This window comes from Aeromicrobium piscarium (genome assembly GCF_007421815.1).
In the GTDB taxonomy this organism is placed as follows: domain Bacteria; phylum Actinomycetota; class Actinomycetes; order Propionibacteriales; family Nocardioidaceae; genus Aeromicrobium; species Aeromicrobium piscarium.
In genome coordinates this window covers 81,349-196,691 of the sequence record NZ_VLNT01000005.1, presented here as the reverse complement: position 1 = coordinate 196,691, position 115,343 = coordinate 81,349, and the positions used below count along the sequence as shown (strand labels likewise).

Annotated in this window: 110 protein-coding genes and 5 tRNA genes (2 of these 115 only partly in view); 84 read left to right on the top strand and 31 right to left on the bottom strand. The window is 68.2% G+C overall.

Features of this window, described 5'->3' with window-relative positions; translation table 11 throughout:
- Positions 1-452, bottom strand: the 5' end (the start) of a protein-coding gene (locus tag FNM00_RS08815; protein ID WP_143913065.1) for a long-chain-fatty-acid--CoA ligase. It extends 1,117 nt beyond the left edge of the window; only the first 452 of its 1,569 coding nucleotides appear in the window; its start codon is at positions 450-452; its stop codon lies beyond the left edge, outside the window.
- Positions 453-607: 155 nt separating this feature from the next.
- Between FNM00_RS08815 and purF the strand changes: the two genes are divergently transcribed.
- The 3 genes from purF (at position 608) to FNM00_RS08800 (ending at position 3,521) form a co-directional block, all read left to right on the top strand.
- Positions 608-2,098, top strand: a complete 1,491-nt coding sequence (gene purF, locus FNM00_RS08810; RefSeq protein WP_143913064.1) for an amidophosphoribosyltransferase — start codon at positions 608-610, stop codon at positions 2,096-2,098.
- A 76-nt stretch (positions 2,099-2,174) separates the two neighbouring features.
- Positions 2,175-3,233 carry a phosphoribosylformylglycinamidine cyclo-ligase gene (gene purM / locus FNM00_RS08805; protein ID WP_143913063.1) on the top strand — a complete coding sequence of 353 codons (1,059 nt, stop codon included), beginning with the start codon at positions 2,175-2,177 and terminating at the stop codon, positions 3,231-3,233.
- Positions 3,234-3,344: 111 nt separating this feature from the next.
- Positions 3,345-3,521, top strand: a complete 177-nt coding sequence (locus tag FNM00_RS08800; protein WP_143913062.1) for a DUF3073 domain-containing protein — start codon at positions 3,345-3,347, stop codon at positions 3,519-3,521.
- A gap of 19 nt (positions 3,522-3,540) precedes the next feature.
- On the opposite strand, the gene FNM00_RS08795 is transcribed toward FNM00_RS08800, so the two are convergent.
- A complete protein-coding gene (locus tag FNM00_RS08795) occupies positions 3,541-4,602 on the bottom strand; it encodes a Glu/Leu/Phe/Val family dehydrogenase (RefSeq protein ID WP_221933651.1) in 1,062 nt (353 codons plus the stop codon).
- A 304-nt stretch (positions 4,603-4,906) separates the two neighbouring features.
- Positions 4,907-6,979: an MMPL family transporter gene (locus FNM00_RS08790; RefSeq protein ID WP_143913060.1), complete on the bottom strand. Its 2,073-nt coding sequence runs from the start codon at positions 6,977-6,979 to the stop codon at positions 4,907-4,909.
- 24 nt (positions 6,980-7,003) lie between these two features.
- Here FNM00_RS08790 and FNM00_RS08785 point away from each other — a divergent pair, with 24 nt between their 5' ends.
- The 3 genes from FNM00_RS08785 to FNM00_RS08775 all read left to right on the top strand — a co-directional run bounded on the left by FNM00_RS08785 (position 7,004) and on the right by FNM00_RS08775 (position 8,641).
- On the top strand, positions 7,004-7,489 hold the full coding sequence (locus FNM00_RS08785) for a MarR family transcriptional regulator (protein ID WP_185973059.1): 486 nt from the start codon (positions 7,004-7,006) through the stop codon (positions 7,487-7,489).
- Positions 7,490-7,525: 36 nt separating this feature from the next.
- Positions 7,526-8,101 (top strand): dienelactone hydrolase family protein, encoded by a 576-nt coding sequence (locus FNM00_RS08780; protein WP_143913058.1) that lies wholly within the window; start codon positions 7,526-7,528, stop codon positions 8,099-8,101.
- Positions 8,102-8,344: 243 nt separating this feature from the next.
- Positions 8,345-8,641: a WhiB family transcriptional regulator gene (locus FNM00_RS08775; protein WP_143913057.1), complete on the top strand. Its 297-nt coding sequence runs from the start codon at positions 8,345-8,347 to the stop codon at positions 8,639-8,641.
- A gap of 219 nt (positions 8,642-8,860) precedes the next feature.
- Here the strand turns inward: FNM00_RS08775 and FNM00_RS08770 are convergent, their stop codons facing one another.
- The 3 genes from FNM00_RS08770 to FNM00_RS08760 all read right to left on the bottom strand — a co-directional run bounded on the left by FNM00_RS08770 (position 8,861) and on the right by FNM00_RS08760 (position 10,986).
- Complete coding sequence (locus FNM00_RS08770; RefSeq protein ID WP_185973058.1) at positions 8,861-9,211, bottom strand: TraR/DksA family transcriptional regulator; 351 nt, start codon at positions 9,209-9,211, stop codon at positions 8,861-8,863.
- A 4-nt stretch (positions 9,212-9,215) separates the two neighbouring features.
- On the bottom strand, positions 9,216-9,779 hold the full coding sequence (locus FNM00_RS08765) for a Dps family protein (protein WP_143913055.1): 564 nt from the start codon (positions 9,777-9,779) through the stop codon (positions 9,216-9,218).
- A 217-nt stretch (positions 9,780-9,996) separates the two neighbouring features.
- Complete coding sequence (locus tag FNM00_RS08760; RefSeq protein WP_143913054.1) at positions 9,997-10,986, bottom strand: NAD(P)H-dependent flavin oxidoreductase; 990 nt, start codon at positions 10,984-10,986, stop codon at positions 9,997-9,999.
- Positions 10,987-11,098: 112 nt separating this feature from the next.
- Between FNM00_RS08760 and FNM00_RS08755 the strand changes: the two genes are divergently transcribed.
- The 7 genes from FNM00_RS08755 (at position 11,099) to FNM00_RS08725 (ending at position 15,657) form a co-directional block, all read left to right on the top strand.
- Positions 11,099-11,171, top strand: a tRNA-Lys gene (locus FNM00_RS08755).
- Between the two features lie 196 nt (positions 11,172-11,367).
- The gene (locus FNM00_RS19535; RefSeq protein WP_143913053.1) at positions 11,368-12,222 is read left to right on the top strand and encodes a Rossmann-like and DUF2520 domain-containing protein; all 855 of its coding nucleotides are present in this window, start codon (positions 11,368-11,370) and stop codon (positions 12,220-12,222) included.
- Complete coding sequence (gene panC / locus FNM00_RS08745) at positions 12,219-13,052, top strand: pantoate--beta-alanine ligase (RefSeq protein WP_143913052.1); 834 nt, start codon at positions 12,219-12,221, stop codon at positions 13,050-13,052. Before FNM00_RS19535 ends, panC begins: the two co-directional genes overlap by 4 nt.
- A 2-nt stretch (positions 13,053-13,054) precedes the next feature.
- Positions 13,055-13,486, top strand: a complete 432-nt coding sequence (gene panD, locus FNM00_RS08740) for an aspartate 1-decarboxylase (RefSeq protein ID WP_143913051.1) — start codon at positions 13,055-13,057, stop codon at positions 13,484-13,486.
- Between the two features lie 18 nt (positions 13,487-13,504).
- Entirely contained in the window at positions 13,505-14,305 is an 801-nt protein-coding gene (locus tag FNM00_RS08735) for a type III pantothenate kinase (protein ID WP_143913050.1), read from the top strand.
- 151 nt (positions 14,306-14,456) lie between these two features.
- On the top strand, positions 14,457-15,026 hold the full coding sequence (locus FNM00_RS08730) for a Uma2 family endonuclease (RefSeq protein ID WP_246065127.1): 570 nt from the start codon (positions 14,457-14,459) through the stop codon (positions 15,024-15,026).
- A 28-nt stretch (positions 15,027-15,054) separates the two neighbouring features.
- Positions 15,055-15,657: a 1-acyl-sn-glycerol-3-phosphate acyltransferase gene (locus FNM00_RS08725; protein WP_143913048.1), complete on the top strand. Its 603-nt coding sequence runs from the start codon at positions 15,055-15,057 to the stop codon at positions 15,655-15,657.
- Here the strand turns inward: FNM00_RS08725 and FNM00_RS08720 are convergent.
- From FNM00_RS08720 to FNM00_RS08690, 7 genes are all read right to left on the bottom strand, one after another.
- A complete protein-coding gene (locus FNM00_RS08720) occupies positions 15,631-16,233 on the bottom strand; it encodes a TetR/AcrR family transcriptional regulator (protein WP_143913047.1) in 603 nt (200 codons plus the stop codon). The two genes, FNM00_RS08725 and FNM00_RS08720, sit on opposite strands and share 27 nt — an antisense overlap.
- Positions 16,230-18,221 carry a CocE/NonD family hydrolase gene (locus FNM00_RS08715; protein ID WP_143913046.1) on the bottom strand — a complete coding sequence of 664 codons (1,992 nt, stop codon included), beginning with the start codon at positions 18,219-18,221 and terminating at the stop codon, positions 16,230-16,232. The genes FNM00_RS08720 and FNM00_RS08715 overlap by 4 nt, the downstream gene beginning before the upstream one ends.
- Positions 18,218-19,933, bottom strand: coding sequence for a dipeptide ABC transporter ATP-binding protein (locus FNM00_RS08710; RefSeq protein ID WP_143913045.1), 1,716 nt, complete (start codon positions 19,931-19,933; stop codon positions 18,218-18,220). The genes FNM00_RS08715 and FNM00_RS08710 overlap by 4 nt, the downstream gene beginning before the upstream one ends.
- Positions 19,933-20,766, bottom strand: coding sequence for an ABC transporter permease (locus FNM00_RS08705; RefSeq protein WP_143913044.1), 834 nt, complete (start codon positions 20,764-20,766; stop codon positions 19,933-19,935). The genes FNM00_RS08710 and FNM00_RS08705 overlap by 1 nt, the downstream gene beginning before the upstream one ends.
- Entirely contained in the window at positions 20,763-21,752 is a 990-nt protein-coding gene (locus tag FNM00_RS08700; protein WP_143913043.1) for an ABC transporter permease, read from the bottom strand. Before FNM00_RS08700 ends, FNM00_RS08705 begins: the two co-directional genes overlap by 4 nt.
- A gap of 1 nt (position 21,753) precedes the next feature.
- A complete protein-coding gene (locus FNM00_RS08695) occupies positions 21,754-23,304 on the bottom strand; it encodes an ABC transporter substrate-binding protein (protein ID WP_221933650.1) in 1,551 nt (516 codons plus the stop codon).
- An 86-nt stretch (positions 23,305-23,390) separates the two neighbouring features.
- The gene (locus tag FNM00_RS08690; protein ID WP_143913042.1) at positions 23,391-24,323 is read right to left on the bottom strand and encodes a LysR family transcriptional regulator; all 933 of its coding nucleotides are present in this window, start codon (positions 24,321-24,323) and stop codon (positions 23,391-23,393) included.
- A 120-nt stretch (positions 24,324-24,443) separates the two neighbouring features.
- On the opposite strand from FNM00_RS08690, the gene FNM00_RS08685 reads away from it, so the two are divergent.
- Positions 24,444-24,710, top strand: a complete 267-nt coding sequence (locus FNM00_RS08685) for a CBU_0592 family membrane protein (protein WP_143913041.1) — start codon at positions 24,444-24,446, stop codon at positions 24,708-24,710.
- A 192-nt stretch (positions 24,711-24,902) separates the two neighbouring features.
- On the opposite strand, the gene FNM00_RS08680 is transcribed toward FNM00_RS08685, so the two are convergent.
- Positions 24,903-26,159: an isochorismate synthase gene (locus FNM00_RS08680; protein ID WP_143913040.1), complete on the bottom strand. Its 1,257-nt coding sequence runs from the start codon at positions 26,157-26,159 to the stop codon at positions 24,903-24,905.
- 33 nt (positions 26,160-26,192) lie between these two features.
- Here FNM00_RS08680 and FNM00_RS08675 point away from each other — a divergent pair, with 33 nt between their 5' ends.
- The 17 genes from FNM00_RS08675 (at position 26,193) to FNM00_RS08600 (ending at position 43,976) form a co-directional block, all read left to right on the top strand.
- On the top strand, positions 26,193-26,888 hold the full coding sequence (locus FNM00_RS08675) for a demethylmenaquinone methyltransferase (protein ID WP_143913039.1): 696 nt from the start codon (positions 26,193-26,195) through the stop codon (positions 26,886-26,888).
- 286 nt (positions 26,889-27,174) lie between these two features.
- Positions 27,175-27,534, top strand: coding sequence for an NADH-quinone oxidoreductase subunit A (locus FNM00_RS08670; RefSeq protein WP_087623287.1), 360 nt, complete (start codon positions 27,175-27,177; stop codon positions 27,532-27,534).
- The gene (locus tag FNM00_RS08665) at positions 27,534-28,088 is read left to right on the top strand and encodes a NuoB/complex I 20 kDa subunit family protein (RefSeq protein WP_143913038.1); all 555 of its coding nucleotides are present in this window, start codon (positions 27,534-27,536) and stop codon (positions 28,086-28,088) included. The genes FNM00_RS08670 and FNM00_RS08665 overlap by 1 nt, the downstream gene beginning before the upstream one ends.
- Complete coding sequence (locus FNM00_RS08660; RefSeq protein WP_143913037.1) at positions 28,085-28,834, top strand: NADH-quinone oxidoreductase subunit C; 750 nt, start codon at positions 28,085-28,087, stop codon at positions 28,832-28,834. The genes FNM00_RS08665 and FNM00_RS08660 overlap by 4 nt, the downstream gene beginning before the upstream one ends.
- Positions 28,831-28,962, top strand: coding sequence for a hypothetical protein (locus FNM00_RS19400; RefSeq protein ID WP_281281099.1), 132 nt, complete (start codon positions 28,831-28,833; stop codon positions 28,960-28,962). Before FNM00_RS08660 ends, FNM00_RS19400 begins: the two co-directional genes overlap by 4 nt.
- 103 nt (positions 28,963-29,065) lie before the next feature.
- Positions 29,066-30,400: an NADH-quinone oxidoreductase subunit D gene (locus tag FNM00_RS08655; RefSeq protein WP_143913036.1), complete on the top strand. Its 1,335-nt coding sequence runs from the start codon at positions 29,066-29,068 to the stop codon at positions 30,398-30,400.
- 47 nt (positions 30,401-30,447) lie between these two features.
- A complete protein-coding gene (gene nuoE, locus FNM00_RS08650) occupies positions 30,448-31,266 on the top strand; it encodes an NADH-quinone oxidoreductase subunit NuoE (protein ID WP_143913097.1) in 819 nt (272 codons plus the stop codon).
- Complete coding sequence (nuoF, locus tag FNM00_RS08645) at positions 31,259-32,572, top strand: NADH-quinone oxidoreductase subunit NuoF (RefSeq protein WP_143913035.1); 1,314 nt, start codon at positions 31,259-31,261, stop codon at positions 32,570-32,572. The genes nuoE and nuoF overlap by 8 nt, the downstream gene beginning before the upstream one ends.
- The gene (locus FNM00_RS08640; RefSeq protein WP_143913034.1) at positions 32,569-34,965 is read left to right on the top strand and encodes an NADH-quinone oxidoreductase subunit G; all 2,397 of its coding nucleotides are present in this window, start codon (positions 32,569-32,571) and stop codon (positions 34,963-34,965) included. Before nuoF ends, FNM00_RS08640 begins: the two co-directional genes overlap by 4 nt.
- A gap of 136 nt (positions 34,966-35,101) precedes the next feature.
- Positions 35,102-36,343 carry an NADH-quinone oxidoreductase subunit NuoH gene (gene nuoH / locus FNM00_RS08635; protein WP_143913033.1) on the top strand — a complete coding sequence of 414 codons (1,242 nt, stop codon included), beginning with the start codon at positions 35,102-35,104 and terminating at the stop codon, positions 36,341-36,343.
- Entirely contained in the window at positions 36,340-36,900 is a 561-nt protein-coding gene (gene nuoI / locus FNM00_RS08630) for an NADH-quinone oxidoreductase subunit NuoI (RefSeq protein WP_143913032.1), read from the top strand. The genes nuoH and nuoI overlap by 4 nt, the downstream gene beginning before the upstream one ends.
- Entirely contained in the window at positions 36,897-37,670 is a 774-nt protein-coding gene (locus tag FNM00_RS08625; protein ID WP_143913031.1) for an NADH-quinone oxidoreductase subunit J, read from the top strand. Before nuoI ends, FNM00_RS08625 begins: the two co-directional genes overlap by 4 nt.
- On the top strand, positions 37,667-37,960 hold the full coding sequence (gene nuoK / locus FNM00_RS08620) for an NADH-quinone oxidoreductase subunit NuoK (protein WP_087623278.1): 294 nt from the start codon (positions 37,667-37,669) through the stop codon (positions 37,958-37,960). The genes FNM00_RS08625 and nuoK overlap by 4 nt, the downstream gene beginning before the upstream one ends.
- Positions 37,961-37,971: 11 nt before the next feature.
- Entirely contained in the window at positions 37,972-39,846 is a 1,875-nt protein-coding gene (nuoL, locus tag FNM00_RS08615) for an NADH-quinone oxidoreductase subunit L (protein WP_143913030.1), read from the top strand.
- On the top strand, positions 39,846-41,381 hold the full coding sequence (locus FNM00_RS08610; protein WP_342778539.1) for an NADH-quinone oxidoreductase subunit M: 1,536 nt from the start codon (positions 39,846-39,848) through the stop codon (positions 41,379-41,381). The genes nuoL and FNM00_RS08610 overlap by 1 nt, the downstream gene beginning before the upstream one ends.
- Entirely contained in the window at positions 41,378-42,967 is a 1,590-nt protein-coding gene (gene nuoN / locus FNM00_RS08605; RefSeq protein ID WP_143913028.1) for an NADH-quinone oxidoreductase subunit NuoN, read from the top strand. The genes FNM00_RS08610 and nuoN overlap by 4 nt, the downstream gene beginning before the upstream one ends.
- A 25-nt stretch (positions 42,968-42,992) precedes the next feature.
- On the top strand, positions 42,993-43,976 hold the full coding sequence (locus tag FNM00_RS08600; protein ID WP_425456803.1) for a polyprenyl synthetase family protein: 984 nt from the start codon (positions 42,993-42,995) through the stop codon (positions 43,974-43,976).
- A 116-nt stretch (positions 43,977-44,092) separates the two neighbouring features.
- Here the strand turns inward: FNM00_RS08600 and rarD are convergent, their stop codons facing one another.
- Both rarD and FNM00_RS08590 read right to left on the bottom strand, forming a co-directional pair.
- Positions 44,093-45,007: an EamA family transporter RarD gene (gene rarD, locus FNM00_RS08595; protein WP_246065121.1), complete on the bottom strand. Its 915-nt coding sequence runs from the start codon at positions 45,005-45,007 to the stop codon at positions 44,093-44,095.
- A 45-nt stretch (positions 45,008-45,052) separates the two neighbouring features.
- Positions 45,053-46,432 (bottom strand): serine/threonine-protein kinase, encoded by a 1,380-nt coding sequence (locus FNM00_RS08590; protein WP_143913025.1) that lies wholly within the window; start codon positions 46,430-46,432, stop codon positions 45,053-45,055.
- 88 nt (positions 46,433-46,520) lie between these two features.
- Between FNM00_RS08590 and FNM00_RS08585 the strand changes: the two genes are divergently transcribed.
- Entirely contained in the window at positions 46,521-47,105 is a 585-nt protein-coding gene (locus tag FNM00_RS08585) for a class I SAM-dependent methyltransferase (protein WP_143913024.1), read from the top strand.
- A gap of 95 nt (positions 47,106-47,200) precedes the next feature.
- Here the strand turns inward: FNM00_RS08585 and FNM00_RS08580 are convergent, their stop codons facing one another.
- Positions 47,201-47,692, bottom strand: coding sequence for a YajQ family cyclic di-GMP-binding protein (locus tag FNM00_RS08580; RefSeq protein ID WP_143913023.1), 492 nt, complete (start codon positions 47,690-47,692; stop codon positions 47,201-47,203).
- Positions 47,693-47,784: 92 nt separating this feature from the next.
- Here FNM00_RS08580 and FNM00_RS08575 point away from each other — a divergent pair.
- Positions 47,785-47,866 (top strand) — tRNA-Tyr (locus tag FNM00_RS08575).
- 68 nt (positions 47,867-47,934) lie between these two features.
- Here FNM00_RS08575 and FNM00_RS08570 read toward each other — a convergent pair.
- The 5 genes from FNM00_RS08570 to FNM00_RS08550 form a co-directional block, all read right to left on the bottom strand.
- On the bottom strand, positions 47,935-48,645 hold the full coding sequence (locus FNM00_RS08570; RefSeq protein WP_143913022.1) for a hypothetical protein: 711 nt from the start codon (positions 48,643-48,645) through the stop codon (positions 47,935-47,937).
- Positions 48,646-48,665: 20 nt separating this feature from the next.
- Positions 48,666-49,364, bottom strand: coding sequence for an excisionase family DNA-binding protein (locus tag FNM00_RS08565; protein WP_143913021.1), 699 nt, complete (start codon positions 49,362-49,364; stop codon positions 48,666-48,668).
- 179 nt (positions 49,365-49,543) lie between these two features.
- Positions 49,544-50,191, bottom strand: coding sequence for a histone deacetylase (locus tag FNM00_RS08560; protein ID WP_143913020.1), 648 nt, complete (start codon positions 50,189-50,191; stop codon positions 49,544-49,546).
- A gap of 111 nt (positions 50,192-50,302) precedes the next feature.
- Positions 50,303-51,139 carry a sulfurtransferase gene (locus FNM00_RS08555; RefSeq protein ID WP_143913019.1) on the bottom strand — a complete coding sequence of 279 codons (837 nt, stop codon included), beginning with the start codon at positions 51,137-51,139 and terminating at the stop codon, positions 50,303-50,305.
- Between the two features lie 43 nt (positions 51,140-51,182).
- Positions 51,183-52,307, bottom strand: a complete 1,125-nt coding sequence (locus FNM00_RS08550; protein ID WP_143913018.1) for a VanZ family protein — start codon at positions 52,305-52,307, stop codon at positions 51,183-51,185.
- Between the two features lie 59 nt (positions 52,308-52,366).
- Between FNM00_RS08550 and FNM00_RS08545 the strand changes: the two genes are divergently transcribed.
- From FNM00_RS08545 to FNM00_RS08525, 5 genes are all read left to right on the top strand, one after another.
- The gene (locus FNM00_RS08545; protein WP_246065120.1) at positions 52,367-53,389 is read left to right on the top strand and encodes a quinone-dependent dihydroorotate dehydrogenase; all 1,023 of its coding nucleotides are present in this window, start codon (positions 52,367-52,369) and stop codon (positions 53,387-53,389) included.
- Positions 53,390-53,475: 86 nt separating this feature from the next.
- A tRNA-Thr gene (locus tag FNM00_RS08540) sits at positions 53,476-53,551 on the top strand.
- A gap of 45 nt (positions 53,552-53,596) precedes the next feature.
- Positions 53,597-53,673 (top strand) — tRNA-Met (locus FNM00_RS08535).
- 49 nt (positions 53,674-53,722) lie between these two features.
- Positions 53,723-53,893: a 50S ribosomal protein L33 gene (gene rpmG, locus FNM00_RS08530; RefSeq protein ID WP_087625371.1), complete on the top strand. Its 171-nt coding sequence runs from the start codon at positions 53,723-53,725 to the stop codon at positions 53,891-53,893.
- A 179-nt stretch (positions 53,894-54,072) separates the two neighbouring features.
- Positions 54,073-55,092: a UDP-N-acetylmuramate dehydrogenase gene (locus tag FNM00_RS08525; RefSeq protein ID WP_143913017.1), complete on the top strand. Its 1,020-nt coding sequence runs from the start codon at positions 54,073-54,075 to the stop codon at positions 55,090-55,092.
- Positions 55,093-55,108: 16 nt separating this feature from the next.
- On the opposite strand, the gene FNM00_RS08520 is transcribed toward FNM00_RS08525, so the two are convergent.
- Genes FNM00_RS08520 through FNM00_RS08510 form a run of 3 tightly spaced genes read right to left on the bottom strand, consistent with a single transcriptional unit; the run spans position 55,109 to position 57,178 of the window.
- Entirely contained in the window at positions 55,109-55,438 is a 330-nt protein-coding gene (locus FNM00_RS08520; RefSeq protein WP_143913016.1) for a DUF4190 domain-containing protein, read from the bottom strand.
- Positions 55,435-56,100 (bottom strand): DUF4190 domain-containing protein, encoded by a 666-nt coding sequence (locus FNM00_RS18815; protein ID WP_185973056.1) that lies wholly within the window; start codon positions 56,098-56,100, stop codon positions 55,435-55,437. The genes FNM00_RS08520 and FNM00_RS18815 overlap by 4 nt, the downstream gene beginning before the upstream one ends.
- Positions 56,101-56,128: 28 nt before the next feature.
- Positions 56,129-57,178, bottom strand: coding sequence for an adenosine deaminase (locus FNM00_RS08510; RefSeq protein ID WP_143913015.1), 1,050 nt, complete (start codon positions 57,176-57,178; stop codon positions 56,129-56,131).
- Positions 57,179-57,334: 156 nt separating this feature from the next.
- Here FNM00_RS08510 and FNM00_RS08505 point away from each other — a divergent pair.
- From FNM00_RS08505 to FNM00_RS08390, 24 genes are all read left to right on the top strand, one after another.
- Positions 57,335-57,407: transfer RNA gene (locus tag FNM00_RS08505), tRNA-Trp, on the top strand.
- 35 nt (positions 57,408-57,442) lie between these two features.
- On the top strand, positions 57,443-57,664 hold the full coding sequence (gene secE, locus FNM00_RS08500) for a preprotein translocase subunit SecE (protein WP_143913014.1): 222 nt from the start codon (positions 57,443-57,445) through the stop codon (positions 57,662-57,664).
- Positions 57,665-57,679: 15 nt separating this feature from the next.
- Positions 57,680-58,444 carry a transcription termination/antitermination protein NusG gene (nusG, locus tag FNM00_RS08495; protein ID WP_143913013.1) on the top strand — a complete coding sequence of 255 codons (765 nt, stop codon included), beginning with the start codon at positions 57,680-57,682 and terminating at the stop codon, positions 58,442-58,444.
- A gap of 110 nt (positions 58,445-58,554) precedes the next feature.
- A complete protein-coding gene (gene rplK / locus FNM00_RS08490) occupies positions 58,555-58,983 on the top strand; it encodes a 50S ribosomal protein L11 (RefSeq protein ID WP_143913012.1) in 429 nt (142 codons plus the stop codon).
- A 67-nt stretch (positions 58,984-59,050) separates the two neighbouring features.
- Positions 59,051-59,764 (top strand): 50S ribosomal protein L1, encoded by a 714-nt coding sequence (gene rplA, locus FNM00_RS08485; protein WP_143913011.1) that lies wholly within the window; start codon positions 59,051-59,053, stop codon positions 59,762-59,764.
- A gap of 134 nt (positions 59,765-59,898) precedes the next feature.
- Positions 59,899-60,705, top strand: a complete 807-nt coding sequence (locus FNM00_RS08480; protein WP_143913010.1) for an SCO4651 family lipoprotein — start codon at positions 59,899-59,901, stop codon at positions 60,703-60,705.
- 424 nt (positions 60,706-61,129) lie between these two features.
- Entirely contained in the window at positions 61,130-61,741 is a 612-nt protein-coding gene (gene rplJ, locus FNM00_RS08475) for a 50S ribosomal protein L10 (protein WP_143913009.1), read from the top strand.
- 59 nt (positions 61,742-61,800) lie between these two features.
- Entirely contained in the window at positions 61,801-62,193 is a 393-nt protein-coding gene (rplL, locus tag FNM00_RS08470) for a 50S ribosomal protein L7/L12 (RefSeq protein WP_143913008.1), read from the top strand.
- A gap of 335 nt (positions 62,194-62,528) precedes the next feature.
- Positions 62,529-63,485 carry an ABC transporter ATP-binding protein gene (locus FNM00_RS08465; protein WP_143913007.1) on the top strand — a complete coding sequence of 319 codons (957 nt, stop codon included), beginning with the start codon at positions 62,529-62,531 and terminating at the stop codon, positions 63,483-63,485.
- Positions 63,482-64,261, top strand: a complete 780-nt coding sequence (locus tag FNM00_RS08460) for an MlaE family ABC transporter permease (RefSeq protein WP_143913006.1) — start codon at positions 63,482-63,484, stop codon at positions 64,259-64,261. Before FNM00_RS08465 ends, FNM00_RS08460 begins: the two co-directional genes overlap by 4 nt.
- Before the next feature lie 2 nt (positions 64,262-64,263).
- On the top strand, positions 64,264-65,091 hold the full coding sequence (locus FNM00_RS08455) for an MlaE family ABC transporter permease (protein ID WP_143913005.1): 828 nt from the start codon (positions 64,264-64,266) through the stop codon (positions 65,089-65,091).
- A gap of 1 nt (position 65,092) precedes the next feature.
- The gene (locus tag FNM00_RS08450; protein WP_143913004.1) at positions 65,093-66,484 is read left to right on the top strand and encodes an MCE family protein; all 1,392 of its coding nucleotides are present in this window, start codon (positions 65,093-65,095) and stop codon (positions 66,482-66,484) included.
- Positions 66,471-67,541, top strand: a complete 1,071-nt coding sequence (locus FNM00_RS08445) for an MCE family protein (protein WP_143913003.1) — start codon at positions 66,471-66,473, stop codon at positions 67,539-67,541. Before FNM00_RS08450 ends, FNM00_RS08445 begins: the two co-directional genes overlap by 14 nt.
- Positions 67,538-68,548: an MCE family protein gene (locus FNM00_RS08440; RefSeq protein WP_143913002.1), complete on the top strand. Its 1,011-nt coding sequence runs from the start codon at positions 67,538-67,540 to the stop codon at positions 68,546-68,548. The genes FNM00_RS08445 and FNM00_RS08440 overlap by 4 nt, the downstream gene beginning before the upstream one ends.
- On the top strand, positions 68,548-69,720 hold the full coding sequence (locus tag FNM00_RS08435; RefSeq protein ID WP_143913001.1) for an MCE family protein: 1,173 nt from the start codon (positions 68,548-68,550) through the stop codon (positions 69,718-69,720). Before FNM00_RS08440 ends, FNM00_RS08435 begins: the two co-directional genes overlap by 1 nt.
- Positions 69,717-71,132, top strand: a complete 1,416-nt coding sequence (locus FNM00_RS08430; protein ID WP_185973055.1) for an MCE family protein — start codon at positions 69,717-69,719, stop codon at positions 71,130-71,132. The genes FNM00_RS08435 and FNM00_RS08430 overlap by 4 nt, the downstream gene beginning before the upstream one ends.
- The gene (locus tag FNM00_RS08425; protein ID WP_143912999.1) at positions 71,129-72,328 is read left to right on the top strand and encodes an MCE family protein; all 1,200 of its coding nucleotides are present in this window, start codon (positions 71,129-71,131) and stop codon (positions 72,326-72,328) included. Before FNM00_RS08430 ends, FNM00_RS08425 begins: the two co-directional genes overlap by 4 nt.
- Positions 72,325-72,882: a hypothetical protein gene (locus tag FNM00_RS08420; protein WP_143912998.1), complete on the top strand. Its 558-nt coding sequence runs from the start codon at positions 72,325-72,327 to the stop codon at positions 72,880-72,882. Before FNM00_RS08425 ends, FNM00_RS08420 begins: the two co-directional genes overlap by 4 nt.
- A complete protein-coding gene (locus FNM00_RS08415; RefSeq protein ID WP_143912997.1) occupies positions 72,879-73,628 on the top strand; it encodes a hypothetical protein in 750 nt (249 codons plus the stop codon). Before FNM00_RS08420 ends, FNM00_RS08415 begins: the two co-directional genes overlap by 4 nt.
- Positions 73,629-73,864: 236 nt before the next feature.
- Complete coding sequence (locus FNM00_RS08410) at positions 73,865-74,719, top strand: SDR family NAD(P)-dependent oxidoreductase (protein ID WP_143912996.1); 855 nt, start codon at positions 73,865-73,867, stop codon at positions 74,717-74,719.
- The gene (locus tag FNM00_RS08405; protein WP_143912995.1) at positions 74,716-75,249 is read left to right on the top strand and encodes a carboxymuconolactone decarboxylase family protein; all 534 of its coding nucleotides are present in this window, start codon (positions 74,716-74,718) and stop codon (positions 75,247-75,249) included. The genes FNM00_RS08410 and FNM00_RS08405 overlap by 4 nt, the downstream gene beginning before the upstream one ends.
- A gap of 246 nt (positions 75,250-75,495) precedes the next feature.
- Entirely contained in the window at positions 75,496-76,479 is a 984-nt protein-coding gene (locus FNM00_RS18810; protein ID WP_185973054.1) for a hypothetical protein, read from the top strand.
- A gap of 262 nt (positions 76,480-76,741) precedes the next feature.
- Positions 76,742-80,218 carry a DNA-directed RNA polymerase subunit beta gene (rpoB, locus tag FNM00_RS08395; RefSeq protein WP_143912994.1) on the top strand — a complete coding sequence of 1,159 codons (3,477 nt, stop codon included), beginning with the start codon at positions 76,742-76,744 and terminating at the stop codon, positions 80,216-80,218.
- Between the two features lie 56 nt (positions 80,219-80,274).
- Positions 80,275-84,096, top strand: a complete 3,822-nt coding sequence (locus FNM00_RS08390; protein WP_143912993.1) for a DNA-directed RNA polymerase subunit beta' — start codon at positions 80,275-80,277, stop codon at positions 84,094-84,096.
- Between the two features lie 398 nt (positions 84,097-84,494).
- Here FNM00_RS08390 and FNM00_RS08385 read toward each other — a convergent pair whose 3' ends face one another.
- Positions 84,495-85,637, bottom strand: coding sequence for an acyltransferase family protein (locus FNM00_RS08385; protein ID WP_143912992.1), 1,143 nt, complete (start codon positions 85,635-85,637; stop codon positions 84,495-84,497).
- A 17-nt stretch (positions 85,638-85,654) separates the two neighbouring features.
- Between FNM00_RS08385 and FNM00_RS08380 the strand changes: the two genes are divergently transcribed.
- Positions 85,655-86,140 (top strand): NUDIX hydrolase, encoded by a 486-nt coding sequence (locus tag FNM00_RS08380; RefSeq protein WP_185973053.1) that lies wholly within the window; start codon positions 85,655-85,657, stop codon positions 86,138-86,140.
- 136 nt (positions 86,141-86,276) lie between these two features.
- Here FNM00_RS08380 and FNM00_RS08375 read toward each other — a convergent pair whose 3' ends face one another.
- Positions 86,277-87,434 carry a hypothetical protein gene (locus FNM00_RS08375; protein WP_185973052.1) on the bottom strand — a complete coding sequence of 386 codons (1,158 nt, stop codon included), beginning with the start codon at positions 87,432-87,434 and terminating at the stop codon, positions 86,277-86,279.
- A gap of 139 nt (positions 87,435-87,573) precedes the next feature.
- Between FNM00_RS08375 and FNM00_RS08370 the strand changes: the two genes are divergently transcribed.
- The 7 genes from FNM00_RS08370 to tuf all read left to right on the top strand — a co-directional run bounded on the left by FNM00_RS08370 (position 87,574) and on the right by tuf (position 97,216).
- Positions 87,574-88,863, top strand: coding sequence for a hydroxyacid-oxoacid transhydrogenase (locus FNM00_RS08370; RefSeq protein WP_143912989.1), 1,290 nt, complete (start codon positions 87,574-87,576; stop codon positions 88,861-88,863).
- 42 nt (positions 88,864-88,905) lie between these two features.
- Entirely contained in the window at positions 88,906-89,595 is a 690-nt protein-coding gene (locus FNM00_RS08365; protein ID WP_143912988.1) for a GntR family transcriptional regulator, read from the top strand.
- Between the two features lies 1 nt (position 89,596).
- Positions 89,597-92,434: an FAD-binding and (Fe-S)-binding domain-containing protein gene (locus FNM00_RS08360; protein ID WP_143912987.1), complete on the top strand. Its 2,838-nt coding sequence runs from the start codon at positions 89,597-89,599 to the stop codon at positions 92,432-92,434.
- A gap of 467 nt (positions 92,435-92,901) precedes the next feature.
- Positions 92,902-93,276, top strand: a complete 375-nt coding sequence (gene rpsL, locus FNM00_RS08355; RefSeq protein ID WP_087622693.1) for a 30S ribosomal protein S12 — start codon at positions 92,902-92,904, stop codon at positions 93,274-93,276.
- Complete coding sequence (rpsG, locus tag FNM00_RS08350; RefSeq protein WP_143912986.1) at positions 93,276-93,746, top strand: 30S ribosomal protein S7; 471 nt, start codon at positions 93,276-93,278, stop codon at positions 93,744-93,746. The genes rpsL and rpsG overlap by 1 nt, the downstream gene beginning before the upstream one ends.
- A gap of 72 nt (positions 93,747-93,818) precedes the next feature.
- Positions 93,819-95,930: an elongation factor G gene (gene fusA / locus FNM00_RS08345; RefSeq protein WP_143912985.1), complete on the top strand. Its 2,112-nt coding sequence runs from the start codon at positions 93,819-93,821 to the stop codon at positions 95,928-95,930.
- Positions 95,931-96,022: 92 nt separating this feature from the next.
- Entirely contained in the window at positions 96,023-97,216 is a 1,194-nt protein-coding gene (tuf, locus tag FNM00_RS08340; protein ID WP_143912984.1) for an elongation factor Tu, read from the top strand.
- Between the two features lie 236 nt (positions 97,217-97,452).
- Here tuf and FNM00_RS08335 read toward each other — a convergent pair whose 3' ends face one another.
- Complete coding sequence (locus FNM00_RS08335; protein ID WP_143912983.1) at positions 97,453-97,896, bottom strand: metallopeptidase family protein; 444 nt, start codon at positions 97,894-97,896, stop codon at positions 97,453-97,455.
- Between the two features lie 48 nt (positions 97,897-97,944).
- Between FNM00_RS08335 and FNM00_RS08330 the strand changes: the two genes are divergently transcribed.
- From FNM00_RS08330 to FNM00_RS08300, 7 genes are all read left to right on the top strand, one after another.
- On the top strand, positions 97,945-98,286 hold the full coding sequence (locus FNM00_RS08330; protein WP_143912982.1) for a DUF3499 domain-containing protein: 342 nt from the start codon (positions 97,945-97,947) through the stop codon (positions 98,284-98,286).
- Positions 98,283-99,641, top strand: coding sequence for a phosphomannomutase/phosphoglucomutase (locus tag FNM00_RS08325; protein ID WP_221933649.1), 1,359 nt, complete (start codon positions 98,283-98,285; stop codon positions 99,639-99,641). Before FNM00_RS08330 ends, FNM00_RS08325 begins: the two co-directional genes overlap by 4 nt.
- A 223-nt stretch (positions 99,642-99,864) precedes the next feature.
- Positions 99,865-100,059 (top strand): Trm112 family protein, encoded by a 195-nt coding sequence (locus FNM00_RS08320; RefSeq protein ID WP_143912981.1) that lies wholly within the window; start codon positions 99,865-99,867, stop codon positions 100,057-100,059.
- A 58-nt stretch (positions 100,060-100,117) separates the two neighbouring features.
- Positions 100,118-101,827, top strand: coding sequence for a dynamin family protein (locus FNM00_RS08315; protein WP_143912980.1), 1,710 nt, complete (start codon positions 100,118-100,120; stop codon positions 101,825-101,827).
- Positions 101,824-103,374, top strand: a complete 1,551-nt coding sequence (locus FNM00_RS08310; protein WP_143912979.1) for a GTPase — start codon at positions 101,824-101,826, stop codon at positions 103,372-103,374. Before FNM00_RS08315 ends, FNM00_RS08310 begins: the two co-directional genes overlap by 4 nt.
- A gap of 336 nt (positions 103,375-103,710) precedes the next feature.
- Positions 103,711-105,393, top strand: a complete 1,683-nt coding sequence (gene ettA / locus FNM00_RS08305) for an energy-dependent translational throttle protein EttA (RefSeq protein ID WP_143912978.1) — start codon at positions 103,711-103,713, stop codon at positions 105,391-105,393.
- A 231-nt stretch (positions 105,394-105,624) separates the two neighbouring features.
- A complete protein-coding gene (locus FNM00_RS08300; RefSeq protein ID WP_143912977.1) occupies positions 105,625-106,041 on the top strand; it encodes a DUF1810 domain-containing protein in 417 nt (138 codons plus the stop codon).
- Positions 106,042-106,191: 150 nt separating this feature from the next.
- Here the strand turns inward: FNM00_RS08300 and FNM00_RS08295 are convergent, their stop codons facing one another.
- A complete protein-coding gene (locus tag FNM00_RS08295; RefSeq protein WP_143912976.1) occupies positions 106,192-106,692 on the bottom strand; it encodes a MarR family winged helix-turn-helix transcriptional regulator in 501 nt (166 codons plus the stop codon).
- 190 nt (positions 106,693-106,882) lie between these two features.
- On the opposite strand from FNM00_RS08295, the gene FNM00_RS08290 reads away from it, so the two are divergent.
- Complete coding sequence (locus FNM00_RS08290) at positions 106,883-107,428, top strand: YceI family protein (RefSeq protein ID WP_143912975.1); 546 nt, start codon at positions 106,883-106,885, stop codon at positions 107,426-107,428.
- 67 nt (positions 107,429-107,495) lie between these two features.
- Here FNM00_RS08290 and FNM00_RS08285 read toward each other — a convergent pair whose 3' ends face one another.
- The gene (locus FNM00_RS08285) at positions 107,496-107,996 is read right to left on the bottom strand and encodes a thioesterase family protein (RefSeq protein WP_185973051.1); all 501 of its coding nucleotides are present in this window, start codon (positions 107,994-107,996) and stop codon (positions 107,496-107,498) included.
- A gap of 76 nt (positions 107,997-108,072) precedes the next feature.
- Positions 108,073-108,738: a TetR/AcrR family transcriptional regulator gene (locus FNM00_RS08280; RefSeq protein ID WP_185973050.1), complete on the bottom strand. Its 666-nt coding sequence runs from the start codon at positions 108,736-108,738 to the stop codon at positions 108,073-108,075.
- A gap of 154 nt (positions 108,739-108,892) precedes the next feature.
- Here FNM00_RS08280 and FNM00_RS08275 point away from each other — a divergent pair, with 154 nt between their 5' ends.
- From FNM00_RS08275 to FNM00_RS08250, 6 genes are all read left to right on the top strand, one after another.
- Entirely contained in the window at positions 108,893-109,105 is a 213-nt protein-coding gene (locus FNM00_RS08275) for a biotin/lipoyl-binding carrier protein (protein ID WP_143912972.1), read from the top strand.
- Positions 109,106-109,255: 150 nt separating this feature from the next.
- On the top strand, positions 109,256-110,797 hold the full coding sequence (locus FNM00_RS08270; protein WP_246065119.1) for an acyl-CoA carboxylase subunit beta: 1,542 nt from the start codon (positions 109,256-109,258) through the stop codon (positions 110,795-110,797).
- Between the two features lies 1 nt (position 110,798).
- On the top strand, positions 110,799-112,469 hold the full coding sequence (locus FNM00_RS08265) for an AMP-binding protein (RefSeq protein ID WP_143912971.1): 1,671 nt from the start codon (positions 110,799-110,801) through the stop codon (positions 112,467-112,469).
- A complete protein-coding gene (locus FNM00_RS08260) occupies positions 112,466-113,980 on the top strand; it encodes an ABC transporter substrate-binding protein (RefSeq protein ID WP_143912970.1) in 1,515 nt (504 codons plus the stop codon). Before FNM00_RS08265 ends, FNM00_RS08260 begins: the two co-directional genes overlap by 4 nt.
- A 14-nt stretch (positions 113,981-113,994) precedes the next feature.
- Positions 113,995-114,984 (top strand): ABC transporter ATP-binding protein, encoded by a 990-nt coding sequence (locus tag FNM00_RS08255; protein ID WP_143913093.1) that lies wholly within the window; start codon positions 113,995-113,997, stop codon positions 114,982-114,984.
- Positions 114,981-115,343, top strand: partial view of an ABC transporter ATP-binding protein gene (locus FNM00_RS08250; protein ID WP_143912969.1) — the 5' portion only. The gene runs 633 nt beyond the window's last position; the window shows 363 of its 996 coding nt (coding positions 1-363); it begins with the start codon at positions 114,981-114,983; its stop codon lies off the right edge, out of view. Before FNM00_RS08255 ends, FNM00_RS08250 begins: the two co-directional genes overlap by 4 nt.

Genomic DNA, 115,343 nt, shown 5'->3' with positions numbered 1-115,343 from the left:
TCGGCCCCGGCGACCCACTCCTCGAACTCGTCGCCCTCGCCGCCGACGACGATGATGCGCTCCACCGTCGTCAGGCGATCGCGCATCGCGAGGACCTGGTCGGCCAACTCATGACCGACGAACAGCACGCGGGCACCGGAGTCGTTGACGGTGTAGTCGATCTCATCGGGGGCGAGACGCCAGTTGACGATCGCGACCGCGGAGCCGAGGAGCGCCCCGCCGAGCAGGACCTCGAGGATCGCCGGATTGTTCTTGTCGACGAAGGCCACTCGGTCGCCATGTCCGATACCGGACGCGCGCAAGGCGCCGGCGATGCGGCGGACCTCCTGCCACGCCTCGGCCCAGGTCCACGTGCGGTCGCCGTAGATCCAGCAGGTCGCATCCGGCCGGGTCTCGGCCTGAGCGGCGAGGAACTCCGGCAGCAGAGTGGCATCGGACAGGGTCGTGGGCATGGCGCGCTCCCGTCGCTTGGTGATGTGGATCACAACACTAACCCGTGGGGGTGACGCCGTCCGGATGTCGAGAAGGCGTTCCAGTTGCCGGGCGAGGGGCCGGGCACGGGGCCGGAGTTCGCTTCCGAGCCGGGTGGGCCCGTAGACTGGTTCTCGTGCCTCGTGGAGACGGTCGCCTCACTCACGACATCGACCCTCAGGACGTCGGACCCCAAGATGCCTGTGGCGTCTTCGGTGTCTGGGCGCCGGGTGAAGAAGTCGCCAAGCTCACCTATTTCGGTCTGTATGCGTTGCAGCACCGAGGCCAGGAGTCCGCGGGCATCGCGGTGAGCAACGGCCGGCAGATCCTCGTCTACAAGGACATGGGCCTCGTCTCGCAGGTCTTCGACGAGGCCACCTTGGAGTCGCTGGTGGGCGAGGTCGCGATCGGACACGCGCGCTACTCGACCACCGGGGCGAGCGTGTGGCACAACGCGCAGCCCACCTTCCGTCCCACGGCTACCGGCTCGGTCGCACTCGGTCACAACGGCAACCTGACCAACACCCACGAACTAGCCGAGTTCCTCACGGAGCGGCTCGAGGCTGAGGGGCAGAAGTCCAAGGAGGCCGCGACGAGTGACACCTCGGTGATGGCCAGCCTCCTCGCCTCCTACCCCGACCGGTCGGTCGAGGACGCCGCGTTGGAGATCCTGCCGCGCCTGCGGGGTGCCTTCTCGCTGGTCTTCATGGACGAGCGCACGCTCTACGCGGCACGTGACCCGCAGGGCATCCGTCCCCTCGTCCTTGGGCGTCTGGACAGCGGCTGGGTCGTGGCCAGCGAGACGGCGGCACTGGACATCGTCGGCGCGTCCTATATCCGCGAGATCGAGCCCGGCGAGTTCGTGGCGATCGACGGCGACGGTGTGCGCAGCGAACGATTCGCCGCCGCCGAGCCGAAGGGCTGCATCTTCGAGTACGTCTACCTCGCGCGTCCCGACACCACGATCGCGGATCGCCGGGTGTTCACCGTGCGCTCGGGTATCGGCCGCAAGCTCGCGCAGACAGCCCCGGTCGAGGCCGACCTGGTCATTCCGGTTCCCGAGTCGGGCACGCCAGCGGCGATCGGCTACGCCGAGGAGTCCGGCATCCCCTTCGGCCACGGGCTCGTCAAGAACTCCTATGTGGGCCGCACGTTCATCCAGCCCTCGCAGACCATTCGACAGCTCGGCATCCGGCTCAAGCTCAACCCGTTGCGCGATGTCATCGCCGGCAAGCGGCTCGTCGTGGTCGACGACTCGATCGTGCGCGGCAACACGCAGCGCGCCCTGGTACGGATGCTGCGCGAGTTCGGTGCGGCCGAGGTGCACGTCCGCATCTCCAGCCCGCCGGTCAAGTGGCCGTGCTTCTACGGCATCGACTTCGCCTCGCGGGCCGAGCTCATCGCCAATGGCGCCTCGGTCGACGAGATCCGTCGCTCCATCGGCGCGGACTCGCTCGCCTACGTCGAGCTCGACGATCTCGTCGCCGCCACCGACGTGCCGAAGGATAATCTCTGCCGTGCCTGCTTCGACGGCATCTACCCGGTGCCGCTGCCCGAGGACGATCTCATCGGCAAGCACCTGCTCGAGAACCCTGACGCGACTCAGCTGAAGGTGCTGCCCTCATGACCGAGCGAAGCGAGGGAACAATGAACATCTCATGCCGGCGCCTGCGTATCGTGGGCTTCTTCTGGCAGGTGGCGGCATGACGACTGGACGTTCCACCTCCTACGCGGACGCCGGGGTATCGGTCGCCGAGGGCGATCGCGCCGTCGAGCTGATGAAGCAGTGGGTCGCCAAAGCCACCCGACCTGAAGTGGTCGGCGGCATCGGCGGCTTCGCCGGGCTCTTCGACGCCTCGGCGCTGAAGGACTACGACCGACCGCTGCTGGCGTCCTCGGCCGATGGCGTCGGCACCAAGGTCGCTATCGCGCAGCGCATGGACCGCCACGACACGATCGGCTTCGATCTCGTCGGCATGCTGGTCGACGACCTCGTGGTGTGCGGCGCCGAGCCGCTGTTCCTGACGGACTACATCGCCTGCGGCAAGGTCGTCCCCGAGCGCATCGCCGATATCGTCAAGGGCATCGCGATGGCTTGCGCGGAGACTGGCACCGCGCTGGTGGGCGGCGAGACCGCTGAGCATCCCGGTCTGCTCGGGCCCGACGAGTACGATGTGGCGGGCTCGACCACGGGCGTCGTCGAGGCCGATCGGCTGCTGGGCGCCGACCGGGTCCGCGACGGCGATGTCGTCATCGCGATGGCCTCCTCGGGCCTGCACTCGAACGGCTACTCGCTCGTGCGCCGGGTCTTCTTCGACATCGCCGGGTGGGAGCTGGACCGCGAGGTCCCCGAGTTCGGGCAGACCCTCGGCGAGGAGCTGCTCACCCCGACGCGCCTCTACACCAAGCCCTGTCTCGCCCTCGCCGACGCGGTCGAGGTGCACGCGATGAGTCACATCACCGGCGGCGGCCTCGCGGCGAACCTGGCTCGTGTCGTGCCCGCCTCGGTGTCGGTGCGATTGGATCGTTCGTCGTGGACTCCGCCCGCGGTGTTCTCCGTGGTCGGAGAGCTCGGAGGCATCGCGACCGAGCATCTCGATGAGGCGCTGAATATGGGTGTGGGCATGGTGGCCGTGCTGCCCGCGGAGGTCTCCGATGAGGCGATCTCGTTGCTCGCGCGGCACGGGGTCGACGCCTGGCAGTTGGGCGAGGTGGGGGCCGCTGGAGCCTTCGGAGCCGGCGGCGAGGTCGTCTTCGCCTGAGATTCCGGTCGTACACGCGCCGATAGCGACCCGGTGCGACATTTCTTGTCGACATTGGCTAGGGTGGAGTCACGATTTATTGACTATTCCTGTGCGAGGGGGTCGAGCCTTATGGGCCGCGGCCGTGCAAAAGCCAAGCAGACAAAGGTTGCACGCGATCTCAAGTACCGTACCTTCGAGCCGGACTTGGAGGATCTGCAGCGCGAACTCCACGGCGAGTCGGGCGATCCGATTCCCGACCAGTACGCGGACTTAGCCGACAAGTTCGAGGGTCCCGCGGCGTCGTGACGCCGCGGCCTCGTCGTCCTCACACTCTGATCTGAGCCAGCCGGCCGATCTGCGCCATGCGTTCCTCGGCCAGCCGGTCGGCGGCGATCGAGGGCGCGATGTTCTCCCGGGCGGCTTGATCGAGTACCGCCATCGTGGTGTCGAAGATCCTGCTCGCGCGGGACTTCGCCCGGTCGAAGTCGAATCCCTCGAGTTCGTCGGCGACCTGGATCACTCCGCCGGCGTTGACGCAGTAGTCGGGCGCGTAGGTGATGTCGCGGTCCGCGAGCAGCTTCTCGACCCCTTCGTGGGCGAGCTGATTGTTGGCGGCGCCGCAGACGATCGAGGCGGAGAGTTCGGCGACGGTGTCGTCGTCCAGCGCGCCGCCGAGTGCGCACGGCGCGTAGATGTCGAGATCGCCGGCGATGAGGGCCGCGTCGGACTCGGCGACCTCGATCGGGTAGTCGGCACGCAGCGCTTCGATGGCGGCGGTGTCGAGATCGGTCACGATGACGTGCGCGTCCTCTTCGATCAGATGGCGGACGAGGTGACGTCCGACCTTGCCGACCCCCGTGACGCCGATCGTGCGGCCGGCCAGGCGGGTGTCTCCCCAGACGTGCTGCGCACTGGCGCGCATGCCCTGGTACACGCCGTAGGCGGTGAGTACCGAGGAGTCTCCCGCACCGCCGTGCTCGACGGTACGGCCGGTGACGTAGTGGCATTCGCGGGCGATGACGTCCATGTCGGCGCTGAAGGTGCCGACATCGCACGCGGTGTAATAGCGGCCGTGCAGGGTCTCGACGAACCGTCCGTACGCGCGCAGCAGCGTCTCGGTCTTGACCTGATGGGGATCGCCGATGATGACCGCCTTGCCACCACCGAGGTCGAGTCCGGCGAGAGCGTTCTTGTACGCCATGCCCTGACTGAGGTTCAGGACATCGGCGATCGCCTCCTGCTCGGAGGCATAGGGGTAGAAGCGGGTCCCACCCAATGCGGGACCGAGGGCGGTCGAGTAGATGGCGATGATCGCCTTGAGCCCGCTGGGCTCGTCCTGGCAGAAGACGACCTGCTCGTGGCGGTGGCCGAAGGCTGACACGGTCATGGGGCTCTCCATTCGTCCGTTCCGGTGCGATACCGCGGGGGTGGTGCGATGTCGCCGTGACCCGCCTGGTGGTGCGGGCCTCCCTGTGATCGTAGTCACCTGTGCAGCCAGGCGACAGCGGACCCGCTGACAGGCGGCCCACCCCACCGGCGCGCGAGCGGTGACCTACGCACGTCTCGACTACGGGGGCGGTGGGGTACGCACGTCTCGAGCGTGGCGAGGGGTGTCTATCTCACCGCCCACCGGGTCGTGAGGTGCGTAGGTCACCGCCCGGCGACGTGGCGAAAGATCGGTGCCGCCCGGTTCAGCGCGCGTGCCGCGGTCGCGAGAGGGCGCTCGGCCACCAGAAGCGGCGACCGCACAGCCGCACGAGCGCCGGGGTAACGATGCTGCGGACGACGACGGTGTCCAGCAGCACGCCGAAACCGACGATCACACCGAGCTGGGCCAGCAGCACGAGCGGAAGCACCCCCAGCACGGTGAACACGGCGGCCAGCAGGATCCCGGCGCTCGTGATGACGCCGCCGGTAACGGCCAGGGCGGTGACGATCGACCCGGTGGAGTCGCCCGTCGCGCGCATCTCTTCTCGGGCTCGCACCGTCAGGAAGATGTTGTAGTCCACGCCGAGGGCGACGAGGAAGATGAAGGCCAGCAGCGGTGTCGAGACATCCGTGGCCGACCATCCGAAGACCCCGTCGAAGAGCCACCACCCGACGCCGAGGGCGGAAAGATAGGACAGGACGGTCGAGGTGCTGAGGAGCAGCGCGGCCACGATAGAGCGCAGCACGATGAGCAGCATCGCCAGCACGATGACGAGCACGATGGGGATGATGAGGGCGCGGTCGTGGCTGGCGGCGGTGCGCTCGTCGAGCGCTTGGGCGTCCGGACCGCCGACGAGCGCGTCGGGGTCGACATCGTGAACGGCGCTGCGGAGGGCGCGGATCTCGTCGATCGCGTCGTCCGACTCCGGTTCGGCCTCGATGATGACGGTCACCTCGGCGACATCGCTCGTGCTCTGACCGGGCGTGGCGCTCTCGACGCCTGCGGTCTGTTGCGCGGCGGCCACGACGGCTTCGATCTTGTCCTCGCTGGTGGCGATACGGGTGGGCGAGGACGTGCCGGCGGGGAAGGCTGCGCTGAGGGTCTTCTGCGCCGTGATGGACTCGGGGGTGTCGAGGAACTGCTCGTCCTGGCCGAGCCCGGTACGCAGCGACAGCACGCCCGAGGCCATGGCGATGAGGAGGGTCAGGGAGACCACGAGCACCGGCCAGGGCCTGGCCGTCACGAACCGTCCCACGCGGAACCACCAGCCACGATGGCTCGGGTCCTCGTCGCCGTGGCGGGGCACGAAGGGCCAGAACAGCCAGCGGCCGGGGATCGTCATCGCGGCGGGTAGAACCACGAGGGCGAAGGCGACCGCGACCGCGATGCCGATGGCGCCGGACATGCCGATACGGCTCACGAAGGGCGAATCGGCGACCAGCAGCGCCAGGAGCCCGAGGATGACGGTGCCCGAGCTCGACAGGATGGCGGGCGACGCCGCGCTGACGGCATCGCGCATCGCCTCGTGGCGAGACTCGTGGCGTCTGAGCTCCTCGCGATAGCGGGCGATCAGCAAGAGCGCGTAGTTGGTGCCGGCGCCGAAGACGAGGACCGAGGTGATGCCGGTGGTCGATCCGTCGACGGGGAAGTCGAACCAGGCGGAGAAGGTGTCGACGACCTTCGCTGCCACGCGGTCGCCGATGCCGATGACGGCGAGGGGCACGATCCAGAGCCAGGGACTGCGGTAGGTCACGATCAACAGCACGGCGACCACCGAGGCGGTGGCGATGAGCAGGCGGGCGTCGGCGCCGTCGAAGACCGCGCCGAGGTCGGCGAAGACCGCGGGCGCTCCCGTGACCTGTGCCGAGACGCCCTCGGGGAGATCGGCCGAGGCCGTGTCACGGATGGTGCTGACGATGGCGTCGTTGTCGGTCGAGGACAGTCCGGTGGGGACGGGAACGGCTTGCAGGGCGACGGTGCCGTCGGAGGAGGGGATCGGTGGGCTGACCTCGACGTCCAGTTCCCGCGCGAGATCGCTGCCGCGCTCGGCGATGGCGGCCAGGTCCTGTTCGGTCAGCGGGTCCTCGCTGGCGTAGACCACGAAGGCGGGGGCGTCTCCGGATTCGGGGAGCTGCGCGAGAGCCTCCTCGGCCAGGGCCGACTCGGCGTCGTCGGGAAGATTCGATCCCGCCTCTGAGCCGGTGGTGGGATCCGGTGCGAATGCCATGATGGCACCGGCGACGACCAGCCCGATGAGGAGCACCGCGACGGAGCGGCCTCGGCCCACCATGTGAGCGAGCGGGAAGGATTTATTTCGCTGATCGAAATGTTCCACGATGGAAAGAGTAGACTGCTGAACGTGAATCCGCACAGTGACCCGTCCGTCCAGGCGCGATACGAGGTGGTGCGAGGCGTGCAAGGCCTGTCGGCCGCGGCGCTGCGATTCATCGATCGCGAGGGATCGTCCCGGGGTCTGCACCGCTCCGACCTACAGGCGCTGCACGCACTCGATGAAGCGGGCGGAGCTGCCATGAGCCCCTCGGAGATCGCGCGGGCGTTGTCACTCAGTCCCTCCGCGACGACCACCCTCCTCGACCGTCTCGAGCGAGCGGGGCATGTGGATCGGACGCACGCCGTCGACGACCGCCGCCGGGTCAACGTGACCATGACGGCCTCCGCCGGAGCCGAGGCGCGCTCCATGTTCCTTCCGCTCGCGGAGGCGATGATGGCGATGATGGACGATTTCGAGGACGCGGAGATCGCCGTGGTCGGCCGTTTTCTGGCGGCAGCCCGGCAGACGATCGACGACATGGGTATGGGCTCGGGGTCCGCTGGCTCCGAGTGATCTGCGGCACGCGCCGCGCGGCTCTACCGTGAAGGTATGGCCGAGCTCGTCGTCTTCCACCATGTTCAGGGACTGACTCCCGGTATCGAGTCCTTCGCCGAGAGTCTTCGGGAGGCGGGGCACGTGGTGCACGCGCCGGACCTGTTCGAGGGGTGGCGCTTCGACTCGCTCGAGGCCGGTCTGGCCTATGTTCAGCAGATCGGTTTCGCCGAGGTGATCGCCCGCGGGGTCGCCGCTGTGCAGGAGTTGCCCCAGGAGCTGGTCTACGCCGGCTTCTCGCTAGGTGTCCTTCCGGCCCAGTTGCTGGCACAGACGCGGTCCGGAGCGCGTGGTGCGTTGCTGATGTACGCCTGCGCACCGGTCGCCGAGTTCGGCGACCGGTGGCCCGAGGGCGTCCCGGTGCAGATCCACGCGATGAACAACGATGCCGAGTTCATCGGCGCCGATCTCGAGGCGGCGCGAGAGCTGGTCGCGCAGGCCCGCGAGGCGGAGCTGTTCCTCTATCCGGGCAGCGAGCACCTCTTCGCCGACAGCAGTCTCTCCGACTACGACGAGGCCGCTGCGGCGTCCCTTCTGGAGCGGGCCCTGGAGTTCGCGCGAACAGCGGGTTGAGTGAGTTGGTCCAGGCGTGAACAAGTTTAGATCGCCAGGTGAACGCCGGGAGCCCGTCCGTCATCTCATATGATGGACGGGCTTTTTGCTTGAAAGACAGGCTTTGGCCGGGCTTTCCCGGCCGGGCGCGGCATGGAGGGGTGAAGAGGTGATTTGCCAACTTGTTCAGATGTGAGTAGGTTTTGAACAAGTTCTTCACAGTACGCTCATCTTCTGTACCCGCGACGCACCAAGGAGCTCTCCATGGCGAACCTGACTCGACTTCCGATGCCGATCCAGGAGTCCTACGACTGGCAGTACGAGGGCGCGTGCCGCGATGTCGACGTCGAGCAGTTCTTTTCGCCGGAGCGTGAGAGGGGGGCCAAGCGCGATGCTCGCGAGGCGGCCGCCAAGTCCTACTGCGCGCGGTGCCCCGTGGTGGACGCCTGCCTGCAGCACGCCTTGTCGGTCCGTGAGCCGTATGGCGTGTGGGGCGGCATGACGGTGCGCGAGCGCGAGGAGCTGATGGCGGGACGCTCGGTCGGGGAGACCGCAGCCTGACGGTGTCGCGGGGTTCATCGCCCGCAACGACGGAGGGCCCGGGACGAACACTGTTCGTCCCGGGCCCTCCCTCGTGCTACACGGTGCGCTCGGTAGCCGGTGCCGCGTGGGGAGGTGCGAGAGGACGAGCCGGCGACGCGTGGGCCTTCACGGCGGATGTCGCCGGAGTCGAGACCTTCGAGGGAAGGACGCGACCCCGGCGAGGATCCTCGATGCGCATCAGGCCGCGAGGCGGGTGGCGCAGGGGACACAGCGAGTCGCCCGAGGGAGCGCCTGGAGCCGCTCGATCGGGATGCCCTCGCTGCAGTCCTGGCACTGGCCGTAGCCCTCGGTGCTCATGAGCTCCAAGGCGCGGGCGGTGTTGTCGAGCAGCAGCTGGATCTGCTCGGCGCGGCTGTTGTTCTCCGCCATAGATTCCGCCGCGAAGGCACGATCGACCTCGTCGACCAGTTCGCGTCCCTCGGCTGAGGTGACGACGGACAGCTGTTGCAACGACTCCAGCTCTGCGGTGAGCTGATTCTGGCTCGTGGTGAGCGCCGTGCGGAGCGTGTCCAGGTGCTGCTGGTTCATCGCCTCACGCTTCCTTCGCGCCTTCGGAGGCGGCCGCGGCCGCGGACTCCTCGCTGGTGGCATCCGCCGTCGAGAGCTGACCACCGGTGTTCTCCAGGTGCGCGCGGATGAACCAGTGGAACAGCTCGAGCTGCTGGGTCTGCGCGATGATCATGTCCTCGGTCATCGGGTCGATATCGGCCACCGCTGCCTGGGCCTTGCGATGATCCTCGATGACGCCGATGTAGACCTCGTCGAGTGCTCCCAGATGCTCGTTCGTGGTGGCGCGATCGAGGGAATAGTCGTTCCACGTCCGTCCCTCGACGATGGCCGACGGTGTTCCCTTGGGCGCGACGCCCAGGGTGGCGATGCGCTCCGCGGTCTCGTCGACCGCGTCGCGGACCTCGACCACATGCGGGTCGATCATCTCGTGGACGGCGATGAAGTGCGGTCCGACGACGTTCCAGTGGACGTGTTTGAGAGTGAGTGCGAGATCGTTGAGCGCATTGAGGCGATCCTGCAGGATCGCGGCGACCTTCTCGCCTTCGGCGAGGGTGAGTCCGGGAATCGTGTAGCGCGGGGTGGGCATCCTGTCTCCTCTCCAGTGGTGGCAGATCCCGGACGGTGGGCCGGGGACCTGTCGCTCACGCCGGCGGCCGGGGTAGCCGGCTGCGGGGCGTGAAAGTTGTTCACAACTTGTGCACTTCCCACTCTGGCAGAGCCGTGCCCGGATGCAAGCGGAGGAGCTCGACCACCCGTTGAGTGTGAGAGGTGCCCCCATACTCAACGGGTGGCGGGGTGGTCGATCAGGAGGTGAACTCGCGGAGGCGGGTGTCGAGGGCCTCACGGGCCTCGCTGTACTCGCGTGCCAGCCGGCCTACCAGCTCGTCGACGCTCACGACGGCATCGACGCTGCCGATGCCCTGGCCGGAGCCCCAGATGTCCCGCCACGCCTTGGACGGGGAGGAGCTGTCGTCCGACGAGCCGAAGCTCATCGCCGAGGGGTCCGATGTCGCGAGATCTTCCGGATCGAGCCCTGCCGCGGTGATGCTGCCGCGCAGGTAGTTGCCATGGACGCCGGTGAACAGGTTGGAGTAGACGATGTCCGCCGCGCTGGACTCGACGATCATCTGCTTGTAGTCGTCGACCACATTGGCCTCGCGGGTGGCGAGGAAGGCCGAGCCGACATAGGCGAAATCGGCGCCCGCGGCGAGTGCCGCCAGGATCGAGCGGCCGTGGGCCATCGCGCCGGACAGCAGCAGCGGTCCGTCGAACCAGGAGCGGATCTCCTGCACGAGCGCGAAGGGCGACTGTGTGCCGGCGTGGCCACCCGCGCCGGCCGCGACGGCGATGACGCCGTCGGCGCCCTTCTCGATCGCCTTCCGCGCGAAGCGGTCGTTGATGATGTCGTGGAGCACGATGCCGCCATAGGAGTGGACGGCCTCGTTGACCTCTTCGCGGGCGCCGAGCGAGGTGATGACGATCGGCACCTGGTGCTCGATGATCGTCGCCATGTCCTCGTCGAGGCGGTTATTGGAGCGGTGGACGATCTGATTGACGGCGAAGGGCGCGACCGGTCGCTCGGGGTGCGCGGCGGAGAACTTGGCATTCGACTCGCTGATCTGGTGGAGCCACTCGTTCAGCAAGCTCGCCGGGCGGGCGTTGAGCGCGGGGAACGCGCCGATCACTCCCGCCTGACACTGAGCGCTCACCAGCTCGGGTCCCGATGCGATGAACATCGGAGAGGCGACGACCGGGAGCGTCAGCGGGCGGCGCAGGATATCGGGCAGGGCCATGGGTCCTCCTGGGGCGACGGGCGAGAGCGGTCTCGCGCCGACAGCCTAGGCGGGTGAGGCCTACCGTCCCGGTGGCGGGGGCGGGTGGCAGACTGGTGTCCGCGCTGAGCGCGGGCCTCTAGCTCAATGGGCAGAGCAGCGGACTTTTAATCCGCGGGTTGTGGGTTCGAGTCCCACGGGGCCCACTCGCTGAATATCTGGGCGAGGACGGATGGCGATGCGTAGTGGCCGCTAGGGCCGCCGTAACGCGTCATCATCAGTCCCCGGCACGGCGAACGGGACAATCCCACGGGGCCTACGGCCGTGACGGAATCACGAGTACACTGACTACGTCACTTTGTCTGGTACCTCACCGAGGACTGGAACGAAAGGCAATCAGCTATGCAACGCTCCCGTGTGGGCGTGGTCGGGGCCGGCCGTGTCGGTGCCGTCCTCGCCGCCCGTCTCCGTGCCGCCGGTCATGAGATCGTCGGTGTCAGCGGACGTTCCGATGCCACGCGTCTTCGCATCGCCACCCTGCTCGGCGATGTTCCCGTCCTCGCCCCGGTACAGCTCGCGACGGAAGCCGACGTCCTCGTGTTGGCGGTCCCCGACGACTCACTCGCCGAGGTGGCCGAGCAGCTCGCTCCAGCATCCCGGCCGGGACAGTACGTGGTGCACACCAGCGGTCGTCACGGTCGTGCCGTCCTGGCGCCGTTCGCCGACCAGGGTGCCCGCACGGCGGCCGTGCACCCCGCGATGACCTTCACCGGCACCGAGATCGACCTCGATCGGTCCTGCGTGTTCGGACTGACCGCAGCCGACGACGATCGCGAGACGATCGCCGCTCTCGTCGCGGACCTCGGCGGCACCCCGATGTGGATCGCCGAAGCCGACCGCGTCGCCTATCACGCGGCGCTCGCCCACGGCGCCAACCACCTCACCACCCTGGTCACGCAGGCGATGGACGTCCTGCGCGGAATCGGCGCGGACGATCCCGCGAGCGTGCTGCGACCGCTGCTGACCGCCGCCCTCGACAACACCCTCGCCTACGGCGACGCCGCGCTCACCGGGCCGGTCGCGCGCGGCGATGTCGACACGGTCCACGCGCACCTCGGAGCACTCGGCGAGGACACCCGTCGCACCTATCGTGCGCTGGCCGAGGCGACGGCCGAGCGTGCCCAGGTCACCGGCCGCATCGACGCCGAACCCGCTCGCCGTCTGCGCGAAGTCCTCGGCGAGGAGACCGTGCGATGACCGGGCCGCTGGTGGTCCGCACGCGCGAGGAGCTGCGTGCCGCGACCGAGGGCACCATCGCCCTCGTGCCCACGATGGGCGCGCTGCACGACGGCCACGTGCAGCTGATGAAGCACGCACGTCCGCTCGCCCAGACGCTCGTCGTCTCGATCTTCGTCAACCCCACTCAGTTCGCTCCCGGCGAGGACTTCGATGCTTACCCGCGCACCTTCGACGCCGATCTGGAGCGTTGCGCCGAGGCCGGTGTCGACATCGTCTTCGCGCCCACGGTCGACGTCATGTATCCCGATGGGCTCGACGCCACCGTGAGCGTCGATGCCGGCCCACTCGGACAGATCCTCGAGGGCGCCCAGCGGCCCACGCACTTTCGCGGAGTGCTCACGGTGGTCGCCAAGCTGTTCGGCTTGGTGGGGCCGGATGTGGCGGTCTTCGGGGAGAAGGACTATCAGCAGCTGACGCTGATCCGGCTCATGGCCCGCGAGTTGTGCCTCGGTGTGGAGGTCGTCGGCTGCCCGACGGTCCGCGAGGCCGATGGTCTCGCCATGAGTTCGCGCAACCGTTACCTCGAGGCCGATGAGCGTCAGCTCGCCGGTGCGATCAACGCCGCGCTCCGGGCCGGTGCCGCGTCCGGCAGGGAGGGCGGCACTGCCGTCCTCGCGGCGGCCCGCGCCGTCCTCGACGAGCACGGCATCACGCCCGATTACCTCGAACTCACCGATCCCGATCTCGCCGAGCCGGTCCCCGGCCGCGAAGCCCGCTTGCTGGTGGCCGCGCGCGTCGGCCGGCCCCGGCTCCTCGACAACATCGCCCTGAACCTCGGAGGAAACTGACCATGCTGCGCACCATGATGAAGTCCAAGATCCACCGCGCCACCGTCACACAGGCCGACCTGCACTACGTCGGCTCCGTCACGGTCGACCAGGATCTGCTGGACGCCTCGAATATCCTGCCGGGCGAGCTCGTGCACATCGTCGATATCGACAACGGTGCGCGCCTGGAGACCTACACGATCGCCGGCGAGCGCGGCTCGGGAGTCATCGGCATCAACGGCGCCGCCGCCCGGCTCGTGCACCCCGGCGATCTCGTCATCCTCATCGCCTACGCGCAGATGGAGGACGCCGAGGCTCGCGAGTTCTCACCGAGCGTCGTCTTCGTCGATGCCGACAACCGCATCATCGGCACGGGTTCCGATCCGGCCGAGGCGCTGCCCGGCACGGGACTCCTCCGCGGCGACATCATCGACAACCCGCTGGTCGCGCACTGAGCCAGATGAGGGCGTGAGATGAGCCTGCTCTGTCTCGATGTCGGCAACCGGCTGTCGGTCATCGGCGTCTGGGACGATGTCGACGGTCAGCCCGCGCTGCGCGGACGCTGGACCATCTCCTCGGACGCCACCCGCACTGCCGATGAGTGGTATCTGGTGGCGCACGGCTTCGTGCGGGCCGCCGGTTTCGCCGATGACGATATCGAGGCCGTCAGCATGTGCTGCACCGTGCCCTCCATCGGGGTCGAGGTGCGCGGCATGCTCGATCGCTACTTCGACCACGTGCCGGTGTGGGTCGTGGGGCCCGGGGTGCGCACGGGCGTGGCCATCCACACCGACAATCCGCGCGAGGTGGGCACGGACCGAATCGTCAATGCGCTCGCGGCGATCCATCTCTACGGCGGGCCGGCGATCATCGTCGACCTGAACGGCACGGCCACCATCGTCGACGTCGTCGACGGGCGAGGTCGTTACCTCGGTGGGGCGATCGCCCCCGGAGTCGAGGTGTCCCTGGAAGCGCTCGCCCAGCGCGGGGCCCAGCTGCGGTCCGTGGAGGTCGCCGAGCCGCGGGGCGTGATCGGCAAGAACACGGTGGAGGCGATCCAGGCGGGCGCCGTCTACGGTTTCGCCGGACTCGTCGACGGACTGGTCGACCAGATGATCGACGCGATCGACGCCGAACCCGAGGACGTCACCGTGGTGGCGACCGGCACCTTCAGCGAGGCCATCGCCGGGCACTGCCAGACCCTCACCACGCGCGAGGAGGACCTGACGCTGATCGGTCTGCGCCTCGTCCACGAGAAGAACCGCGACGCCTGAGCCCGCGGCACTCGACTCGCCTGTGGACAGCCGGGGACGGATGTCGGTGTCCAGCGAGAGGATCGGACTCGCCAGAACACTCGTGGGTGGTCAGAATGGAAGGAGTCTGGATGTGTCGGTGCTGGATAGAGGAGTCGTGGGCGTGGCGAGCATGGCGTTCGAGTGGCCGAGTGAGGCGCTGCAGCGGGTCCCGATGTCCTTCGAGGAGTGGGAGGCGCTGCCCGAGGAGGTCCGTGCCGAGTGGATCCACGGAGTCGCCCTCGTGAACCCGCCTCCCGCGGTGCGGCATCAGTACATCGTCGCCGAGCTCCGTGAACGGTTCAAATACGCTCTGCCTGGTCTCGTAGCGGTCCAGGAGGTGGCCGTGCGTACCGCCGAACGGCGCTATCGGATTCCCGATGTGACCGTGATGCGTGAGCTGCCGGAGGACCCGGTGTGGGCGACCGACGCTCCTGTCATCGTCGCGGAGATCCTCTCGCCCGCGACGCGTCGTGAAGATCAGTTGCGCAAGACCGGCGAGTACCTGACCGCGGGGATCGGTCAGTACTGGGTCGTCGATCCGGAGCACGAGGAGCTGACCGTGCTGCGCGCCTCGCGTGAGACTGACGTGACCGCGTGGGAGACCGCGCTGGAGCTGGGCGGTGAGCAGCGCACGGGTGAGGTCTCGGTCGGTGACCACGGCACCGTCGCGATCGACCTCGATACCCTCTTCGGCCAGTGACGGTCCATGTGTCCTCTATGCTCGCGGAGTGATCCTTCGGCGAGCCGTGGCCCGGCTGTACTGGACCGTCTCGCGGTGGAAGTACCGTTCGGAGTCGGTCCCTGAGGCGTCCGGCATCATGGTCGCCGCACCGCACACCTCCAACTGGGACTTCGTGCTCATGGTCGCCGTCGCCTGGCGCAACGGGCTGACGCTGCGGTTCCTCGGCAAGCGGGAGCTCTTCGCCGGACCGATGGGGCCGCTGATGCGGGCCTTCGGCGGCATCCCCGTCGACCGCCGCGATCCGGCGGGGCTCGTCGAGGAGCTCATCGAACGCCATCACGACGGCGAGAGCTTCCACCTGGTCATCACGCCCGAAGGCACCCGTGGGCCCGTGGACCGCTGGAAGTCCGGCTTCTACCGGATCGCGCGCGCCACCGATCTCCCTGTCACGCTGGCCTATGTCGATCGCACCACCGGCACGACGGGTCTCGGGCCGACCTTCCGGCTCAGCGGAGACGTCCGCGCCGACATGGATCGCATCCGCGCGTTCTACACGGGCATGGTCGGTGTCCGGCCCGCGAACACCGGGCGCGTCGCGCTGGCCGAGGAGGCGGACGCTCCGTCAGCGCCCGATGGGTTCCAGCAGTAGCCGGACGACCTCGGTCATCCAGGAACGGGCCGTGGCGGCATCGAGTCCGGGCACGCCCTGGGCGCGTTGCGTGCCCAGTCCATCTGAGTAGGCCGCGAGCTTCAAGGCGGTTTCAGCGGGCACTACCGTTCGGAAGACCCCGGACTCGACGCCCCGGGCGATGACGCGCGCGCAGCACTGCTCCCAGTGGCGGATCCGCGTGGCATAGGGCTCCGCCAGCTCTGGGCGCCGCGTCGCCACGGTCCAGTACTCCGACCAGATCCGCCAATGCGCCTCGACGCGAGGCGACTCGTCGAAGATCGAGGCGACGAGCAGCTCCAAGGCGGCCCAAGGATCGGGTTCGGCATCGGCGGCGGCGACGACCTCCTCGTAGAAGCGGTCGGCCTCCGTCACCACGACCGCTCCGAGGATCTCGTCGACGCCGGTGAAGTGGTAGGTGACCGTGCCCATCGACACCTCGGCCGCCGCGGCGATATCGCGTAACGATGTCGCCGCGAGACCCTCCTGGACGATGACGGCGTGGGCCGCCTCGACGATCTGCGCGCGCCGCTCCGTCGGCGAGAGCCGTTGTCTCACACCGAGGTCCTGGGCACACGGTCACGATAGGCGAACTCGCCGACCGTCTCGCGCGTGCCGTCGCGTTCGGCGACCGCTCGGACGGTGTTCTCGAGGTGGAACGCATCCGTATCGCAGGTGATGATCGAGGTCGTCTCCACCGATGCGCTCCAGCCCTGATGGGACAAGTCGATGCGCCAGCGCGCCTCCGTCGTCGGAGAGGTCGGATCGCCCTCGCGGATGCGGTACACCTCTTCTGTCCACTCCAGGAAGTCCAAGCCGGTCGGATAGCGGCGCGTGCCGCCGTAGCCGGGGTCGACCTCCAGCACCGTCTCGCCGGTGGCGACGTCATGCCGCACGACTCGCGGCGGCCGGGCCGCGGGCGCTCCTTCCGGCGTGCCGATCGGGATCGGCCGGGCGTGCTCGGGCTCGGCGAAGCCCACCGGGATGGCGCTCGGATCGACGAGCGGAAGGGCGACGGAGCTCGCGGCGAGGTCGAGGTCGAGGGTGTCGTCGACGGCATGCGGCCAGATCCACGGCCAGTAGTGGTTGCTGAGGGCGATGCGCAGCCGATGGCCGGGCTCGAACCGGTAGCCCGCCGCGACGAGCGGCACCTCCACGTCGACGTCCTCACCGGGAGTGAGCGGATCGACGCGATCCATGCCGTCGCGCTTGAGCAGATTGAGCACACCGCGTGTCACGAGTGTCGAGGATCCGTCGGGCGACACATCGCAGAGCCGCACGATCACGTGTCCGCGATCGTGGGTCGAGCGGAGCCGCAGCCGCGCCACCGGTTTGCCCAGTAGCTCCAGAGGCTCGTCCACACGCAGATCGATGCTCAGCGAGCGGCCGTCCTCGGCGCGCTGGTCGGGCGGCAGGTCGGCGTCGTTGCCGAAGGGGAAGAACCGCCCAGCGTCCTGGCCGGTCGACCACGGCGAGCGCACCAGGGCCCGCCCGTCGCCGAGCCCGGTCTCGTAGGCGGGAGCCTCACCTGGCCAGGGCACACCGACCCAGCGTCCCTCCTTGTGCCCTACATACGGCGCGGGCGGCTCGGGATCGTTGATCCAGGCCTGCAGATCCGGGTCGCTCTCCACCCCGGTGTCGGCCCCCTTCAACCAGCGATCCCACCAGCGCAGCGTCTCCTGCAGAAAACCGATCGACGGGCCGGGCGCGAGGCCCCGGTCGGGGTACTGGTGCGACCACGGGCCGACGATGCCCTTGGCCGGGGCGACGAGATTCTCCAGCAGACGTAACACCGTGTCGCGGTACGGGTCATTCCACCCGCCGACCGCCAGCACCGCCGCCTCGATGCCGGCGTAGTTCTCGCACGCGCTACCACGCCGCCAGTACTCGTCGCGTTCCTGATGGGCGAGCCAGATCGGACCGAGGGGGCGCTGCTGCTCGAGCCGCTCGCGCCACTGTTCGACCCAGCGCTCGCCCACGACGTCGGGCAGCGGCGGGCGCGAGGCGAAGGCCAACATGGTCCCCGCCCACGCGGACATATCGATCGCCAGCAATGCGCCGCCCATGTAGTGCACGTCGTTGTCGTAGCGGTCATCGGTGGAGCAGACGGTGACGATGGCCTTCAGCGGTTCAGGTGCGCGCTCGGCCAGTTGGAGCGAGTTGAAGCCGCCCCACGAGATCCCGAACATGCCGACACCGCCGTCGCACCACGGCTGGTTTGCCAGCCACCGGATCACCTCGACACCGTCGTCGAGCTCAGCGGGGGAGTACTCGTCCTCGAAGAGGCCGTCCGAGCCGCCGGCCCCGCGCACGTCGACGCGGATCGAGGCGTACCCGTGCGCGGCGTAGTACGGATGCCGCTCGCTGTCGCGGACCGAGGTCCAGTCGTCGAGCCGGTACGGCAGGTACTCCAGCAGCGCCGGTACCGGCTGCTCCTCCGCCCCTACGGGCAGCCAGGCCCGCGCGCGGAGTCGTGCACCGTCCGGCATCGGGATCCACAGGTCGCGGACGTCGATCGTGCTGGGGTCGATGTCGACCAGGGTCATCGAGTGGTCAGTGCTCCTTCGTCGTCGCGGACCCGGTGGCCGTTGCCGACATCGACGAGCGGCGCATCGGGATCGAGGGTGGTGGCGCGGTGGTCGGCATCGCTGCCCGGCAGCTCGGTGTGGCCCGGTTCGACCACGGCCTCCAGCAGCGACCGGGTGTACGGGTGACGGGGCTGCTCGAACAGGACCGCGGTGGGCGCCGACTCGACGATCCTGCCGTCTTTCATCACGACGATCCGGTCCGCGACGCTGCGGACGACGGCCAGATCGTGGCTGATGAACAGGCACGACAGTCCCCGGTTCGCGCGCAGGTGGTCCAACAGCGCCAGCACCTCGGCCTGGACCGAGACATCGAGTGCGGTGGTGATCTCGTCGGCGATGAGCAGCGTCGGCTCGGCGGCCAGCGCGCGGGCGATGCCGACGCGCTGTCGCTGGCCGCCCGACAGCTGGGCGGGGACACGTCGCGCGAACTCCGGGCCCAGGCCGACCTCGGTCAGCAGGCGATCCACCGCCGCGGGCATCTCGGCCCGGGAGGCTCGCCCGAACACCTTCAGCGGACGCGCGATCGCGTCGCCGATAGTGCGACGCGGATTGAGCGCCAGATCGGCGTTCTGGAAGATCAGCTGGACCGAGCGGCGGACATCGACCGGACGTCGTGCGGCGGCACCGAGCAGATCGTGCCGGGCGCCATCAGAGGACCAGAGAGCGGCCTCACCGCGCTCGACATCGGCGAGTCCCGCGAGGGCCGAGGCGACGGTGGACTTGCCGCTGCCGGACTCGCCGACCACGGCAACCGTCTCGCCACGGAGGATCTCCACATCGAAACCGCTGACCGCGAGCTTCGGCGCGCGCGGATAGCGGATATCGACATCGCGGCATCGCACGACGACATCGGCATCGGGGTCTTCTCGTACGAGGATGTCGACACCATGGACCCGGGGTGCTGCGGCGATGAGCTCGCGGGTGTAGTCCTCGCGCGGCCTGCTCAACACCTCCTGGGTGGGCCCGTGCTCGACCTCCCGGCCGAGTCGCATCACGAGCACGTCATCGGCCACCGCCGACACGACGCCGAGGTCGTGACTGACGATCAGCACCGCCATGCCCAGCCGCTCGCGCAGCTCGTTCACCAGCGCCAGAACCGCCGCCTGGGTGATTACGTCCAATGCCGTCGTCGGCTCGTCGAGCACGAGGATCTTGGGGTCGGTGGCGACGGCCATCGCGATCGCCACACGCTGCTGCTGACCGCCAGACAGCTCGTGCGGGTAGCGATCGATCAGGGCATTCGGTGACGGAAGCCGTACGAGATCGAGCAGCTCGACCAGTCGATCGTCGCCGCTCGGTAGGCCGTGGGCGTCGAGGGTCTCGCGGAGCTGCGCGCCGATCCGCATCGACGGAGTGAGTGCGTGGCCGGCGTTCTGCGCCACCAGAGCGACGGTGCCGCCTCGCAGCTGCCGCAGGGGCGCGGAAGCGAGCGCGAAGACATCGTCCTCGAACACCGTGACGGTGCCGGCATCGACACGCGATCCGTCCCGGAGGTGTCCCAGGAGCGTGCGGGCGACGGTAGACTTGCCGCTGCCGGACTCCCCGACCAAGCCGAGGGTCCGGCCGCGGGTCAGCTCGAAGTCGATGTCCTCCGCCACGGTGACCCGCTGATCGCCGGCATCGTAGGAGACACAGAGGCCGCGCACCGCGGCGACGGTCGAGCTGGTCATCAGATCACTCCTCGACGGGCGCGGTCGACGCCCAGGTACTTGCCCAGGCCGTCCGCGGCGAGGTTCAGCCCCACCACGAGCAGCGACAGGGTCACGATCGGGGCGAGGGTGCCCGCTGGCGCCACGGTGAGCGCGGTGCGGTTCTCCTGGATCATCAGGCCCCAGTCGGGGGTGGGCGGGTTCACGCCGAATCCGAGGAAGGACAGGGTCGAGACGAGCAGAACGACCCAGGAGGCGCGCATCGCGAACTCCACCAGGATCGTGTCGAGGATATTGGGCAGGACCTCGCGCCGGATGATCGGCAGCGAGCGTTCACCGCGGGCACGGGCCGCCGTGACGTAGCCGGTGGAGAGCACGGGACGGGTCGCGCCGCGCACGACGCGAGCGACGGCCGGCACGTAGACCACCGAGATCGCCAGCACCAACACCCAGAGGCTGTTACCGAACACCGAGACGATCAGCAGCAGGGCGAGCACCGCAGGCACGGCGAGCACCGCATCGAGCACACGCGTGGTGGCGGCGTCGACCCAACGGCCGTAGTAGGCGGCGATCGCGCCGATGAGCGTGCCGACCACGACGGCCACCGTCGTCGCCAGCAGCGACACGAGTAGCGCGAATCGTCCGCCCTCGATCGTCCGCGACAGGACGTCGCGTCCGTACTGATCGGTGCCGAGCCAGTGGCTCCAACTCGATCCGGCGAGGGCGTTGTCGGCATTGGTGGCGATCGGATCGTAGGGCGCGAGCCACGGGGCGAGGATGGCGATGAGGATGGTCAGGCCGACCAGTGACAACCCGATGCGGGTGCCGACGGTCAGATCGCGGAGGCGGATCATGCGGACGCCTCCTTCGCGGGCCGGGATCTGCGGCGCGAGCTGTGCAGGGTCCGCTGGCGCGGGTCGGCGGCCAGCGCCAGCAGATCGGCGATGAGGTTGACGGTGACGTAGACGAGTGCGCTCAGTACGGCGATGGCCTGGAGGATCGGCAGGTCGCGGGTGGAGACCGAGTCGATCATCAGCTTGCCGAGGCCGGGGTAGTTGAACACCGACTCGACCACGACGACGCCGCCCAGCAGCCAGGCCACATTGATCGAGATGACGGGGAGGACGGGCAGGATCGCGCTGGGCGCGACGTGGCGCCAGAGCACGCGCCGTCGGGTCAGGCCTTTGAGCTCGGCCGTCGTCGCGTACTCGGTGGCGAGTCCGTCGATCGTCGAGGATCGCATCGCGCGGATGATGTAGGCGGCCATCGCGATCACCAGGGTGATCGCCGGCAGCACGATCGCGGGGAGCAGCTCGCTGAGCGATGCATCCGGTCCTCCGAGCACGACGGCGGGGAAGATCGGCGCGATGATCGCGAACAGCAGGATCAGGACCGTGGCCACGACGAACTCGGGGATGCTCATCGCGACCAGCGCGATGAGCGAGATGCCAGAGTCCGTCGACGTGCCGCGCCGCGACCCGGCCCACACGCCGAGGACGAGGGACAGGCCGATGCCGACCACGATCGCGGGCACGGCGATGAGCAGGGTGTGGGAGAAGGCGGTCCAGAGGGTGCCGGACACGGACTCGCCGGAGACCAGCGACGTGCCGAAGTCGCCGGTGACGGCGCCTCCCAGCCACTCGGCGAAACGCACCCACACGTTCGCGTCGAGGCCGAGCTGTTCGCGCATCGTGGCGACGGCCTCCTCGGTGGCGTTCTGGCCAAGCAGCTGCTGCGCGACGTCACCGGGCAGGGCCTGCACGGCGAAGAAGACGAAGAAGGCGGCGAGGAACAGGGTGATGACGCTCGTCGCGAGCCGGGTGCCGATGAGTCGAGCCACGTCACGCCTCCTTCAGGCCGAGGGACAGATAGTCCATCTCGAAGCCGTACTCGTCGTAGTTCACGACGTTCTCCGACAGCCCGACGAGTCGATCGCCGAAGACGGGGGTCATGTCGGCGCCGTCGTCGATGATGAGCTGCTGCGCGTCCTGGTACTTCTGACGCCGTGTGGTGTCGTTGGTATCGGCGCGGGCGGCGTCGAGCAGCTGGTCGAACTGCTCGTTCGACCAGGCGGACTCGTTGTAGCTCGATCCGGTGCGGAAGATCTGGTTGAGCAGCTGGTCGACCGGGCGCCCCGTGAACCAGTAGCTGACCATGAGCGGCTCGCTCATCCATACCTGCGTGTAGTACGAGTCGGCCGCGACATTGGTGATCCGCAGATCGATGCCGGCCTCGCGGACCTGGCTGGCGTAGGCGGTGGCGATCGCGGTGAAGTTGGGCTCGTAGGCCGACGTGTAGATGCGGGTGGAGAAGTTCTCGCGGCCGATGCTGCGCAGGATCCCGCGAGCCTTCTCCGGGTCGTATTCGCGTTCGGTGTCCAGCCAGGCCTTCAGTTCGGGCGGCACGGGGTTGTCCCAGCCGGGGGTGCCGGTGCCTTGCAGCGCCGTCGAGAGGATCGCGTTCGGGTCGTAGGCGAGTTTCATGGCCTGCCGCATCTGCGGGTCCGCGAACTCCTCGCTCGTCGCCAGCATCGGGATCGTGTACCACTGGGCGTTGGCGACCCGGGCGACCGTCGTGCCGGCCGAGTTGGCGACCACGCGTGCCGTGGGGTTGTCGAGATTGGTCTGCGAGAGGAGGTCGACCTGTCGGGCGAGCAGGGCGTTGACCCGGGCCGAGGTGTCCTGGATCGAGGAGAACTCGATCCGGTCGAGGGCCGCGCGGCCATCGAAGTAGTCCTCGTTGACCCGCACGGCTCCGGCCCCGGCCGGGGTGTAGTGCTCGAGGATGAACGGCCCGGTGCCGATACCGGTGTGTCCGATCTCGTCGGCCGAGTCCTCGGGGATCACGTAGCACTGGTAGGCGGTGAGCAACGACGGGAACTCGGCATTGGGCGTCGAGAGTGCAAAGCGGACGGTGGTCTCGTCGACCGCGACGATGTCGTCGATGAGGTCCAGCGCGCCGGCCTGTGGTGAGGCGACATCCGGGTCGAGGATGTGGCGGAAGGTGTACCGCACGTCGCGGGAGGTGAGTGGTCGACCATCGTGGAAGCGGATGCCGGCGCGGAGCTGGAAGTCCCAGACGGTGGCGTCGGCATTGGACGACCAGTCGGTGGCGAGGTCGGGGACGGTCTCGCCGTCGCGGTCCAGTCTGACCACGCGATTGTAGAGCGCGCCGAGGTATTCGTAGGCGGACAGCGAGCTGGCGGGATCGAGGGTCTCGGCGGCACTGGCGGCCGGGCGCGCGATGCGCAGCGTGGCACCGCGCTGGGCGGTGCCGGTGGCAGCCCGCTCCGGCAGCGTGAGCGCGGGGGCACCGCACGCGGCCAGGCTGAGGGCCGTGGCACCGCCGAGCATGCCGGTCAGCAGCCGACGGCGGTCGATCGAGGGGTTCACGGAGTCTCCTGAATGCTTATCGTTCACTTGAACGATAAGCACGGATCACCTGTTCTCCGCAAGGTCATCCGCAGGACAAGTGGGGTTCAGCTACTGATATCGGTATTGGGGTCGGCCTGAAAAGTTGCTGATATATCACGGAGAAAGTCGATGCCGGCCGTCACTGCCTGGCTGGTGGCGCGGCGTCCCGATCGATGTCGCAGAGCGAGACGCCGGGAGCCGAGACCGGGGACATCGGCGACCTCGACGCCTTCGGGAAGAGCTCCTTGGAGGGCGAGTTGGGGGAGGAGGGTCATGCCCTCGCCGGCGGCGACGAGGGCCAGTGCGGTGGCGTAGTCGGTGTAGGTGTGCGCGGCCTCCGCCTGTCCGAGCGAGGTGCGCACGCGGCGAACCGCTTGCGCGGTGGCTGCGGAGGATTCGACCCGCAGCCATGGCACACGAAGTCGTTCCAGCTCGACGATCTCCATGGCGGCGAGGGTCCCGGCGGGGGCGATGAGCTTCCAGGGGTCGTCGAGCAGGGGGATCTCGCGGACGCCGGGTCCGAGGGGCGGTGCGTGGTCGCCGCTGTCGTATTCGATGACGATGATGTCGAGGTCGGCTGACCGCAGGTCGCGGAGCAGTTCGCCGCGCGACGCCTCGGTGATCTCCAGGTGGACGCCGTACAGTTCCTCGCGCCACCGTGGGATGGAGGGTGCGAGGACGGAGCTGATGAAGCTCTGGAAGCTGCCGAGACGGACGCGGCCGGTGGGGTCTTGGGTGGTCGAGGCGATGCGCTGCTCTGCCTCGTTGATCTCCCTCTCGATGTTCTCGGCGAGCTCGACGAGCTCGCGGCCCGCCGCGGTGAGTGTGACGCCGCGTGGGGTGCGTTCGACGAGCGCCTGACCGACTTCCGCCTCGAGGCGGCTCAGCTGTTGGGAGACCGCCGAGGGTGTGACGCGCAGCGCGTCGGCGGCGGCGAGAACGCCGCCGTTGCGGGCGATGGCCAGGAAGAAGGGGAGTCGCGACGCGTTGATCCTCACATTCAGAGAGTCTAAACACCCGCTTGCAAAAAGTGCATTTGAGTTGAACCTCCGAGACGTCTCAGAATTGCTGTGCGCGGTCCGTCGGGGGCCGCGCACGGGCATGTGAGAGGCGGAGTGGTGGACGGCATCGTGGCGGGAGTCCTCGGATGGATGGGGACGATTGGCACCTTCGCGGCATACGTGCTGTTGTGGCGGGGCCGGCTGATGGCGACCTCGTTGACGTATGCGGCGATGAACACCGTCGGAGGTGTTTTGGCCGGGACCGCGGGGGCGCTGTACGGCGCCTGGCCCGTCGTGGCGTCCAATGTGATCTGGGCGGGCGTCGGCGCGCACACCCTTCTCGCGACGATCCGCGCTCGTCGCCGCCAGGTCATCGCTCTCTAGGGTCGCCCGAACCGTCCGGGCCCACCGGGAGCGCCCGCCAACCCGCAGCGTAGGAAGGATGTGCTTCCGGGGGTACTGGAGCGACCAAGGAGGCACATCTTCCGTCAGCCGCTCACGAAGGATGTGCCTCTACGGCTGTCATGACAACCGCGAAAGCACATCTTTCGTCGGCCGGAGCCCGGGCGAGTGGGCTCAGGACTCCAGGCTGGTGCGGACCGGGACGAGCTTCGCGTCCGACTCGGCCAGCTCATCGGCGGGGACCGAGTCGGCCACGATCCCGCACCCCGCGAACAGCCGTACGCGTGATCCGTCCTCGAGTACTTGAGCCGAGCGCAGGCCGATGCCCCACTCGCCGTCCCCGTTGGCGCCGATCCAGCCCACAGGGCCGGCGTAGCGCCCGCGGTCCATGCCTTCGATCTCCTCGATGAGCTCCACGGCATCGGTCGTCGGGGTGCCGCCGACGGCCGCCGAAGGGTGGAGGGCCGCCGCGAGCGAGAGCGCGCTGGCCTCCTCGCGCAGCACGCCGGTCACATCCGTGGCGAGGTGCATGACATTGGGAAGGTGCAGCACGAAAGGCGACTCGGGCACGTTCATGCCGGTGCATGCAGGAGCGAGCGCGTCGGCGACCGATGCGACCGCGTACTCGTGCTCCTCCAGGTCCTTGCTCGATCGGGCGAGCGAGGCGGCGAGTGCGAGGTCGCGATGGTCGTCACCGCTGCGGCGGATCGTGCCGGCGAGAACCCGCGAGGTCACCAGGCCGCCCTCCAAGCGCACGAGCATCTCGGGTGTCGAGCCGAAGAAGCCGTCGACATGGAAGGTCCAGCAGCTCGGATACTCCTGCGCCAGCCGCCGCAGTGGATGACGGACGTCGATCGCCTCGTCGGCCACGGCATCGACGGACCGGGCCAGCACGACCTTGTCGAGCTCGTCCGCGGTGATGCGGTCGACGGCGGTGGCGACGATGTCACGCCACGTCGCCCGGCGGGAGTCGTCGTCATCGAGCGCGACGGCGACGGCGCGAGCGGGGGAGGCGGCCTCGAGGGCCGGGGCCGCCGTGATCGCGCGGCCGATCGTCGTGAGCCAGCAGACGCCGTCGCGTCGTCCCACCACCACCTCGGGGACGACCAGGAGGCTGCCATCGGCATGATCGGAGAAGGTGAAGGTGCCGAAGGCCACCAGTCCGCTACCGGGTGCCTCGATATCGTCGCGGACGACGGCACGGTTCGCGAGGGTGCGCCACCAGCGATCCGCCTCGTCGAAACGTTCCGGACCCGTCCATCCGAACTGTGCCGCACGGCCCCATCCGACGAGTCCGTCGCCACCGTGGACCCAGGCCAGCTGACCGGAGTCCGGCAGCAGGGAGATGAGCTCCCCGGGGTCGTCGATGCGGCGGGTGCGCACGATGAGTGGCTCGATCTCCCACCGCGGGTCGGTGACGGGGTTGCTCACGTCGATCGAGCCTACTCGTGGGACAGTAAGGCGGTGAGCCGAGCCGGTCTGGACAAGGATCCCCGCGATGTCGCGCGCATGTTCGACGACGTCGCGGCGAAGTACGACCTCACCAATACCGTGCTCACCGGCGGACTGGATCGCTGGTGGCGGCACCTGACGGTGCGGCGTGTCGATGCCCGCCCGGGCGAACGCGTCCTGGACCTGGCGGCGGGCACCGGGGTCTCCAGCGTGCCGCTCGCCGCCACGGGCGCCCAGGTGGTGGCGTGCGACTTCTCCGAGGGCATGCTGCGTGCCGGCAAGGCCGACCGACCCGAGCTGGACTTCGTCGCCGGCGACGGCATGCGCCTGCCCTTCGGCGACGCCTCCTTCGACGCGGTGACGATCTCCTTCGGGCTGCGCAACTTCCCCGACCCGATCGGCGGGCTCCGCGAGATGCTGCGGGTGACCCGGCCCGGTGGGCGCGTGGTCGTGACCGAGTTCAGCACGCCGACCTGGCGACCCTTCGAGCTCGTGTACAGCCGCGGAGCCCTGACTGTGCTGCCTCAGGTGGCCAAGGCGGTGTCATCGGACCCGGAGTCCTATGTCTACCTCGCCGAGTCGATCCGGTCGTGGCCGGACCAGCACGGCCTCGCCGTCCGGATGGCCGAGGCCGGATGGACGGACATCTCCTGGCGCAACCTCACCGGAGGGATCGTCGCCCTCCACCACGCCGTCAAGGGTTCCTGAGTCGCGCCCTTACCGTCCCGTGCGGCGGTACGTGGTCAACCCCATCGACGCTCGGTGAGGTTGACCAGCTACCGGCGTGGGCGATGAAAGGTTGACCGCGTACCGCCCTGCTGCTGGGCCACCGAGTGACCCCGCCGATGTCTAGAGTGCTGGGTGGCGGTCGCCGCGAGGACTCGGGGTAAGTGTGACCTTAGTTACAGCCCCTTCCGGGCACCGTCGTACAGTGGCGTCTGACGGTTTGTGTGAAGCTCTTCACAAAGTCGCCCCGGCGAAAGTGGGAGGTGTCGTGAACGAATACGTGCCGATCTTGGTGCTCGGTGCCATCGCTCTTGCGTTCGCGCTGTTCAGTGTGGTCATCGCCCCGTTCACGGGCCCCAAGCGCTACAACCGCGCCAAGCTCGATCGCTACGAGTCGGGTATCGCGCCGAGCCCCCTGCCCGAGGGCGGTGGACGTGTCTCGATCAAGTACTTCTTCACCGCGATGATGTTCATCATCTTCGACATCGAGATCGTGTTCCTCTATCCCTTCGCGGTCGCCTTCGATCAGCTGAGCTGGTTCGCCTTCTTCGCCGTCATGCTGTTCCTCGTCAACATCACCATCGCCTACGTCTACGAATGGCGGCGTGGCGGAATGGAGTGGACCTGATGGGCCTCGAAGAAAAGCTCCCGAGCGGCGTCCTGCTCTCGACGGTAGAGGGACTCGCCGGCTACTTCCGCAAGGCCTCGATGTGGCCGGCCACCTTCGGCCTGGCCTGCTGCGCCATCGAGATGATGACCTTCGGAGCCCCGCGTTACGACTCTTCGCGCTTCGGCATGGAGGTCTTCCGTCCGAGCCCGCGCCAGGCCGATCTGATGATCGTCGCCGGGCGAGTGAGCCAGAAGATGGCCCCCGTGCTGCGTCAGATCTACGACCAGATGCCCGGCCCCAAGTGGGTGCTCGCGATGGGTGTCTGCGCCAGCTCAGGCGGCATGTTCAACAACTACGCGATCGTCCAGGGCGTCGACCACGTCGTGCCGGTCGACATGTACCTCCCGGGCTGCCCGCCGCGCCCGGAGATGCTCATCGACGCGATCTTCAAGATCCACGACAAGGTCCAGCACGGCAATCTCGGCGCCGACAAGGAGCGCGAGATCGCCGAGACGGAGCGCGAGGCGCTCGTGGCCGCTCCCACCTCGGCGATGAAGGGACTCATGCGGTGAGCGACGACAAGCCCCACGACCCCGCTCCCACGGACGCCGACCGCACCCAGGATCCTTCGCACGAGACGCAGGGCGAGCTCGAGCGCTCCGAGGCCCGCGAGCTGGAGATCGTCGAGGTCCGCGAGGGCTCGTTCGGCGTCCAGGGCAGCGGCGACACCAGCGGTTTCGGCGGGCTGCGTCGGCCCGTCGTCATGCCGGGAGCCAGCGCCCCGCCCTACGGCGGCTGGTACGACGATGTCGCCGAGCGACTCGCCGGCGGCGAGGGCCTGACCGATGCCATCGAGAAGGTCGTCGTCGACCGCGGCGAGATCACCTTCTTCATCCGCCGGCATCTGCTGCTCACGACCGTCACCCATCTCCGCAACGATCCCGGCCTGCGCTTCGAGTTCTGCGCGAGCGTCAGCGGCGTGCACTACCCGGAGGAGACCGGGCGTGAGTTGCACGCGGTCTACGAGCTCACCTCGATGACGCACAACCGTCACATCCGGCTCGAGGTCGCCGCACCGGACGACGACCCGCACATTCCGAGCGTCGCGCCGATCTACCCCACCGCGGACTGGCACGAGCGCGAGGCCTGGGACATGTTCGGCATCGTCTTCGACGGACACCCGGCTCTCACCCGCATCCTGATGCCCGACGACTGGCCCGGCCACCCGCAGCGCAAGGACTATCCGCTCGGCGGCATCCCCGTGGAGTTCAAGGGCGGCACGATCCCGGCCCCCGATGAGCGGAGGAGCTACTCATGAGCCGCCGAACGGATAGTCCAGGACGCTGTGCTGTTGTGCTCGCTTCGCTCGCGGGGCTCGGCGGCATCCCTGTGGAGTTCAAGGGCGGCACGATCCCGGCCCCCGATGAGCGGAGGAGCTACTCATGAGCAGGAGTGGGTGTGGTTTCGATACGCCCCTCGTTCCTCGGGGCTACTCAACCACCGAGCGGACAGCAGAGATCATCACCGGAACAGGAAGGTCGTGCTTGCGATGACCATCCACGACGATCCGTACGCGGGTACCACCGAGACCCCCGAGGGGCCGGTCTTCAACGTCACCGGACAGGACTGGGACTCCATCGATGTCGAGGGCATCGAAGGCGACACCCTCGTCGTCAACATGGGCCCCCAGCACCCGTCCACGCACGGCGTGCTGCGACTCATCCTCGAGATCGACGGTGAGCGCGTGCGCGGTGCGCGTGCCGGCATCGGCTACCTGCACACGGGCATCGAGAAGAACATGGAGTTCCGCACCTGGACCCAGGGCGTGACCTTCTGCACCCGTATGGACTATGTGGCCCCGTTCTCCAATGAGGCCGTCTACGTCCACGGTGTCGAGAAGCTTCTCGGCATCACCGAGGACATCCCCGAGCGTGCCCAGGTCCTGCGCGTCCTGCTGCTGGAGCTCAATCGCATCTCCTCGCATCTCATCGCCATCGCCACCGGCGGCATGGAGCTCGGCGCCTTGACCGTCATGACCTGCGGGTTCCGTGATCGCGAGGAGATCCTCAAGGTCTTCGAGGCCATCACCGGCCTGCGGATGAACCACGCCTATATCCGCCCCGGCGGGGTCGCCCAGGACCTTCCCGACGGCTCGATCCAGCAGCTCCGCGACACCGTCGCGCTGCTCAAGAAGCGGCTGCCCGAGTACGCGGCGCTCTGCAACGCCAATCCGATCTTCAAGGGCCGGCTGATGGAGGTCGGCCACCTCGACCTCGCCGCCTGCCTCGCGCTCGGCGTGACCGGCCCGCCCCTACGCGCCACCGGCTACGACTGGGATCTGCGCAAGAAGCGCCCCTATTTCGGCTACGAGACCTATGACTTCGACGTCATCACCCGCAACGAGCCCGACTCCTACGGTCGTTTCCGCATTCGCCTCGATGAGATGGACCAGTCGCTGCGGATCGTCGAACAGTGCATCGACCGGCTGGAGGCCAGCGAGGGCGAGCCGGTCATGGTCGCCGACAAGAAGATCGCCTGGCCCGCTCAGCTCTCGGTCGGTGCCGACGGCCAGGGCAACTCGCCCGAGCACATCAAGCACATCATGGGCGAGTCGATGGAAGCGCTCATCCACCACTTCAAGATCGTCACCGAGGGATTCCGGGTGCCGACGGGGCAGGTGTGGGCGGAGATCGAGTCCCCCAAAGGGGTCATCGGCTGTCACGTGGTCTCGGACGGCGGCACCCGCCCGTACCGTGCGCACTTCCGCGACCCGTCCTTCGTCAACCTGCAGGCGGTCGCCGCGATGTGCGAGGGCGCGATGCTCTCGGACGTCATCGTGGCCGTCGCGTCCATCGACCCCGTGATGGGAGGTGTCGACCGATGACCACGAACGATCCTGGGCAGTCGCCGTTGCCCGACCCGGTCGAGGGCATGGTGACCGACACGCCGACCGGCGAGGAGACGCCCTTCGAGCCGGCCCTCGGCCCCGACACGCTGGCCGAGCTGGAGTCGCTCGCAGCGCTCTACCCCGAGGCGCGATCGGCGCTCCTGCCGATGCTGCACCTCGTCCAGTCCGTGCAGGGCCGGGTCACCAGCGAGGGCATCGCGACCTGTGCGGAGATCCTCGGCTTGAGCGACGCCGAGGTGTCCGCCGTCGCGACCTTCTACACGATGTACAAGCGCAAGCCGATGGGCACGCATCACGTCGGCGTCTGCACCAACACGCTCTGCGCGATCATGGGCGGCGACGAGATCTTCGATCGGCTCTGCTCGCGGCTCGAGATCGGCAACGACGAGACCACCGAGGACGGCCAGATCACCCTCGAGCGGGTCGAGTGCAACGCGGCCTGCGACTTCGCGCCGGTCATGATGGTCAACTGGGAGTTCTTCGACCACCAGACCCCCGAATCGGCGGTCGAGGTGGTCGAGCGGCTCCGTGCCGGTGAACCCGTCCAGGCCACCCGTGGCGCGCACATCACCTCGTGGCGGGAGGCGGAGCGTGTCCTCGCCGGATTCGAGGACGGTCTCGTCGACGAAGGCCCCACGGCGGCAGGGCCGTCGCTGGCCGGACTCGCGATCGCCCGCGAGCGCGGCTGGTCGGCCCCCTCCTATGAGACCGATGCCGGCACCGGCCGGGCCGGTGAGAGCAAGGCGGAGGCCGAGGCCGAGGCGGACACCCAGCGTGCCGAGTCCGAGACCGTGGCCGAGGAGTCCCCCGCCGACACCAAGGGAGGCAAGGGCGATGACTGACACTCTGACTCCGGTCCTGACCGACAACTGGGACCAGGACAATGCGTGGACCCTCGCCGCCTATGAGCAGCGCGGCGGGTACGAGGCGCTCAAGCAGGCGGTACGGATCGCCCCGGACGAGCTCATCACCCTGGTCAAGGACGCCGGCCTGCGTGGTCGCGGCGGCGCGGGCTTCCCCACCGGCATGAAGTGGTCCTTCATCCCGCAGGACAATCCCAAGCCCAAGTACCTCGTCGTCAACGCCGACGAGTCCGAGCCGGGCACCTGCAAGGACATCCCGCTGATGATGGCCTCGCCACACACCCTCATCGAGGGCGTCATCATCTCCTCACGGGCGATCCGGGCCGAGAAGGCGTTCATCTACGTGCGCGGCGAGGTGCTGCACGTGGTCCGCCGGCTGCGGGCCGCCGTGCGCGAGGCCTATGAGGCCGGTTACCTCGGTGAGGACATCCTCGGCACCGGCACCCGCCTCGATATCGTCGTGCACGCGGGCGCGGGAGCCTACATCTGCGGCGAGGAGACCGCGCTGCTCGACTCCCTGGAGGGCCGTCGCGGCCAGCCTCGTCTGCGTCCGCCGTTCCCGGCTGTCGCGGGCCTCTACGCCTCGCCGACCGTCATCAACAATGTCGAGTCGATCGCCTCGGTACCGGCGATCGTGCGCGGCGGCATCGAATGGTTCGGGTCGATGGGCACGGAGAAGAGCAAGGGATTCACCATCTACTCGCTCTCCGGACACGTGCGTCGTCCTGGTCAGTACGAAGCACCCCTCGGCATCACGCTGCGCGAGCTGTTGGAGCTCGGCGGCGGCATGCGGGAGGGCGCCGAGCTCAAGTTCTGGACCCCCGGAGGATCCTCCACCCCGATCCTGACCGCGGAGCACCTCGACGTCCCGCTCGACTACGAGGGCGTCAGCGCGGCCGGCTCGATGCTCGGCACCAAGGCCCTCCAGGTCTTCGACCAGACCACCTCGGTCGTCCGCGCCGTGCTGCGGTGGACCGAGTTCTACAAGCACGAGTCCTGCGGCAAGTGCACCCCGTGTCGTGAAGGCACCTGGTGGATGGTCCAGATCCTGCGCCGCCTCGACAACGGCGAGGGACAGCCCGGCGATATCGAGCTCCTGCAGGACCTCTGCTCCAATATCCTCGGCCGTTCGTTCTGCGCCCTCGGCGACGGTGCCACCAGCCCCATCACCTCGGCCATCGAGTACTTCCGGGACGAGTTCGAGGCAGGCATGAACACGCCCTCCTCCGAGCTCTTCCCACCGTCGGCATCCACGCTGTTCGCCAAGGAGGGGGTCGCGTCGTGACCGTCACCGAACCAGGATCGACCGAGGTCACCCCGGTCGAGCTCGTCACCCTGACGATCGACGATGTCGAGGTCAGCGTCCCCAAGGGCACCCTCGTGATCCGGGCGGCGGAGCTCATCGGCACGGAGATCCCGCGCTTCTGCGATCACCCGCTGCTGGAGCCGGTCGGGGCCTGCCGCCAGTGCCTCGTGGAGGTCCCGGACGCCGGCAACGGCCGTGGCATGCCCAAGCCGCAGGCCTCGTGCACCCTCGAGGTCGCTCCCGGCATGGTCGTCAACACGCAGGTCACCTCGCCCGCGGCGGACAAGGCCCAGCGCGGCAACCTGGAGTTCCTGCTCGCCAACCACCCGCTGGACTGCCCGGTCTGCGACAAGGGCGGCGAGTGCCCGCTGCAGAACCAGGCGCTCAGCCACGGCAACGGCGAGTCCCGGTTCATCGAGTCCAAGCGACTCTTCGCCAAGCCGGTCAACGTGTCCGAGAATGTCCTGCTGGACCGCGAGCGTTGCGTGCTGTGCCAGCGGTGCACGCGCTTCTCCGAGGAGATCGCGGGCGATCCCTTCATCGCGCTGCTCGAGCGCGGCGCTCAGCAGCAGATCGGCATCGCCGACGGAGAGCCCTTCCACTCCTACTTCTCGGGCAACACGATTCAGATCTGCCCCGTCGGTGCTCTCACGAGCGCCGACTACCGCTTCCGTTCGCGCCCCTTCGACCTGGTCTCGGTGCCCTCCGTGGCCGAGCACGATGCCTGCGGCGCGGCGATCCGCATCGATCACCGTCGTGGCAAGGTCATGCGCCGTCTCGCCGGCGACGATCCCGAGGTCAACGAGGAGTGGATCACCGACAAGGATCGCTTCGCCTTCACCTGGTCGACCCGCGACGACCGCCTTCGCACCCCGCTCGTACGGGATGCCGAGTCGGGGGAGCTCCAGCCGATGTCCTGGCCCGGGGCCCTCGCGGTCGCGGCCCGCGGCCTGTCCGGCACGCAGCCCGGTGTCCTGACCGGCGGGCGACTGACGCTGGAGGACGCCTACGCCTACGCCAAGTTCGCTCGGGCGGTGCTCGGCACCAATGACATCGACTTCCGTTCGCGTCCGGTGAGCGACGAGGAGACGGCCTTCCTGGCCCACCACGTCGCGGGAGCCGGCCGAGGCGTCACCTATCGCGATCTCGACCGCGCCGGCACCGTGGTGCTGGCCGGTCTCGAGCCCGAGGACGAGGCGGGCACGCTCTTCCTGCGGCTGCGCAAGGCGGTCAAGAACGGCACGCGCGTCGTGGCCGTGGCGAGCCACCTCACCCGCGGGCTGCGCAAACTCGATGCTGAGCTCGTCAGCGCGGTCCCCGGGCGGGAGGCTGAGGCGCTCGCCGGCCTGTCGCTCGGCGACACCGATGTCGTGCTGGCAGGGGAGCGGTTGGGTCTGGCGCCAGGTGGGCTCGCCGCGGCCGTCGATCTCGTCGGTCGCGCCGGTGCCCGGCTGGCCTGGGTGCCGCGTCGCGCGGGCGACCGAGGCGCGGTCGACGCGGGCTGCCTGCCCACGCTGCTGCCCGGTGGCCGGCCGGTCGCCGAGGCCGAGGCGCGCGCCGACCTCGCCGCCGCGTGGGGAGTGGATCAGCTACCCGACACGACCGGCCGCGACACCGTGGGAATCATCGCCGCGCTCGCGGCCGGTGAGCTCACGTCGGCCGTCATCGGTGGTGTGGAGCTGGCCGACCTGCCCGACCCCGCAGCGGCCCGGGCGGCGCTGGAGACGGCGGAGTTCGTCGTGAGCCTGGAAGTCAGGGCCGGCGATGTCGCGCCCTACGCCGATGTGGTGCTGCCGGTGGCCCCGCCGGTCGAGAAGTCCGGCACCTTCGTGAACTGGGAGGGCCGACGACGCCCCTTCGATACCGCGCTCGAGGTCTCCGGCTCCCTGCCGGACGTCAGGGTCCTGGCCGGTATCGCCGAGGAGCTGGGAACACCCCTGGGGATCCGTGGCGTGGCGGCTGCCCGGCGCGAGCTGGACGAGCTCGGCGCCTGGGACGGTGCACGCGCCCCGTTCGAGACCGCGCGCGCGAACCCGCCGGCCGAGAGCGGTGCAGTGGTCCTCGACACCTGGAAGCAGCTGATCGACGACGGACGCCTGCAGGACGGTGCGGACACCTACCGGCTCACGGCACGTCCGGCGCGGTTGAAGGCCAATGCCGCGACACTGGCCGCCGCGAACGTCGAGCCCGGCGGGTCGGCGCGATTGAGCACCGAGCGCGGCGCGGCGGAGTTCATCGCCGAGGTGGCCGATCTGCCCGATGGCGTGGTCTGGGTGCCCGCCAACTCCGAGGGCGTCAACGTGAGGTCCGTCCTCGCGGCGGGCCCCGGCGATCCGGTCACCCTGAGCGACAGCCGGGAGGAGCGAGCATGAGCGTCTTTCGGTACACCCCGGAACCGCGACTCGGTGGTCGAGTAGTGGAGTGCGCTTTACGCGCGGAGCGTGGAGCCGTCGCATCTGGGGCGTCGCCGCGACGGAGCGAGACCACTTCGACCGGGGGTGACCGACGATGAGTGAGGTGTTCGGCAACGATCCGATGTGGGTCGTCGCGCTCAAGTCACTGCTGATCTTCGTGATCCTGGTGCTCTACACGCTGTTCAACATCTGGTTCGAGCGCCGCGTCGTGGCGCGGATGCAGCACCGCGTCGGCCCCAATATGAACGGCCCCTTCGGCCTGCTCCAGAGCCTCGCCGACGGCGTCAAGCTCGGCCTCAAGGAGGAGATCTTCCCCAAGGCGGTCGACAAGGTCGTCTACTTCATGGCACCGATCCTCGCGGTCGTGCCGGCCTTCCTGGCCTGGGCGGTCATCCCCTTCGGGCCCGAGGTGCGCATCCCCTTCACCGAGACCTACACCGCGCTGCAGCTGACCGATATGCCGGTCGCCGTGCTTTACGTCCTGGCGGTCACCTCGATCGGCATCTACGGCATCGTGCTCGCCGGCTGGTCCTCCGGTTCGGTCTACGCGCTGCTCGGCGGTTTGCGCTCCAGCGCCCAGATGATCTCCTATGAGGTCGCGATGGGGCTGAGCTTCGTCAGCGTCTTCATCTTCGCCGGGTCGATGTCCACCTCGGAGATCGTCGCCGCCCAGGACCAGTGGTGGTTCTTCCTCCCGCTGCTGCCGTCCTTCGTCATCTACGTGATCGCGATGGTCGGCGAGACCAACCGCGCCCCCTTCGACCTTCCCGAGGCCGAGGGCGAGCTGGTCGGCGGCTTCCACACCGAGTACTCGTCCTTCAAGTTCGCGATGTTCTTCCTCGCCGAGTACATCAACATGGTCACCGTCTCGGCGCTCGCCACGACGCTCTTCCTCGGCGGCTGGCGCGCGCCCTTCGGCCTCGCGCAGGTCTGGGAGGGTGCCAACGAGGGCTACTGGCCGGTGATCTGGTTCCTCGGCAAGACCCTCTGCTTCATCTTCCTGTTCGTCTGGCTGCGCGGCACGCTGCCGCGCATGCGGTACGACCAGTTCATGCACTTCGGCTGGAAGTGGCTCATCCCGATCGCGCTCGGCTGGACGATCGTGGTGGCCTTCGTGCGCAAGGCCCAGCAGGAGGAGCTGATCACCCAGCAGGTCCTCGTGTGGGGCGGCGTCATCGTGGCGGTGCTGCTGGTGGCCACCTTCCTCATCCCGGAGAAGAAGGAGCCCGAGCCCGAGCCTGAGCCGGAGGCCGAGTTCGATGCCTTCGCCGGGGGCTATCCCGTGCCGCCCATGCCAGGCCAGCAGAGCACCGATCGTCAGGAGGCTCGACCATGAGCACGCTCAAAGAGACCCTGTGGGACCCGGTCGCCGGGTTCGGCGTCACGTTCCGGACGATGTTCAAGAAGCCCGTCACGGAGCGCTACCCGCAGGAGAAGCGGCCGACCGCGCCACGCTTCCATGGACGTCACCAGCTGAATCGCTGGCCCGACGGGCTGGAGAAGTGTGTCGGCTGTGAGCTCTGCGCGTGGGCGTGCCCGGCGGACGCGATCTATGTCGAAGGCGCCTCCAACACCGAGGACGAGCGGTTCAGTCCCGGCGAGCGGTACGGCCGCGTCTACCAGATCAACTACCTGCGCTGCATCCTCTGCGGCTTGTGCATCGAGGCCTGCCCGACGCGCGCGTTAACCATGACCAATGAGTACGAGCTGGCCGACGACAACCGCGAGGACCTCATCTACGAGAAGTCCGACCTCCTCGCGCCGCTGCTGCCCGGCATGACCGAGCCCCCGCACGAGATGCTCATCAGCGACGACCACCACGACTACTACCGGGGCAAGTCCCTGCCTATCGTCGAGGCCGACGACGCGACCGACTCGGGTGAGGCCCGATGACGACCTTCTGGATCCTCGCGCCGGTCATGGTGATCGCCGCGATGGGACTGATCTTCGCCCGCAAGGCGGTGCATGCGGCGCTGTGCCTCGCGGTCGTCATGATCAGCCTCGCGGTGCTGTACGCCGTGCAGGACGCGCCGTTCCTGTTCGCGGTGCAGATCATCGTCTACACCGGCGCGATCATGATGCTCTTCCTCTTCGTGCTGATGCTGGTGGGTGTCGATCGCTCCGACTCGCTCGTCGAGACCATCAAGGGCCAGCGGCTCGCCGCTGCGGTGGTCGGCCTCCTCTTCGCCGTCACGCTCTCGATCGGCGTCGGCCAGGTGGTCGTCAGCTCGACCGCGGGCCTCGACCAGGCGAATGCCGAGGGCAATGTCGAGGGTCTCGCCGCGCTGCTGTTCACGCGGTACGTGATCGCCTTCGAGTTCACCGCGGCCCTGATGATCACCGCCGTGCTCGGTGCGATGGTGCTCGCGCACCGTGAGCGGCTGGTGGCCCCCCGCAACCAGACCGACCTGCAGAAGCAGCGGATGCGTGACTACGCCGAACACGGTCGGCACCCGGGCAACCCGCCGACACCGGGGGTCTTCGCGCTGCACAATGCGGTCGACACTCCCGCTCTCCTGCCCGACGGCACCACGTCCGAGGAGTCGGTGCCCGAGAGCCTGCGTCAGCGCGGTCAGGAGCATCAGGCCCTCGACGACAGCGCGGTGCAGAAGCGTCTCCGCGAGATCGGCCCCGACGAGGACGAGGAGGACGCCGGCAAATGACGGAGTACATCACCCTGTCGTTCCTGCTGTTCACGATCGGCGCGGTCGGCGTGCTCGTGCGCCGCAACGCGATCGTCGTGTTCATGTGCGTCGAGCTCATGCTCAACGCCACCAACCTCGCCTTCGTCAGCTTCGCGCGACAGCACGGCAATCTCGACGGCCAGACCGCGGCCTTCTTCGTCATGGTCGTGGCCGCAGCGGAGGTCGTCATCGGCCTGGCCATCATCGTGTCCATCTACCGCACGCGTCGCTCGACCTCGGTCGACGAGGCGAATCTGCTGAAGGCGTAAGGGGAGAGTAGATGCTCGAGTTGTCCTGGCTGCTCATCGCGATCCCCCTGGCGGGCGCGGCTCTGCTCCTGGTGTGGGGCAAGGGGTCGGATCGCTTCGGTCACCTGATCGCGACGGCGGCCTCGGCCGCCGCCTTCGTGCTCGGCCTCATCATGTTCATCGAGCTGATCGGCCGCGGCGCCGACGATCGCTCGGTCACCACGTCGCTCGGCACCTGGTTCGAGGCGGGCCGCTTCCACGTGGAGTTCGCCTTCACCTTCGACCAGCTGTCGAGCCTCTTCGTGCTGCTCATCACCGGTGTCGGCACGCTCATCCACCTGTACTCGATCGGGTACATGGCCCACGACGAGCGTCGTCGCCGGTTCTTCGCCTACCTCAATCTCTTCGTCGCCGCGATGCTCACCCTGGTGCTCGCGGCCGACTATCTGGTGCTGTTCCTCGGCTGGGAGGGCGTCGGTCTCGCCTCCTACCTGCTGATCGGCTTCTGGCAGCACAAGGAGACCGCGGCCGCGGCTGCCAACAAGGCGTTCATCATGAACCGCGTCGGCGACCTCGGCATGGTCATCGCGCTGATGACGATGTTCGCCACCTTCGGCACCACCTCGATCGCCGCCGTGAACGGCGCGATCGACTCCGCCTCGGGATCCACCGCCACCGCGCTCGGTCTGCTGCTGCTCGTCGGAGCCTGTGGCAAGTCCGCTCAGGTGCCGCTGCAGGCCTGGCTGCTCGACGCGATGGAGGGCCCCACTCCGGTGTCGGCCCTCATCCACGCCGCCACGATGGTGACCGCGGGCGTCTACCTCGTGGTCCGCTCGGCCGGCATCTACGATGCCTCGGAGATCGCCCGCACCGTCGTGGTGATCGTGGGCCTGGTGACGCTGCTCGTCGGCGCCTGGATCGGCTGCGCCAAGGATGACATCAAGAAGGTGCTCGCCGGCTCGACGATGAGCCAGATCGGCTACATGATGCTGGCCGCCGGCCTCGGCCCGGCCGGCTATGCCTTCGCGATCTTCCACCTGCTGACGCACGGCTTCTTCAAGGCCAATATGTTCCTCGGCGCCGGCTCGGTCATGCACGCGATGGACGACGACGTCGACATGCGCCACTACGGCGCCCTGCGCCGCGCCATGCCGATCACCTTCGTGACCTTCGGCCTCGGCTACCTGGCGATCATCGGATTCCCGGGCATGTCCGGCTTCTTCAGCAAGGACAAGATCATCGAGGCGGCCCTCGGCTACAACGTGTGGATCGGCCTCGGCGCGATGATCGGGGCCGGTGTCACGGCCTTCTACATGACCCGCCTGATGATGATGACCTTCTTCGGCGAGAAGCGCTGGCGCGACGAGGTGCACCCGCACGAGTCGCCGAGCGTCATGACCATCCCGCTCGTCGTGCTCGCGGCCGCCTCGGTGCTGGGCGGTGTGCTGTACCTGGGTGGCTGGATCACGGACTGGCTCGAGCCGATCGCCGGGCATGCGGAGCATCCGCATCTGCCAGTGCCGGTCATCGTCGTCCAGCTCGGTGTGATGGCGCTCGTGGCCCTGGGCGTCGCGGCCGGGGTGTGGCTCTATCGCCGGGACATCCCGGATCGGGCCGCTGCGGACTCGGATGTCTCGATCGTCACGCGCGCGGGCCGGCACGAGATCTACACCAATGAGGTCAACGGGGCGCTGGTCGTGCTGCCGATGCGCTACCTCACCCGGTTCCTCGTCTGGCTCGATGTTCGGGGCATCGACGGCACGGTCACCGGCACGGCCGATCGGATCGGCGAGGCGTCGCAGCAGCTGCGGCGCACGCAGACCGGTTACGTCCGCTCCTATGCTCTCGGAATCTTCGGCGGCGCGCTGCTCGTCGTCCTCGGACTCTTGGCGGTGACCCTCGCATGATGCTGACTGTCCTGGCTGTCGCGCCGATCATCGGTGCGCTGCTCGTCGCCTGCTGGCCGGGCGCTTCGGGCAACCCGCGCCTGGTGAAGGTGCTGGCGCTCGCCGTCTCGCTCGTGACCCTCGTGCTGGCGATCGTCGTCGCGGCGCAGTTCGACCCCGCGGAGGGCGGCTACCAGTTCGTCGAGCAGCGCGAGTGGATCCCGGCGATCGGCGCCCACTACGCGCTGGGGTTGAACGGCATCGGCCTCACGCTGGTCATGTTGACCACGATCCTCAGCCCGATCGTCATCCTGGCGGCCTGGGGGGACCGGCTGCCCAATCCTTCGCGGACGCACACCTACTTCGCGTGGATGCTCGCGCTCGAAGGCCTGGCGATCGGTGTCTTCGCCGCGACCGATGTCTTCCTCTTCTATCTCTTGTTCGAGGCGACGCTGGTCCCGCTGTACTTCCTGATCGGCGCACACGGCGGCGTCGGACGGTCCTATGCGGCGGTCAAGTTCCTCATCTACAACCTCGTCGGCGGTCTACTGATGCTGGCCTCGATCGTCGGCCTCTACGTGCTGACGACCCAGGCGGGGGAGTCGAGCTTCCTGCACAGTGATCTGATCGGCCTCGACATCTCGGCGGGCACAGAGAAGCTGCTCTTCATGGGCTTCTTCATCGCCTTCGCGGTCAAGGCGCCGATGTGGCCGCTGCACACCTGGCTGCCGGACGCCGCGGCCTCGTCGACGCCCTCGACGGCGGTGCTGATGGTCAGCATCGTCGACAAGATCGGCACCTTCGCGATGATCCGGTGGTGTCTGGAGATCTTCCCCGGTGCCTCGCAGTGGGCCAGCCCGGTCGTGATGGTGCTGGCGGTCATCAGCATCCTCTACGGCGCCCTCCTGGCGATCGGCCAGGACGATATCCGCCGCCTGATCGCCTTCACCTCGGTGTCGCACTTCGGATTCATCGTGCTGGGCATCTTCGCCTTCACGACGCTCTCGACCTCCGGCGCGACGCTCTACATGTTCAATCACGGCTTGTCGACCGCCGTGCTGTTCCTGGTCACCGGCATGCTCATCGCACGCCGCGGGTCGGCGAGCATCGCGGACTTCGGCGGAGTGCAGAAGATCGCCCCGGTGCTGGCCGGCATCCTGCTGATCGGCGGCCTGTCGAGCCTCTCGTTGCCGGGTCTCGCCCCGTTCATCTCGGAGTTCATGGTGCTCGCGGGCACGTTCACGGTCTCGATCCCGCTCGCGGTCGTGGCCGCCTTCGGCATCATCCTCGCGGCCGTCTACATCCTGCTGATGTACAAGCGCACCATGACCGGTCCGCTGCGGCCGGGTCTCGACGGCATCCGCGAGCTCGACGGCCGGGAGGTCACGGCGCTCGCGCCGGCGGTGGTGCTGATCATCGCGCTGGGCTTCGTGCCGGGGCCGGTGCTGTCGGTCATCAACCCGTCGGTGGAGCCGGTGATCGCCCAGGTGGGGGCCGAGGATCCGGTGCCGCCGCATCCGGCCGACGCCTCCGCGACTGAAGGAGACCACGAATGATCCCCGCCGCACAGCTCGACTACTGGGTGCTGTCGCCGCTCTTCGTCGTCGCCGGCTTCGCGATCCTCGGCCTGATCCTGGAGGCCGCGCTCGGGCGCCGCTACCGCTTCGTGGTCCAGGCGATCGCCACGGCGGTCGGCCTCGTCGCCGCGCTGGTCGTGAGCATCCTGGTCTACGGTGACCTCGGCACGCCGGAGGAGGCGAGCCATGTCGCGCGCGGCGCGGTCGAGGCCGAGGGCGCGGTCACCGTCGACGGTCCAGGCGTGGTCACGTGGATCATGCTGCTGGTCTTCGCACTGCTGAGCCTGGGACTGTTCGCCGAGCGTCGCTTCGAGGCGGGCATGAGCCCCTTCACCGGTCGCGCGGCGGACATCCCCGGATCGGACGAGGAGACCCAGGCGGTGCAGCACCGGCTGGAGCACACCGAGGTCTTCCCGCTCATGCTGTTCGCCTTGTCGGGCATGATGCTGTTCGCCACCGCCAACGACCTCATCACGATGTTCGTCGCCCTCGAGGTCCTCTCGCTGCCGCTCTATGTGTTGTGCGCCCTCTCGCGGCGGCGCAGGCTGATCAGCCAGGAAGCCGCGATGAAGTACTTCCTGCTCGGTGCCTTCTCGTCGGTCTTCTTCCTCTACGGCGCCGCACTCGCCTACGGCTACTCGGGCAGCCTGAACCTGACCATCATCGATGAGGCCGTCTCCGCCCGTGCCGACTCCGGTGGGCTGCTGCTGGTGGCGATGGCGATGATCGCCGTCGGCTTGCTGTTCAAGATCGGCGCCGTGCCGTTCCACGCCTGGACCCCCGATGTCTATCAGGGCGCTCCGACCCCGGTGACCGGCTTCATGGCGGCCGCCACCAAGGCCGCGGCCTTCATCGCCCTCATGCGCGTCTTCTTCGTCGCCTTCGGTGGAGCCTCGTGGGACTGGCGGCCCACCTTCTGGGTCGTGGCCGTCATCACGATGGTGTTCGGCTCGGTGGTCGCGATCGCCCAGACCGATGTCAAGCGGATGTTGGCCTACTCGTCCATCGCCCACGCGGGCTTCCTGCTGGTGGGCTTCTCGGCGGCTTATGTGGGGATCGCCGACGACGCCGCGCTCACCTCGGTGTCGAGTGTGCTGTTCTACCTGGTCGTCTACGGGGTGGCGACGATCGGCGCCTTCGCCGTGGTGTCCGTGGTCCGCGATTCGGCGGGGGAGACCACCCACCTGGCCAAGTGGGCCGGCCTCGGTCAGCGCTCGCCCTGGCTGGCGGGAACCTTCGCGCTGTTCATGCTGTCCTTCGCGGGTATTCCGCTGACGGCCGGTTTCATCGGCAAGTGGGGCGTGTTCGCTGCGGCCTGGGCCGGGGGCACCTGGCCGCTCGTAGTCATCGGCGTGCTCGCCAGCGCGCTCGCGGCGTACTTCTACGTCCGGGTCATCGTCCTGATGTTCTTCACTGAGCCGGTGGGAGATGGGCCGACCGTCGCCGCTCCGGGGGTATTGACTACCGTGGTCATTGCGCTGGCGGCGATCGCCACCGTGGTGCTCGGGGTGCTTCCGGGTCCGCTGCTCGACATCGTGCAGCACGCCGGCGCGTTCGTGCGCTAGCTGTGCTGCTGAGGAGAATCGCGTGATCGTAGGAGTGTCGTTCGAGGATCCGGGCCTGACCTCCCGGATCCGCAGCGGCGTCGACCGAGTCGAGGCCCTGCTCGCGCGCTCCGTCGACAGTCCCGAGCCCTTCGTCGCGGAGGCGGCGGCCCACCTGCTCAACGCCGGTGGCAAGCGCTTCCGGCCGTTGCTGACGTTGCTGTGCGCCGAGTTCGGCGAGCCTCGCGGGGACGAGGCGGTCGAGGCCGCCGTGGTGATGGAGCTGACACACCTGGCGACGCTGTATCACGACGACGTGATGGATGAGGCGCCGGTGCGACGCGGTGCGCCGAGCGCCAATGCGCGCTGGGACAACTCGATCGCCATTCTGGTCGGCGACTACCTCTTCGCGGAGGCATCGCAGATCGTGGCGGGTCTCGGCACCGAGGCTGTGCGCATCCAGGCCGAGACCTTCTCACGTCTCGTGCGGGGGCAGATCCGCGAGACGCTGGGTCCCGGCGAGGGCGAGGATCCGCTGCGGCACTACCTCGATGTCGTGGCGGACAAGACCGGTTCCCTCATCGCGGCCTGTGCCCTGCTCGGGTCCAAGATGGCGGGCGCGAGCGAGGAGGTCCAGCGGACGCTGCTGGAGTTCGGCGAGCGTATCGGCGTCGCGTTCCAGCTCGCCGACGACATCATCGACATCGCGAGCGAGAGCGGCGACTCGGGCAAGACGCCCGGTACCGACCTGCGAGAAGGCGTGCCGACGCTGCCGACCTTGTTGGTGCTCGCCTCGAGCGATGACGCCGATGCCGAGCTGCGGGCTCGTCTCTCGGCCCCGATCGAGGACGATGCCCTCGTCGAGGGCACCCTCGATGAGCTGCGTGCGCATCCGGCGATGGCCGAGGCGCGCGCCTATGTCCACGCCGAGGCGGACGCCTCCCGTGCGCTGCTGGAGAAGCTGCCCGCGGGCCCGGCCCGCGATGCGCTGAGCGAGCTCTGCGATACCGTCGTCACCCGCGTCGGCTGACCCTCACCCGTCCGGCTCCGCGAGCTCGTCCTCGTCCCGGCTCCGCCAGCCCAACTTCCTGCGCCTCCCTTCCCGCTCGAGGGCGAATTGGCACCACTCGCGGGAGCTGCGCGGCCTCAGAGCACCGGAGTACCGTCGGCGGCACGCCGGAGGCTGCGGCGATGGGAACGCCAGGCGTCGAGGGTGAAGATCGCGAGAGCGATCCAGATCAGCACGAAGCCGATCCAGCGGGCCGACCCCATCTGCTCGCCGAACACCGTCAGGCCCAGGGTGAAATGCAAGATGGGCACGAGGTACTGCAGCAGCCCCACCGTCGACAGATTGAGTCGGCTGGCCGCGGCGGCGAACAGCAACAGGGGGATCGCGGTGACGACCCCGGTGAGCACGAGCAGCGTGGTGTTCCCGGCGCCGTGGTGCCCGAATGCGAGATCTCCTCGGGTCTGCAGCAGCACCAGGAAACCGAGGGCGAACGGGAACAGCACGGTGGTCTCGACCGTCAATGCCTCCACCGCGCCGAGCGAGGTGCGCTTCTTAATCAGGCCGTATACCGCGAAGGATGCCGAGACGAGCAGGGCGATCCACGGCGGTCGGCCCAGGTCGACGGTGAGGATCCCCACCGCCACCGCGCCCACGCCGACCGCGATCCACTGCTGGCGTCGCAATGACTCCTTGAGGAAGAAGACCGCGAACAGCACGGTGATCAGCGGGTTGATGAAGTAGCCGAGGGACACTTCGAGCACGTAGCCGTTGTTGACGCCCCAGATGAACGACCCCCAGTTGACGGCGATGACCATCGAGGCCAGGGCCAGCCAGATCAGCTGAGAGCGGTCACGGACCAAGGTGGCGAACGAGTGCCACCTGCGCGTCAAGGTGAGCAGGCCGGCGCAGAACACCAGCGACCAGACCACCCGGTGGGCGAGTACCTCGAACGGCGAGGCCGGCTCGAGCAGCGGCCAGTACAGCGGGAACAGGCCCCAGCCGAGATAGGCGAGGACCCCGAAGACGAGTCCGCTGCGCGTCTGCTGGGTCACGAGCGCAATCTACGCCCACGAGCACGCGTACCGGACCCGGACCCGTCATTCCTCCGGGTCGGGAGCCGCGCCGTTCTGGTCGTCGGGGGGAGCGGTCGGCTCCTCGGTCGGCGTCGGTGTGGGAGTCGGGGTGGGCTCGGTGGTCGGCGTGGGCTCGGGCGTCGGCTCCTCGGTGGGTGTGGGCTCTGGCGTGGGTTCGGGACCCGGCGGCGGTGCCGTGGTCGGATCGGGCGCCGGAGTGGTGGGCGGTGTGGGTGTGGGAGTCGACGCGGGCGGGGTCGTCACGGTCACCGTGGGTGTCGGCTCGGCGGGCGCCTCCTCCCCTTCCTGTGCGAGCGCCCACCAGACCGCTCCGATCGCGAGCGCGATGACGAGCGCCACCACGGCCCAGGGGAGCCAGCGCCGCCATGCCGCGGGCTGGCCCTTCTGAGAGGCGTCTTTCGACTCGTCGGCGATGGCGACTGGCGCTGCCACGGCGGTCGCACCGATGGACGTGGCGTCGACGGCGGTCCCGGCCACCATCGTGCCGTCGTCGACGGGGGTGTGCACCGCGGTCGCGTCGCCGAGTCCGGCAGCGGCGATGACCCCGGCGACGTCGCCGCCCGAGGCGAGGACGCTGAGGGCGGTGCTGGCCTGAGCCGCGTCGAGCCGTTGCTCGGGGTCGCGACGGGTCATGGCGTCGAGTACGAGTCCCCAGTCGCGTCCGAGCTCTGCGGGCGCCTCGGGCTGGCGGTGGAGCCGAGCGGAGAGCGTCTCCACCTGGGAGCCGGGGAACGGATTCTCACCGGTCAGCGCTTCGAGTAGCACCAGCGCCAGCGCGTAGACATCGGCGCGGGGTCCCACGGGCTCCAGGACGGCCTGCTCCGGGCTGAGGTACTTCGCCGTGCCGACGAGGATGTCCGGCGAGGTGAGCCGTGTCCCCTCCAGATAGCGCGAGACCCCGAAGTCCGTGAGCTTCACTCGCGGCTGGTCACCGGCCAGGAGCATGACATTCGAGGGCTTGATGTCGCGGTGGATGACATGCGCGTCGTGGAGGACGGCGAGCGCTTCGGCGATCTGCGCGCCGATCTCGGCCACGACCCGCGATGGCAGTGGACCGTCGGCGAGGGCCGTCGTGAGGGTCTTGCCGTCGACGAACTCCATGACCAGGTAGGGCTGGTCGCCGTCTGGGCGCACGTCGTAGATGCTGACGAGGCCCGGCGCGGAGACGCCGGCGCCGATGCGGGCCTCCAGTTCGTGCCGACGCAAGGCCTCCGCGTCGTCGAGGCCCGTGCCCCAGCGCATGATCTTGACCGCGACGATCCGCTTGAGCAGTTGATCCTCGGCGCGATACACGTCGGCCATGCCGCCGCGCCCGACGAGGGACACGAGCCGGTAACGACCGTCGAGGACGTCGCCACTGCGATCGTCGAGCGGTTCGCTCATGGTCCTCCTTCACCGGATCGTTGACGCACCATGTCCATTGTGCTGAGCGGAGGAAAGCGCCGCAGGGGGACTGAGGGACACTGGTGGCATGTCGACCCCGCGATGGTTCAGCGAGACCTCTGAGACCCATTCACAGTGGTACGTCGAGCGGTTCCGCACGCTTGCGGCCGAAGGCGCTGATCTGACGGGCGAAGCCCGCCTCGTCGATGCCGTCGTCAAGCCCGGCTCGCGGGTCCTCGATGCCGGGTGCGGACCGGGACGGATCGCGGGTGAGCTGCATCGCCGCGGTCACCGTGTCACGGGTGTGGATGTCGATCCGGTGCTGATCGAGGCGGCCGAGCTCGACCATCCCGGCCCCGTGTACCGCGTAGCCGATCTCGCCGAGCTCGACCTCGGCGAGGAGCGATTCGATGCCGCGGTGTGCGCGGGCAATGTGCTGGTCTTCGTCGCTCCGGGCACGGAGAGTCGCGTGCTCGCCCGGATCGCCGCTCATCTGGTGGAGGGTGGGAAGCTGCTGGTCGGGTTCCGGCTCGATCGCGACTATGCGCTGGACCAACTCGACGGCGATGCGCGTGTGGCCCGTCTGGAGCTGGTGCAGCGCTTCGCGACCTGGGATCTCGATCCCTTCGTCGAGGGCGCGGATTTCGCCGTCAGCCTCTTCCGCCGCATCTGAGCCCACCCGCCCGGTCGGTGAGCTGTCACGCACCCGAGGCGGTGAACTGCGGGATAGCTCACCGCCTGCGGCGCGCACACGATCGGGCGACGAGGTCAGCGGTAGTTGGTGAACTGCACCGCGAAGTCGAGGTCGGCGCCCTTGATGAGCGCGATGACGGCCTGCAGATCGTCGCGCTTCTTGCCGGTCACGCGCAGCTCGTCGCCCTGGATCTGCGCCTTGACACCCTTGGGACCTTCGTCGCGGATGAGCTTGCTGAGCTTCTTGGCCTGCTCCGTGCTGATGCCCTGACCGAAGGAGCCGTTGAGCTTGACGTCTTTGCCGGACTGGCGCGGCTCGTCGGTGTCGAGGGCCTTCAGCGAGATGCCGCGCTTGACGAGCTTCTCCTTGAAGACGTCGAGGATGGCCAGGGCACGCTCGTCGGCGTTGGCGGTGATCTCGATGCCGAACTCACCCTTCCACTCGATCGCGGCGCCGGTTCCCTTGAAGTCGTAGCGCGTCGCGATCTCCTTCGCGGCCTGATTGAGGGCGTTGTCGGCCTCCTGGCGGTCGACCTTGCTGACGATGTCGAAGGACGAATCGGCCATGGGTGATCTCGCTTCCTGTCCGGTCGGGGCTGGTGCTCACCACCCTAGAGGTCTGCGGTAGTGTTGCTGACTGTCGCCCTCGGGTGACACCCGGCAGGTTGCCCGAGCGGCCAAAGGGAGCTGACTGTAAATCAGCCGGCATTGCCTTCAGAGGTTCGAATCCTCTACCTGCCACGGAACGACGAGGGGCCTCCGACTCACAGGTCGGAGGCCCCTCGTCCATCTCGGCCCTGCTCCGGCTCTCATGGTGTCGTGAGCACGGTCGCGGTTCGGCGCACGCCCACCGCGGCCCCGGGGACTGTCTCGAGGGCTGCCGCGTCGTTGTCGACGGCCTCGATCATGTTCGCGAGGTACCGTCGTTCCGCCCGGGACAGACTCTGTGCCCTCAGGTCTGCCGCCGTAGTGAGGGAAGCGAGCACCGCGAAGTCGTTGCGGTGTCGGTCGCGCCCACTGTCCTGGCCGACGGAGTGCGCTGCGGCCTTCGCAATCAGCGCGCCGAGCAGCGTTGGTCGTCGGATGTGCCCCACTCTATCGCCGACAGCAATCTCGATGCTCTCCGAGCGGGCGAGCACCCGGGCCGCGCCAGGCGTGCCCAGGGTGGTGCTGCCGGTGATGCCCTTGCGATCGGCGGCCCCTCGCTGCCCCAGACGATCGCCGATCAGCACGTCGATCTGCGCTTCGCCTTTGACCCAGCGATGCTGATGGCCTTCGGGGGTGACGCCGGTCGGCCGAAAGCCGGCGTCGTGCAAGCCCTGGGTAAAATCGAACAGGATCGTGGGCCGGTGTTTCACGTTCAGGAGAGCGTCCGCATCGTCGGTCGTGCGCACGGGAGCGACGCCTCGCTCGCTGCAGTGCAGGTGGACCATCTGCCCGCCGATCAGGGTCCACGAGTCGGGAAGGCGCTCGTGCAGCTCCATCAGGGCATGCCAGGCCACGGTCTGCGCGTCGCTCATGGCCGGCAGGACCGTGACCATCACCGGCCGCCGGTCGCGCGTGGACGTGGCCGGATGATGTCGCTGTCGCTGATCCACCGGTTCAGCACGGTCGCCGCCTGGCGTTCTTCGCGTCCCTCGCGGTAGTCCGCGAGATCGGCGGCGACCAGCAGCGGGGACAGCGGGGGTACCGGGTCGGCGACGTGGACGATCACATTCGCCTCGGACCGGGACGGCGCCTGCACGACGAAGTGCTCGCCGAAGAGCCCCTCGGCATCCGCCTCGTGCACATAACCTTCGACGAGCCGGCTCGACTGCATCCCGGCGCGCGGGTCCGAGACGCCGGCGAGCATCAGCCGGGGATCTGCCGCGATGGTCTGGAGGTCGGCGGCGGCCGCGCTCATCTCCAGCCGGCGCGCCCGACCGGGCAGCCAACCGCGTACCAGGCCGACCGGATCGGCTGCGTCGTGGAGTCGTGCCAATCGGCCTCGGAGCCGGCTAACCTCCGAGGCGGAGACGCCTGGCTTCTCGTGGGCCGCAAGGCGAAGGAGGGCCGCGGCCATCCGTGGCGACAGCGGTCTCGACACCGCCCCACGGTGGCGGCTCACAGCGGCAGCGTCGATGACGTAGGAACGGCCCACCTTGACCGCAGGCAGGCTGCCGGACTGGATCATCGCCACCACTCGTTGCCGGGAGACGCCAAGTCGCTTGGCCGCCTCGGCCACGCTGATCGTCGCCATGGCACTAGTATTGACAATTGGCAATATGAGAGTCAATATTCCGTGCAAGCGTCGTGGGCTCTGGGCGCCCGCGTCGGACGCCGGGGGAGCATCACCTATAGGCGGGTCGTGGATGGCTGTCGATACGTCCATATCGTGATGGTGACGGTCGGTACCGACATTCTGTGTCTATCTCATTCTCAGGCGTCTTCGAGGTCTGGCAGCACCTGTGAGAAGTAGGCGGCGGTGCGGTCCTCGTCCCACCCGTGGGACTCCCCGAGCCCATTGGCGAGCATCGCCAGATACGCCGGCGACGGGGCGGCGTGCCCTACGGCGTCGCGTCCGTGGGGTGCGGTGAAGGTCAGCATCGGCAGGCCGTCGCGTCGTCCGACCTCGATGAGCGTCTCGTAGTGGCCCGGGCCGACCTCATGCCGTGCGCCCTGGCCGCCGAGCCCGTCGACGATCACGCGCTCGAGGGGGTCTCCTTCGCGCGGTACCCGGTGCATCTCCTGGGCCGCGATGTCCACGAACTGGGCGGCGGTCACCAGGTAGGCGCGCGCCGCCGTCGGCCCCGGGGTGAGATGGTCGTAGAACGCGACTCCGCCTCCCCACTGGGGCGATTCTCCGGCGAAGTACAGCGCGCCGGGCAGCTCGACGCCGACCGAGGCGAGCGGCGGGTGAGGGTCGCGGGCACCGGGATTGCGCCGGGCGCCGCCGGGCGGCGTGCCGCCCTCGAGGTAGAGCTGCAGCCGTTCGGCTGCGAGATTCGACCCGTAGCTGACGTACCAGACGAGGTCGCCGTGGTGCGGAAGGACGGTCTCGTGCAGGGGTGCGGTCACCTCGCTCATGGAGATCCAGGCTAGCGGAGCGGTGAGGAGGTCCGTTCTGATCGACGGATGGACGCCTACTCACCGCCCGACCCGAGAATTGGACGCCTACTCACCGCCCTGATGGGGAGGTCAGGAGGCTTCGAGGGGGCGGGACGGGTCCGCGGTCCACTCGGTCATCGAGCCGTCGTAGATCGCGACATCGTCGCGCCCGGCAGCGAGCAGCGCGAAGGCCGCCGCGGTCGCCGCGATGCCTCCGCCGCAGTAAGTCACGGGGCGCACGGTGGGATCGAGGGCGCCCGCTGCCGCGAAGATCTCGCGCAGCGCGCCGGCATCCTTCAAGGTGCCGTTCTCACGGACGAGGCTCGGGAAGGGCACGTTGACGCTGCCGGGGATGTGCCCGCGGGCGAAGTCTTCGGGAGCGAGCGCGTTGACCAGCAGCACGCCGTCGTCGTCGATGGCCGCCTCGACGTCGGCAGTCGAGGCGATGCGTTCCGGGCGCCGGCGCGCGGTGAAGGTAGCCGGAGTCGGCTGGACCTCCTCGGACCCGGTCGGCTGCCCGGCGGCCTTCCACGCTGCGAGGCCTCCGTCGAGCACCTTCACCCGGTCGAAGCCCTCGTATCCCAGGTGCCACCAGAGGCGAGTCGCCCAGATCCCGTTGGCGTGGTCGTACACCACGACGGTGTCGTCATCGCCGATCCCCGCTTCGCCGAGGACCTCGACGAAGCGATCGGAGTCCACGGGCGTGAAGCGGATGGGGGTGTCGTCGCGGCTGAGCTCGGCGTCCTGGTCGATGAAGACGGCACCGGGGATGTGCTCGGCTCGGTAGGTCTCCTCCGCGGAAGCGATGTGAGCGCCGTTCTCATCGAAGGAGAGGTGCACGGTGGCATCGACGACGCGAAGGCGGGGATCGTCGAGGTGCTCGGCCAGCCAGGCGGCGTCGACGAGGGGCAAGGTGGGCTCGGTCATGTGCCGCACCGTACTCCTCGGACGACCCGCGACGGCAGTCGTTTCACGTGCTGGACGTCACCGGAGCGGAGCCCCGGGCGTCGGCCACGGTGGCGCCGGTGAGCCGGAACGAGGCACCACGAGCCGTGCGGTCGAAGAGCATCCAGCCGAGCCACACCACGGCCACCAGCAGCGATGCGGCATTGAGCACGTCCCCTTGAGCGGACCCGACGAAGGGTGGCGCCATCGCGAGCGCGGAGAGGGTCGCGTAGGTGCCGAAGCCCACCAGCATCCGGCCGCATCGGTGACGTCGTCCCTGCCAGGTCGGCTCGAGCCAGACGGCCCGCTGGCCGAGCGAGGCACCTGAACCGATGGCCGACGGCAGATAGATCCCAAGCGCCAGCCAGAGCGCGGTCCACAGGAACGGTCCCGTCCAGCCGTCGTCCCCTGGGATCGGCTCGCCCAGCAGATAGACCACCACTGCCCGGTGGGCGACGGTGAGCGCGATGGGCACCAAGGTGAAGAGGCCGAGGTCGATCAGCATGCCCGCGAGACGGCGTCGCCGAGTGACGGGACGGGGCAGGCCTCGGCTCGCACCGGCCCGCCGAGGGTCGGGGAGCCAGAACAGCACGAGGGGAGCGATGAGAGCACCGACGAACGCGCCGGCGGTGTTGGTGATGACATCGTCGACATCCGCCACCCGGTAGGCGCAGCCGAAGGCGCCGAACGCCCCCGTTCCCTGGATGCTCTCGATGAGCGCTGAGACCACGAGTCCGGATGCCGTGGAGAGTAGGACACCGCGGCCGTAGAACCTGCGCAGGAACGCACCCCACGGCGCGAACAGCAGCACGTTGAACGCGACCTGCAGGAAGGCGAAGCTGGTCAGAGTCGCCCGCCACGACTCGCCGGCCGTCTGCGTTCGGATGTCGTCGACGAAGGCGAAGGGCGTGAGATTGCGTCCGGGGACGGGGTTGGTGGCACACCAGTCGGCATCGGGAAACGGCAGCAGCGTATAGGCGATCAGCGCGACTCCGTAGACGGCGATCAGCGCGGCAGCGATGAGGCGGGCGAGACGGATCTGTCCCCAACGGCGCGACTCGATGACGAGAATCGGCACGAAGAGCACGACGAAGGCGGAGAGTCCGAGGAGTATCGCGATGTAAGCGGGCCAGGTCCAGGCGTCGATCACCTCCCCAGTGTGACCGAGCCGCGTCGGTGACGCTGCGCGGCGGGCCCTACGCTGGCCCCGTGGTCTACGGCGCCTTCTTCGACACGGTCTTCCGCCGCATGGATCCCGAGAACGCGCACCACCGCGCCTTCCGAGCGATCCGTGCCGGCCGCCCCTTCACGCCGCTCGCCTTCCGTGTGCCCGAGCGTCCGGTCGAGGTGATGGGGGTGTGCTTCCCGCATCGTTTCGGTCTCGCTGCCGGATTCGACAAGGATGCGCGCGGTGTTGTGCCATTGCTCAATCTCGGGTTCGGGCACGTGGAGATCGGCACGGTGACCGCGCGGCCGCAGCCGGGCAACGAGCGGCCGCGGCTCTTCCGGCTGGTCGACGATCGCGCGATCGTCAACCGGATGGGTTTCAACAACGACGGCGCCGCGGAGGTGGCGTCGCGCCTTCATCGTCTGCGCGGCACGCAGGCCGGGCGCCGAGCGGTGATCGGCGTCAACATCGGCAAGACCAAGGTCGTCCCGGCCGAGCGCGCGGTCGACGACTACGCGGAGAGCGCGAGGCTCCTCGCCCCGTTCGCGGACTATCTGGTCGTGAACGTGTCGTCGCCCAACACACCGGGCCTGCGCGACCTGCAGTCCGTGGACGCCTTGCGGCCGATCCTGACGGCGGTCCACGAGATCGCCGATCGGATCGGCGGAGGAGTGCCCCTCGTGGTCAAGATCGCCCCGGATCTTGCCGACGACGATGTCGATGCGGTCGCCGACCTCGCCCTGGAGCTGGAATTGGACGGCATCACCGCCGCCAACACGACGGTGGCGCGCCCGCAGAGTCTGCGGACCTCGCGCGCCGAGATCGACCGGATCGGCGCAGGGGGCCTGTCCGGGCCGATCCTGGCCGACCGGGCGACCGAGATGCTCACGCGGCTGCGCGCTCGGGTCGGCGATCGGCTCGCGCTCATCGCCGTCGGCGGGGTGAGCACCCCGGACGACGTTCGCGCTCGGATCGCCGCCGGCGCCGACCTTGTCCAGGCCTACACGGCCTTCGCCTACGAGGGGCCCGCCTGGCCCTCGAGGATGGCCCGCGCAGCCCTGTGATTCGAGGCTTTTCGACCACCTGCCGACCCCAAGGGGACCCCGGTTTGGGTGGTGTGGGGGCATCCTGTAGTGTTAATCCTCGGCCCGCCCCTTTAGCTCAGTCGGCAGAGCGTTTCCATGGTAAGGAAAAGGTCTACGGTTCGATTCCGTAAAGGGGCTCCAAGGCACGGGCGACCGTGTCGAACGGTGGCGGATTTCCGTCCCCGTGGCGGGGTAGCTCAGGTGGTTAGAGCACACGGCTCATAATCGTGGTGTCGCGGGTTCGAGTCCCGCCCCCGCTACCACTGAACTTCATATCCGCAGCAAGCACCCCGATCCAAGAAGAGGCACACCGTGGCCAGCAAGAGCTCCGACGTTCGTCCCAAGATCACCTTGGCGTGCACCGAGTGCAAGGAACGCAACTACATCACGAAGAAGAACCGTCGAAACGATCCCGATCGTCTCGAGATGAAGAAGTTCTGCCCGCGCTGCGGCACGCACCGCGATCACCGCGAGACGCGCTGACATCGGCTTTCCTCGACGACCCCCGGCCCTCGGCCGGGGGTCGTCGGCGTTTCCGCTGAGTCGGGCCCAGCGCAGAAGTGGCCAATCGTGGCCCGTTTCGTCGTAGTGAAGGGGGCCATAACTGGCCGAAACCCGAGGGTTGTACCTGGCCCTACCCTCACCCTGCTAGCGTCGCGCGGGTGGAGCTTGCTGAGGTGACGACGCTGCGGCTGGGAGGCCCGGCGCGCACGGTGATCGAGGCGGCGGACGAGCTGACCCTCCGGGAGGCCGTCGCCGTGGCCGACGAGGCCGCCGATCCGCTGCTCCTCGTCGGGGGCGGCAGCAATCTCGTGGTGGCCGACGACGGATTCGACGGCACCGTCGTGCTCGTGCGTACCCGGGGTGTCCATGTCGAGTCCGATGCCTGCAGCGGTGCGATGGTCACGGTCGCCGCGGGGGAGACCTGGGACGACCTCGTCGCCCGCGCTGTGGCGGAGGAATGGGTGGGTGTCGAGGCACTGTCGGGGATCCCGGGCTCGGTCGGAGCGACGCCGATCCAGAATGTCGGCGCCTACGGTCAGGAGGTCGCCGACACCATCGTGTCCGTCCGGGTCTACGACCGCTACGAGCGCGCGATCCGCGCGATCGCCCACGCTGACTGCGGCTTCGGCTACCGGACGAGCCGCTTCAAGGAGCAGCCGCAGCGCTATGTGGTGCTGGAGGTGACCTTCCAGTTCCGGCTCGGGAACCTCGGCGCTCCGGTCCGCTACGCCGAACTGGCGCGCACGCTCGGCGTCGAGCTCGGCGAGCGGGCCCCGGCGACTGACATCCGCCAGGCCGTGCTGGCGCTGCGTCGGGGTAAGGGCATGGTGCTGGACGACGGCGATCACGACACCTGGAGCGCCGGGTCCTTCTTCACCAACCCGTTCCTCACCCCCGATCAGGCCCTACTGCTACCCCGGGAAGCGCCTCGTTTCGAGCAGGCTGACGGGCGCATCAAGACGAGCGCGGCCTGGCTGATCGACCATGCCGGATTCGCCAAGGGCTATGGCGACGGCCCCGTCCGCCTGTCGTCGAAGCACGCGCTCGCCCTCACACATCGAGGGGGAGGATCGACCCGTCAGCTGATCGATCTGGCCCGCGAGGTGCGCGACGGCGTCGAGCAGCGTTTCGGAGTACGCCTCGCCAACGAGCCGGTGCTCGTCGGCATCTCGCTCTGATCGCGGGCGACGCCGCTCAGTAGGTCGAGCTGCTGGAGCTCGCCATCACGCCCAGGAAGCCGAAGAAGACGACGGCGATGATCATCAACACGCCCAGTCCGAGCAGCACGGTGCCGATGATGCCGAGGATCTTGCCGGCATTCGCCTCCGAACGCCCCTCATAGCGACCGCCGGAGGCGTCGATCTCGCTGACCGCCTTGCCGCCGATGTACCAGGCGAACGGCCCGAGGATGCTGCAGATCACGAGGCCCAGGATGCCCAGCACCAGGGCCAGGGTCGACTGCGGGTGCTTCTCCGGAGGCCGCCAGTCGCCGTTTCCCTGCGGGGCAGTGGGGTACGAGCTCATCGAAGGCCTCCGGAGATGTAGGTGCTGATGTCGTCATAGGGATCGTAGGAGGAGTCGAAGGCTCCAGCGATACCGAGGACCACGAAGAAGCCGAAGGCGAGGATTCCGAGCACGAGCAGCACGGTGCCGATGATGCCGAGAATCCTGCCCGCGCTGGCCTCGGAGCGTCCGGAGTATTGCTGCGGTGCGGCGTCGATCTCCTTGACGGCCTTACCGCCGAGCCACCAGGCGAAGGGGGACAGGAATGCGGGCAGGAAGCAGATGAAGGTGCCGACGAGCCCGACGATGCCGAGCACCAGCGAGGTGGTGGCCTGTGGATGCTTGGGCTGCTGCGGCCACGGCTGCTGGGGATAAGGCTGCGGGTAGGGCGAGGCGCCCTGACCGTAGGGCTGGTAGCCAGGCTGCTGGGACTGCCCATAACCGGGCTGCTGAGGCTGTCCGTAGCCCGGGTTGCCCGGCTGGCCCTGGTGAGTCTGTCCGTAGCCCGGGTAGTCGGGCTGGCCCTGACCGGGGTGGCCTTGCTGCGGGCCAGCTTCTCCCCAGCCCTGCGGAGGCGGGCCCACGGGTCCGGGCGCGTCGCCGCCCGGCCGGGACTGGCCGGGCTCTTCGAAGGGGTCCGGCTCGCCCTGACCCCAGCCCTGTGGCGGATTCTGGTCGCTCATGCCGACACCTCGTCGATGACTCGCTCGCTCATGGGGCCATCTTGTCACGTGGCGGCGGCGACTCCGAGCCCGCGAGCCACGCGTCGATCCGCTCCAAGGCGACCTCTCGAAGCTCGGCCGGAGCATGCGACGAGCGCAGCGACATCCGTGCCAGCTCCGCCAGCTCGGTATCGCTGAAGTCCTGGGCCGCCCGGAGCACGGCGTACTGGCCGGCCAGACGTGTGCCGAACAGCAGCGGGTCGTCCGCTCCGAGCGCCACCTGCAGTCCGGCGTCCATCAGATCGCGGACCGGGATCTCGTCGAGGGTCTGATAGACGCCCAGAGAGACATTCGAGGTCGGGCACACCTCCAGCGCCACCTCGCGCTGGGCGAGCTCCTCGAGCAGCCGGGGATCCTCCGCCGAGCGGATCCCGTGGCCGAGCCGGTCGGGGTGTAGATGGGTGAGGCACTCGCGGACGTGTGCCGGCCCGCGGAGCTCGCCGCCGTGCGGCACGAGATCGAGTCCGGCCCGTTCGGCGATCGCGAATGCCGGGCCGAAGGCCGCGGTGTCGCCACGGCGCTCGTCATTGGAGAGCCCGAAGCCGTGGACCCCGCGGCCGGCGTACTGGGCCGCCAGTCGGGCGAGGATCCGAGCATCGAGCGGGTGTCGGGTCCGGTTGGCGGCGATCACGACGCTCATGCCGATGCCCGTGAGATCGGAGGCGTCGCGCACCGCGTCGAGCACCAGCTCGGTGAAGTCCGTGATCCCGCCGAAGCGAGCGGCATAGCCCGACGGATCCACCTGGATCTCGGTCCACACCGAGCCGTCGGCGGCATCGTCCTCCGCAGCCTCCCGCACCAGGCGGCGGACATCGTCCTCGGTGCGCAGCACCGACCGGGCTGTGTCGTAGAGGCGCTGGAAGCGGAACCAGCCCTTCTCGTCGGCGGCCGTCAGTTGCGGAGGCCACTCCTCGACGAGCGCGGAGGGCAGCCGCACGCCGTCGCGCTCGGCCAGCTCGAGCAACGTGGCATGACGCATCGAACCGGTGAAGTGCAGGTGCAGGTGTGCCTTGGGAAGGTCGGAGATCGGAGGCCGCATCACGAACAATCTTGGCACGTTCCTCGCCGGCTGCCCGATGCGCTGCGCGGAGCCGGTTCGACTCGGTGGGGCACGACCCCGTACACTGGCACAAACCTGTGGATCACACGGTGTTCGTCCTGCCTGCGCGCAGGTCGTCCGCCGCGCGACACACCAAGGGCACTAGCTCAACTGGCAGAGCATCGGTCTCCAAAACCGAAGGTTGGGGGTTCAAGTCCCTCGTGCCCTGCAAGGACCAGACGAACGACCGATGAAGGAGCGACCGTGAGCGATCATCACGAACTGGCGGGCACCCGCGCCAAGCGTACGTCGCCGCTGACCTTCTACCGCCAGGTCGTCGCTGAGCTGCGCAAGGTCGTCTGGCCCACGCGCCCGCAGGTCGTCAACTACTTCTTCGTGGTCTTGACCTTCGTGCTCATCATGATGGCCATCATCGCTGGCCTGGACTACGCCTTCGGTCAGCTGAACTTCTGGATTTTCGGCTAAGGACTTCGATTCACTGTGACCCAGGAACTTCCTGACGAGAACACCCCTGTCGACACCACCGAGGAGGCCGAGGCCGAGACGGTGGAGGCCGACGAGGCCACCACGACTCCTACCACCGAGGAGTCGTCGGACGAGGTGACCGCCGAGGAGGCGCCTGCGGCCGACCCCCTGGAGGAGTTCCGCGAGCGGTTGCGCGGCCAGTTCGGCGACTGGTACGTGATCCACACCTATTCGGGCATGGAGAACCGGGTCAAGCAGAACCTGGAGAACCGCATCACCTCCCTCAACGCCGAGGACTACATCTTCGAGATCGTCGTGCCGACCGAGGAGGTCGCCGAGATCAAGAACGGTCAGCGCAAGCTCGTCAAGCGCACCGTGCTCCCCGGCTACGTGCTGGTTCGCATGGATCTCACCGACGAGTCGTGGGGCGTCGTGCGCCACACCCCGTCGGTCACGGGCTTCGTGGGCAACTCCCACCAGCCCGTTCCCCTGAGCCTGGCCGAGGTCGAGCAGATGCTGGCCCCCGCCGTGGAGGCCGAGGTCGCCGCGGAGGCGGCCGCCGAAGACACCTCGGACTCGCAGCAGTCGAAGGCTCCCAAGCTCGAGTTCAGCGATTTCGCGGTCGGCGACTCCGTCATGGTGGTCGACGGTCCGTTCGCGACGCTGCACGCGACCATCACCGAGATGAACCTCGACGCCCAGCGCGTCAAGGCGCTCGTCGAGATCTTCGGCCGCGAGACACCGGTCGAGCTGAGCTTTGCTCAGATCCAGAAGGTTTGATCGCCCAGCGGTCAAAGGTCGAGAAGCCGCGAGGACTCTGTCAGTAGAGTGGGACGGCGTATCGAGACCTCATCACCACAGTAGGAAATACCTAGTAAGGACCCACAGCAATGCCTCCCAAGAAGAAAGTCGCTGCCGTCGTCAAGGTGCAGCTGCAGGCCGGCCAGGCCAACCCGGCCCCGCCGGTCGGTACGGCCCTGGGCCCGCACGGCGTCAACATCATGGAGTTCTGCAAGGCGTACAACGCCGCGACGGAATCCATGCGTGGCAACGTGGTGCCCGTCGAGATCACGATCTACGAGGATCGTTCCTTCGACTTCATCACCAAGACGCCGCCGGCCGCTGAGCTCATCAAGAAGGCCGCTGGCCTGAGCAAGGGCTCGGCCGTTCCGCACCGTGACAAGGTCGGCAAGATCACGCAGGATCAGATCCGCGAGATCGCCCAGACCAAGCTCCCGGACCTCAACGCCAATGACGTCGAGGGCGCCATGAAGATCGTCGCGGGCACCGCGCGCTCCATGGGCGTCACCACCGACTGACACCACCCGACACCGTGGGAGGGTCGGCTGGACCCGCACCACACCTGGTCAGAAAGAGACACCAGACATGCCACAGCACAGCAAGGCGTACCGCGCCGTCGCGGCCAAGATCGATCGCGACAACCTCTACACACCGCTCCAGGCGACCACGCTCGCCAAGGAGGCGGGCAGCAAGAACTACGACTCCACGGTGGACGTCTCGGTCCGCCTGGGCGTCGACCCCCGCAAGGCCGATCAGATGGTCCGCGGCACGGTCAACCTCCCGCACGGCACCGGCAAGACCGCCAGGGTCCTGGTCTTCGCCACCGGCGCCAATGCGGACGCCGCCCGTGAGGCCGGAGCCGACTTCGTGGGCTCCGATGACATGGTCGAGAAGGTCAGCGAGGGCTGGCTGGACTTCGACGCGGTCGTCGCCACCCCGGACATGATGGGCAAGGTCGGCCGCCTCGGTCGCGTCCTCGGCCCGCGCAACCTCATGCCCAACCCCAAGACCGGCACGGTCACCCCCGATGTCGCCAAGGCCGTCGGCGACATCAAGGGCGGCAAGATCGACTTCCGCGTCGACCGTCACGCCAACCTCCACTTCGTGATCGGCAAGGCGTCCTTCGGCGCCGAGCAGCTCGCCGAGAACTACGGCGCCGCGATCGACGAGATCATGCGTCTCAAGCCGTCCAGCTCCAAGGGCCGCTACCTCAAGAAGGTCACGGTCTCGACCAGCAACGGTCCGGGCATCCCGGTCGACCCGACGCACCTGCGCGACTTCGCCTCCGAGGAGGCCTGAGCCTCCGCTCGCGTCCGACGCAACGCCCCCGCCTCGTTTCGAGGCGGGGGCGTTGCCGTTCTGGTGTGTCGTGGAGATCACAGGCATCCGCCCCCAAACGGACACGCGGGCCCGGTGCCGGTAGGGTCGTGGACATGAGGAAGCTCCTGCCAGCCCTGCTGGCCACGCTGGCCCTGTTGTTCGTCTCCGCGTGTGGATCCGATGATTCCGGTGGTGGCTCCGGCTCCTCGGAGGGGGTGGGCGAGGACAAGGACGTCGAGCTGACGCAAGAGAACTTCGCCGAAGAGATCTCCAAGGCGCAGCTGGACGCCGGCACCGCTCACATGACGATGACGATGGACATGATGGGCACGCCGATCACCATGGAGGGTGACACGGTGCTCGCCGACGATCCCGCCGATGTCGCGATGTCGCTCTCGATGGACATGGAGGGCATGGGCGCGCCCGAGGGCACCTCGATGGACATGCGGATGGTCGACCAGGTCATCTACATGAACATGGGCCAGATGACCGAGGACAAGTTCGTCAAGATCGACCTCACCGATGAGTCGAACCCGCTCGGCGCGGAGTTCAGCGACATCCTCGAGCAGTCGAACCCCGCCGCGCAGATCGAGGCGATGAACGACTCGATCACCTCCTTCGAAGAGGCCGGCGACGGCGGTGAGATCGACGGCGTCTCGACCACCAAGTACAACCTGACCCTCGACGCCGCCAAGGTGATGGAGGCCCAGGGTCAGGACACGGTCGGCGCTCCGGAGACCTTCGAGTACGTGATGTACGTCGGCGAGGACAACCTGCCGCGTCAGATGGACATCGAGATCCCGGGTATGGGCACCTCGACCATCGAGTGGAGCAAGTGGGGCGAGGACGTCTCGATCGACGCTCCGTCCGATGACGAGATCACCGACCAGGACCCCTTCGGCGGCATGGCTGGCAGCTGATCTGAGCGGGATGACGAAGGGCGGGACCGCTGATGCGGTCCCGCCCTTCGTCATCCCGGCCCTGGTGATCTCGACACGCGGGCTCGTTCCACGGAGACCCCGGTGGTCGAGTAGCGAGAGGCCGCGGCCGACGCGGTGGAGCCAGCGCGTCAGGGCGTAGCCGCGCTGGAGCGAGGCCACGTTGGCTCTGGCCGACCCCGATTTGGAGTTCGGGGGAGGGGCCGTCTACGATGGATCCTGCCGAAGACCGCCGGTGGCGATTCACCCGAAGAGCCCCAAGCGCCCGTCTGGGCGGCCCGCGCAGGTGAGTGTACGTCCTCTGGGGCTCCACGGAGTCCAAAGAAGCGTCCCGCGCCTGCGCCGGGGCGCTTTTGTCGTGTCGGGACCGGTCCTTTGGCATCGAACCAGTGCTGGAAGGAGACCCATGGCACGCCCGGACAAGACCGCCGCTGTCGCCGAGATCGCGGAGAGCTTCCGCGAGTCGAACGGTGTCGTTCTCACCGAGTACCGTGGCCTGTCGGTCAAGCAGCTGCAGGAACTGCGGCGCTCGCTTGGTCAGGCCGCGAGCTATGCCGTCGCCAAGAACACGCTGACCAAGATCGCTGCCAAGGACGCCGGTGTCGAGCTCGCTGACGAGCTGCTCACCGGACCGACCGCCATCGCCTTCATCAACGGCGATGTGGTGGAAGCGGCGAAGGGACTGCGTGACTTCGCGAAGGCGAACACCCAGCTCGTCATCAAGGGCGGCTTCCTCGACGGGAAGTCCCTCTCGGCCGACGAGATCAACAAGCTGGCCGACCTCGAGTCGCGCGAGGTCCTCCTCGCCAAGCTCGCGGGCGGCATGAAGGCCAACCTGAGCAAGGCCGCGGCCCTGTTCCAGGCGCCGTTGTCCAAGACCGCCCGTACCGTGGCGGCTCTGCAGGACAAGGCTCAGGCCGATCCCAGCGTCCTCGCCGGTGGGGAAGCTCCCGCCACCGAGGCCGCGACCGCCGACGAGGCCCCCGCGGCCGAGTCGGGTGAAAGCACCGAGGGCTGAACCGCCCGATCACCATCGGGGCCCCCTCGGGGTCTCACACTTAGAAAGGACGCCACACCATGGCGAAGCTCAGCACCGATGAACTGCTCGACGCGTTCAAGGAGATGACGCTGATCGAGCTCAGCGAGTTCGTGAAGCAGTTCGAGGAGACCTTCGACGTCACCGCCGCCGCTCCGGTGGCCGTGGCCGCGGCCGGCGCCCCGGCTGCCGGCGGCGACGCCGGTGGCGAGGCCGCCGAGCAGGACGAGTTCGATGTCGTCCTCGAGTCGGCCGGCGACAAGAAGATCCAGGTCATCAAGGAGGTCCGTGGCCTCACGAGCCTGGGTCTCAAGGAGGCCAAGGACCTCGTCGAGGGCGCTCCCAAGGCGATCCTCGAGGGCGTCAACAAGGAGGCCGCCGAGAAGGCCAAGGAGGCCCTCGAAGGCGCCGGCGCCAGCGTCACCCTCAAGTGACACGTCGCTGACGTACTCCGCGCGAAGCGCCCGTCCCCGTAGGGGGCGGGCGCTTCGTCATGTGGAGGCGCGGGTGGTTGATGGCTCACCGCCCCGAGTGGGTGCCCGATCCGGCGGGCCTCGCGGCACGTGAGAGCCGCCAGCGATCGGTCGAGTGGCCATGGGGGTCACGGTGAGTTACCGTGCATGAGCCCTCGTCGCGGCGGACTGTTACTCGTGAGTCACTTTCTGTGTAACTGGCCGTGACCTTTGTCAGATCGGCTCGTTGGAGCTTGTGTCGGGGGTCACAGGGAGAAGAGCCCGCGGCAGGATTCGACCAGGCAGGAGGAGGGCTGGTGGGAGTCGAGGTAGCGGTCACTGGGCTGACCAAGAAGTTCGGCAAGCAACTCATCTGGCGTGATGTCACGCTGACATTGCCGGCGGGCGAGGTGTCGGTCATGCTCGGCCCGTCGGGCACGGGCAAGTCGGTCTTCCTGAAGACCCTCATCGGGCTGGTCAAGCCCAATGAGGGCAGCGTGGTCATCGAGGGAGTCGATATCGCCAGCTGCCCCGAGCGGGAGCTGTACGAGGTTCGCAAGCTCTTCGGCGTGCTCTTCCAGGACGGCGCGATGTTCGGGTCGATGACCCTCTTCGACAATGTCGCCTTCCCGCTGCGCGAGCACACCAAGAAGTCCGAATCCGAGATCCGCAAGATCGTCATGGAGAAGATGGACCTCACGGGTCTGGTCGGAGCCGAGGACAAGCTCCCGGGCGAGATCTCCGGCGGTATGCGCAAGCGCGCCGGGTTGGCCCGCGCCCTCGTGCTGGACCCGGAGATCCTGCTCATCGACGAGCCCGACTCGGGTCTCGATCCGGTACGCACCGCCTATATCAACCAGCTCTTCATCGATCTCAACGCGCAGATCGATGCCACCTTCCTGATCGTCACCCACGACATCAACACCGCCCGCACGGTCCCGGACAACATCGGCCTGCTCTACCACAAGCACCTGGCGATGTTCGGCCCGCGCGAGATGCTGCTGAGCAGCACGGAGCCGGTCGTCGCCCAGTTCCTTAACGCCCAGCGGGTCGGCCCGATCGGCATGAGCGAGGAGAAGGACGCCGACGAGCTCGCCGCCGAGGCCGGCTTCGACATGCCCCCGCTGCCCCCGATCACCCGCCAGCTCGAGCCGAGCAACGGCCTGCCCCGGCGGTCGGAGCGTCCGGCCGGCCAGTGGTGCCGGGAGAACGGGGTCGTTCCTCCTCCCGGCTCCTTCGACGACGCGGTCGCGACCCCGGGGAGCGCCGGATGAGCGTGACGTCCGCCGTCGCTGCTCCCGCACGTATCGCCGGCGGACTCTTCGCCTTCATGATCGACGTCGTCGTCACGACCTTCCGCCTGCCGTTCCAGTTCCGCGAGTTCCTCCAGCAGGCCTGGTTCATCGTGACGGTCACGATCATCCCGACGATGTTCGTGGCGATCCCCTTCGGCGCCGTCATCGCCCTGCAGGTCGGCGGCCTGATCCAGCAGTTCGGCGCGCAGTCGTTCACCGGCTCGGCGGCCGTGCTCGCCGTCGTCAAGGAGGCTGGGCCGATCGCCACCGCGCTGCTCATCGCGGGCGCGGCGGGCTCGGCGATCGCCTCGGACTTCGGCGCTCGCAAGATCCGCGAGGAGCTCGACGCCATGATGGTGCTCGGGATCGATCCCATCCACCGGCTCGTCGTCCCGCGGGTCTGGGCCTGCGTCATGGTGGCCGTCGCGCTCAACGGGCTGGTCACGATCGTCGGTGTCGCCGGCGGCTACTTCTTCAACGTGGTGCTGCAGGACGGCACCCCCGGCGCCTATATCGCCTCGTTCTCCGCACTCGCGCAGGTGCCCGACCTGCTCCAGGCGATGGTGAAGTCGATGATCTTCGGCTTCCTGGCCGCCATCGTGGCCGCTTACAAGGGCATGAACGCCAAGGGCGGTCCGAAGGGAGTCGGCGACGCCGTCAACGAGGCCGTCGTTATCACGTTCACGCTGCTGTTCGTCGTCAACTTCGTGATCTCGGCGGTGTACCTGCAGCTTGTCCCGCCCAAGGGGATGTGATCATGGCTCGCCTCTCCGCTCTCTACGAACAGCCGCTGGGGACCCTGGACACCCTCGGCCGGCAGATGCTCTTCTACGTGCGCGTGCTCATGTCGATACCGCGCACCATCGCCAACTACAGCCGCGAGATCATGCGACTGCTGGCCGAGGTGGCGCTGGGCTCGGGCTCGCTCGCCCTCATCGGCGGCACCGTCGGCGTCATCACGGCGATGACCTTCTTCACCGGTACCGAGGTCGGCATCCAGTCCTTCGCCGCACTCGACCAGCTCGGCACCGCGCCGCTGACCGGTTTCGTCTCGGCCTACTTCAACACCAGGGAGATCGCGCCGATCGTCGCGGGCATCGCGCTGGCGGCGACCGTCGGGTGTGGCTTCACCGCACAGCTCGGCGCGATGCGTATCAGCGAGGAGGTCGACGCGCTGGAGGTCATGGCGATCCCGTCGCTGCCCTATCTCGTCACCACGCGCGTCCTGGCCGGCCTGGTGGCCGTCATCCCGCTGTACATCGTGGGACTGCTGTCGTCCTACTTCGCGACCCGGCTGACCATCACCCGGATGTTCGGTCAGAGCCAGGGCACCTACGACCACTACTTCATGACCTTCCTGCCCCCCGAGGACGTCCTCTGGTCCTTCGCCAAGGTGCTGATCTTCGCCGTGGTGGTCATCTTGATCCACTGCTACTACGGCTACTACGCGTCGGGCGGACCGGCGGGTGTCGGCGTCGCGGTCGGCCGAGCGGTGCGCACGTCGATCGTCGCGATCACCGTCGTGGACCTGCTGGCCTCGATGGCGATCTGGGGCACCAACGTCACCGTAAGGCTGGCTGGTTGACATGGCACGTACACCTGTCCTGGAGCGCACCGCCTCGATCCGCATCCTCGGGATCCTCTTCCTGGCGCTGGTCCTCTTCTTCGTGTGGGTCACCTACGCGTTCTTCACCAAGCAGTTCGTGTCCTCGGTGCCGGTCACGATGTATGCCAGCACCGCCGGCGCGAGCCTGCCGAGCAATGCCGACGTCAAGCTGCGCGGCATGCGCGTCGGAGAGGTCCGCGATGTGCAGACCGACGGTCGGCAGGTCACGATGAAGCTCGCGATGGACCCCGACTACATCGATCGCATCCCCGCCGGAGTCACGGGCCAGATCGTGCCCAAGACGCTGTTCGGTGAGAAGCAGGTATCGCTGGTCCCGCCCGCCAAGGCGACCGGCGACACCCTGCAAGCCGGCGATGTCATCGCCCGCGCCGAGGTGCCGGTCGAGATCGAGGAGCTGCTCAACGACCTCTATCCGCTGCTCACCGCCGTCGATCCGCAGGACGTCGCCTACACCCTCTCGGCGGTCTCGCAGGCCCTCGAAGGTCGCGGTGAGCAACTCGGCGAGACGCTGGTGACAGCACGCGACTACCTCCGTGAGATCAACCCGGAGGTGCCGCAGCTGATCGACGACCTGACCGCCCTCGGCACGGTCGCGGACGGCTACGCCGATGCGATGCCCGATATCGGCCGGCTCCTGGAGAACGCGGTCTTCACCGGTGACACCGTCGTGGCCAAGCAGTCGCAGCTGCTCGCCTTCTTCAACGAGGGCACGGCGCTGGCCGACACCCTGACCGAGTTCGTCGACGTGAACGCCGAGAACCTCGTCACCGTGCCGCGGCAGACAGCCCCGGTCGTCGAGGTCCTCGACCGCTATTCCGGCACCTTCCCCTGCTTCCTCGACGCCATGGCCGAGCTGCGGCCGCGGTTGGACTCGGTGCTTCGTGACCAGACCGTCCACATCAACCTGGAGCTTCTGCCGCTCGCCGGTCAGCCCACGGGGTACGAGGAGAGCGAGCGCGCCGAGGTCTCCCAGCAGACCCTCGATACCGCCGATGCCGCACAGCCCACCTGTCTCAGCCTGGAACAGGCGGTCAACGGCGAGAACCCGTACCCGCAGGAGAATCCGTTCAGCGTGCCCGCCGATGTCTACAAGCTCATCGGCGTCAACAGCGACCACAACGGCAAGTTCGGCACCCCCGAGGACTTCGAGCGGGTGGCACCCGGTGCCGCCTCGCTGGACGCCGCGGTGCAGCCCAGCGTGCTGTCCGACACGGCGGCGCAGCGCACGGCGGTCAAGTCCCTCGTCGCCGCGCAGACGGGACAGCAGGCCGAGGAGCTGTCCGACCTCGCGCCGCTGCTGGTGAGCCCTCTCCTACGGGGATCGGAGGTGAAGATCAGTGAAGCTCGATAAGGCATCGGCGTCGGCGGCGATCAAGCTGTCGATCTTCCTCGCGTTCACCGCGGCGACCACGTGGGTGCTCGCCCTCACCCTCGGCGCGACCTTCTTCGACCAGCGCACCGAGTACACGGCGGTCTTCGAGGACGTCACCGGAGTCGCCAAGGGCGACGAGGTCCGCATCGCCGGCGTCCGGGTGGGTTCGGTGCGCGACATCGACATCGTCGACCGCGACCAGGCGGAGGTCACCTTCGCGGTCGATCGCGAGGTTCCGCTCACGCAGAACACCCATGTCACCATCAAGTTCCGTAACCTCGTCGGTCAGCGTTACATCGCCCTGACGCAGGGCGCCGAGGGCGCCTCGGAACGATTGAAGGCGGGGGAGACGATCGGCGTCGACCAGACCCAGGAAGCACTCGATCTCAATGTGCTGCTCAACGGCTTCAAGCCGGTCTTCCAGGCGCTGTCGCCCGATGACACCAACCAGCTGGCCTTCGAGATCGTGCAGACCTTCCAGGGCGAGAGCGGCAATGTCGAGACCCTGCTCGCACGGACGGCATCGCTGACCTCCACGCTCGCGGACCGCGACGAACTCATCGGCGATGTCATCGTCAACCTCAGCGAGACGCTGGACATGATCGGCAGCCGCGATGCGGAGCTCACCCGCACGATCGACACGCTGCAGCAGTTCGTCAGCGGCCTGGCCGAGGACCGCGATGCGATCTTGAACTCGATCGACTCGGTCTCGGCGCTCTCGACCGAGACCGCCGATCTGCTCCAGCAGGGCCGCCCGGCGCTCGCCGAGGATGTCCGGCAGCTGAACGCGCTGACGGCCAATCTGAGCACTGATGAGAACCTCACGGCCTTGTCGACATCGATCCAGATCATGCCCCACAAGGCCGAGACCCTCGGCAACGCGGCGTCGAGCGGCAGTTACTTCAACTTCTACCTCTGCGAGTTGAAGGGGCAGATCGTCATCCCGGCGATCCCGATACTCGGCCTGGAGGAGACCCCGCTGAAGCTCGGCGGCGACGAAGGCCTGAACGTCGGGGGAGCGAGGTGCGCGTCGTGAAGCCCTTCCGTGAACGCAACCACACCGTGATCGGCGTCTTCAGCTTCGCCGTGATCGCGGCGATCCTGCTGGCCGCATTCCGTGCCGACCGGCTGCCGATCATCGGCGGCGGCGACACGTACACCGCCGAATTCGCCGAGATCGGGTCGCTCGATTCCGGAGCCGAGGTCCGCGTCGCGGGCGTCTCGGTCGGCAAGGTGGGCGATATCGAGCTCGACGGCGACAAGGTCAAGGTCGAGTTCACCCTCGATGAGGGCACAGACCTGGGCGATCAGGCGCGTGCCGAGATCCGGATCCGCACCCTGCTCGGCGCCCAGTACCTGGCCCTCGTGCCCGATGGAGAGGGCGACCTGGAGAAGGGCGCCACGATCCCCGTCGACCGCACCGTCCCGCCCTACGATGTCGTCGAGGCCTTCTCCCAGCTGAGCACCACCACACAGGAGCTCGACGTCGATCAGATCTCCGAGGCGCTGACGACGCTCGGCGATGTCTCCGGGCAGGTGCCCGAGGAGTTCCAGGCCGCGCTCACCGGAGTCTCGGACCTGTCGCGCAATCTCGCCGCCCGCGACGAGCAGATCAACACGCTGCTGCAGAACATCAAGAAGGTCACCGGGGTGCTGAACTCGCGCGACGAGGAGCTGGTGAAGCTCTTCGAGGACGCCGACACGCTCTTCTCGGCGGTCGCCGCGCGCCGTGACTCGATCCATGCGCTGCTCGTCGCCGCCACCGAGCTCTCCACGGAGCTGAGCACCCTGGTCGACGAGACACGTGACGACCTGAAGCCCGCGCTCACGCAACTCGACGCCGTCACCGACATGCTGCATCAGCACGAGGCCAGCCTGGACGAGGCCTTGCGCCTGCTGCCGGGCTTCTACCGGGTGTACGCCAATGCGCTGGGCACCGGTCCGTGGTTCGACGTCTACCTGGGCAATGTGCCCCCGAACCTGGGTGTCGCCGATGCGCTGCGCGATGCCCTGGGTGGTCTCGGATCCGGAGGTGAGCAGTGATGCGGCAAGCACTCGCGATGCGGCTGGCCAACACGTCCAAGCTCGTGGTGGTGGTCGTCTTCCTGGCACTCGTGGTCAGCGCAGTGGTCGCCTGGACCGCGCGTGACACGAGCAAGACCGTGACCGTCGAGTTCAGCGAGACCACCGCGGTCTACGAAGGTTCGGATGTCAAGGTCCTCGGAGTCGCCATCGGCAAGGTCGAGAAGCTGACCCCGCGCGGCGACGCCGTCGTGGCCACCATCAGCTACGACGACCAGTACGACCTGCCACGTGACGTCAAGGCCGCGATCGTCTCCCCGGCGATCGTCGGCGACCGGTACGTGCAGTTCGCCCCCGCCTACACCGAGGGGCCGACCCTCGAGGACGGTGCCACGATCGGCAACGACCGCACCGCGGTCCCGGTCGAGCTGGACGAGGTCTACGCCTCGATCAGCGATCTCTCGGTGGCACTCGGACCCGACGGTGCCAATGACGACGGCTCCCTCAGCCGGCTGGTGGACAATCTCGCCGGCCAGCTCGACGGCCAGGGCGCGCAGGTGAACGAGACCATCCAGAACTTCAGCAAGCTCGCCACCACGCTCGACTCCAACTCCGAGGATCTCTTCGGCAGCGTGCGCGAGGTGCAGGAGTTCGTCGAGGTCCTCAACCGCAATGACGAGACGGTCCGCGCGTTCAACGACAGCACCGCCCAGGTCTCGGAGGTCCTCGAAGGCGAGCGCGACGACCTCGCCGCGACCCTGTCGGCGCTCAGCACGGCGCTGACGGATGTCAACACGCTGGTCACCGAGAACCGCGACGTGCTGCGCAGCAATGTCGACAAGATCGAATCGCTCTCGCAGGTGCTGCGCACCCGGCAGGGGGAGTTCGAGGAGCTGCTCGTCGCGGCACCGACGGCGCTGTCCAATATCGCGCTGACCTACAACGGCAACTACGGCACCCTGGACAACCGGGCCGGGCTGGAGGAGCTGCTCCTCGGCGGTATCAAGGATCCCGCCGGGCTCCTGTGCAATCTGCTCGACGAGTCGACCGATGACGCCCTCTGCGGCACCTTGAGCGACCTCCTCGATCCGATCCTCGGCGGCTTGTCGCCCCGCACGGCCCCGGGCAGCGCGCCGATGCAGGCCGAGAAGTCGGCCTCGTCGCTCGCCGAGATGATGGAGGTGCCCCAGTGAACCGCGCGATACAGGGCGTCGCCGCCGTCGCCTCGGCAGCCGTGCTCGCCGGCTGCAGCTTCACCCCCTACGACCTCCCGCTGCCGGGAGGAGCGGATGTCGGCGACGAATCCTACGATGTCGAGGTCGAGTTCCGCGATGTCCTCGACTTGGTGCCGCACAGCGCGGTGCGCGTCGACGATGTCGCGGTGGGGCGTGTGACCGATATCCAGCTCGACGGGTGGACGGCGCGGGTGACGTTGCGCATCAACGGCGATGTCACGTTGCCCGACGATGCCGAGGCCACCATCCGGCAGACCAACCTGCTGGGCGAGAAGTTCGTGTCGCTGGCGGCGCCCGAGGGCGGGGGAACCGGCGAGCTCTCCGATGGAGATGTCATCGCACTCGACCGCTCGGGACGCAATCCGGAGATCGAGGAGGTCCTGTCGGCGGCATCGATGCTGTTCAACGGCGGTGCGCTGGAGAAGACCAACACCATCGTCAAGGAGCTCAACCTCGCTCTCGGCGACAAGGATGCCGAGGTCCGCGACCTCATCTCGGTCACCTCCGATCTCCTCGGCCAGCTCGACGACAACTCCGACCAGATCCTCGCCGCGCTGGAGAAGGTCGACCGGCTCGCGCAGGAGACCAACGCGCAGCGAGCCGCCATCACCGGCGCGCTCGACGACCTCCCCGAGGCGCTCGAGGTGCTCGACCAGCAGCGCTCCGATCTGGTGGGACTCCTGGAATCACTGGACCGTCTCGGCGACACCGCCACGGGTGTCGTCCGGGAGTCCAAGGCCGACACGGTCGCGACACTGCAGCACCTCGAGCCGGTGCTGGCCAATCTCGTGGAGGCGGGCGACAGCATCGCGCAGTCGGCCGGCCTCCTGCTCACCTTCCCCTTCAGCGACGGCTACATGGGCGGCACAGTGGAGCGCGCCGCCGGACGGTGCAGCAATGTCGACCGGGCAGCCAACACCGGGGTCTGCGCAGGCGACTACGGCAATCTGTCGATGAAGCTCGAGATCAGCGCCGCGCAGGTGCAGCAGCTGTTCGACGGCTTCGGCGCCGAGTCGATCCCGGGTCTTGCCGATCTCGCCCCGGAGACCCCGCTGACCGGGGACGAGGCGCCCTCGGGCGATCTGCTGGGCCTCGTCGAGGGACTCCTGCCTCCGTCGGCCGACGACGAGACACCTGCCGTCCCCGGCGACACTCCGCGAGAGGAGGACGAGCCCCGTGACTCCAAGCCCTCTCCGCGGCCCACGGCATCGCCCTCGGAGGACGATGACGACGACAAACCGTCCGGCGTGCGCCGGTGGCTCAATCCGCTGTGCTGGTTCGGCTCCTGCCGGACCGTTCCAGCCGCGGACGACACGAGCGCCGGCCACGACCTGGACCGGCTCTTCACCGAGGCGGTGACGGCACCATGATCACCCGGCTGACCAAGGTCCAGCTCATGATCTTCGCGATCGTCACGCTCATCGGCGGCACGATCGTCGGCGGCAAGTACGCGCAGCTGGACCGACTCTTCTTCGAGCGCACCTACGACGTGCGTGCCGAGCTGACGGCCTCGGGTGGCATCTTCGAGGGGGCCGAGGTCACCTACCGTGGCATCAAGATCGGGCGGGTCGACGCGGTGGACTTCACCGATGACGGCGTCGACGCCGTGCTCGCCATCGAGAACGACGCGCCGAGGATTCCCCAGGACACCGAGGCCGTGGTCGCCAACAAGTCCGCGATCGGCGAGCAGTACGTCGACCTGCGGCCGCGTCAGCGCGACGAGCCCTTCCTGAAGGCCGGCGATGTCATCGGGCGGGACCGCACCGAGGTGCCCATCGACACCACGACCCTGCTGCTGAACACCAATGCGCTGGTCTCGTCCATCGACACCGGCAATCTGGAGACGGTCGTGTCCGAGCTGGGGCAGGCCTTCGAGGGGACGGGGCGCGACCTGGAGACGATCCTGGACGCCTCGACCTCGTTCATCGGCGAGGCGCACGCCAATATCGACGTGACGCGTCGGCTGATCCGTGAGTCCGGCACCGTCTTGCAGACCCAGGTCGACAAGCGTGGAGAACTGGCCTCCTTCTCCCGCGATCTCGCGCTGTTCTCGGACACCTTGCGTGCTTCGGACCCGGATCTGAGGGCGGTGATCGACGAAGGCGCACCGACCGCGCAGACCCTCGACCAGGTCGTGAACGAGAACTCCGAGGACCTCACCGCCATCCTGGACAACCTCTCTGTCGCCGGGAAACCGCTGCTGGAGAACAAGATCGGCCTGCAGTCGATCCTGGTGCTGTATCCCTACCTGTTGCAGGGCTCCTTCTCGGTCGTGACGCCCAGCGACGAGGAGGGGGAGTATGACGCGCACTTCGGCCTCGTGCTCACCCCGACACCCCACACCTGCAGTTACTACGAGGACGGGCCGGGCTCCGGCTATCGTGAACGTCGCGATCCGGCCGATGTCGAGCGTCGTGAGTTCGACACCTCGATCGACTGCACGCTCCCGGACAATGACATCGCGCGTCAGACGTCGAAGTCGGAGTTCACGCCGCGCACGGCCGTGCCGGAGTCGCGGGAACGAGAGGACTGGGGATGGATGCTGCTGGACGTGGCGGCCCGATGAGCGCTGAGACGACGCGCGGAGGTTGGACCTGGTGGGCGACGCTCGTCGGTGTCGTGCTGGCGCTGATCGGTGCCGTGCTCATCGGCTTCGGCGGCCGTCTGGCCGGTGCGAGCGAGGCGTCCGGCACCGCGAGTGCGGTGTCGGTCAGTCAGGACTTCGCCGTGGCGTACAACACCTACGATGTGGCCGATCCGGATGACTACAAGAGTCGTCTGGAGGGCTTGTTGACCGATGAGTATCGCGAGCAGGCCTTCGAGGTGATCGACGCGATCTTCCAGGCACTGGCAGAGAAGGAGCAGACCAGCGGCGATGCCGACGTCCTCGCGGTGGGCATCCCGGTGATCGACGACGACTCCGCTCAGACGCTGGTCGCGGTCGATGCCACGATCAGCAACACCGATGTCGAGGATGCCGGCGTACAGCGGCACTTTCGCTGGAAGCTCTCCCTGGTGCGCGAGGACGGTGACTGGAAGGTCGACGGCTTCGAGAGCGTCGCCTCCGTCGAGGCCGAGGCGACTCCCGACGGTGTCCAGGACGGAGGCGAGTCCCAGTGAGCGAGCCACGCAAGCCACAGCGGCGTCGTATCGCGGGGGAGCGGTCGGCGGCCGAGCGCGCCTCCGCGCCGCCGTCGTCCCCGCGTGCCACGCCGCGTCCGGTGGCGCGTCCCGTGCGACGTCCCCGCGACGAGGAGTCGACACCCTCGGAGGCCACGTCCCCGGCACCCGCCCGCGATCGAGGTGGTGACGTTGCCGGGCAGAGCTCCAGGCGCACGCGGCGTCCGAGGCTGCGGCATCCGGCTGGTTCCCTGCCGTGGCGGGCCACCGTCGCCGTCGTGATCCTCGCCCTCGGGCTGGGTCTGGCTGGCTGGGGTGCCTGGAGCTTGCGCGGTGGTGGCGAAGGAGCCCTCGAGGCGGCTCAGCGACAGGCATCGCGGGCCGCGGGCGAGGCCGCTGAGACGGTCTTCACCTTCTCCCATGATGATCTCGACGCTCACGAGGAGAACTCCAAGGCGCTGATGACGGAGAGCTTCGCCGAGGAGTTCGACAAGGTCGCCCCGTCCTTGCGCGATATCGCTCCGCAGCGCGAGTTCGAGGTGCAGGCGCAGGTGCAGGACGCCGGTGCGGTGCCGTGCGGCGATGACTGCTCGACCGATTCGGTCCAGGTGCTCGTCTTCGTCGACCAGGTGAGGTTGATCGCCGGACAGGAGGACGAGGCGCCGACGGTCCTCGGCAACCGGGTGACGATGACGATGGTCAAGGAGCGCGGCACCTGGCTCGTCGACGAGATCCAGGCCCTCTGACCGTTCCCATCCGCCGTCCATCGGGTGGTGCACAGTGGACCGCGAGTGGCGCAGATTCGCCCTCGCCGAGCCCGGATCGGGGCAGATATGCACCACTCGCGGGCAGGATTGCACCACTCGGCGGGACCACGTCGGGTCGGCGGGCGAGGTAGGTCTCGTGCGGTTTCCGGGTCGGTGGGGCGAAATCGCATGTTACCGTCGAGTTCGCTTCTGCCGGTGAGTCGAGAGGACCGACCATGCGTGACCATCGTGAACTGCTGCGGGGGCGGCGTGTCCTCATCACCGGAGCCGCGCGGGGGATCGGCGCGGCGCTGGCCGAACGTCTCGCGGAGCGTGGAGCGCGGGTCGGTCTGATCGGGCTGGAGCCGGAGTTGCTCGCCGGCGTCGCGGAGGCGACCGGGGGAGTCTGGCGGGAGTGCGATGTGGCGCAGCGGGAGCAGGTCGATCGTGCCGTCAGCGAGGTGGTCGAGGAGCTCGGCGGACTCGACATCGTGGTCGCCAATGCCGGAATCGCGGGGCAGCTGCCGATCCTCGGCGGCGATCCGCGCGTGATGGAGCAGACGGTTGCCGTGAATCTCCTTGGCTCGTATTACACGATGCGGGCGGCGGGTCCGCATATCGCTCACCCGGGCGGCTACGCGCTGGTGGTCTCCTCGGCGGCCGCGGTGGTACAGCTGCCGCTGCTCGCTGCCTATTCGGCCTCCAAGTCCGGCGTCGAGGCGCTCGGCAACACGCTGCGCAGTGAGCTGCGGCCGAGCGGGGCCAAGGCGGGCGTGGCCTATTTCGCCGAGCTCGCCACCGACATGACGGAGCGCGGCTTCTCCACCGAGGCCGCTGCGGTGCTCGGGGCGGAGGGGTCCTTCTCGGGAGTGTCACCGTTGGCCCCGGCTATCGACCGGATCGAGCGGGGCATCGCCCGTCGTTCGCGGGTCATCGTCGCGCCCTGGTGGGTCGGGGGCATCCTGCCGATCCGCATGCTCGCGCAGCCGGTGGTCGACCGTTTCGCGCAGCGCGGGCTCGACGAGGCGCTGCGCATCGCTCGTGACGAGCGGGTGGATCTCACCACGCCGCAGCCGGGCCAGGGTTCGTGACCCCGCGGGTCGCGCCGGGCGGTCGTCGCGAGCTGGGCCTGGTCAACTGGCTGGTGTGCCGGCTGCTCGCACGCGGCGCCGGTGTGCCGGAGGCGCGGGTCTTCACGACGCTCGGTCGCGCTCGCGGGACCTTTCGCGGGTGGCTGCACTACTCGGCGACGCTCATGCCCTTCGGTCGGCTGACGCGCTATGAGACCGAACTGGCGATCTTGCGGGTCGCCCACGTGCGGGGGTGTGAGTACGAGCGGGATCACCATCTACGTCTCGGGGAGCGGGCCGGTGTGACGGCCGAGCTGGCCGAGCGGGCCTTCGTCGCGCCGGACTCGCCGACGTGGCCTCCGCGCCATCGGGCCCTGTTGATGGCGGTGGACCGCATCATCGGCCAGGGCGATCTCGATGATGCGCAGTGGGCCGAGCTCGCGGCGCACTTCCGCGATCGGGAGCTGATCGAGATCGTGCTGCTCGTCGGCCACTACAACGCCCTCGCCACCGCCCTCACCACCCTGCGCGTCGAGCGCGACCTCGCCTGACCCGCGTCCCCTCACCCGCCTGGACGGTGACTTGCGCACCTCTCACTCGCCTGGGCGGTGACTTGCGCACCTCTCGCTCGCGTGGGCGGTGACTTACGCACCTCTCACCCCGCCTGAGAGGTGCGCAAGCCACCGCCCATCGCGGGGTGGGGAGGTTATCATCCACTGGCGGAGGGATCGTCATCCTCGTCCACAGATGCGTGCGCGGGCCTGGCGGACGAGGCCCGCGTCGGCTGGGCTCGGACCATGCCCACCACGCCACGCGTTCCCGATGCGCTTCGCCACCGACCGTTCACTCGCGCGCAGGCGCTCGACGAGGGACTCACTCCGCGCATGCTCAACGGAGCCTCGTATCGTCGCTTGTTCCCGCGTGTCTGGGTGCACCGCGCCCACGAGATGTCCGAGGACGACTGGATTGCCGCCGCTCGCCTCGCGGTCCCCCCGCGTGCGCACCTCACCGATGTCAGTCGCCTGCGGCTCGCCGGAATAGACGTCGGCCCGGTTCTACCCGTGCGTTTCGTCGTGCAGGGGGACCTCCACCTGGACCTCGAAAGGATCGTCGTGCACCGCACGGACCGGCTGCCTCCGCTCGATACCGAGGGGGTGTCGCTCGCCAGCGCCTACCTGCACTGGTGCGGCCGTGCGACGGTGATCGAGGCGATCGGGGTCGGTGACGAGTTGCTCCGCACCGGTGCGATGTCGGTCCTCGAATTGACCGAGCTGGCCCGTCGCGACCGTTGGCGGGCCGGAGCGCGCGAGGCGGCCTGGATCTCGGCATTCTTGCGCGAGAATGTGCGTTCGCGGCGGGAATCGTCGGCCCGTGCCTATCTCACGTTCGCGGGCCTGCCCGAGCCGGAGCTCAACGGACTGATCGTACATGAGGGGCGCGTGATCACAGCCTCCGATCTGTTGTACCGGCGATATCGGACGGTGGCCGAATACGACGGCGGCCATCATCAGCGCGACCGGCGGCAGTACCTCGACGATCTGGCCAGGAACCAGGACTATCGCGATCTGGGCCTGGAGTACGTCATCGCTACCAAGGAGACGTCACCGCAGCGCTTTGTAACTCAGGTGTACGACAGGATCGTCCGCCGCGGTTACACGGGACCGCCGCCGTGTTTCGGAGGTCGCTGGGCGTCGCTGTTTCGGCCGATCGCTCAGCGTGGTCGGTTTGCTGAGCGCCCTCACGCGGCGAGCGGTGACGTAGGCACCTCTCGCGCCGGTTGAGAGGTGCGTAACCCACCGCTCCGCGGGACGAGAGGTGCGTAACGCACCGCCCAGGCGAGATCAAGGACGAAAATGTTCGATAGTGGCGGAAGTCTCGTCGTTTGTCAAGATGCCCCTTGTCATGGGCGTGGCGCATGGGTTAGACTGAATCTTCGCGCGCCCTTTGTCATGCCCTCTGCTCGATCTCGTCGGCATGACCCTGTGCGACAACACTATCGAACTGAATGAGTCATCCGCCTGCGAGTCTTCGGAAGGACTTCTCTTGGCCGCCTCGCGTACCGCCCGCACCACCCAGAACGCTTCGGCTCCGCGCCGCATCTCCTTCGCCAAAATCTCCGAGCCACTCGAGGTCCCTGAGCTCCTGGCCCTGCAGACCGAGAGCTTCGACTGGCTCATCGGCAGCGATGCCTGGAAGGCTCGCGTCGACGCCGATCTCGGCGCCGGCCGGACCGACGTCTCCACCAAGTCCGGCCTGGAGGAGATCTTCGAGGAGATCTCCCCGATCGAGGACTTCTCGGAGACGATGAGCCTGTCGTTCCGCGATCACCGCTTCGAGCCCCCGAAGTACTCGGTGGAGGACTGCAAGGATCGCGACGTCACCTACGCGGCCCCGCTGTTCGTGACCGCCGAGTTCATGAACAACGACACCGGTGAGATCAAGAGCCAGACCGTCTTCATGGGCGAGTTCCCGCTCATGACCGACAAGGGCACCTTCATCATCAACGGCACCGAGCGTGTCGTCGTCAGCCAGCTGGTCCGTTCGCCCGGCGTCTACTTCGAGCGCACGGCGGACAAGACGTCCGATAAGGACATCTTCACCGCCAAGGTCATCCCGAGCCGTGGTGCGTGGCTCGAGTTCGAGGTCGACAAGCGCGACACCGTGGGCGTCCGCCTGGACCGCAAGCGCAAGCAGAGCGTCACGGTCCTGCTCAAGGCCCTCGGCATGAGCGAGGCGGAGATCCTCGAGCAGTTCGGCGACTACGAGTCGATCCGTCTCACGCTGGAGAAGGACAATGTCGCCGGCCAGGACGAGGCCCTGCTCGACATCTACCGCAAGCTGCGTCCGGGCGAGCCGCCGAGCAAGGAGGCTGCGCAGACGCTGTTAGAGAACTACTACTTCAACCCCAAGCGCTACGACACCGCCAAGGTCGGCCGCCACAAGATCAACAAGAAGATCGGCACCGACGAGGCCTTCGATCAGCAGACGCTGACGATCGACGACATCGTCGCCACGATCAAGTACCTGGTCGCGCTGCACGACGGGCGCAGCGAGCTAGAGGCGCCCGCCGGTGAGATCGTCGTCGAGGCCGACGACATCGACCACTTCGGCAACCGTCGTATGCGCACGGTCGGCGAGCTGATCCAGAACCAGCTCCGCACGGGCCTGGCCCGCATGGAGCGCGTCGTGCGCGAGCGCATGACCACCCAGGACGTCGAGGCCATCACGCCGCAGACCCTCATCAACATCCGCCCGATCACGGCGGCGTTGAAGGAGTTCTTCGGCACCAGCCAGCTGTCGCAGTTCATGGACCAGAACAATCCGCTGGCGGGCCTGACGCACAAGCGTCGTCTGTCGGCCCTCGGCCCGGGTGGTCTGTCGCGTGAGCGCGCCGGTTACGAGGTCCGTGACGTCCACCCGTCGCACTACGGCCGCATGTGCCCGATCGAGACCCCGGAAGGCCCGAACATCGGCCTGATCGGCTCGCTCGCGTCCTTCGGCCGGATCAACGCCTTCGGCTTCGTCGAGACCCCGTACCGCAAGGTCGAGGGGGGCCAGGTCACCGAGCAGGTCGACTACCTGACGGCGACCGACGAGGACCGCTACATCATCGCGCAGGCCAACTCGCCGCTCACCGATGAGGCGCGCTTCGCCGACGACATGGTCCTGGTGCGTCACCGCGGTGGCGAGGCCGAGCTGCGTCCGGCCGACGAGGTCGACTACATGGACGTCTCGCCGCGCCAGATGGTCTCGGTGGCCACCGCGCTCATCCCGTTCCTGGAGCACGACGACGCCAACCGCGCGCTCATGGGCTCGAACATGCAGCGTCAGGCCGTCCCGCTCATCCGCAACGACGCCCCGCTCGTCGGCACCGGCATGGAGTTCCGTGCCGCCGTCGACGCCGGTGACGTGACCGTCGCCAAGAAGGCCGGCGTCGTCAAGGAGGTCTCGGCCGACGCGGTCGAGATCATGGAGGACGAGGGCACGTACACCACGTACCGCCTGGCCAAGTTCCGCCGCTCCAACCAGGGCACGTGCACCAACCAGCGCCCCCTGGTCCGCGACGGGCAGCGCGTCGAGGTCGGCACCCCGCTGGCCGACGGCCCCTGCACCGACGAGGGCGAGATGGCCCTCGGTACCAACCTGCTCGTGGCGTTCATGCCGTGGCAGGGCCACAACTACGAGGACGCCATCATCCTCAGCCAGCGTGTGGTGCAGGACGACATGCTCACCTCGATCCACATCGAGGAGCACGAGGTCGACGCGCGCGACACCAAGCTCGGCCCCGAGGAGATCACTCGCGACATCCCCAATGTCAGCGAGGAGATGATCGCCAACCTCGACGAGCGCGGCATCATCCGCATCGGCGCCGAGGTCGGCAATGGCGACATCCTCGTCGGCAAGGTCACGCCCAAGGGTGAGACCGAGTTGACCCCCGAGGAGCGCTTGCTCCGCGCGATCTTCGGTGAGAAGGCGCGCGAGGTCCGCGACACCTCGCTCAAGGTGCCCCACGGCGAGTCCGGCACCGTCATCGGCGTGCGGGTGTTCGACGCCGCCGAGGGCGACGAGCTCAGCCCGGGCGTCAACCAGCTCGTGCGGGTCTACGTGGCGCAGAAGCGCAAGATCAGCCACGGTGACAAGCTCGCCGGCCGCCACGGCAACAAGGGCGTCATCGCCAAGATCCTCCCGGTCGAGGACATGCCCTTCATGGCCGACGGCACCCCCGTCGACATCGTGCTCAACCCGCTGGGTGTGCCCGGTCGTATGAACGTGGGCCAGGTGCTCGAGACGCACCTGGGCTGGATCGCCAAGACCGGCTGGGAGATCCCGGCCGAGGTTAAGGACGAGTGGGCCGACCGGCTGCGCAAGATCGAGGCTGCCGAGGCACCGGCCGACAGCAATGTCGCCACCCCGGTGTTCGACGGTGCGCGCGAGGACGAGCTGCAGGGCCTGCTGGCCTCCACGCTCCCCAACCGCGACGGCGAGCGCATGGTCGGTCCCGACGGCAAGGCGCGACTGCTCGACGGGCGCAGCGGCGAGCCGTTCCCGGATCCGATCAGCGTCGGCTACATCTACATGCTCAAGCTGCACCACCTGGTTGATGACAAGATCCACGCGCGCTCGACCGGTCCGTACTCGATGATCACCCAGCAGCCGCTCGGCGGTAAGGCCCAGTTCGGCGGCCAGCGCTTCGGTGAGATGGAGGTCTGGGCCTTGGAGGCCTACGGTGCCGCCTACGCGCTGCAGGAGCTGCTGACCATCAAGTCCGACGACATCGTCGGTCGCGTCAAGGTCTACGAGGCCATCGTCAAGGGAGAGAACGTCCCCGAGCCGGGCATCCCCGAGTCCTTCAAGGTGCTCGTCAAGGAGATGCAGTCGCTGTGCCTGAACGTCGAGGTCCTCTCGGCCGACGGCACCGCGCTGGAGATGCGCGACTCCGAGGACGAGGTGTTCCGAGCCGCTGAAGAGCTCGGCATCGACCTCTCCCGACGTGAGCCCTCGTCCGTGGAGGAGGTCTGAGCCACGGCTCGGGCCCTCCTCCGCACCACAGAATTTCGAAAGGGAAAGAAGACAACGTGCTCGACGTGAACTTCTTCGATCAGCTCAAGATCGGCCTCGCGACCGCCGACGACATCCGCAATTGGTCGTTCGGTGAGGTCAAGAAGCCCGAGACGATCAACTACCGCACGCTCAAGCCCGAGCGCGACGGCCTGTTCTGCGAGAAGATCTTCGGTCCTACCCGGGACTGGGAGTGCTACTGCGGCAAGTACAAGCGCGTGCGCTTCAAGGGCATCATCTGCGAGCGCTGCGGCGTCGAGGTGACGCGCTCGAAGGTCCGCCGTGAGCGGATGGGCCACATCGAGCTCGCCGCCCCGGTCACGCACATCTGGTACTTCAAGGGTGTGCCGAGCCGCCTGGGCTACCTGCTCGATCTCGCGCCGAAGGACCTGGAGAAGGTCATCTACTTCGCCGCGTACATGATCACCTGGGTCGACGAGGACGCTCGTCACCGCGATCTGTCCTCGCTCGAGGCCAAGATCGACATGGAGCGCCAGCAGCTCGCGAACCGTCGTGACAACGAGGTCAACGAGCGCATGGCCAAGCTCGAGGAAGACCTCAAGCAGCTCGAGGCCGAGGACGCCAAGGCCGATGCCAAGCGCAAGGTCAAGGATGCCGCGGAGCGCGAGGCCAAGCAGCGTCGCGACCGTGTTCAGCGTGAGCTGGACCGTCTCGAGGCCGTCTGGGATCGCTTCAAGAACCTCAAGGTCCAGGACCTCGAGGGCGACGAGATGCTCTACCGCGAGATGACCTACCGCTTCGGTAAGTACTTCGAGGGCTTCATGGGCGCTCGGGCGATCCAGAAGCGCCTGCAGGACTTCGACCTCGATCTCGAGGCCGAGAAGCTGCGCGAGATCATCGCCACGGGCAAGGGTCAGCGCAAGACCCGCGCGCTCAAGCGGCTCAAGGTCGTCTCGGCGTTCATGGGCAGCAACAACCACCCCGAGGGCATGGTCCTCGACGCCGTCCCGGTGATCCCGCCGGAGCTGCGTCCGATGGTCCAGCTCGACGGTGGCCGTTTCGCCACGAGCGACCTGAACGATCTGTACCGCCGGGTCATCAACCGCAACAACCGCCTCAAGCGCCTCCTCGATCTCGGTGCTCCCGAGATCATCGTCAACAACGAGAAGCGCATGCTGCAGGAGGCCGTCGACTCGCTCTTCGACAACGGTCGTCGCGGTCGTCCCGTCACCGGTCCGGGCAACCGTCCGCTCAAGTCCATCTCGGACATGCTCAAGGGCAAGCAGGGTCGGTTCCGTCAGAACCTGCTCGGCAAGCGTGTCGACTACTCGGGCCGTTCGGTCATCGTCGTCGGCCCGCAGCTCAAGCTGCACCAGTGTGGTCTGCCCAAGCAGATGGCGCTGGAGCTGTTCAAGCCCTTCGTGATGAAGCGCCTGGTCGACCTGAACCACGCGCAGAACATCAAGAGCGCCAAGCGCATGGTCGAGCGCGCCCGACCGGTCGTGTGGGACGTCCTCGAAGAGGTCATCACCGAGCACCCCGTGCTGCTGAACCGCGCGCCCACGCTGCACCGTCTGGGCATCCAGGCCTTCGAGCCGCAGCTCATCGAGGGCAAGGCCATCCAGATCCACCCGCTCGTCTGCTCGGCCTTCAACGCCGACTTCGACGGCGACCAGATGGCCGTGCACCTGCCGTTGAGCGCGGAGGCGCAGGCCGAGGCCCGCATCCTCATGCTCAGCACGAACAACATCCTGAAGCCCTCGGACGGTCGTCCGGTGACCATGCCCACGCAGGACATGATCATCGGTCTGTACTTCCTGACGCTGGATCGCGACGGTCACCCCGGTGAGGGTCGCGCGTTCAGCTCCTCGGCCGAGGCGCAGATGGCCTTCGAGCGTGGTGAGATCACGCTGCAGAGCAAGGTCAAGATCCGCCGCGAGGGTGAGCTGGTCAGCACCACGCTCGGTCGCACGATCTTCAACGAGCAGCTGCCTGCGGACTACCCGTACGTCAACTACCAGGTGGGCAAGAAGGAGCTCGGCACGATCGTCAACGACCTGGCCGAGCGGTACAGCAAGGTCGACGTCGCCGTCGCGCTGGACAACCTGAAGGACACCGGTTTCCATTGGGCCACCCGCTCGGGTGTGACCATCTCGATGGACGATGTCGTCAGCCCGTCCTCCAAGCCGGAGATCCTCGCCAAGTACGAGGGCCAGGCGGCCAAGGTGCAGCAGCAGTTCGACCGCGGTCTCATCACCGAGGACGAGCGTCGCCAGGAGCTCATCGAGATCTGGACCCAGGCCACGTCCGAGGTCGCCGATGCGATGAGCGAGACCTTCGACATCGACAACCCCATCTACATGATGGTGAACTCCGGTGCCCGCGGCAATATGATGCAGCTGCGTCAGATCGCCGCGATGCGAGGCCTGGTGGCCAACCCGAAGGGCGAGATCATCCCGCGTCCGATCAAGGCGAACTACCGCGAGGGCCTGTCGGTCGTCGAGTACTTCATCGCGACGCACGGTGCGCGTAAGGGTCTGGCGGACACCGCGCTGCGCACGGCCGACTCGGGTTACCTGACCCGTCGTCTGGTCGATGTCAGCCAGGACGTCATCATCCGCGAGGAGGACTGCGGCACCGAGCGTGGTCTGCCCAAGGTCATCGCCGAGCGGCTCGACGACGGGACTCTCGTCAAGGCCGAGAACGTCGAGACCTCGGCGTACGCCCGCAACGCGGCCACCGAGATCACCCACCCGGAGACGGGTGAGGTGCTGGTGGAGGCCGGCGGTGACCTCGGTGACGTGGTCATCGACCAGCTGGTGTCGGCCGGCGTCGAGCAGATCAAGGTCCGTACGGTCCTGACCTGCGAGGCGAAGACCGGTACGTGTGCCAAGTGCTACGGCCGCTCGCTCGCGACCGGCAAGCTCGTCGACATCGGCGAGGCGGTCGGCACGATCGCCGCGCAGTCGATCGGCGAGCCCGGCACCCAGCTGACGATGCGTACCTTCCACACCGGTGGTGTGGCCGGTGACGACATCACGCACGGTCTGCCGCGCGTCGTGGAGCTCTTCGAGGCTCGTCAGCCCAAGGGGCGTGCGCCGATCACGGAGGCCGCCGGTCGCATCGAGATCGACGACACCGACAAGACGCGCAAGATCATCGTCACGCCCGATGACGGCTCGGAGCCGGTCGAGTACCCGGTCACCAAGCGTGCCCGTCTGCTGGTGCGCGACGGTGACTCGGTCGAGGTGGGTCAGCAGCTCACGCACGGCACGCCCGATCCGCAGGAGGTTCTGCGCATCCTCGGTGTCCGTCGTGCGCAGGAGCACCTGGTCGACGAGGTGCAGGAGGTCTACCGCTCGCAGGGTGTGGCCATCCACGACAAGCACATCGAGATCATCGTGCGCCAGATGCTGCGTCGCGTGACGGTCATCGAGCAGGGTGACGCCAAGCTGATCCCCGGTGATCTGGCCGATCGTGCGCTGTTCGAGGAGGAGAACCGTCGCGTGGTCGCCGAGGGCGGCCAGCCGGCGTCGGCTCGCCCGGTGCTCATGGGCATCACCAAGGCGTCGCTCGCCGTGGAGTCGTGGCTGTCGGCCGCGTCCTTCCAGGAGACGACGCGGGTGCTCACCGAGGCCGCGATCCAGGGCAAGTCGGACTCGCTGCGTGGCCTGAAGGAGAACATCATCATCGGCAAGCTCATCCCGGCGGGTACCGGTCTGGACCGTTACCGCAACATCCGGGTGGAGCCGACCGAGGAGGCGCGTCAGAACGCCTACGCGGTCGCCGGTTACGACAGCTTCGACTACCAGTTCGGTCCGTCGGATGCTGCCCCGGTCGCGTTGGACGATTTCGACTTCACGTCCTTCGACAACTGACCCGTACGCGAGAGGCCCCCACCAGCACCGCTGGTGGGGGCCTCTCGCGGTGTCGGGGATGGTGTGCGAGCTTCTTCCCGGGCCGCCGCGGCGCGGAGACCACGCACGATGTGCTTCGACGGCTGCCATCGCGACCACAGAGGCACATCGTGCATGGGTGTCCGACTGGCGATGTGCTTCTACGGTTGCCAGAGCAGCCACGAGAGCACATCCTCCGTCGATCGTGAGGTGAGGTGAGGTGACGTCGGCACCCGCCCCCGCAGCGGCGGTACGCCATCAACCCCACCGGCGCCCGATAACGTTGCTGGCCTACCTCCAGTCGGGACGAGAGGGTGCTGGTGTACCGCCACCGCAGCGGGTGGTGCGTCGGCACCGGAATGCTGCGGAGCGAGCCCGGCTCAGCGGATGACGCGCATGAGGGGAGGCTGCGGGGGCTCATCGCGCGGATCGCGCGGCTGCTTCCACACCGGCACGTCCGACTGCGGGTGGTGCACGTCCTGGGACGGGTCGCGGAACATCCACGTGAGCTTGGGCTCGAAGATCGGACGGAACAGGGTGCCGACCGGCTTGGTCATCAGCACGATGGCGAGGACCGCGCCGACTCCCACACAACCGAGCACGGCGACCGCTCCGTAGGGTTCGATGGCGGCCCACAGGCCGAACTGGCGATCCAGCCAGATGATGACGAAGCCGTGCAGCAGGTACGCGTAGAGCGTCCGCGAGCCGAGATCGGTCGTCCAGGACTTCGCCCGGGGGACGAGCGCCAGCGCGGACAGCGCCAGCACGAGCCCAGCGGCGATGAGCAGACCGCGCACGAGGACGCCCTCCACGAGCGAGACACCGAGCTCGTCATAGCGCACGCGCCACAGCAGCCAGCGGCTCATGACCGTCAGGTGGCTGGCGAAGGCCAGGCAGAAGACCAGAGATCCCAGGAGAAGCGCGGCGCCGATCACCCGGTACTTGAGTGTGGTGAGCCGCAGGAAGAGCTCGCGGTTGAAGTGCAGGCCGATGACATAGAACGGCAGGAACCCGAGCACCTTGTGCAGGGCCAGGGTGTTGGGGATCTCGATCATGCCGGCCGCGAGGGAGATGATGATCGAGGTCGTGATCGGGTACTTCAAGGCCCGCCAGATCGGTGTCGTGAGCCGCCAGACGAAGAGCGCGGCGAGGAACCAGCCCACCCACTGCGGTGACAGGATCATCAGCCGCTCGGGGTCGCGATCGTAGTGCCAGGTCATCAGCTGCAGCGCCGTCTCGACGATCAGATAGGGCACGATCAGGGTGGAGACGATCCGGCGCACCTGGCGGAAGTCACCCACATAGTGACGCGCCGTGTAGCCCGAGATGAGCACGAAGAAGGGCATGTGGAACAGGTAGATCCACGTGTAGAGCCCGCGCGCGGAGTCCATGACGACCAGATCGGTGAGGAAGTGCCCGATGACCACGACCAGCATGACCCAGAATCGTGCGTTGTCGAGATAGGCGATCCGTTCGCGGGGTCCGGATCGCTCGGCATGCGGGAGGGGACTCAGTGGGGACATCGTGGTTGACTCTAGCGGTGACTTCCGAAGACGGCTCCACGACAGGAACGGGCATCGGGGACGCGCACCGCACGCAGCGGCTCGGGGCCTATGCAGTGGTCGTCCGCGACCCCGGCGAGCTGCTGCTCACCCAGATCTCGGCCCGCGGCTATCCGGCGACGGCCTGGGCGCTTCCCGGCGGAGGAGTCGATCACGGAGAGTCCCCGCGCGATGCCGTGCGGCGCGAGCTCTACGAGGAGACGGCTCAGCAGGCGCGGACGGTCCGCCTCGTCGACATCCACTCGCTGCACATCGTCGACCACGGGCGCGACGACCGATACGAGGACTATCACGGTGTCCACGTGCTGTACGCCGTCGACATCGTGCCCGGCGTCGAGCCGCGGGTAGTGGAGGTGGACGGCACGACCGAGCAGGCTCTCTGGGTGCCGCTCGGCGAGGTTCCCGGCATGTGGACGCTGCCGGTCGTCGACTACGTCCTCGAGCGCCTCGACGACTACCGCTGACGATCCATCCCGCCCTCGGGGCGGTAGATCATCAACCTCTCGGTCCAGGGAGAGGTAGGCCAGCAACGTTATCGAGCCCCGATGGGGTTGAGGGCCTACCGCCGCTCTGGGTGATGACACCCCACCGCGGTGCGGCTCACTGGGCTGGCGGCTCGGCGAACAGGAAGACGTAGTTGCCGCGCGCGGACACCACATGCACGGCCCGCGCGGTGGTGCCATCCGGGGCCTGAGCCGTGTACACCGCGATGACTTCGTTGAGATCGGCCACGACATCGCGTGCGGGCTCCTCGACGCCGGTCATGTCGGTGATGTAGCCCTGGGCCACCGCCGCCCCCTCGGTGGAGCGCAGCGAGAAGGTCAAGGCGAAGGCGGGGTCGCTGCCGGTGAGCAGGACGGTGTCGTCCTCCGGCGCCGCCCACTCGCCTAGCAGGGGGCCGTCGCCGGGCGCGTCCACGTCCATCTTGGGCCAGATCAGTCCCGACTCCTCGGGCGTGTCGATCGAGGGGAGGTCGCCGAGCTGCTCGGACTCGGTGTTCTCCTGGCCCTCGCGCGGGTCGCCGACGTAGGACACCTCAAGCACCATCACCGGGTGCTCCTGGGAGTACGCGTTGCCGGTGCGCGTCTGCACGTCGCCGGGGTCGATATCGAGCTGCACGCGCACCTCGCGGTCACCGGGGGTCGTGCCGGTCACGTCCACCCCGCAGTGATCGATGCGATCGTTCTCGGCGGTGCAGTACTCGCTGAGGTCGTCGGTGACGATCTCCTCATCGGGCAGCAGCGCGGCGATCTGGGCGAGCATCGCCCGGGTCACGGTGGTCGGGTCGTCGTCGATGCGCATCACCGAGATCACGCTGTCCGGTCGCGGCGGGTCCTCCAGATCGGCGAAGGTGTCGCGCTCGGGGCGGACATCGGTGGGAGTCGGCGTCGGAGTGGGGCTGGCCTCCTCCTCCGGAGTCGTCTCGTCCGGGGGATCGGTCTCGTTCTCGGCCGCCTCCTCCGCGGCCTTCTCGGCGAGCACGGCCTCCAGATCGGGACGGTAGGTGTTGACCAGGTCCTCACTGCGAACCCGCGCGAGGGGGCCGAGCTGCACCGCACCGCGCGGCACCACCATCCCGTAGACGATAGGACTCTCGGGACCGGACTCGTGGCTCTCGACGCGGTCCTCGTTCGAGTCCTCCGTCGAGGACGCGGTCGCGGTGGGGTTCGGCGAAGGGGACCCCGGATCGCAGGCGGTCACCGCCACCAGTGCGGCGAAAAGGCCTGCGGCGACGGTCAGCCTGCGGTACATGTCCACCTCGCGCTCGTGCTTGTTCGACTCCGCACAAGACTAGGGGGTGTCGCATAACCGTCGACGCGCACCGGGGTGAGGCGCTCGCCGAGGCGTCCGCGCGCGTATCCTGCAGGCACACCGGCAGCCGTCGAAGGAGCACCCTGTGTCGAGCTTCGTCCCCGACCATCCCGAGACCGTCTTCACCTACGGAGCGCCTCAGTTGAAGTTCGGGCGCGGGGCGCGCCATGAGATCGCGCATGACATCGCCCAGCTCGGTGCCCGCCGGGTACTGGTCGTGAGCGACCCGCAGGTCGCCGCCACCGGGGCCCCGGCCGAGCTGGTGAGCAGCATCGAGCAGTCCGGCGGCGAGGCCGTCCTGTACGACCGGTCGCGGGTCGAGCCGACCGATGCGAGCCTGATCGACGCCGTCGAGTTCGCACGGGCAGCCGCCCCCTTCGACGCGGTCATCGCCCTCGGCGGCGGCAGCAGCATCGACACCGCCAAGGCCGTCAACCTCCTGCTGACCAATGACGGCGAGCTGATGGACTATGTCAACGCTCCCGTCGGCGGCGGGCGCGCGCCGGAACACCCGCTGTTGCCGCTCATCGCCGTGCCGACGACCACGGGCACCGGCAGCGAGAGCACCACCATCTGCGTTCTCGACGTCATCAGTCAGCACGTCAAGAGCGGCATCTCACACGCGCGGCTGCGCCCGGCCTTCGCCGTGGTCGATCCAGAGCTGACGATGACGCAGCCCGCTGGCGTCACGGCTGCCGCCGGCCTCGACATCCTCTGTCACGCGCTGGAGAGCTACACGGCCCGCCCGTACACCTCCTATGAGCACAAGCAGGCCCATGAGCGGGTGCCTTACTGCGGCGCCAATCCGATCGCCGATCTCTGGGCCGAGAAGTCCCTGAGCCTGATGGCGGACTCCTTCCGCAACGCCGTACGCCACGGTGACGACGAGCGGGCCCGTGAGCAGATGGCGCTCGCGGCGACCTTCGCGGGTCTGGGATTCGGCAATGCGGGCGTCCACATCCCGCACGCCAATGCCTATCCGATCGCCGGCCAGGTTCCCGAGGGCTTCCGGCCCGAGGGCTACGACGCCGACCACGCGATGGTGCCTCACGGCATGGCCGTGTCGCTCACCGCGCCCGCAGCGTTCGCCTTCACCTTCGAGGCCGATCCGGACCGGCATGTGCGGGCGGCACGGCTACTCGACCCCGATGCCCGCGCCGACGACCCCGCCGAGCTGCTGCCGGCGGTTCTGCGCTCGATCATGCGCGATGTCGGCATCCCCAATGGCCTGGCCGAGATCGGGTTCGGCGCGGACGACGTGCCGGCGCTCGTCGAGGGCACGCTCAAGCAGCAGCGTCTGCTGACCACCGCGCCCAAGGCCGTGACCGAGGACGACGCCGCCGCGATCCTGTCCTCGTCCCTCGAACTCTGGTAGCCGCCGAGCGCTGCTCCGCCCCTGCGGTGGGAGGATGACAGCGTGCGGCAGACGACGACGGAGCGGGTCTTCGCGATGCTGCGTGCCTCGATCCTCTCCGGGGAACTGGCGGCCGGCACGCGGCATTCGGTCTACCAGCTCGCCGGCGAGCTCGGCGTCTCCCGTACTCCGGTGCGCGAGGCCGTGCTCCGACTGGCCGATGCCGGGCTCGTCACCGTCGAGCGGAACCGTGGCATCCGGATCCGCGGTGTGACCGCCGAGGACGTCCGCGATGTCTTCGAACTGCGCTTGCTCATCGAGGTCCCGGCGGCGGCCCATGCGGCCGGCTCCGCGGAGGAGGCACTGCTGGTGGAGCTCAAGGAGGCTTCCGCTCGGCTGCACGAGCTCGCGGCCACCGATGACACCACCGCCTTCGGCGCGGCCGATCGACGGTTGCACGCGCTGATCGCCTCGGCGGTCGGCAACCGGCACCTGGTCGCCGAGATCGAGCGCCTGCGCGATCTCATCCACGTGCGCGGTGCCTCCACGATCGGCCGTTCACGAACCATGCGCGATATCGCCGGGGAACACGACGCGATCGTGGCAGCGGTCTGTGCGGCGGAGCCCGCCGCGGCGGCGCGGGCGATGCGGGAGCACCTCGTGCATACCGGCACATTGCTCATGCGCCAACTGTCCGAGGGAGAGATCGACGAGACCTGGGCCGAACGGCTGCGGAGCCCCTCAGGCGAGTAGCATGCTACTCATGACGACTGGGCTCGCTCTCGACGTGGCCGCCGAGTTGCGCCGTGCAGGACTGAGGGATGTCGACGACTCCTCGCTCACTCGCGCGCTCTACAGCACGGACGCCTCGCTCTATCGCGTCGTGCCCGACGTGGTGGTCAGGCCCCACGACATCGACGAGGTGATGGCGGTCGCCTCGGTCGCCGCTGCCACCGGCACCCCCATCACGGCACGCGGTGCGGGCACGTCCATCGCCGGCAACGCGGTCGGCACGGGCATCGTCCTCGACTTCAGCCGGCACATGAACCGCGTCCTGGCGATCGATCCCGCCACGGGCACCGCCGAGGTGCAACCAGGTGTCGTGCACGCGGTGCTCCAGCGAGCCGCCGCGCCGCACGGGCTGCGCTACGGCCCGGATCCGTCGACTCACACGCGCTGCACCGTCGGCGGGATGATCGCCAACAACGCCTGCGGCAATCGTGCCCTCGGCTACGGCCGCAGCGCCGACAATGTCGCGGCACTCGATCTGCTCACGATCGGAGGCGAGCGCTTCCAGGCCGGGCGGGACGTGCCGGTCGACTCGCCGACGCTCGCCCGGTTGCGCGACCTGGTCGGCACCGATCTGGCCACGATCCGCACCGAGTTCGGCCGCTTCGGCCGCCAGGTCTCCGGCTACAGCCTCGAGCACCTGCTGCCGGAACGGCAGTTCGACGCGGGCTCCTTCATGGCCGGCACCGAGGGGACGCTCGCGCTCACCCTCGGCGCCACCGTCGACCTCGTCCGCACGCCGAGTCACCGTCACCTGGTGGTCCTGGCCTATCCCTCGATGGCGGAGGCGGCGGACGACACCCCCGCCGTCCTGCCGTTCTCGCCGACCGCCTGCGAGGGACTGGGCGCTCGCATCGTCGAGGTGTTCCGCGCCGCCAAGGGACCGGCGTCGGTGCCGGATCTGCCCGATGGCGGCGGGTACCTCTATGTGGAGCTGTCCGGAGATGATGCGGCGGAGCTCGCGGACCGCGGGGCGAAGGTCGTGCGGGCCGCCAACGCCCTCGGACACCGCCATGTCACGTCCCCGGCCGAGCAGGGTGTGCTCTGGCGCATCCGCGAGGAGGGTGCGGGACTCGCCGGACGTGCCCTGGATCGCCCGGCGCTCTCGGGATGGGAGGATGCCGCGGTCCCGCCGGAGCATCTCGGTGCTTACCTGCGCGAGTTCGAGGCACTGATGCGCGAGTACGACGTCCAGGGAGTGCCGTTCGGTCACTTCGGCGACGGATGCGTGCACGTCCGCATCGACTTCGATCTCGACGCGGGCGGCGGGCATGCGGTCTTCCGCGACTTCCTCTTCGACGCCGCCCGGCTCGCCGCTTCGCACGGCGGCTCCTTCTCCGGAGAGCACGGTGACGGGCGGGCCCGATCGGAGCTGCTGCCGCTGATGTACTCGCCCGAGGCGATGTCGCTGCTCGGCAGAGTCAAGCACCTCTTCGATCCGGACTCGCTGCTCAATCCCGGTGTCCTCGTCGACCCACGTCCGCTCGACGCCGATCTGCGTAGCCAGCACCGCACGTGGGACCTCGGCATGCCGTCCGCGCGGCCGGGTGGTCTGCGCCTCGTGCACGATGACGGCAGCTTCGGTGCGGCCGTGCACCGCTGCACGGGTGTCGGCAAGTGCCTCGCCGCCAATCAGGCCAGTGGCGGAGTCATGTGCCCGTCCTTCCAGGCGACGCGAGATGAGAAGGACTCCACCCGTGGGCGCGCCCGGGTGCTCCAGGAGATGGTCGACGGTCGCCAGGTGACCGGCGGCTGGAGCAGCCCGGAGGTCCACGAGGCCCTCGACCTCTGCCTGTCCTGCAAGGGGTGCCTCAGCGACTGTCCGACCGGGATCGACATGGCCACTTACAAGGCCGAGGTGCTCCATCAGACCTATCGAGGTCGCCGCCGTCCGCGCAGCCACTACCTGCTCGGCAGGCTGCCGTTCTGGGCGAGGATCGGCGCTCCGTTCGCCCGCCTGACCAATATCGCGTTGCGCGTGCCGGGCATCGTGCATCTGGCGCGCTGGGTCGCCGGGGTCGATCAGCGCCGAGGGCTGCCGCGGTTCGCGACTCGGACGCTCACCCGCGAGCTGGGGGAGCGTCGCGGGTCCGCCGGCGGCAAGCGGGTGCTGTTGTGGGCCGACTCGTTCACCGAGTACTTCTCCACCGCCTCGGGCCGCGCCGCGGTCGACGTGCTGGAGCACGCGGGCTACACGGTCGAGCTGCTCGAACGGCCGCAGTGCTGCGGGCTCACCTGGATCAGCACGGGGCAGCTCGACGCGGCCCGAGAGCTCGTCGGCCGTGCGGTGGAGCAGCTGCACGGCTATGTCGCCGCCGGCGTGCCGGTGGTGGGCCTGGAACCGTCGTGCCTGGCGGTGCTGAGGTCGGATGCTGTGGAGCTGCTCGACGATCCGCGAGCCGCTGAGGTCGCCGGGGGCGTGTTCACCCTCGCCGAGCTGCTGGCACGGGACGAGGAGTGGGAGGCGCCCGATCTCACCGGCCGCACCGTCGTGGTGCAGCCGCACTGCCACCACGCCTCGGTCCTCGGCTTCGATCCCGATCTCGCGCTACTGGAGCGGATGGGCGCGACGGTCACCCGGCTCGGTGGGTGTTGCGGGCTGGCGGGCAACTTCGGTGTCGAGAAGGGACACTACGAGGTGTCGGTGGCGGTCGCCGAGACCGAATTGCTGCCGGCGCTGCGTGAGGCGCCGGCCGGAGCGATCGTGCTCGCCGACGGATTCAGCTGCCGCACCCAGATCGACGACCTCACCGACGTCCACAGCCTGCACTTGGCCGAGCTACTGCACCGAGAGACCAGGTGAGTCGACAAGCTCTGGGCATGTCGGCCGAGTCGCTGGCCCGACAGTCGCACTGAGCCGTCCTTCGGTGGCGGTAGCTGGTCGACCTTACGCACTCGACGGAGGTACGTGGTCAACCTCACCGGTCTGGAATGGGGTTGATGAGCTACCGCCGACGATGGAGGGCGGGCTACGTAGCGTTGGTGGCCTACCGCCACGGGGCGGGTCACTTGCGGCGTTTCCGTCGCTGGCGCTCCTTCGCCGGCTCCCGGAATCCGCCCCCGCGCGGCGGGACGATTGGGGTCACCACGTAGACTGGCAGCCGGTGACGGGTACCGCGATTTTGACCCGTCTGATCGCCTCCGGTAGGCTATTGCGCTGTGCCTGATTCCTATCAGGCCGACGCGTGTGCCCGGCGATGAAGAAGCGTGTCACCAACGCCCGCGTCACCTTTTCAGGCAACAACATCGGTCAGCAGAAAGAAGCATGTAGTGCCCACGATCAACCAGTTGGTCCGCAAGGGTCGTGAGACCAAGGTGGCCAAGAACAGCACGCCAGCTCTCAAGGGTTCGCCCCAGCGGCGAGGCGTGTGCACCCGCGTGTACACCACGACGCCCAAGAAGCCCAACTCGGCGCTGCGCAAGGTTGCTCGTGTGCGGCTCTCCAGCGGGACCGAGGTCACTGCCTACATTCCCGGCGAGGGCCACAACCTCCAGGAGCACTCGATCGTGCTCGTGCGCGGTGGTCGTGTGAAGGATCTGCCGGGTGTTCGTTACAAGATCATCCGCGGCTCGCTCGACACCCAGGGCGTCAAGGGCCGCAAGCAGGCTCGCAGCCGCTACGGCGCGAAGAAGGAGAAGAGCTGATGCCTCGTAAGGGCCCCGCTCCCAAGCGTGCCATCGAGACCGATCCGGTCTACGGCAGCCAGCTGGTCACCCAGCTGATCAACAAGGTCCTCCTGGACGGCAAGAAGCAGGTCGCTCAGCGCATCGTCTACGGCGCGCTCGAAGGCACCCGCGAGAAGACCGGCACCGATCCGGTCATCACCCTCAAGCGCGCGCTCGACAACGTCAAGCCGAGCCTCGAGGTCAAGAGCCGCCGCGTCGGTGGCGCGACCTACCAGGTCCCCGTCGACGTCCGTCCGGCCCGTCAGACCACCCTCGCGCTGCGCTGGATCATCAAGTACTCCAGCGAGCGTCGTGAGAAGACGATGTCCGAGCGCCTGATGAACGAGCTCCTCGACGCCAGCAACGGCCTCGGCGCCAGCGTCAAGAAGCGCGAGGACACCCACAAGATGGCCGACGCCAACAAGGCCTTCGCCCACTACCGCTGGTAATCGCCGTTCCGGCGCGGCTCTACAGCGCCGCGCCGGCCACCTGCTCCGCAACCAAGGAAAGCAACCAAACTCGTGGCAACAGATATCACCACTGATCTCAAGCGCGTCCGCAATATCGGCATCATGGCGCACATCGATGCCGGTAAGACGACCACGACCGAGCGCATCCTCTTCTACACCGGCATCACCTACAAGATCGGTGAGGTGCACGACGGTGGCGCCACCATGGACTGGATGGAGCAGGAGCAGGAGCGCGGCATCACCATCACGTCCGCCGCGACGACCTGCTGGTGGAAGAACAACCAGATCAACATCATCGACACCCCCGGGCACGTCGACTTCACCGTCGAGGTCGAGCGCTCGCTGCGCGTCCTCGACGGCGCGGTCGCGGTCTTCGACGGCGTCGCCGGTGTCGAGCCGCAGTCCGAGACCGTCTGGCGTCAGGCCGACAAGTACGGCGTGCCGCGCATGTGCTTCGTCAACAAGCTCGACCGCACGGGCGCCTCGTTCGACTTCTGCGTCAAGACCATCCGCGAGCGCCTCGGTGCGACCCCGCTGGTCCTGCAGCTGCCGATCGGCGCCGAGTCGGACTTCATCGGCGTCGTCGACCTCGTCGGCATGCGCGCCCTGACCTGGCGCGGCGAGACGAGCATCGGCGAGGACTACGACATCGAGGAGATCCCCGCCGATCTCGCCGATCGTGCCGCCGAGGCCCGCGAGGCGCTGCTGGAGACCCTCTCCGATGTCGACGACGAGATCGCCGAGCTGTACCTCGAGGGCGAGGACATCGGCGTCGACCAGCTGAAGGCCGCGATCCGTCGCGCCACGCTGTCGACCGCCCTCAACCCCGTGCTGTGCGGCACCGCCTTCAAGAACAAGGGCGTCCAGCCCCTGCTCGACGCGGTGGTCGACTTCCTGCCCTCGCCGATCGATGTCGGCGATGTCAAGGGCCACGACGCCAAGGACGAGTCCCTCGAGGACACGCGTCCCCCGTCGGAGGACGCCCCCTTCGCCGGCCTGGCCTTCAAGATCGCCACGGACCCGCACCTGGGCAAGCTGACCTTCGTGCGCGTCTACTCCGGCCGTCTCGAGGCGGGCACCCAGGTGCTCAACGTCACCAAGGGCCGCAAGGAGCGGATCGGCAAGATCTACCAGATGCACGCCAACAAGCGCGAGGAGATCGCGTCCGTCGGCGCCGGGCAGATCGTGGCCGTCATGGGCCTCAAGGACACCACCACCGGTGAGACGCTCGCCGATTCCGCGCACCCGATCGTGCTGGAGTCGATGACCTTCCCCGATCCGGTCATCCAGGTCGCCATCGAGCCCAAGACCAAGAGTGACCAGGAGAAGCTCGGCGTCGCGATCCAGAAGCTCGCCGAGGAGGACCCGACCTTCCAGGTCCACACCGACGAGGAGACCGGCCAGACCATCATCGCCGGCATGGGCGAGCTCCACCTCGACATCCTCGTGGACCGCATGAAGCGCGAGTTCCGCGTCGAGGCCAATGTCGGCAAGCCGCAGGTCGCCTACCGCGAGACCATCCGCAAGACGATCACCGGTCACAGCTACACGCACAAGAAGCAGACCGGTGGCTCGGGCCAGTTCGCCAAGGTCGTCATCGGCGTCGCGCCCAACGGGGCCGATGCCGGCGGCGAGGGCGGCTACGAGTTCGTCAACGAGGTCACCGGCGGCCGCGTGCCGAAGGAGTACATCCCCTCGGTCGACCAGGGTGCGCAGGGCGCCATGGAGTTCGGCGTGCTCGCCGGCTACCCGATGGTCGACGTCAAGGTCACCCTCGAGGACGGCGCCTACCACGACGTCGACTCCAGCGAGCTCGCGTTCAAGCTGGCCGGCAACATGGCCTTCAAGGAGGCCGCTCGCAAGGCCGACCCGGTCCTCCTCGAGCCCATGTTCGCGGTCGAGGTCACGACGCCCGAGGACTACATGGGCGATGTGATCGGTGATATCAACTCCCGCCGTGGACAGGTTCAGTCCATGGAAGAGGGATACGGCGGAGCCAAGCTGGTCAAGGCCCTGGTTCCGTTGTCCGAGATGTTCGGCTACGTCGGCGATCTGCGGTCCAAGACCTCGGGCCGCGCCTCGTACTCGATGCAGTTTGACTCTTATGCCGAGGTTCCGAAGGCCGTGGCGGAGGAGATCATCAAGAAGGCCCGCGGCGAGTAACAGCGGACCATCCATTAAGGTGGCCTGAGGTACTCGTCCGCGGGTGACCACACGGCGTTCAACAGCAACAATCAATCCAGGAGGAGCCCCAAGTGGCTAAGGCGAAGTTCGAGCGGACCAAGCCGCACATGAACATCGGCACCATCGGTCACATCGACCACGGCAAGACCACCTTGACCGCGGCGATCACCAAGGTGCTGCACGACAAGTACCCGGACCTCAACGAGGCGTCCGCATTCGACATGATCGACAAGGCGCCCGAAGAGCGTCAGCGCGGCATCACGATCTCGATCGCGCACGTGGAGTACCAGACGGAGAACCGTCACTACGCCCACGTCGACTGCCCCGGTCACGCCGACTACGTCAAGAACATGATCACCGGCGCGGCGCAGATGGACGGTGCGATCCTCGTGGTCGCGGCCACCGACGGCCCCATGCCCCAGACCCGTGAGCACGTCCTCCTGGCCCGCCAGGTCGGCGTTCCCGCCATGGTCGTCGCGCTCAACAAGTGCGACATGGTCGACGACGAGGAGATCCTCGAGCTCGTCGAGATGGAGGTCCGTGAGCTCCTGAGTGATCAGGACTTCGATGGCGACAACGTGCCGGTCGTGCGCGTCGCCGCTCACCCGGCGCTGCAGGGTGACGAGAAGTGGGCCGAGTCGGTCCTCGAGCTCATGAACGCGGTCGACGAGTACATCCCGACTCCCGAGCGTGAGACGGACAAGCCGTTCCTCATGCCCGTCGAGGACGTCTTCACCATCACCGGTCGCGGCACGGTCATCACCGGCCGTATCGAGCGCGGCGTGGTCAAGGTCAACGACACCGTCGACATCGTCGGTATCCGCGATGACAAGCAGACCACCACCGTCACCGGCATCGAGATGTTCCGCAAGCTCCTCGACGAGGGCCAGGCGGGCGAGAACGTCGGTCTGCTCCTGCGCGGCACCAAGCGCGAAGATGTCGAGCGCGGCATGGTCGTGATCGCTCCGGGCACCACGACTCCTCACACGGAGTTCGAGGGCCAGGTGTACATCCTGTCCAAGGACGAGGGCGGCCGTCACACGCCGTTCTTCAACAACTACCGTCCGCAGTTCTACTTCCGGACCACGGATGTCACGGGCGTCGTCACGCTGCCCGAGGGCACCGAGATGGTCATGCCGGGTGACAACACCGAGATGTCGGTGCAGCTCATCCAGCCGATCGCCATGGAGGACGGCCTGCGCTTCGCTATCCGCGAGGGCGGCCGTACCGTCGGTGCCGGTCGTGTCACCAAGATCCTCAAGTGATCTCGACGCGCTGATCTGCTGAACGAAGCCCCCGGGTCCATCGGACCCGGGGGCTTCGTCATGTCCCCGGCCGGGCAGGTGGCGTCGGGGCGTCCTTATCGCAAGTGGTGCAGTTTCGCCCTCGGAACGTCGACTTGAGGGCGAATGTGCACCACTCGCGGAATGCTCGGCGGGTCGAGCGAGTCGGGGGTGCCAGGGTGGTTGACTGCTCACCGCACGGTGCAGGGTCGAGGTGGTCAGGTGGGCGGGTCGAGGTCGTCGGGGGAGACGTCCCAGGCATCGGCGAGCCGGTGCAGCAAGACATCGACCACGTGGAGGGTCAGCTCCTCGGGGGTGCGCGCGCGGGTCGTGATCGGCAGCCGGTAGATCACGATCCGATGTCCGGCCCCGCGCGGGTTGATGCTGCTCGTGGGGACGGCATCGGTCCAGTCGCCGGGAAGCAGCGGCGCCTCCTCGACGACGACCTCGACCGGCGGGGCAGCGGGCGGCTCCTGCCGCTGCAGGCTCGCGAGGACATCGGTCACGACGAGGTCGAAGGACTGCCGCGGCGTCCGGTCGGCCGGCACGCCGCGAGGGGAGAGGGGGCCCGCCAGCGACAGCGGTCCCCGCGGACCGCGACCCCGTCGGTCGCGCGGGCGACCGGGACGAGGACCGTGGACGGGACGGCGGGAGCCGGGCATGCGGTGAGCCTATCGCCCGGCGTCTGACCCGCCGGATATCCTCGGGACGTGGGACCGAGACGATGCACGCGCACAGGCTGTTCACAGGCCGCTGTCGCGACGCTCACCTACGACTACGGCGACTCCGTCGTCATCCTCGGCCCGCTGGCCACGTACGCCGAACCGCACTCCTATGACCTGTGCGCCGAGCATGCGACCCGTCTCTCCGCACCTCAAGGCTGGCAGGTGGTGCGGCTGGCGTCGGCCACCGCCGAGCCGCCCGAACCCTCGGTCGACGATCTCGTCGCCCTCGCCGAGGCGGTGCGCGAGGTGGGCACCCGCCCGGTCACTCAGGAGCCGGCCGAACCGTCCCGTCCACCCCTGCGTCTCGTGAGGCCCGACCACCCGTGATCGATCCCGCGCTGTCCCCCATCGTCAAGGCCTACGATGTGCGCGGGCTGGCACCCCAACAGCTCTCCGAGCCGATCGCGCGCGCCCTCGGCAGCGCCTTCGCCGACGAGGTCGGCATCAGCGAGGGCCGTGGCGCGGCGGTGATCGGCCACGACATGCGCTCATCCTCCCCGGGCCTCGCGAGGGCCGTCGGCGACGGTATCCGCTCCCGCGGGGGAGACATCGTCGATATCGGCCTCGCCTCCACCGATGAGCTCTACGCAGCTTCCGGGCGTCTGGACGTGGCGGGCGTGATGGTGACGGCGAGCCACAACCCCGCCCAATACAACGGACTGAAGCTGTGCCGAGCGGGGGCACGCCCGATCGGCTTCGACACCGGTCTGCGCGCCATCGCCGAGCTCGCGAGCGAGCACCTGGGCGCCGAGCCCGCGGAACCGCGCGGAACCCGCACCGAGCGCGACTTCCTCAGCGAGTACGCCGACCTGCTGCACCGGCTCGTGCCGGTCGGCGACCGGCCTCTGGCGGTGGTGGCCGATGCCGGCAACGGCATGGCCGGTCACACCGTTCCCGCGGTCTTCGACGGCCTCCCCTCGATCCGGCTGAGCGCCATGTACTTCGAGCTCGACGGCAGCTTCCCGAATCACGACGCCAACCCGCTGGATCCCTCCACGCTCGTCGACCTGCAGGCCGCGGTCCGCGATCAGGGCGCCGACCTGGGACTCGCTTTCGACGGCGATGCCGACCGGTGTTTCGTGATCGACGAACGGGGTGAACCCGTCTCGCCGTCCGCGATCACGGCGCTCATCGCCGCGCGGCATCTCGCCGATCACCCGGGTGCCACGATCCTGCACAATGTCATCTGCTCGCGTGCCGTACCGGAGATCGTGCGCGAGTCCGGAGGCGTCCCCGTCCGCACGCCGGTCGGTCACTCGCTCATCAAGGCCGAGATGGCACGCACGGATGCGGTGTTCGGCGGCGAGCACTCGGGCCACTTCTACTTCCGCGACTTCTACCTGGCCGACTCGGGCATGGTGGCCGCGCTGCACGTGCTGGCGGCGCTCGCCGAGACCGATCAGCCGTTGTCGGCGTTGATGACGTCCTACGAGCGGTACACGGCCTCAGGGGAGATCAACAGCACCGTGGCCGACCAGCAGGCCGTGCTCGCGACACTGCGTGAGCGCTACGGCAGCTACGCCCTCGACGAGCTTGACGGCCTCACCGTCACCGCCGACACCTGGTGGTTCAACGTCCGGGCCTCCAATACCGAGCCGCTGCTGCGTCTCAATGTCGAGGCCGATGACGCGCCCACCATGGAGCGGGTGCGCGACGATCTGCTCGAGCTGATCCGCTCCTGACCCTCGACGGGGTGGTGCGCCTCCCCGGGCGAGGCACCGTACGCCCCTGGGCGTCTCGCCGAAGCCCCCGCGGCGTCCGAACGGCCCCGCATCCCGTCTGACGGCGTTCTCGGTCCTCGCGAGACGACACTGGTATGGCTTCGGCCCTCGGCCTTGTCAGCCGGGCGCGGATGCCGTCCGGGCCACTCACGCGGACTTCCGCGACACGCCCTAGGCTGGACCCATGAACCTCGACCCCGCGCTTCTGGAGATCCTCGTGTGTCCCCAGTGTCGTTCCACGCTCTTCGTGGACGCCGACGCGGATGAGCTGGTGTGCAATGCGTGCGCGCTGGCCTACCCGGTCCGCGACGACATCGCGATCATGCTGGTCGATGAGGCACGTTCGCTGCCCGATCCTGCGGCGAATGCGCCCGGTTGATCGCCGCGTCGCATAGTCTTGACACGATGACACCAAGTCCAGGCGCGAGGAGTTGAGGGTGGCCAGCGAACCCGGCATCGGCGAACTGCTGACCGCCACCGAGGACCTGCTCGGTGCCGTGCGTACCGTCCCGCTGCGGCTGTCGACACCACGCGTCGACCACGCGAAGGAGCTGCGCCGCGAGGTCGCCGATCAGCTCTCCGATTTCGTGGTACCGCGACTCAAGCGTCTCGACGCTCCCATGCTGGTCGTCGTCGGGGGATCGACGGGCGCGGGCAAGTCGACCCTGGTCAACTCGATCGTCGGGCGCCATGTGAGCGACTCGGGCGTGCTGCGGCCCACCACCCGCACTCCGGTGCTGGTGCATCATCCCGATGACGCGGATTGGTTCGGCTCCGACCGCGTGCTCCCCGATCTCAAGCGCACCGACGAGAACGTGCAGGAGGTCTACGCGCTGCGGCAGGTCAGCAGCCCGACGGTGCCGGCGGGCATCGCGCTGCTCGACGCTCCGGACATCGATTCGGTCGACGTCGGCAACCGCGAACTGGCGGAGCAGCTGCTCGCCGCTGCCGATCTGTGGCTGTTCGTCACGTCGGCCGCGCGGTACGCCGACCAAGTGCCCTGGGACTACCTGCGCCGTGCCGCCGAGCGCAGCGCATCGGTCGCGGTCGTGCTGGACCGAGCACCAGCCGAGGGAGTCGACGATGTCCGGCGGCATCTCGCGCGCATGATGACGGCGCGGGGGCTCTCGGACTCGCCGCTGTTCACCGTCCGCGAGTCACGCGTCGACGGACGCGGGATGCTCCCCTTCGACGAAGTCGGCCAGATCGTGCTGTGGTTGCAGGACCTGGCGGCCGACCTGGTGGGGCGCCGCACGATCATCGCGGCCACCTTGCACGGCGCCATCCGCCACGATGTCTTCACCGCTCGCGATCTCGCCGACGAGCTCGACGAGCAGGCCGAGGCCGCCGATGCGTTGACCGCCGATATCGAGTCGGTCTACCGGCGGGCCCGCGACGAGGCCGTCTCATCGGCGACCGATGGCACGGTGCTGCGTGGCGAGGTGCTCGCTCGCTGGCAGCAGCTCGCGGCCGATGGCGAGCTGCTGGGCCTGCGCGGCCCTCTCGACACGCGCCGGGAGCGCTCGCCCGCCGCGGACGCCGAGGCCGTCGACTCCGTGCTGGGGAGCGGTCTCGCGCTGCTCCTCGTGGAGCGCGCTGAGCGTGCCGCGGAGGAGGCCGTGCGTGCGTGGGCCTCACATCACGCCGGGAGGGCGCTCCTGGACGAATATCAGGATCTCGGACGTGCCGGTAACGGTTTCGCGACGGATGCCGAGCGTGTCAGCCGCGAATGGCAGCAGCACGTGCGCGAGCTCCTCGCCGAACGAGACGGTGAGGCCGCGTCGCAGGCCACGACCGCCGCACGCGGAGTGAACGCCGGGGGAGTGGCGCTCATGGTCGCGGTCTTCGCCGGCTTCGGCGGGGTGACCGGAACAGAGGCCGGCATCGGAGCCGCCGTCGCCGCGCAACGAGCCCTGCAGGAGGCCTTCGGCGAGGACGCCGTGCGCGAGCTGGCCGACCGCGCCGCCGCCGACCTCGCCGGGCGGGTTGAGACGTTGTTCGACGCGGAGGCCGATCGCTTCACCCGGCTCGTGCCCGAGCCGCGGACCGTGCGCTCGGCGCAGCGTGACCTGCGGCGTCTCGCCAACCGAACCGACGCCGTCCGGCTGGCGGCCGATATCCGACGAGACACCGAGGAGGGCCTGTGAGAACGCCATTGAAGGATCGGCTCACGGCCCTGGAGAATGCCGTCGCGGCCGCCGAGGGGCGTCTGCGCGATGACCAGCTCGAGACGGCCCGCGACGCGTTGTCGCGCGCGTCGGTAAGGCTCCGCAATTCCGCCGAGTACACGATCGTCGCACTGGGCGGCGCGACGGGCTCGGGCAAGTCGTCGTTGTTCAACGCGCTGAGCGGCATCGATCTGGCCGGTGTCGGCGTCAAGCGCCCCACTACCTCGTGGACTCTCGCCTGCACCTGGGGGCCCAACGATGCCTCCGAGCTCCTCGACTGGATCGGCGTGCCGCCGCGCCATCAGCTCACCCGCCAGGGACCGCTCGGCGATGACACGGATTCGGTCTTCGACGGATTGGTCCTGCTGGACATGCCCGATCACGACTCGGTGGTGGACGCCCATCAGCTCGAGGTCGATCGGGTGGTGGAGTTCGCCGATCTGTTCGTGTGGGTGCTGGATCCCCAGAAGTACGCCGATGCGGCGATCCACGAGCGCTATCTGCATCCGCTGTCGCGCCACCGTGAGACCACGGTCGTGGTCATGAACCAGATCGACCGCCTGAGCGAGACCGATCGCCAGATCGCTCTGACCGACCTGCGGCGTCTCCTCGATCGCGAGGGGCTCACCGGCGTTCCGGTCATCGCCACGTCGGCCAGGTCGGGTCTCGGGCTCGATCAGCTGCGGACCGAGATCGCGCGGCGCACGGCGGCGAAGGATGCCGCGGCCGTGCGTCTGGCCGCCGAGGCACGCGCCGCGGCCGAGAGCCTGGAGAGCGCGGGTGGCGCGGCAGCGCCGCGTGGCCTGCAGAGCGGTGACCGGGAGCGTCTCGTGGACGCGCTGCACGAGAGCACCGGTGCGCACCAGCTGGCCGAGGCGGCGGGTGCGGCGCACCTGCGCGCGGGGACGGCGGCGACCGAGTGGCCGCCGCTGAAACTCGCATCGCGTGGGTCCCGGCCTTCCCCCGGCGAGGGTGCCGAGGACGATCTGCGGCCCACGCCGGTCGAGGAGGCGCGTGCGGAGCTGGCCATCCGCGAGGCCGCGGAGTCGGCCGTGCAAGGTGCCGCGGAGCCGTGGCGGGTCTCGATGATCCGGGCGGCCTCGGGCAGCGGCGGCACGGTCAACCGCATCGATGCGGCCGTCCGCGCGGTCGACCTGCGTCCGTCCTCGCCTCCCGGCTGGTGGCCGATCGTGGCGGTGGCGCAGTGGGTGCTGTTGGCTGCTCTGGTTCTCGGACTCGGCTGGTTCGTGCTGGGAGTCACCGGTGTGGTGGCGTCCGGGCCACGGCTGATCGGACTGCCGCTGGCTGTGTGGGTCGCCGCGGTCGGTGCCATCGGCGGCGCGGTGATGACCTGGGCCGCTCGTTCCTCGGTGCGTGCGTCCGCGCGGGGGCGTGAGCGAGAGGTCGAGCAACGGCTGCGCGATGTCGTGGCGCAGGTCGTCGACGACGAGCTCGTCGGCCGGATGGAGTCCGAGCTCGCCGCCTATGAGCGGTTCCGCACCGGCGTGCGCGACGCGGCCGGCTGACCCGCCTGGGGCGGTGACTTACGCACGTCTCACGGGCCTGGGTGGTGACTTACGCACGTCTCACGCACCGTGAGGTGTGCACCTCTCACCGCCGCGGTCGGCGAGAGGTGCACCTCTCACCGCCCCGGTTGTGCAGGGGTGCGCCACCCACCGGAGGTGCGTCAGCCGGGCCGTTGCTCACGCAGGATGTGCTTCGGTGGTTGCTATGACGACCACCGAAGCACATCCTGCGTGTGGCTCAGCGGCACCCGAGCCTGTACAGCCCGGCGGGGCACATCCTCTCCACTGACGGGCCCCGGTTCGGGATCGGGGGCGGCTCGCTAGGCTGGAACGACCATGGCTGAGTACATCCTGACACTGCGCAACGTTCGCAAGGCCCACGGCGACAAGGTCGTCCTCGACAATGTCACCCTCTCGTTCCTCCACGGCGCGAAGATCGGCGTCGTCGGTCCCAACGGCATGGGCAAGTCCACCCTGCTCAAGCTCATGGCCGGACTCGAGCAGCCCAATAACGGCGACCTCGTCCGTGACCCGGATGCCACCGTCGGCATGCTTCAGCAGGAGCCTCCGCTGACCGAGGGCAAGACGGTGCTGGAGAATGTCGAGGAGGCCGTCGGCGAGATCAAGGGCAAGCTCGATCGGTACAACCAGATCAGCGAGGAGCTCGCCGATCCCGACGCCGACTACGACACCCTGCTCGCCGAGATGGGTGAGCTGCAGACCGATCTCGACGCGAGCAACGCCTGGGAGCTGGACTCGCGCCTCGACCAGGCGATGGACGCGCTACGCTGCCCGCCGCCGGACACCCTCGTCGACCATCTCTCCGGTGGCGAGCGCCGTCGCGTGGCTCTGTGCAAGCTGCTGCTCCAGCAGCCCGACCTGCTGCTCCTCGACGAGCCCACCAACCACCTGGACGCCGAGTCCGTCCAGTGGCTCGAGGGTCACCTGAAGAACTACCCGGGCGCCGTCCTCGCCGTCACCCACGACCGGTACTTCCTCGACAACGTCGCCCAGTGGATCGCCGAGGTCGACCGCGGCCAGATCCACGGATATGAGGGCAACTACTCCACCTATCTGGAGACCAAGAAGGATCGCCTCAAGATCGAAGGGCAGAAGGACGCCAAGCGCGCCAAGATGCTCGAGAAGGAACTCGAATGGGTGCGGTCCAATGCCAAGGGCCGCCAGGCCAAGAGCAAGGCGCGCCTCGCCCGCTACGAGGAGCTCGCCGCGGAGGCCGAGAAGGCCCGCAAGATCGACACCACGGATATCAATATCCCGCCGGGACCGCGCCTCGGCGACGTGGTGCTGGAGGCCAAGGGGCTCACCAAGGGCTTCGAGGGCCGCACGCTGTGGGACGACATCTCGTTCTCGCTGCCGCGCGCGGGCATCGTCGGCATCGTCGGTCCTAATGGCGTCGGCAAGACGACGCTGTTCCGGATGATCACCGGCTCGGAGCAGCCCGATGCCGGCTCGCTCACCGTCGGCCAGACGGTCAAGATCAGCTATGCCGATCAGACCCGCGCCAATATCGACGCGAACAAGAACGTGTGGGAGGTCGTCTCGGAGGGCCTGGACTTCATCAAGGTCGCCAATTTCGAGATGAACAGCCGCGCCTATGTGGCGTCCTTCGGCTTCAAAGGCTCGGATCAGCAGAAGAAGGCCGGCGTGCTCTCCGGCGGTGAGCGCAATCGCCTGAACCTCGCCCTGACGCTCAAGCAGGGCGGCAATATGCTGCTGCTCGACGAGCCGACCAATGACCTGGACGTCGAGACCCTGTCGGCCCTCGAGGACGCACTGCTGGACTTCCCGGGCTGCGCCGTGGTCACCTCGCACGATCGCTGGTTCCTGGACCGCGTGGCAACCCACATCCTCGCGTGGGAGGGCACCGACGAGGAGCCGGGCAACTGGTTCTGGTTCGAGGGTAACTTCGCCTCCTATGAGGCCAACAAGGTCGAGCGCCTCGGCGCCGAGGCCGCCCGTCCCCACCGCGTCACGCACCGCCGTCTGACCCGCGACTGAGTCGTGAGGTGACCACAGCGGCGCTTGCGCCGTCTGGACCCGCGACTGAACCTCCTCGCGACTGGGCGGTGAGTTACGCACCTCTCGCGTTCGTGGGCGGTGACTTGCGCACCTCTCGACCGTGCTGAGGGGTGCGTAGCCCACCGCCCCGACGCGCGAGGGGTGCGTAACTCACCGCTCGGGTGAGGGAGGCGATGTGCGGAGCGGGAGCGGAGGCCCGACCATGGCGGTATGGACGATCTGCATCGTTTCGTCGAGGCGCAGGACGACGGAGGCACGTACGAGCGCGCCGTGGCCGAACTGCGCGCTGGTCGCAAGCGCACGCATTGGATGTGGTTCGTGTTCCCGCAGTTGCTCGGACTGGGTTCCAGCCCGATGGCGCAGCGCTACGGCATCGCCTCGCTGGACGAGGCCCGCGAGTACCTCGCACATCGAGTGCTCGGACCGCGACTGCTCGAGGCGAGTGGGGTCGCCGCCGCGTTCGAGGGTGACCCGGTCGCGCTCCTGGGCCAGATCGACGCGCTGAAGCTGCGGTCCAGCATGACGTTATTCGAGCTGGCCGATCCTGCCGAACCCGTGTTCGTCACCGTGCTCGATCGGCTGTATGACGGCGAGCGAGACGACCGCAGCCTCGCGCTGCTGACCTGAACGGGCGCCCTCGACCGGGCCGGCGGCGGTAGATCCTCAACCTCATCAGGGCGCGGTGAGGTTCATCGGCTACCGCCACGCAGGACGAGGGGTTGAGGACCTACCGCCACGGGAGAGGAGAGGTTGAAGCCCTACCGCTCGTGGGCGAGATCAGAAGGTGCGGCCGCCGAGCTGGGCGCTGATGCGTTCCATGATGCGGCCGAGCGCGGCGAACTCTTCGGGAGTGGAGTTGCCGAGCAGGTACGTGTGGACGCCGCGCACGTGCGTGTGAGCGGCATGGGCCAGGACGCCGAATCCGTGGTCGGTCAACGTGGCGGTGACGCCGCGTCCGTCCGTGCTGCACTGATCCCGTGCGACGATGCCCGCCTTCTCCAAGCGGGCGATGGTGTGGGTGATGCGGCTGCGCGAGTGAGCGACGAGGGCTGCGAGCTCGGCCATCCTGATGGAGCGCGCCGGAGCCTCCGAGAGGCGGACGAGGATCTCGTATTCCGACATCGACAGGCCGTGTTCCCGGCGCAGATCACGGTCCAGCTGATCCATGAGCACGGTCGAGCCGCCCAGGAAGGAACGCCAGATCTCCTGCTGCTGACGGGACAACCACGGGGTCTCGTTGACCTCGGTCAGTTCGAGGCCGGCGCTGCGCTCGCTCATGCCGCCATCGCCTGGAAGAAGAGCAGGGTAGGCCGATGGCGGCATTCGTTAGTGCTGATGGTTCGCTCGCTGCGCTCGCTCATGTGACCCAGTTTACGGGAGACAGCACTTGATTGAAAGTTAAACTAGTGGGTATCGTGTCACTCGTAGCCACCTCGGCTCCCGGATTTCTCGTTCTTAAGGAGACACCATGACCACCACCGTGACCCCCGGTACCTGGAAGCTCGACCCCACCCACACCGAGATCGGCTTCCAGGTGCGGCACATCATGAGCAAGGTCCGCGGCAAGTTCGACACCTTCGATGGCACCCTCGTCACCGCCCCGGACATCACGGCCTCGCGCGTCGAGGTCTCGGTCGACCTCAGCTCGATCAACACCGGCACCGCCGATCGCGATGCCCATCTGCGTTCCGCCGACTTCTTCGAGGTGGAGAGCTACCCGTCGATGACCTTCGTCAGCACGGATGTGCGGCAGAAGGACGACGACGAGTTCGTGGTCACCGGCGACTTGAGCATCAAGGGCGTGACCAAGCCGCTCGAGCTCAAGGTCGAGTTCCTCGGCGAGGGCGGCGACCCGTGGGGCGGCACCCGCGTGGGCGTCGAGGCCAAGGGCGAGATCAGCCGCAAGGAGTTCGGCATCGACTTCAACATCCCCCTCGAGGGCGACAAGGTGATGATCGGCGACAAGATCATCCTGCAGATCGTCGCCGAGGCGGTGCTCCAGCCCGCTGAGTGACCTTTCGCGCTCCGCATCGAGCCCCCCGCAGGATCACCCTGCCGGGGGGTCGGTGCATCTGGGCCGATCAGCGGCGCACGGCCAGGGGCTCGCTGAGTGGCAGCTCCCAGGGGAGCTCGCGGTGGGTAGCGAGCAGCTTGTCGAGGAGATCGGCCAGGTCCTGGGGCATCGGGGCGACGCGTCGGGTGTTCAGGTCCACGAAGGCCTCGATGAACTCGCTGGTGCTGGCCACCTTGCCGGTCGTCCGGTCCGCGAGGATCGTCATGCCGTGGATGATCTTGTCGGACCGGTCGAGGACGCGCCAGTGCACCGAGACATCGTGACCGACGAGGATCTCGGAGGCGAAGCGGATGTACTGGGAGAGGCTGAAGGTCCCCTCGCCTCGCGCCGCCCTCTCCTCGTCCACTCTCAGCTCGTCGGCGAAGACGGTGTGTGCGCCCTCCATGTGCAGCGTGTAGTGGTGCCGGACGTTGACATGGCCGTTGAGATCCTCGAACTCGGCGGGCACGGTCCGGCGGTGGATGATGCCGAGCTCGTCGAGCTGCTCGATCGTGGGGGTATCGGTCACGGCGGTCTCCTCGGGGTCGTGACGGTGTGATGCCGGTCTCACGCGACCGAGGGTACCGCAGGCATTGACGTTGATGTCAAGGGGCGACGGCCCCAACCAGGGACATGGCCAGATCGGCATAGCGGAACCCCAGCGCCATCGGCGTGTGCGGCGACTCGTGGCGGTACCAGCGCGCGATGTCGATGCAGTTGGAGAGCAGGAGGATCTTCATCCACTCGATATCGGCGATCCGGAAGACCCCCTCGTCGACGCCCGCCTGCAGGATGCGCCGCATGTGGTCCTCGACCCCCCGGCGCAGCCGCCAGACATCGGCGAAACGCTGATCGTGGTGCAGGCGCATCTCGTACTCGATCGTGCGCGAGAACGTGTTCATCTCGGCGTTGAAGGTGGCGAAGGACGCCACGCCCATACGCAGCTTGCTGGCGGGATCGGCGACCAGCTCGGCCGGCTCGTTGAAGGCGCCCGTGGAGGTCTTGTGTCCCTCGAGTGCGATGTGATGGAAGAGCTCGACCTTGGATGCGAAGTGGATGTACACGGCGGCGGGGCTCATATCGGCGCGGGCGGCGATCGCCCGGGTGGAGGCTCCGTGGTAGCCCAGCTCGGCGAAGGCGAGGGTGGCGCCGATGAGGATCTTGCGCGACGGACCGGTGGCCCGGTCGGCCCAGTAACGCTCGATGGCGTCGACCGCCTGCGGCTCGAGTTCGAGTGACGCATTGGTGGTCGGCGTCCCGTCCGTGCTCATGGTCGTCATTCTCGCCGATCCTTGTTCGTCTGCCCGTCACGACCCGATGCCCGAGCTCGGTGCCGGGCCGCGATGTCGACCGGCGCATCGCGCCGTGGCATAAGCGTATGCTTAGCTTTCGCAGATCTCAATACAGCGAAGGGTAGTGGAAAGCATGGCCGATGTACGCGCGGAGATGTCCGCCTCAGTCTTCCGGATCGATGTGACCGAGGGGGCGGACGTGGTCGCCGGCGATGTCCTGGTGGTCCTCGAGTCGATGAAGATGGAGATCCCGGTCCTCGCCGAGGCGGCAGGGAAGGTCGAAGAATTATTGGTAAATGAGGGCGATATCGTCGAAGAAGGGGCTCTTCTCGCGCGCATTCTCTGAGCATCTCTCCTGCGGCCGGCGATCTCTGAGGGGGTCGCCGGCCGAGTCCTCGGAAAAGTGCTTGCATCGTGTGATGCGCATCACCTAGCATGGCTTCTCGCTGACCTAAGCGATCGCTTAGGTCATTCGTCAGCGAGAGGACGTGCCGTAGTGTCACCGATCTGGTCCGCGGAGATCGCCGAGCTCGAGCGTCGCCGTGCCATGGCCGACGAGCTCGGGGGACCCGAGAAGATCCACCGACAGCACGCGGCCGGTCGCAGCACCGTGACCGAGCGTGTCGCCGATCTGCTCGACGAGGGCAGTTTCGAGCAGATCGGCGGTCTCGCCGGCTTCCCGGGCGAGACGGGTGAACACATCGTCCCCACCAACTTCGTGTTCGGTGTCGGCACGATCGCGGGTCGGCGCGTCGCCGTCGGCGCGGACGACTTCACCGTCCGCGGCGGCGCCGCCGATGCCTCGATCATGGCCAAGCAGGTCGACTCCGAGCGACTGGCCGCCGCGTACCGGCTGCCGCTGATCCGGCTCATCGAGGGAACCGGCGGTGGCGGCAGCGTGCGGATGCTGGAACAGTCCGGTTACACCTATGTGCCCGCCAATCCCGGATGGGACACGGTCGTCGACAACCTGTCGCTGGTGCCGGTGGTTGCCGCTTGCATGGGTCCGGTAGCGGGTCTCGGAGCGGCACGGGTCGTGATGAGCCACTTCAGCGTGCTCATCGAGGGCTCCACCCAGCTCTTCGTCGCCGGGCCTCCGGTCGTGCGGCATGCGACCGGAGAGGATCTGGACAAGGAGCAGCTCGGCGGTGCCGAGGTGCATCGCCGCAGTGGTGCCGTCGATCAGATCGTTCCCGACGAGGCGTCCGCACTCGACGCGATCCGAGGCTTCCTCTCGTACCTGCCGTCCAGCGTCCATGAGCTCCCTCCGGTCGTCGAGGGGCGCGAGGCGAGCGGTGACGTGGAGCATCTGGCGGACGTGGTGCCGCGCAGCCGCCGCCAGCCCTACCGGCTCCGTCCTGTGCTCGACGCGATCTTCGATGCGGGGTCGGTGTTCGACTACACGTGCTACTCCGGCTCGGTCTACACCGGACTGGCCAGGCTCGACGGGCACCCGGTCGGCGTCGTGGCCACCGATCCGTACAAGGGCGCGACGATGACGCCGAACGGCGCCGACGCCTTGACCCGTCTCGTCGACCTGTGCGAGACCTTCCACCTGCCGATCGTCAGTCTCACCGACCAGGCCGGCATGATGATCGGCCTCCAGGCCGAGAAGACGGCCTCCATCCGTCGTGGCGCCCGCGCGGTCGCGGCGGTCTACCAGGCTCGCGTGCCGATGGCCGAGATCATCGTCCGACGGGTGTTCGGGGTCGGCGGCGCGGGGCAGATCAACCGGCACCGGTACAACCGTCAATGGGCCTGGCCGTCGGGGGACTGGGGATCGCTGCCGGTCGAGGGTGGCATCGAGGCCGCCTACCGTGCCGATCTCGAGGCCTCGGACGATCCCGAGGCGATGCTGGCCGAGATCCGCGAGCGCCTCGAGGCGGTGCGCTCTCCCTTCCGCACCGCGGAGCGCTACGGCGTACAGGACGTGATCGACCCGCGCCGCAGCCGCGAGCTGCTCACGAGCTGGGTGCGCGATGCCTATCGCGTCGTCCCCGAGCTCCTTGGACCCCCCTCCTTCGGAACGAGGCCCTGAGATGACCCCACCCGTCCAGGAGCTCGAGTCTCTGCTCGAGTTCGACTTCCCGACCGCTGTGGCGGCCTTGGACCACCATGTGGCGGCCACCCCGGACCGGCTCGCGATCCACTACGGCGAGACCGGCGAGGATCTCAGCTACGGCCGGTTCGGTGCCCTCACCGATCACCTCGCGGGGCAGCTGAGCGCGGCCGGGATCGTCCCCGGCGACCGGGTCAGCGTTCTCACGGTCCGGCCGCTGGTGTCGACCCTCACGATGTACGGCCTCTGGAAGGCCGGCGCCGTCTACGCGCCCGTCAACTTCCAGTACGCCGGCGACCTCCTGGCCTATCAGCTGGGCGACACGGCCCCGGCACTGCTCATCGTCGACGTGGAGCTGCTCGAGCGGGTCCGAGCCGTCGAGTCCCAGCTCGAACATCCGCCCCGCGTGCTCGTCGTGGAGGACGCGATGGGCGGCGAGTTCGGCGAGCTGCTCCGACCGGCCGAGCGCCCGCAGGTCCAGATTGCCTACGACGATCCGGCCAATGTCATCTACACCTCTGGGACGACCGGTCCGTCGAAGGGCGTCGTGCAGTCCCATCGGTGGATCAACGGCTACACCTGGATCGGACGCTCGATGCTGACCGGCGACGACGTCGTCTACAACGACCTGCCGATGTATCACGTCGGCGGCGCGCACTTCAATGTCGTCCGGGCCCTGTGGACCGGGGCGTCGGTCAGCATGTGGGACCGGTTCAGTCCCTCGGACTTCTGGCGGCGAGTCCGCTCGACCGGTTGCACGACCGCGGTGCTGCTGGACGTCATGACGCCGTGGCTGCTGAACGCCGAGCCCCGGGACGACGACCGCCGCAATCCGCTCAACAAGGTGCACATGCAGCCGCTGCCGGCGAATCACCACGACTTCGCGGTGCGCTTCGGCATCGACTTCGTCACCTCCGGCTTCGGGCAGTCCGAGACCGGCGCGGCGCTGATGACGCTCACCGAGCAGACCGCCGAGGGCGAGGGCACGCCCGTCGAGCTGTACCGCGGCCGCGACCACGCCGCGCTCCGCGGAGTCTTCGAGGAGCACGGGCTGCCGGTGCTGGACGGGGCGGACCCGATGCCCAAGGGGATCATGGGCATGCCGGCACCGTTCATGGAGGTCGTGGTCCTCGACGACCGCGACCGGGTGTGTCCCGACGGCGTCGTGGGTCAACTCGCGATGCGGCCCCGGTTGCCCGCCCTGATCTTCGATGAGTACCTGAAGAAGCCCAAGGCGACGGTCAAGGCCTGGCGCAACCTCTGGTTTCACACCGGCGATGCGGCGATCCGCCAGCCCGATGGCGTCTTCGTCTATGTGGACCGTCTCGGCGACCGGATCCGGGTGCGCGGAGAGAACATCTCCAGCTTCCACATCGAGGAGATCGTCGCCAAGCACCCCTCGGTGCAGTTGGCCGCCGTCGTGGCGGTGCCGAGCGCGGAGGGCGACGAGGACGACGTGATCGCCTTCGTCGAGCCGGCCGATGCCGCGAGCTTCGATGTCGACGTCCTCGCGCAGTACTGCCACGAGTCCATGCCCAAGTTCATGCGTCCGCGGGCCTTCGTGCCCGTGACGCAGATCCCCCGTACTCCCACCAACAAGATCGAAAAATACAAGCTGCGTCAGCAGTGGACGGAAGGACGTCAATCATGATGAGACGATCTCGCTGGGGAGCGCTCGCGGCCGCGACGCTGCTCGCCACGCTCGCCGCGTGCGGCGGTGGTGGTGGCTCCTCGGACCAGGACAAGGACCTGAAGGTCGCGGCGGCCGCCGACGCGTCGTCGCTCGATCCCATCCGCGGCAACGCCGGAACCGACCACATGCTGCTCTACCCGATCTACGACACCTTGGTCTCCTTCGACTCCGGTCTGGAGGCCGAGCCGGGGTTGGCGGAGTCGTGGGAACAGGTCTCGCCGACCGAGCTGAGCCTGACGCTGCGTGAGGGCGTCACGTTCCACGATGGCGAGCCCCTGGACGCCGAAGCCGTCAAGTACAACCTCGATCGGGCGATGGGGGAGGGCTCGAATATCCAGGCCGATCTCGCCGCCGTGAGCGAGGTGCGGGTCGACGACGAGCAGACGGTGACGTTGGTGCTGGACCACCCGGACGCGTCGCTCCTCCTCGTGCTGGCCGACCGGGCCGGCATGATGGTCTCGCCCAAGGCCGCGGAGGAGGCCGGCGGGGACCTGAGCACCCAGCCGGTCGGCGCGGGCGGATGGTCCTTCGTGGAGTGGCGTCGCGGCGATTCGCTCAAGGTCGAGCGCTTCGACGACTACTGGGACACCGATGTCGACCGGGTCGCCGGGATCACCTTCAACATCATCCCTGACCCGAAGACCCGGGTGACCTCGCTGCGATCGGGACAACAGGACGTGGCGATGGAGGTCGCACCCTCGGACGCGGACTCGCTCGAAGGGGCGAGCGGCGTGACGCTGGACCAGTCGCCCCGCGTCAATCTGCACCAGGTCTATCTGAACCGCGCCTCCGAGGAGCTGGGCGACCCACAGGTCCGCCGGGCGCTGTCGCTGGCGGTGGACCGCGATGTGGTGCTCAAGAGCGGCTACTTCGATCGCGGCAGCGTCGCCTACGGAGCGCTTCCCGACGGCTACTGGGCGGAGCCCCCGGAGTCGGTGGTCTACGAGCACGACCCGCAGGAGGCCGAGCGGCTGCTGGCCGAGGCCGGGGTGTCGGGGCTGTCCTTCGACATGATCGTCAACGCCGATTCCCAGACGACGCGCGTCGGCGAGATCCTCAAGGAGCAGTGGGCCGAGATCGGCGTCACCGTCAACCTCATCCCACGCGAGATCGTGCAGGCGACCAACGACTACTTCAACGACCGCAAGGCTCCGGCGCTGCTGTCGCAGTGGACGGGCCGGCCCGATCCGGCGATGACGTATCGGCTGATGTTCTCCGCCGAGGGATACTTCAACACCTCCGACGAGGCCGTCCCGGGCATCGACGAGGCACTGGCACAGACCGACGAGTCGGTGGAGCCGACGGAGCGTAAGCCCGGGTTCGACGCGGCGGCCGAGGCGGTCTACGCCGACACGCCCTTCTTCCCGCTGGCCTTCCAGGACTCGCTGATCGGTCTGCGCGACGACGTCCAGGGCTTCGAGTCCAATCTGCTGGGCAAGCCGAAGTTCCTCGGCGTGTCCTTCGGCTGAACAGCGTGAGGGAGGTGACCACGGTGCCGGTGCTCAATGTCCAGGGACTCGAGGTGTTCTTCGGCCACGGCGAGGAGCGCGTGCAGGCATTGCACGATGTCAGCTTCACGATCGAGCGCGGTGAGATCGTCGGGCTGGTCGGCGAGAGCGGCAGCGGCAAGACCGTCACCTCCCTCGCCCTGATGGGCCTGCTCGATCCCCGGTCCTCGCGGATCGAGGGTCAGGCCGAGCTCGACGGCACGCGGCTCTGGGACGACGCCAACCGGCGCCGGCCCCAGGCCGAGGTGCCGATGGCGATGGTCTTCCAGGAGCCGATGACGGCGCTGGATCCGGTGTTCTCGGTCGGGTATCAGCTGATCGAGACCTTGCGACTGCGCCAGGGGCTCTCGACGGCGCGAGCGCGGGCAGCTGCGCTGGACCTCTTGGACGCGGTGGGGATCTCCGATCCGCGAGCCCGTCTGCGGGCGTACCCACATGAGCTGTCCGGCGGAATGCGGCAACGCGTGATGATCGCGATCGCGCTGGCCTGCGCCCCGCAGCTGCTGATCGCCGACGAGCCGACCACGGCGGTCGACGTGACGATCCAGGCGCAGTTGCTGGAGCTGATCAAGGGCATCGCCGCCGACCGGGGGATGTCGGTGCTGTTCGTGACCCACGATCTCGGCGTCGTGGCGGAGACCTGCGACCGGATGATCACGATGTACGCCGGCCGCATCGTCGAGCGCGGGCCGGTCGGCGAGGTGCTGGCCGCACCCGCGCATCCGTACACCTCCGGTCTGCTCGCGGCGCTGCCGTCGCCGCAGCACCGCGATCGGCGGCTGGCCACGATCCCCGGACGCGTCCCGCCGCCGGGGGAGCGGATCACCGGATGTGTCTTCGCGCCGCGGTGTCAGCACCGCGCCGATATCTGCGCCGAGCCGGTCGAGCTGGGCCCCTTCAGCGCGGCCCGAGAGGTGCGCTGCGTGCGCGCGCACGAGATCCACACGACAGGAGCCGACACATGACCAGCCCACCGCTGTTCTCCCTCGAATCGGTCTCGGTCCGCTTCGCGGTCGGACGGCGCCGTCACGTCACCGCCGTCGACCGGGTCAGCCTCGACCTCTTCGAGGGCGAGACGCTCGGCCTCATCGGCGAGAGCGGCTCGGGCAAATCCACCGTGGCCCGCGCGGCGATCGGCCTGGCCCCGGTCAGTGCCGGAACCGTGCGCTGGCGGGGCCAGGACGTGGCCTCGTTCGCAGGCAAGGAACGCCGACGCTTCACCGAATCGGTGCAGATGGTGTTCCAGGACCCGCACAGCGCCCTGGACCCGAGACGCACGATCCTGCAGAGCGTGCGCGAGCCGCTCGATGTCATGCGCCGCGGT

Bases quoted from the DNA above. Each gene is read 5' to 3' on its own strand.
- FNM00_RS08290 (WP_143912975.1), top strand. From the start codon at position 106,883: ATGACCACCACCGTGACCCCCGGTACCTGGAAGCTCGACCCCACCCAC.
- FNM00_RS08520 (WP_143913016.1), bottom strand. From the start codon at position 55,438: ATGAGCTCGTACCCCACTGCCCCGCAGGGAAACGGCGACTGGCGGCCT.
- FNM00_RS08590 (WP_143913025.1), bottom strand. From the start codon at position 46,432: ATGAGCGAACCGCTCGACGATCGCAGTGGCGACGTCCTCGACGGTCGT.
- FNM00_RS08385 (WP_143912992.1), bottom strand. From the start codon at position 85,637: ATGTCCCCACTGAGTCCCCTCCCGCATGCCGAGCGATCCGGACCCCGC.
- FNM00_RS08765 (WP_143913055.1), bottom strand. From the start codon at position 9,779: ATGCCCACCCCGCGCTACACGATTCCCGGACTCACCCTCGCCGAAGGC.
- FNM00_RS08715 (WP_143913046.1), bottom strand. From the start codon at position 18,221: ATGACCCTGGTCGACATCGACCCCAGCACGATCGACGTCCGCGACCTG.
- FNM00_RS08710 (WP_143913045.1), bottom strand. From the start codon at position 19,933: ATGACCAGCTCGACCGTCGCCGCGGTGCGCGGCCTCTGTGTCTCCTAC.
- nuoL (WP_143913030.1), top strand. From the start codon at position 37,972: ATGCTCGAGTTGTCCTGGCTGCTCATCGCGATCCCCCTGGCGGGCGCG.
- FNM00_RS08655 (WP_143913036.1), top strand. From the start codon at position 29,066: ATGACCATCCACGACGATCCGTACGCGGGTACCACCGAGACCCCCGAG.
- FNM00_RS18815 (WP_185973056.1), bottom strand. From the start codon at position 56,100: ATGAGCGACCAGAATCCGCCACAGGGCTGGGGTCAGGGCGAGCCGGAC.
- rplJ (WP_143913009.1), top strand. From the start codon at position 61,130: ATGGCACGCCCGGACAAGACCGCCGCTGTCGCCGAGATCGCGGAGAGC.
- nuoF (WP_143913035.1), top strand. From the start codon at position 31,259: ATGACTGACACTCTGACTCCGGTCCTGACCGACAACTGGGACCAGGAC.
- FNM00_RS08555 (WP_143913019.1), bottom strand. From the start codon at position 51,139: ATGACCGAGCCCACCTTGCCCCTCGTCGACGCCGCCTGGCTGGCCGAG.
- FNM00_RS08410 (WP_143912996.1), top strand. From the start codon at position 73,865: ATGCGTGACCATCGTGAACTGCTGCGGGGGCGGCGTGTCCTCATCACC.
- FNM00_RS08565 (WP_143913021.1), bottom strand. From the start codon at position 49,364: ATGGCGACGATCAGCGTGGCCGAGGCGGCCAAGCGACTTGGCGTCTCC.
- FNM00_RS08735 (WP_143913050.1), top strand. From the start codon at position 13,505: ATGAGCCTGCTCTGTCTCGATGTCGGCAACCGGCTGTCGGTCATCGGC.
- FNM00_RS19535 (WP_143913053.1), top strand. From the start codon at position 11,368: ATGCAACGCTCCCGTGTGGGCGTGGTCGGGGCCGGCCGTGTCGGTGCC.
- FNM00_RS08295 (WP_143912976.1), bottom strand. From the start codon at position 106,692: ATGAGCGAGCGCAGCGCCGGCCTCGAACTGACCGAGGTCAACGAGACC.
- FNM00_RS08480 (WP_143913010.1), top strand. From the start codon at position 59,899: ATGAGGAAGCTCCTGCCAGCCCTGCTGGCCACGCTGGCCCTGTTGTTC.
- rpsG (WP_143912986.1), top strand. From the start codon at position 93,276: ATGCCTCGTAAGGGCCCCGCTCCCAAGCGTGCCATCGAGACCGATCCG.
- FNM00_RS08510 (WP_143913015.1), bottom strand. From the start codon at position 57,178: ATGCGGCCTCCGATCTCCGACCTTCCCAAGGCACACCTGCACCTGCAC.
- FNM00_RS08795 (WP_221933651.1), bottom strand. From the start codon at position 4,602: ATGACCGTGTCAGCCTTCGGCCACCGCCACGAGCAGGTCGTCTTCTGC.
- FNM00_RS08320 (WP_143912981.1), top strand. From the start codon at position 99,865: ATGAACCTCGACCCCGCGCTTCTGGAGATCCTCGTGTGTCCCCAGTGT.
- FNM00_RS08800 (WP_143913062.1), top strand. From the start codon at position 3,345: ATGGGCCGCGGCCGTGCAAAAGCCAAGCAGACAAAGGTTGCACGCGAT.
- nuoK (WP_087623278.1), top strand. From the start codon at position 37,667: ATGACGGAGTACATCACCCTGTCGTTCCTGCTGTTCACGATCGGCGCG.
- FNM00_RS08275 (WP_143912972.1), top strand. From the start codon at position 108,893: ATGGCCGATGTACGCGCGGAGATGTCCGCCTCAGTCTTCCGGATCGAT.
- FNM00_RS08665 (WP_143913038.1), top strand. From the start codon at position 27,534: ATGGGCCTCGAAGAAAAGCTCCCGAGCGGCGTCCTGCTCTCGACGGTA.
- nuoH (WP_143913033.1), top strand. From the start codon at position 35,102: ATGAGTGAGGTGTTCGGCAACGATCCGATGTGGGTCGTCGCGCTCAAG.
- FNM00_RS08460 (WP_143913006.1), top strand. From the start codon at position 63,482: ATGAGCGTGACGTCCGCCGTCGCTGCTCCCGCACGTATCGCCGGCGGA.
- FNM00_RS08450 (WP_143913004.1), top strand. From the start codon at position 65,093: ATGGCACGTACACCTGTCCTGGAGCGCACCGCCTCGATCCGCATCCTC.
- panD (WP_143913051.1), top strand. From the start codon at position 13,055: ATGCTGCGCACCATGATGAAGTCCAAGATCCACCGCGCCACCGTCACA.
- FNM00_RS08265 (WP_143912971.1), top strand. From the start codon at position 110,799: ATGACCCCACCCGTCCAGGAGCTCGAGTCTCTGCTCGAGTTCGACTTC.
- FNM00_RS19400 (WP_281281099.1), top strand. From the start codon at position 28,831: ATGAGCCGCCGAACGGATAGTCCAGGACGCTGTGCTGTTGTGCTCGCT.
- rplA (WP_143913011.1), top strand. From the start codon at position 59,051: ATGCCACAGCACAGCAAGGCGTACCGCGCCGTCGCGGCCAAGATCGAT.
- FNM00_RS08425 (WP_143912999.1), top strand. From the start codon at position 71,129: ATGATCACCCGGCTGACCAAGGTCCAGCTCATGATCTTCGCGATCGTC.
- nuoI (WP_143913032.1), top strand. From the start codon at position 36,340: ATGAGCACGCTCAAAGAGACCCTGTGGGACCCGGTCGCCGGGTTCGGC.
- FNM00_RS08260 (WP_143912970.1), top strand. From the start codon at position 112,466: ATGATGAGACGATCTCGCTGGGGAGCGCTCGCGGCCGCGACGCTGCTC.
- FNM00_RS08420 (WP_143912998.1), top strand. From the start codon at position 72,325: ATGAGCGCTGAGACGACGCGCGGAGGTTGGACCTGGTGGGCGACGCTC.
- FNM00_RS08360 (WP_143912987.1), top strand. From the start codon at position 89,597: ATGCTACTCATGACGACTGGGCTCGCTCTCGACGTGGCCGCCGAGTTG.
- FNM00_RS18810 (WP_185973054.1), top strand. From the start codon at position 75,496: ATGCCCACCACGCCACGCGTTCCCGATGCGCTTCGCCACCGACCGTTC.
- FNM00_RS08570 (WP_143913022.1), bottom strand. From the start codon at position 48,645: ATGAGCGACGCGCAGACCGTGGCCTGGCATGCCCTGATGGAGCTGCAC.
- FNM00_RS08610 (WP_342778539.1), top strand. From the start codon at position 39,846: ATGCTGACTGTCCTGGCTGTCGCGCCGATCATCGGTGCGCTGCTCGTC.
- FNM00_RS08435 (WP_143913001.1), top strand. From the start codon at position 68,548: ATGCGGCAAGCACTCGCGATGCGGCTGGCCAACACGTCCAAGCTCGTG.
- nuoE (WP_143913097.1), top strand. From the start codon at position 30,448: ATGGTGACCGACACGCCGACCGGCGAGGAGACGCCCTTCGAGCCGGCC.
- FNM00_RS08730 (WP_246065127.1), top strand. From the start codon at position 14,457: ATGGCGTTCGAGTGGCCGAGTGAGGCGCTGCAGCGGGTCCCGATGTCC.
- purM (WP_143913063.1), top strand. From the start codon at position 2,175: ATGACGACTGGACGTTCCACCTCCTACGCGGACGCCGGGGTATCGGTC.
- ettA (WP_143912978.1), top strand. From the start codon at position 103,711: ATGGCTGAGTACATCCTGACACTGCGCAACGTTCGCAAGGCCCACGGC.
- FNM00_RS08455 (WP_143913005.1), top strand. From the start codon at position 64,264: ATGGCTCGCCTCTCCGCTCTCTACGAACAGCCGCTGGGGACCCTGGAC.
- FNM00_RS08760 (WP_143913054.1), bottom strand. From the start codon at position 10,986: ATGGCCCTGCCCGATATCCTGCGCCGCCCGCTGACGCTCCCGGTCGTC.
- FNM00_RS08335 (WP_143912983.1), bottom strand. From the start codon at position 97,896: ATGCCCGGCTCCCGCCGTCCCGTCCACGGTCCTCGTCCCGGTCGCCCG.
- FNM00_RS08280 (WP_185973050.1), bottom strand. From the start codon at position 108,738: ATGAGCACGGACGGGACGCCGACCACCAATGCGTCACTCGAACTCGAG.
- FNM00_RS08705 (WP_143913044.1), bottom strand. From the start codon at position 20,766: ATGATCCGCCTCCGCGATCTGACCGTCGGCACCCGCATCGGGTTGTCA.
- panC (WP_143913052.1), top strand. From the start codon at position 12,219: ATGACCGGGCCGCTGGTGGTCCGCACGCGCGAGGAGCTGCGTGCCGCG.
- nuoN (WP_143913028.1), top strand. From the start codon at position 41,378: ATGATCCCCGCCGCACAGCTCGACTACTGGGTGCTGTCGCCGCTCTTC.
- FNM00_RS08770 (WP_185973058.1), bottom strand. From the start codon at position 9,211: ATGAACCAGCAGCACCTGGACACGCTCCGCACGGCGCTCACCACGAGC.
- FNM00_RS08560 (WP_143913020.1), bottom strand. From the start codon at position 50,191: ATGAGCGAGGTGACCGCACCCCTGCACGAGACCGTCCTTCCGCACCAC.
- FNM00_RS08780 (WP_143913058.1), top strand. From the start codon at position 7,526: ATGGCCGAGCTCGTCGTCTTCCACCATGTTCAGGGACTGACTCCCGGT.
- FNM00_RS08775 (WP_143913057.1), top strand. From the start codon at position 8,345: ATGGCGAACCTGACTCGACTTCCGATGCCGATCCAGGAGTCCTACGAC.
- rplK (WP_143913012.1), top strand. From the start codon at position 58,555: ATGCCTCCCAAGAAGAAAGTCGCTGCCGTCGTCAAGGTGCAGCTGCAG.
- rplL (WP_143913008.1), top strand. From the start codon at position 61,801: ATGGCGAAGCTCAGCACCGATGAACTGCTCGACGCGTTCAAGGAGATG.
- FNM00_RS08300 (WP_143912977.1), top strand. From the start codon at position 105,625: ATGGACGATCTGCATCGTTTCGTCGAGGCGCAGGACGACGGAGGCACG.
- FNM00_RS08580 (WP_143913023.1), bottom strand. From the start codon at position 47,692: ATGGCCGATTCGTCCTTCGACATCGTCAGCAAGGTCGACCGCCAGGAG.
- FNM00_RS08625 (WP_143913031.1), top strand. From the start codon at position 36,897: ATGACGACCTTCTGGATCCTCGCGCCGGTCATGGTGATCGCCGCGATG.
- FNM00_RS08585 (WP_143913024.1), top strand. From the start codon at position 46,521: ATGTCGACCCCGCGATGGTTCAGCGAGACCTCTGAGACCCATTCACAG.